This window comes from Pseudomonas saudimassiliensis (assembly GCF_000939975.1).
GTDB lineage: Bacteria > Pseudomonadota > Gammaproteobacteria > Pseudomonadales > Pseudomonadaceae > Halopseudomonas > Halopseudomonas saudimassiliensis.
In genome coordinates this window covers 457,048-570,049 of sequence record NZ_LK391969.1, presented here as the reverse complement: position 1 = coordinate 570,049, position 113,002 = coordinate 457,048, and the positions used below count along the sequence as shown (strand labels likewise).

Below are 113,002 nucleotides of genomic sequence, written 5' to 3'. Positions count from 1 at the left end.
CTGGCCCGGGACTACTTGGTAGTCGGGCTGCACCACCGGGCTGAGCGGCTGCTGGATGAGCTCGTGGAGTCGGGCTCCAGCCTGCGCGCCGAGGCGCTGGCGGATCTGGTCCGTATCCATGAGCGCGAGCGCGACTGGCAGCGGGCCGTGGAGGTGGGACGCCGGCTGGTGCGCGAACGGGAGAGTTTTGCCACCACCCTGGCCCATTATCACTGCGAACTGGCCCGGGAGGCCCAGGGGCGTCGGGAATGGCCCCAGGCCCGGCGCCATTTGCTCGATGCCCTGGCAACGCAACGCAACTCGGTGCGCGCCATGCTGATGCTGGCGGAGCTGGAGGCAGGGCAGGGCCGCGCGCGCGAGGAGCTCAAATGGCTGCGCCGCCTGGCGGCCCACGAACCTGATTTCATTCCCCAGGCCTTGCCGCTGCTGCAAAGCCTGGCTGAAGCTGGTCATCTGGATCTACTGGCTTTTCTCGATGAGGTGCTGGAAAATGCCCAGCCACCCATGGTGGCAACGGTGCTGGCCCGCGCCGATGAACTGAACAAGCGGGAGGGGCTCAGCGCCACCAGTCGCTACGTGCTTGCCCATCTGCAGCAGCAACCTTCGCTACGCGGATTGCTGTACCTGATCGATCTGCACAAGGATAATGTCGAGCCGCGTGGCCAGGCCAATCTGATGATTCTGCGTGGCATCGTCGAAGCGCTGCTGAGTGACAAGCCCAAATACCGCTGCCAGGCCTGCGGTTTCTCCGCCAGGCAACTGCACTGGCAATGCCCGACCTGCCACGGCTGGTCAACGACACGACCCTTGAAGGGGCCGGAGCCGGCCTCCGCTAGCCCGTCGCTGCGACCCATATGACACAGGAAAGATAAATGCCCTGCAATAGCCCGATAATTGTTGCCCTGGACTTCCCCGATACGGCCTCCGCGGTCGCCATGGCCGACCGTCTGAACCCGGCCCAGTGCCGTCTCAAGGTAGGCAAGGAGTTGTTCACTGCAACTGGGCCGGCCATCGTGGGGGCGCTCCAGAGCAAGGGGTTCGAAGTCTTCCTCGACCTCAAGTTCCATGACATTCCCAACACCACCGCCAATGCGGTGCGCTCGGCCGCCGAGCTGGGCGTGTGGATGGTGAACGTACATGCCAGTGGCGGTCGCCGCATGATGGAAGCCTGCCGCGAGATCCTTGATCGCCGTTCCGGCCACCGCCCGTTGCTGACCGCCGTCACCGTGCTGACCAGTCTCGAGCAGGAGGACCTGCAGGAGATGGGGATTGATATCGAGCCTATGGTCCAGGTGCAGCGCCTGGCGCGCCTGACGCAGGATTGCGGCCTGGATGGGGTGGTCTGCTCTGCGCGGGAAGCCAAGGCGCTGAGAAACGCCCTGAACGAGGATTTCAAGCTGGTCACCCCGGGTATTCGCCCCGACGACGCCAGCGCGGACGATCAGAAGCGCATCGTCACCCCCCGTCAGGCCATAGACAATGGCAGCAGTTACCTGGTAATCGGCCGGCCGATTACCCGCGCCGAGGATCCGGGCGCAGCGGTGGCCAGTATTCTGGAAAGCCTGACCAGCTGAAACGACAAAGCCCGCCAACAGGCGGGCTCGTCACGATAGCGAGGCTATCAGCTGATCTGGGATTGCTGATAGTTCTCGATACCTATCTTGTCGATGAGGCTCAACTGGGTCTCGATCCAGTCGACGTGCTCTTCCTCGGACGTCAGGATGTCTTCGGCCAGCTCGCGGCTGCCATAGTCGCCGATGCTTTCGAAATAGGCGATAGCGGCCTTCAGATCCGGGATACCCTTCATTTCCAGACGCAGGTCGCATTCGAGGATCTCGCGAGTGTTCTCGCCAATCATCAGCTTGCCCAGGTCCTGCAGGTTCGGGATGCCTTCGAGAAACAGGATGCGCTTGGTCAGCGCGTCCGCATGCTTCATTTCATCGATGGACTCGTGATATTCATGGTCGCCGAGCTTGTCCAGACCCCAATCCTGCAGCATGCGGGCATGCAGGAAATACTGGTTAATGGCAACCAGCTCGTTGCCGAGCAGAATGTTGAGATGGCGGATTGCCTGTGCGTCGCCTTTCATGACGGAATTCCTCAGTGCGGGATCAATCCGCAGAGTGTGCTATCCGTAGGGCGAACTGTCAAATACAGGCCTTGAAAATCAAGAAGATAGCAATTCTTCTCGATGGCATGCAAGACGCATTCAGGCCATTACGAACTGACCGCTTCCGGCGAAGCTGCCCGCAGCTGACTGACGGTATTCACTGATGATGGACTTGCAGTCCCGTGCACATTTGCAGCACTGGGTGGCAACGTCGAGACGCTCGCGTAGGTCGCGGATATTGCAGGCGCCATCGGTAACGGCATCGCGAATCTGTGTATCGGTAATCCCCTTGCAAAGACAAACGTACATCAGCGCCACCCCCAGGGTCGATCAAGAATGTCTATAAGGCTAATAATAATGAGAATGGTTGTCAAACAGCTTGCGGAATTATTCGCAACGGGGAGACGAACGGTCCGTCGGCTGGGGGAGTAGAGTGGGGTGGTGGAGCCATCAGCGCGCTGAATATGGCCCATCCTCCGTTCTGATAACGGCTGCACGCCGCGTCGTTACTGGGTCTGGCGGAGGCAGGGTAAAGGGCACTGGGTGGGCGGTTACATCTGGATTAAATCATGCGCGGATATTGATCAGCGACTGGCATAGACTCCAGGTCGACAATTACAAGAAAAGCGGCGGGGGTGCGACCCTGCCTGACCACGGAGTCGTCCAATGAGTCAGTCCGGCATTCTGAAGAGATCCACCATCCTCATGCACGGGTCAGTGGGTATCCCCCTGGCCATCATCGGTTATCCGCTGGCGGTCTATCTACCGCCTTTCTACGCCCAGGAAATGGGCCTCAACATGGCGCTGATGGCCCTGGTGCTGGTGTTGGCGCGCTTCTCGGATGTGATCACCGATCCCCTCGTCGGCATGCTCAGTGATCGCTGGCGCACCCGCTTCGGTCGGCGCAAACCTTGGCTGGTCATGGGTACGCCACTGATGCTACTGGGGACCGTGATGATCTTCATGCCACCGGACGGGGCCGGGATCATGCACTTGCTGGTCTGGACGGTGCTGATGTATCTCGGCTGGACCATGGTGACCTTGCCCTACGGCGCCTGGGGCGCGGAATTGTCCACGCTTTACCACCAGCGCAGCCGGGTGACCGCCTCCCGCGAGGGGTTCATCCTGCTCGGATTGTTCATTGCCGCGCTGGCGCCCGCCGTGGTGCAAGCGCTGGGTCGGCGGTACGAGGCTGGCGACACTGACAGTGCGCTCATGCAAGCCGCGGTCTGGCTGGTGGGCCGGGATGGTGAATTGGGTATTGGTTATGGCCCCATCCTCGCTTCGATGGGTTGGCTGTTGCTGATCCTGCTACCGCTCACGGTGCTACTGGTAGTGACCTGCGTGCGCGAGGCGCCGCCGCGCTCGGTCCAGCGCACCGACTGGAAGAAGGGCTGGCGGGTACTGAAGAACAACGGCCCGTTCAAACGGCTGATGTTGATCCTGCTGATCGTTATCACCGGCGAGTCGTTCCGCAATGCCATGTCGGTGTTCTTCATGCAGCACGTGATCCAGATCCAGGCGCACATTGGCATGATGTACCTGCTGTATTTCGGCATCGGCATCCTCGGGATCCCGTTCTGGTTGGCGCTGGGGCGGCGGATCGGCAAGCATCGGGCGTTCTGCGTGGCGGTCGGCGTCTCCAGCGTGAGCATCCTCGGCATGTTCTTTCTGCAGGCGGGGCAATTGGTGCCCTTCGCCATCATGTTTGCCATCAAGGGGTTTTGCTTTGCGGCGTTCCAGTTCCTGCCCCTGTCGATGCTGGCGGATATCGTGGATCTGGACACCGCGCGCAGCAAGGAGCACCGCACCGGGTTGTTCTTCGCGATGTCCGGTATGGCGCAGAAGATGGCCATGGCGATCGGGCTCGGCCTGTCGCTGGGGCTGCTCTCCCTGGTGGGCTTTGATGCAACCCAGACGGTGCATTCCGAGCAGCAGCTGATGTCCCTGCGGGTGTTGTACATCATCGGTCCGGTGTTGATGTACATGACGGCTTTCATGCTGGCCCGGCGCTACCCGCTGACCTCCGACCGGCAGGAGCGCATTCGCCAGTGGATCCAGCGACGCAATGTGCGGTTGCAGATTGTCGAGGCCGATTGACCTCTGCCATGACACCCCGGTAGCGCAACCGGTGGGCTGTTCCGTTATGCTGTCATCCTTTAGCGACAGTTAGGAAGGATGACAGCGATGTCCGAGCAATCTCAGTTCGGCCTGTTGCGCAGCAGGCGCTTCCTGCCGTATTTCACTACCCAGTTTCTCGGCGCGTTCAACGATAACGTGTTCAAGCAGGCGTTGGTGCTGGCCATCCTGTTCAAGATCGGGGTCAGCGGTGATCCCAATGTGTTGATCAATCTCAGCGCGTTGCTGTTCATCCTGCCGTTCTTCCTATTCTCCGCGCTGGGAGGCCAGCTCGGCGAGAAATTCCCCAAGCACGTGTTGATCCGCCTGATCAAGTTCGCGGAAATAGTCATCATGCTGGCCGGGGCGGCGAGCGTGCTGTTGGGGAGCCTGCCGTTGATGCTGGTCGTGCTATTTGCTATGGGCGCCCAGTCGTCGCTGTTCGGGCCGGTGAAATACTCGATACTGCCCCTGCATCTGGCCGAGCGGGAGCTGATCGGTGGCAACGCCCTGGTGGAAATGGGGACCTTCCTGGCGATTCTCGGCGGCACCCTGTTTGCCGGGCTGCTGATGGCGGGGGAGCAGTGGGCGAGCTGGGTGTCGGTGGCGGTGGTGCTGCTGGCAGTGCTCGGCTTTCTGGCCAGCCTGGCCATTCCGGCCACGGCCGCCGCCTTGCCGCGGCTGCAGCTGGACTGGAACATCCTGCGCCAATCGGCGCGAATTCTGCACCTGGGGCTGGTACAACAGTCCCGGGCGGTGTCCCGGGCGCTGTTGGCAAACTCCTGGTTCTGGTTTCTCGGCGCCACCTACCTGGCGCAGATTCCGGGTTTTACCCGGGATTACCTGGGCGGCGATGAAACCGTGGTCACCTTGATTCTGGCGGTATTCTCCACCGGTATTGCCGCCGGCTCGCTGCTGTGCGAACGGCTCTCGGGCAAACGGGTGGAGCTGGGGTTGGTGCCGTTAGGCGCGGCGGGGCTGACGCTGTTCGGGCTGCTGCTATGGGGCGGTGCGGGTTTCATTGATGTGGGCGCCGGCGGAGTGGGCTGGTTGAGCCTGTTGCAACAACCGGCAGCCTGGGCGGTGATGCTCTGCATCCTGGGGCTGGGGATGTTCGGCGGCTTCTATATAGTGCCGCTGTATGCCCTGATCCAGGCCCGCACAGTAGACAGCGAGCGTTCCCGGGTGATCGCCGCCAACAATATCCTCAACTCCTTGCTGATGGTGATTTCCGCCATCTTCGCCATGGTCATGCTGGGGGTGGTCGGGGCCAGTATCCCCCAACTGTTCCTGGTGATCTCCCTGCTCAATGTGCTGGTCAGCCTCTATCTGTTCCTGGCGGTACCCGAATTCCATGAACGATTCAGAGGCTGGCTCAACCGATGAAACCGATCGACGAACTGCGCCGGCGCGACCAGCTGCTGCGCTGGACCGAGCAGGGCAGGCTCAGCGCCGAGCAGCTCGCGGCTGCCATGGCGCCCGAGCATCCGCAACCGGCAGCGCGCCATTGGTTGGCCGCGTTCGACCTGGTGCTGGCGTTCTTTGGCTGCGTGTTGCTCGCCCTGGGCCTGATTTTCTTTTTCGCTTTCAACTGGGACGAGCTGCACCGTTTCGCCAAGCTGGGGCTGGCCGCGGCGGTGTTGACCGGCTTCGCCGGTGCGGCGCTTCGTTTGCCCCGGCAATCCGTTGCAGCCCAGGCAGTATTGCTGGGTGCTGCCCTGACGACGGGCGGGCTGCTGGCGCTGGTCGGGCAGATCTACCAGACCGGTGCGGATATCTGGCAGCTGTTTGCGGCGTGGGCCGTACTGCTGTTGCCCTGGGCACTGTTGTCGCGCTCCACTGCCTGTTGGGTGCTGTTCTGGGCTGTGGCCAACCTGGCGCTGGTGCGCTACTTCGCTACAACGAGCAGTTGGTTGTTCGGTGGTATGCGGCTGTCCCCAACAGTTTTCCTTGTCATCGCGGGTTTTAACGGGCTGTGGTTATTGCTGTTCGAGCGGGGCCTGCGCCCACTGCCGGCGGGTCGGACCTTGCCGCGGTTGGCGGGCGCTGGGCTGCTGGCGGCCCTGGGGCTGGGTGCGGCGATTGGCTGGTGGCGCTCCGAACTTGTTTACCTGCTGCCGGTCCTGGCGGTGGTCTATCTGCTGGGCATACCCTGTTATCGCCGGTGGCGCCGCGATCTTCTGCTGTTGGCGCTGCAGGCCTATTCGGCGATTGCTGTGCTAGCCTCCGGGCTGGCCTGGTTGCTGCGGGACCTCGACGAGATCGGCCTGGTCTGGGTGTTGGGGCTGTTTGTCCTGCTGAGCAGTGCCCTGGTGTCCGTACTACTGCAGCGCTGGTCCCGGGAGGAGAAAGCATGAACAGGTCGGAGCAGCAGCTATTGCTGGACGAGTTGCGGCAGCGCCGCATAGTGCCCGCTGACCAGGCCCTGTTGGCCGAGACGGGGCAGGAACCACCCTGGTACGTGGTCGCCATGGCGGGGTTCGCTGCCTGGTTTGCCGCTTTGCTGCTGTGGGCGGCCTGGGCCATGACCAATCTGGGCGACCTGCCGCTGTTGAATCTGTTGGTGGCGACGGTGCTGCTGTTAGCGGCGGTCCGGTTATTGCGCAGCGCGGGAGATTTCGCCGCCCAATTGGGACTGGCCTTGTCCCTGTTCGGGCAGGGCCTGCTGGTCTTTTTCATGAGCGAGCTGCAGCCGCTGGACCCCGAGGGTGTGCGGCCGCCGGCCCTGGTCGCATTACTGGTAGCCTCCGCCATGCTGTTGATGCGGGCCGGCAGCGCGCATCGTTTTCTCTGCGCCCTGGTAGCCATGGTCGCGCTGGTGTGGCTGGTTGAGTCACGCGCAATGCTGTCGCTGTATGCGGTCCTGCTGCCCGCGCTGGCCGTCCGGCTCTGGCTGGCGCGCAGTCGCTGGGCGGGTGGGGGCAGGGCGCCGATCATCCGGGCACTGGCAGGCGCTACCACCCTGGTAGCGCTGATTCTTGGCGCGCTCACCGAGCCTTCGGCTGCCGGTATTGTCTGGGGCGGTATCCGTTCGACAAGAAGCGAGCTGGCTTGGTTGTATCCCCTTGGCTCAGCATCGTTATTGCTGGTCACGGCGGTCTGGCTGAGCCGCAGCATGGTTATGCGGCGGCGACTGGAGTGCCTGCTCGGCGCGCTGGCTGCAGCGGCTCTGGGCAGCTTGGCACCTGGGTTGCTGATCGCCGCAGCCCTTTGGCTGGCGGTTTTCCATGCCTGTGACCGGCTGTGGTGCGTGCTGGTTGGGGTGGGGGTGGCCTTTTATCTGGGTGACCTGTACTACAGTTTGCATATCACTTTGCTGGTCAAGTCGGTGCTCTTGGCAACTGGTGGGGTACTGCTGCTAGCGGTCCGCCAATTCGTCGTGGTGCCGCTGCGGAGGGCGCAATGAGCAAATATTCCCTGGGCGTCATCGGCGCCTGGCTGCTGACTGTGATAGTGGCCAGCTATGCCGTTCTGGGGCATGAGCGCACGCTGCGCGAGGGGGAACTGGTGCTGCTGCGGTTGGCTCCGGTGGACCCACGTTCCTTGATGCAGGGCGATTACATGGCGCTGCGTTTTGCGGTGGATGATCATCTGCAAACCGAGAACGGCAAGTGGCCCGCCTACGCCCATCTGCACCTGGGCGGGGGTGCGCGGGCGACTTTTGCTGGCACCGGCCAGGCACCATCCGGGGCACCGGGTCAGGTATCCATGCGCATTCGACCGGGCACGCGTGGGGCTAGCCTGGGGCCTAATGGTTTCTTCTTTCAGGAAGGTCATGCGGCGCGCTACGAGCAGGCGCGATGGGGTGGGTTCCGGGTCGCCGCGGACGGCACTGCGTTGCTCACCTCGCTGTATAGCGAGGATCTTGAGTTACTGGGCAACAACCGTCGGTAAGTCGGCGGACAGCACTGCGAATCAGGCTTTCTGTGGCTTGGCTGCGGTCTTGCTGGCGGGCTTGCCATAGGTCTGGCCGCTGGTACCGCTGGGAATGCTCTGGATCTCGCCGCCGGAAGCGAGAAAGGCCGCAATCTGGTTATCGATCGATTCGCTGGTGGCAACGGCAGCTTCGGCTTTACGCTTGGCGGGCTGGGTTTTAGGCGCAGTTTTGACGGCGGGTTTAGCAGACATGTCGGACCTCGTGGCGGAAAAAACAACCATAATACACTATTTGTGTCAACATTGCTTGGCTGCTTTTTCCCAGGCCGCTGCGCCTTAACGTAGGGCCTGGAGTTCCGGCTCCGGACTCAGGTCCGGGTAACGAGACTACCGCGTCTCAGTGCTGATGGCCGCCAACGCCATGGGCGTGACCATGGGCCAGCTCATCGGCAGTGGCTTCGCGGACCGACAGGATCTCGACATCGAAGGTCAGATCGCGACCAGCCAGCGGGTGGTTGGCATCCACTTCAGCCTGGGACAGACCTACCTTGACCACGGTTACCTGGCGCGGCCCCTGTTCGGTCTGGATAACCGCCAGCATGCCCGGCTTCCACTTCTTGGCGCCCTGCAGATGCTTGACCTGTACCTTCTGGGTCGCGTTGTCACGGCGCGGGCCGTAGGCCTGGTCGACCGGCAGCTCGACAGTGAAGACATCACCGGCTTCACGTCCTTCCAGAGCGTTGACCAGGCCTTCCAGCAGACCGGGCTGGCCATGCAGGTACAGCACGGGTTCATGCTTGCGGGAGCTTTCGATTTCGCCGTTGGCGTCGGACAGGGTGTAGTGGAACTCGACTACCGTATTCTTTGCGATCTGCATGGGTGACTCATCAGACTGATTGGAAAGGCGCCATTATCCGGACCCGCCGGGCTCTTGCCAAGTCGGGGAGCGGGCCGGAGCGGTTCAGGCCGAGGCGCCGGCGGCGATAACCTGCTCCAGCGGCAGTTGCGCGCTGACATTGACGCTGCCCTGGGCAGCGAACACCACCAGGTGATCGGCTGACACCTCTATCCCCAACACTTCGCCCAGCGGGTGATCATCGTGACTGGGAAAGATCGCCTCCAGCACGCTGCCGGTCGGCAGCTCCAGCCGGTACAGGGTGCTGGCACCGAGAAACACCTTGCCGGTAATAGTGGCCGTCAGCGCGCTGTCGTCCCGGCCAACGATGTCATCCGGGCGCAGCAGCACATCGACGGCGCTGCCAGTGGGCAGTTGATAGGCGCGGTTGCCGCGGATAACGCCCAGCTCAGTCTGCACCGTATCCGGCGTCAGCAACTGCCCGCGAATGAAATAGCCCTGGCCGATAAAGCTGGCCACGAAGGGGGTGGCCGGCTCGTGGTAGAGGTTGTAAGGCGTATCCCACTGTTGCAGGTGCCCTTCACGCAGCACACCGACCTGATCGCAGACAGCAAACGCCTCGCTCTGGTCGTGGGTGACCAGCATGGCGCTGATGCCGCGGGCCTTGAGAATATCGCGCACCTCGCCCGATAGTCGTCGGCGCAGCTCGCCGTCGAGATTGGAGAAGGGTTCGTCCAGCAGCAGCAACCGGGGTTCCGGCGCCAGTGCCCGGGCCAGGGCCACGCGCTGCTGCTGGCCGCCAGACAGCTCGTGGGGGTAGCGCTGGCCCAGCTTGCCTAGATTCACCAGCTCCAGCAGCTCGGCAACGATCCGCTGGCGATTCGGATGTTTGTTGATACCGAAGGCGACGTTCTGCGCGACCGTCAGATGGGGAAACAGCGCATAGTCCTGGAACACCATGCCGATTCGCCGTTGCTCCGGCGGCACACTGCGGGTGGGGCTGGATATCACCTGCCCATCCAGGCGGATTTCCCCGGCGCTGACCGACTCGAAACCCGCGATGCTGCGCAGCGTGGTGGTCTTGCCGCAGCCAGAGGGGCCGAGCAGGCAGCCGATATCGCCGGCGCGCAGGTGGATGCTCAGGTCTTCCACCACCTTGTGCCCGGCATAGCCACAGGCAAGATTATTCAGCTCCAGCACGATCTCGGACATGGGGGCACCGTTACTCGATGAGCAGGAATTCAACCAGGGCTTTCTGGGCGTGCAGGCGGTTTTCCGCCTGATCCCAGACTACGCTGCGCGGATCGTCCATCAGCGCGGCGGACACTTCCTCGCCCCGGTGGGCCGGCAGGCAATGCATGAAGATCACTGATTCGTCGGCCCGGTCGAGCAGGGCGGGCGTCACCTGGTAGGGCGCAAAGATCTGCAGCCGCTGCTGGGCTTCCTCTTCCTGGCCCATGGAAGCCCATACATCGGTATTTACCAGGTGGGCACCGGCCACGGCTTCCTGCGGATCGCGCAGCACGGTCACCCGATCGCCGGCGGCGTCGAGGAAGGCCTGGTCCGGCTCATAGCCCTCGGGGCAGGCGATGCGCAGCTGGAAGTCGAACTGCATGGCCGCCTGGATGTAACTGTTGCACATGTTGTTACCGTCGCCGATCCAGGCCACCACTTTGTCCTTGATGTTGCCGCGGTGCTCGAGGAAGGTCTGCATGTCTGCCAGCAGCTGGCAGGGGTGCAGGTCGTCGCTCAGGCCGTTGATGACCGGCACCTGGGAATGGGCTGCGAAGGTGTCCAGGGTGCTGTGGGCGAAGGTGCGGATCATCACCGCGTCGCACATGCGCGACAACACCCGGGCGCTGTCCTCGATCGGCTCGCCGCGGCCCAGTTGGGTGTCACGGGGCGACAGGAAGATGGCCTGGCCACCCAGTTGGATCATGCCCGCCTCGAAGGATACCCGGGTACGGGTGGAGGCCTTTTCGAAGATCATGCCCAACACACGGTTCTTCAACGGCTCGTAGACGACGCCCTGGCGGTGCAGTGACTTGAGCTCGATACCGCGTTTCAGCAGTCCAGCCAGTTCTGCCGGGGTACAGTCCATCAACGAAAGAAAATGCCGTACAGTCATGTTGTGCTACCTGGTTACATCGGTCAGCTGTCGACCGGAAACAGTGGCCCTTACCGTGGCCTGACGGCCCGGTACAAGCCATACGCGAAAAAGAGAGAAGCGGGGATCTTATAGGGAAAATCCCGTATAACGCAAATGCCCCGGCTGCTTACCTTGTTCCTCGGCAAGAGCAGGTACTTTGCGGTACAATGGCCGCATTTAGGGCAACGCCATTGAGGACTCCCATGAGCACCATCGACACCATCAAAGAGCAGATCTCCAGCCACCCGGTTCTCATCTATATGAAGGGCGCGCCGAATGCCCCGCAGTGCGGCTTCTCCGCTCGCGCAGTACAAGCGCTGATGAGCTGCGGCCAGAAGTTTGCCTATGTGGATATCCTGCAGAACCCCGACATCCGCGCAGAGCTGCCCAAGTACGCCAACTGGCCGACCTTCCCGCAACTGTGGATCAATGGCGAGCTGGTCGGTGGTAGCGACATCATCCAGGAGCTGTTCGACTCCGGTGAGCTGCAGACGATGATCACAGCGGCTGTCGCTGAGTAATCTGCAGCGCTGCAGCAAAATCCCGCCCGGTCTGGCCGCGGCGGGATTTTTTGTTTCCCGGGGGGCGGCTAAACGCCAGGACAGGGGATGGCCAAAAGTGTGCTAAACACCGGATGGCAAAAGATTTTCTGCAAACCCCCTTGTGCAAAAACGACGTTTAGGTAAAATGCCGCCTCACAAACACGGAGCGTAGCGCAGCCTGGTAGCGCGTCTCGTTCGGGACGAGAAGGTCGCTGGTTCGATTCCAGTCGCTCCGACCAATACCGAAAGCCCTGATTCCCACGAATCGGGGCTTTCTCGTTTCAACTCCCCGGTTTCGGTCAGCTGTTGTCATCCCCAGAACCGTCTTCCCTGCCAATACTGTTGATTTCCTGCAGCGCCTTGCTGGAGTGCACGATGCAGCCTTCCTCATCGCCCTCGGTCTGGGCTTCGCCGGCCAGGCGGATATGGTCCTCTACCTGTTGGCGGCCTTCTTCGGTGAGCTGATCCAGCGGGGCAGAGGAGTAGCGGGCCAGCTCCTGCATGTTGGAGGTGCAGGTTACGTCCTCGGCGAAGGCCAGCGGACTGGCGACGAGGGCGGTGGTAAATATCAGGGCCAGGGTTTTCATGGTGAATCTCCGGTTGCCAATGAAATATCACTCATTCCTTAGGACAGCACTGCCGGCAAAGGGTTTGAGCAAATTCGCCTCGCAACATGGTCATATGAAATTCGGCGGCGCTACGCTATCTGCAAAGCATTGCCGCTGGTATTCTTCGGGTTAACTTGGAATCAGGAGCCCTCAGGCCGGCCATGCTCAACGAGAATTTGGAAAACAAGGGATTTATCCTGCTGCTGGCGCTGGTGTCGGTAGCCTTCGTCTGGTTGTTGCTGCCCTTCTATGGAGCGGTATTCTGGGGGACCATCCTTGCGGTGATCTTCCAGCCCATGCAGCGTCGCTTCGAGGCGCGGCTCAGCCAGCGGCGGGGGCTGGCAGCGCTGATCACCCTGACCATCATCCTGCTGATGGTCATTCTGCCGGTCAGCCTGCTGGCCGGAGCCCTGGTCCAGGAAGGCGCGGCGATCTACCAGCGCATGGACGCCGGCACGCTCGACTTCGGTGACTACCTGCAGCAGGTGATCAACGCCTTGCCCAGCTTTGCCCAGGACCTGCTGGCGCGCTTCGGCCTGACCGATATTTCCAGCGTGCAGGAGCGGGTATCCCAGCTCGCCATGAGTGGTAGCCAGTTCCTGGCGACCAAGGCATTCAGCATCGGCCAGAACACCTTCCAGTTCCTGGTCAGCTTCGCCATCATGCTGTATCTGCTGTTCTTCCTGTTGCGTGATGGTCGACAGGTGGCCTCGAAGATCCGCCGCGCCATTCCGCTCAGCGAAGGCTACAAGCAGCATCTGATCAGCAAATTCACCACGGTGATCAAGGCGACCGTCAAGGGCAACATTGCCGTGGCAGTGGTACAGGGCGCGCTGGGTGGCTTCATCTTCTGGGCGCTGGGGCTCCAGGGCGCGCTGCTGTGGGGCGTGCTGATGGCGGTGTTGTCGCTGCTGCCGGCGGTGGGTGCCGGCCTGATATGGGGCCCGGTGGCGATTTATTTCATGGCCACCGGTGCCCTTTGGCAGGCGGCTGTGCTGACCGCTTTCGGCGCGGTAGTGATCGGGCTGGCGGATAACGTGCTGCGCCCGATCCTGGTCGGCAAGGACACCAAGCTGCCCGACTACGTAGTGTTGATTTCCACCCTGGGCGGGCTGGCGTTGTTCGGCCTTAACGGCTTTGTCATTGGTCCGCTGATCGCGGCACTGTTTGTCGCCGCCTGGAGCCTGTATGCCGAGGCGCGGGAGGAGCAGGAAGTAGTCGCAGTGCCAACCGAGGAGCTGGACGTCGACGCCGAGGACGTGATGCTGGCCGGCGCCGCCATCCCTTCTCAGGATGTGCCGGTCAAGGGTGCTGATTCCTGATCCGACTGACCGCATCCAGCCAGCCGCTGTAGAGCTCTTCGCGACGCTCCTCCGGCATCGCTGGCTGGAAACTCCGCCCGCAGTCCCAGCGCGCGGCGATCGCCTCCAAGCTGGGGAAAAGTCCCTGCTGCAGCCCCGCCAGGCAGGCGACACCCAGCGCGGTGGTCTCCGTCACCTGCGGGCGGTCCACCGGGACGCCCAGCGTATTGGCCAGCGCCTGGACCATCCAGTTATTCACCACCATGCCGCCATCGACCCGTAATGCCGAGGTGGCAATGGCCCCGTCGGCGGTCATTGCCTCCAGCAGGTCGCGGGTCTGGAAACACACCGATTGCAGGCCGGCGGTAACGATTTCCGCGATACCGGTATCCCGCGTCAGGCCAAAGATGGCGCCCCGCGCCTGCGGGTCCCAGTAGGGCGCGCCCAGACCGGTGAAGGCCGGCACCAGGTAGACCCCGCTCTGGTCACCCACCTGTTCGGCCAGGGCCTCGGTCTCGTCCGCATGCCGGATCAGTTTCAGGCCATCGCGCAGCCACTGGATAGCTGCCCCGGCAACGAAGATGCTGCCCTCCAGCGCATAGGTGGTACGCCCGCCAAGCCGGTAGCCGACGGTGGTGAGCAAACGATGGGAGGAGGCCACCGGTCGGTCGCCGGTATTCATCACCATGAAGCAGCCGGTGCCGTAGGTGCTCTTGACGCTGCCGGGGGCAAAGCACGCCTGGCCGACCAGGGCCGCCTGCTGATCTCCTGCCATGGCGGCGATCGGCAAGCTGGCGCCGAACAGGCCGGGGTCGGTATGGCCGAACTCCGCCGCGTTATCCAGTACCTCGGGCAAAAGGCTAGGCGGTATGTCCAGCAACTGCAGCAGTTCCGCGTCCCACGCCTGCTGGTGGATATTGAACAGCATGGTACGTGACGCGTTGGTCGCATCGGTGCGGTGCACCTGGCCTCCGGTCAGCCGCCAGAGCAGGAAGCTGTCAATGGTGCCGAAACGCAGCTCGCCCCGCTCGGCCCGTTGCCGGGCGCCGTCGACGTTATCCAGAATCCAGCGCAGCTTGGTGGCGGAAAAGTAGGGGTCGATCAGCAGACCAGTGCGTTGATTGATCATGGGCTCATGGCCGGCGCCCTGCAATTGATCACAGAACGCCGCGGTACGGCGATCCTGCCAGACAATGGCGGGGTAGATCGCCTCACCGGTGGCCGCATCCCAGACGACGGTGGTCTCGCGCTGGTTGGTAATGCCGATGGCCAGCACGTCCGCCGCCGTCAGGTTGGCTTTGGCCAGCGCGCCGCGGACCACCGTCAGCACGCTCTGCCAGATTTCCTGCGGATCATGCTCAACCCAGCCATCTCGAGGGAAATGCTGGGCAAACTCCTGTTGGTCCACACTGACCGGGCGGCACTGTTCATCAAACAGCATCGCGCGGCTGCTGGTTGTACCCTGGTCGATGGCGAGAAGGTATGTCGGCATGGGGGTGTCCTGGGGAGCGAAGGGTAGTCAGCCGGTCCGGCCGATGTCAGCGAATCTGGCACCGGTCTGGCTGGCAAGATCCTGTGGTTGCAGTTCTATTTCCAGACCGCGGCGCCCACCACTGACAAAGATGTTGGGCCAGTCGCGGGCACTGCTGTCGATAAAGGTGCGCAGGCGCTTCTTCTGGCCCAGCGGACTGATGCCGCCCAGCAGGTAACCGGTGCTGCGTTGGGCGGCGGCAGGGTCGGCCATGGCAACCTTCTTGGTGCCGGCGGCCTTGGCCAGGAGTTTCAGGTCCAGCACGCCCACCACCGGCACCACCGCCACCAGCAGCTCGCCGGTATCGGTACAGGCCAGCAGCGTCTTGAACACCTGCCGCGGGTCGAGCCCGAGCTTGTCCGCAGCTTCGCCGCCGTAGGACTCGGCCTGCGGATCATGCTCGTAGCGATGCAGCTGGTAACCTACCTTGGCTTTGTCGAGCACTTTGGTGGCGGGTGTCATGGGCGGTCTCAGTCAGCGATCTTGACCACCATTTTGCCAAAGTTCTGCCCTTCGAGCATGCCAATGAAGGCCTGGGGCGCGTTCTCCAACTCCTCTACCCGGTGCTCCTTGACCTTCACTTTGCCCTCGGCCACCCAGGGCGTCATCGTCTGCAGGAACTCGGGATAATGCGGGCCATAGTTATCGAAGATGATGAAGGCCTGCATACGGATGCGCTGGCTGAGCATCAGCCGCATCAGTTGCGGCAGCCGGTCCGGGCCAGGCGGCAGTTCGGTGGCATTGTACTGGGCGATCAGGCCACATACCGGCACCCGGGAATGGGGATTGAGCAGCGGCATGACCGCATCGAAGACCTTGCCGCCGACGTTCTCGAAATAGATGTCGATGCCGTCCGGACAGGCGTTGGCCAGGTCATCGGGCAGGCTGTCGAGCTTATGATCCAGGCAGGCATCAAAGCCCAGTTCATCCACCGCATAGGCGCACTTGTCCGGCCCGCCAGCGATACCCACCACGCGGCAGCCCTTGAGCTTGGCCACCTGGCCGACCACGCTGCCGACCGGGCCAGTCGCTGCGGCCACTACAACCGTTTCGCCAGGCTTGGGCTGGCCAATATCCAGCAGCCCCATGTAACCGGTGAAACCGGGCATACCCAGCACACCGAGCGCCTGCGACGGCTCGGCCATGTTGGGATCCAGCTTGAATATCATGCTGCCGTCGGACAGGCTGTAGTCCTGCCAACCGGCGGTGTAGCACATCACCAGATCCCCAGCGGCAAAACCCTCGACATTGGATTCCATAACCCGGCTCACCGCCCCGCAGGGCATGACATCACCTACCGCCACCGGCTCGGCGTATGACTTGGCGTCACTCATGCGCCCGCGCATGTAGGGGTCCAGCGACATCCACAAGTTGCGCAACAGCATCTGGCCCTGGCCAGGGGAGGGGACGGCCGACTCGACCAGCTTGAAATTATCCGGCACGGGCGCGCCCACAGGGCGCGAAGCGAGCAGAATCTGACGGTTGATAGTGGCGGATTGCGGCATGTGATTCCCCCGGTTCTAACTGATAACTGAAGCACCAGTATAGAGGCCGCCGCTGCAGAGGCAATCAATCAAGCCCACCCGTGCACCTGCATGGCGCATTGTGCTCAGTCAGGTCTTCCCGTACCGCAGCCGACCAGCGAGGCACGTGATATAGCGTTCAGTAAATACTGAGCTTGTCTGGGAAATAGGAGACGGGGGGATGGGTGGCTTTCCATTCCTCGGCGAACGCCAGTGCTTGTTCGATTTGTTCGGGTGTCATTTTTGCGGCAACGAGGGGCAGAGTTTCCTTCGCCGTGGTCAACATTCCACCGCCACCGTCCAGATCCAGAAGCAGCGAAATTAAGCCATATCCTTTGACTAGATCCAGTTCATGCCCGGCACCTTCCGGCTCATGAGATAAATAAGCGCCTAAGGTATAGATGCTTTCAGCATGCCCTGTTTCTGCTGCCTTCTGCTGCCAATAGCGCACACCTTCCCAATCATCTCTCTCGGCTAGTATCTCCTGATAATATTGCATGCTTAGCGGGTAGCCGCCTTCCGCAGACGCTTTGAACCATTTCTCGACGGCTTTTTTCCGGTTACCAAATAAATAAAACCCGCGGCCCTGTTTAATGGAAATAGCTTCACCATACTGAGCGAAGGCATGGCCAGCCTCTGCTGCTTTGGCTCGCCAGTCGGTGTCAAGTGTAATCTTGTACATCAAAAACATCGCTTCGGGATCACCCTGCTCAGCTAAAGGCAGGGCAACCCGGTATGCGTGCCGCAACCAGTCGCCCGGAGATTTGCTGCCGCTGGGGCAATTGCCCATCACGGCGCAAAGGTCATTGCCACTGCGGCCCAGCCGGATCATGGCGTAGATATGGCCTTGGTTGGCAGCGGCTTCCAGCCACTTCTGGGATTCGCGTGTGATAAAACGATTGAGCGTTCTTATCTCCTCACCCAGATAATATTGTGCGTCGGCATCCCCCGCTTCGGCAGCAATAAGTAAATACGAGCCGCCAACACGAAACTGGTTGAAAAGAGCAATGCCACGTTCCTTTGCGGTTTGCTGTGCTGGAGTAAGCTCTAAGGCTGGAAGATAACTCGTCCATAAAGCAGCGCAAAATGTGAGAATAGCGCAGGTGATGGTCTGCATGTTCAGAGCCCCATATCTCATGTCAGTTAAAAGTAGATCTCAGTTATCAAACTAATAGCTGCGTCAGTTCCGTGGTTGGCGTTATAGGTTAAAATGGGCCTATACCTCTCGCCCAAAAATGATTGTCGTCTGGGTTGTATTCATGCATCGAGTCATGTTTGGCGAGAAGTATAGAGATATTAGAGTTGTAACGCTCTTGCACTCTTTTTACCCCAGGTATTATTGAGCCGCGCATTGCGGTCATAAAGAGGTCCAGTTTCATTCTATTGCTTCGATAAGTTTGCGATAAGTTTGGTTCTGGAACACCAAAGCGGTTCATGGAAAAACAAGCTTGGGCAAATTGGTGCTGAGCGTGTACAAGGTTGATTTCCGAGGTTCGTGCAGCAGCTGTGATCCATTCGAGGATTTGCCCAATAGCGCGCTGCTGGAGCTCATGGCATTGAGTTCGGGATATCTCCTCCTGTTCACGGCGCACACGATTTTCTTGCGTAACGGTTGTGCTCGTCACGCTGAAGCTCCGCGGCGCTGCCGTCAGTGTCATCAGCATCGGCCCCAGCGCAGCCGGTGTTGCTTCGACAAACCACTGGGCCAGCTCGGCAGGATTTGGGTAGTTAACTATCGCGTAGGCAATCGGCCCACCCCGCGCCCCATCGGTCAGCGCTTCATACAAGGACATGATGGTATCCACCCCCATCAGGTAAACCATCGGTACGTTCAGACCGTTGGCACCGAGGGCGATGAGTTTGGACATGAAGCTGGCTGCGTCGTCGGTTACCCATTCCAGGGGTTTGCCGTGGTTGCGGTGCAGTTCGCGGCGGAAGAGGTTGATCAGATCGATGACGCCGGCGTAGCTGATCGCGAAGCTGTATTCACCTTTGATGCCGGGACCTGCCACCAGCGAGGCTTTCATGGTCATGACCAGTTGGCCGCCGGTCAGGGACAGGTTGATCTGGGCGGTGGCGCCCACGCCCACCGCTGCGGCTACGCCAGCGTTTAGGCTGGCCAGGCTGAGCCAGTGATTGTCCGGGCTGCTGGCGTGTGCTCCGGGTCTGCCGGCGGGGAGGGTGCGCAGGGCTGCAATATGCGTTGGCGGGGCCCAGTTGAGAGCGCCGGTCAGGGAGACCCCCGCCTGGATGCCGGCAAACACGCTGAACTCTGCATTGGCCCCATTCCGGATGTCGATGCGATCCTTCATGGCGGCGCCTCGTCGTCGGGCCCGCTCTTCTGCCGTCAGGCCAGGCTTGCCCCAGGCGGGGTGGTTCGGCGCGAGGCTGATACCGGCAGACAGCAGCATCGCTGCACCGGCATACCCCCAGGCCAGGGCGCTGAGGTGCATCGAGTAGCGACCGAGGCTGAACTGGACCTGCTCGCCGCTGTGGTTCAGGTAGCTCAGCATCAGGTCCTTGGCCTCAGCGCGGGAGGGCAGGTCGATACTGAAAAGTTCGACCACGCCCTGCGCCAGGTCGATGCCGATATTGGCCTGGACCGAGGTTTGCAGCCCACCGGCGAGGCTGAGCGTCGGGCCGGTCATGGTCACGCCGTTATGCAGTGAGTCCTGTGGCGGAGTGAGGCAGCGTACCAGTTGCGCGGACGGGCTGGGATCGAAGATGCGCATGTTGTCGCGTATATCTGCGCGAAACAGCATCTGGCGCAGGTTCTTGCCCCAGGCCTGGCGTGCACCCGCATCCTCCAGCTGGGCTACGGTGATCGAGCGCGCCTGCAGATGCTTATGGAATTGTTCGACGTCGAACCAGCCGTGCTTATCAAACCAGTTACCCGCCTGGTCATCGATGGCGATGGCGCCATGACTTTCCAGCCATTGCTGAAAGAGGCTGGTGGTCGTGCTGAAGTTGCCCTTGTCATTGACCGGAATGCGCCGGATCGCTTTGCCCAGGTCATCCACGACCTCCTTGGCGTTGGCTTTCAGGTGCTGGCCGATGTTGCTCAGATCAAACAGGCTGAGCGCCTCGACAATCTTGTTACCGGCGCCGGGCAGGCTCGCTTCCCGCAGCGGGAAGTCGCCCCGCACCAGCCGCTCGACCGGGCGTGGGGTGAACTGTTCGGGATCCCAGAGCAGGTGGCGGCGGATCGGGCTGGCTTTCAGGTTGTCCTGGGCTTGCTTGTGCAGGGCGTCGAGCAATTCCTGCAGTTGCTCCCATTCCCGCTGCTCGGCATCGACCAGCCCAGCGGGTGCTGGGGCATTGGTGCCGGTGGCTCTGACCCAGTCCTGGTATTTCTTCTGCAGCCGTGCGGTGACGGCGGCCTGATGGTTCTGTGCTTGCAGATAGACCTGCAACGCGCGCTCCCCGGCAGCAAGCCCCTCGCTGGGGTTGGGGGTCAGGGCATATTCAGGCACAGCCAGACCATAATCAGCCACCTCCAGGATCGAGTCGATGTAGTCCTGATAGACCGCGAGCTTGGGCAGATCATACATCCGCCACCGGTTCAACTTGCCCAGTTGGCCGTTACAGGCCTGCAGACAGAGGCGTGACTCCTGCTCCAGTGCTTTGCCTTTGGCCAGGATCTCGGCGATGACGTCCCCATTCAAGCCTCTGCGCATCACCTGCTCGCGTTCTTGCAGGTAGCGCTGGACCCGCCTGCGAGCTTCGAGGGCGTCCGGTGAGAACAGAGCACCGTTCTCGTAGGTATAACCCTCGCTTCTGGCCACCGCCAAGGCCTTTTGCTGCAGGGCTGCCCATTCCTCGTGTAGCTGTTGTAGCTCGGCTCGCTCGCGGTGCAGCGATTCCATCTCGGCCTGGCGGGATCTAGCCTGGCGGATGTGGGCCTCCCCCTGGCGGTTATGCTCCCGGTTTTCTTCCGAGAAGGGGTGGCGCATATGTGGCCGATCAAAGGGGTTGCGCGGCAGCTCGAGATCCTGGGCCTTGAGCGACCACCAGTAGTACCAATTGTCGATATCGGGAACCTGATCTTCGATGTGCAGCGCCCGCTCAAGGTCCTCCCCGCTAAGGAAGTTGGTCAGCTTCGGCTGCAGGAAGTATTCCAGTAAGCCGCTTTCGTCTAGCCCCTGCTGGCGCTCGCGGGCGGGCTTGTCCGGTGAAATCCGGTTCGCCAGGGTTGAGGTCGCTTCGCTGATCGCGTCAAGTGCCGGCTCGGGCAACAGCCAGAACTGCCGCTCCTGGGTGGCGTACAGTATCCCGGCAAATCGGCTGTCGCAGGCGGGGGCGTTCTCATCGAAGGTGACATCGCAACTGTCTGCAACGGGCGCCTCGGGGCCGAGTTCCAGTAGTGCTGTTTCTGAAGCGGGTGCTTCTGCCTTCGGTGGCGTGGGTTCGACCGCGGCCGGCGCTGCGGCCTGCCGGGGTACGCTGAGATTCCAGCCGGCCTGGATGTAGTTCGCGTCGCGGATGAAGGGGTTGAGTTGCAGCAGCTGCGCCACGGTGGTGCCGTGCAGTTGAGCGATATCGCCTAAGGTGTCGCCCGTAACGACGCGGTAGTTATCAAGTTCCATGATGGTATCGGTGGTCCTGTTCACGTAGCGGGGCACGGGTTGCCAGTGTTTGTAATTGATCCGTTTTCTGGTGGGCCAGCAGCTCGCTGGCCAATATGGCCATGGCCTCGGGTCTACCCTCTAGCGGCGGACCGGTTACCAGGTCTGCCACCGTGCGCAGGTGGCGTGCCTGGTGGATGCGATGTCGGGCCAGCACCGCGAGGTTGTCGATCATGGGCGGCAGCGACTCAGGTGCCGGCGCGCCGAAGGTTTCATATTCATCATCCAGCCAGTACAGCCATCCGAGGGTGCGATTGCGTGCAGCGGCCGCAGGCGGCAGATGAAAATGCCCGTCGGGAGCGCGCGGGGAGGGCCGCGCCTCAGTACCAGGCCAGGCGAGCCAGTCGCCATCAGCGGCGCCAAAATGCCGTGGGGCCGGGCTGAAGACGCTTGTCCATGGTCCCATCAACTGGGCCGACGGGGTTTCGGCGGTGACCAGAGCCGCCCAGAGACTGGGGCGGTAGTAGCTGAGCAGGCTCTGGCCACCGGAGCCGTCGTTCGCCTTCAGCAGCCAGCGCGCATGGGCGATGGCCTGCTGCACATTGCCTGTCAGCAGGCAGATACCTGCGTTGCGTTGCAGGCAAAGCTCGGCGGCGAGTGCTTGCAGTTCGGTTGTTTCCGGAGCGCTGACCCAGATGGGGCCCTTGTCAGCCAGTGCTGAAAACTCGGTACCCAGGAACAGGTTCTGCTGCTCCAGTGGTTGGCCGAGGCCATACAGGCGCCGCAGCGCCTCGGGTTGGCGGCTTTGGTCAATGATGAAGCACAGGGATTGGTCCGCTGGGCAGAGCAGCTCCTCAAGGCGGATGCGGGGGCGGCGCAGCAGCGACTCGATGGCGTCTATCGGCATGGGCAATCTCCACGACTGCAAGCGCCACCGGCCTGCTTTCCACACAGCGGTGTAATGCCGGACTCGTTCAGTGTTCTGGGCAGCGGGGCCAGTACCTCACCGGCGAGATCCGTATCAGCTGCCCGGACGGCCCCCGGGAGGATCGGCGCGCTGCCAGAGCCAGTACCCGGACTGCCACCCGAATTGATTCGCACCTGTGGGCCCACCAGGGTTATACCGCTGGGGTCGATCTTGATAAAACTGCCGCCAGCTTTGAGGGTGATTTCCATACCGGCTTCGATGACCATTTTCTGGCCGGCCTTCAGGTGGATTTCGCGGCCGGCGGCCAGGAGGTGGGCGACACCTAGCTTGACGTGCTGGTTGCCCGCGATGGTCAGGTGGTCATCGGCCTTGAGCTCAGTTTTGCGGTCGGCATGGGTGGTGCGGTGCTCCTCGGCCAGGAACTCGGTGTAGCTGTTGGCTTCGACGCGGTCGTGGCGTTCGTGGCCCACGCGAATGTGCTGGTCGTGCTGGATGTTCTGGTCCCAGTCGCGCTGGGCGTGGATGAAGATCTGTTCTTCACCGGCCTTGTCTTCGATGCGCAGCTCGTTGAAGCCTTCGCCACCGGGGCTGCTGAGGGTTTTGAAGACGCTGCGGGTTTTGTGTTCCGGCAGGCTATATGGGACTTGATGCGTCTTGTGGTAGAGGCAGCCGGTGATGAGCGGCTGGTCTGGGTCACCTTCGAGGAAGCTGACCAGGACTTCCATGCCGACCCGCGGGATGGTGATGCCGCCGTAGCGGTCGCCGGCCCAGTTGCTGGCGACTCTGAGCCAGCAACTGGTTTTGTCGTTGGCTTGGCCGTGGCGGTCCCAGTGAAATTGGACTTTGACGCGGCCGTATTCGTCGCAGTGGATTTCTTCGTTGTCTGGGCCGGTGACGACGGCCGTTTGGGTGCCGTTGATGGAGTGTTTGGGGTGCTTGGGTTGGGGGCGATGGATGACGTCCCAGGGGGTGGCGGTGAAGGTGTTGCGGTAGCCTTGGGTGAAGAGGTTGTGGGTTTCCCCCTCTCCCCAGCCCATTACTCGCCCCTCCGGGGCTCGCCCTTCGGGCCAGCCTTCGGCTGTTCTGCGCTGCGCTTGTCCCACAAGGGGAGAGGGGGCTTGTGTGTGCAGCCCTGCAGCGTCGGCGTCTGTGATCGATTCTTCTAATACCTGTGGCTGTTTGCCCTCGTGTTTGACGGAGGTTAATAACCAGAGGTCATTCCAGTCTGCTCGGGGATGTTCGGTCAGTGCCAAGAAATATCCGCTCACCAATATCGGCTGGTCACTGTACCCCTGGGCCAGGCGGTAGTCGGTGCGGTGGGCTTCGAGGTGTCGGGTGGCCAGGTGGTTGCCGCGGGCGCGGTCCATGAAGTGGCCGGGGTAGTCGTAGTCCTCCAGAACAGGCAGGGCGTCGGTGTGGGCCTGGCTTTCCATCAGCAGGCGCGGTTTTTCGAAGTTGTAGTCGCGGCGGCTGAGGTGACTGGGGCGGGTTTGCAGGCGCAGGTTGAAGCGCTTGATGACCGGCTCGTCGGCGACCATGCCGCTGCCCTGGTTGAAGCGGGTGGGGGTCAGTTTGGGGAAGACGGTCTGGTCTTCGCCGAATACCAGTTGATGTCCCTCGGGGCTGTGCTGGAAGTGGTAGTGGATACCTTCTTCTTCGCACAGGCGCTGAATGAAGTGCAGGTCGGTTTCATCGTACTGGGTGCAATAGACCCGCTCCCGGCCTTCGTCACGCAGCTGGAAGCGGAAGCTGTCAGTAAAGATACCGTGGCCCTTGAGCACCTCGGTGATGATCTGCGGTACGGTGCGGTGCTGGAAGATGCGCTGGTTGGTGGCGTGCTGCAGGTAGGCCAGGCGCGGGACCAGGGTGATGCGGTAGCGGGTCAGGCGTTTGCCGGATTCGCCCTGGGCGACGCTGTGGATCAGGCCGTGCACGCCCTTGTCCGGGAGGGCGAGGGTGAAGTGGGCGGTATTGGCCGGGGCGAACATCCTGTTTCCCTTTGTCTGACGAAACAAAGTGGCCGTTATAGCAGAGCAGGGAAATGAAGGCCGCCACAAGGAGGCAGGGTTGTGAGTCAGTTGGCAAAACCGGGCGCCTGGGCGGCTCGGTGGGGTTTCGCCGGCGGGTGGGCTTGGTCGATTGTTCACAACGGCGTAGGCTTGGCACTGTGCTGAATGAACAGGACACTAATAACATGCTGGACGCCACCTCCGCTCTGGACGAACCCGGCCTGCTGGCCCAGACTCGGCGCCTCGGCCGGTTGCGCTTCCCGCCGTCGATCGAGACCGAGTTCCAGGCCTATATGCACCGCAAGATGTGCAGTCGCGTGTGGGCGGTAGCGGTGTCCAGCATCGGCTTCATGCTGCTGTTCATCTGGGTGGACTACGCCTTCCTGCCGGCGTCCATCTACCAGTTGACCATCCCCGTGCGCGTTCTGGTCTTGCTGCTGGTGTGCTTCAGTATCTGGTATTCAAATCGGCCGGAACGGGTCGCACCGCGGACTGCCTTCGAGACCGCTACCCTGGGCTACATCTGCACCGGGATGATGGTCACCATGGTTATCCTGGTATGCCGGACCCAGGCACTGCCGGTTAACGTGACCCACGATGGGCTCTATCTCATTCTGTTGTCGGGCAGCTTCCTGCTGGGCCTGCCGATGCGCAACTCGGTACTGGGTTCCTGGTTTATCGTGATCACCTACCTGATTGGTGAGGCGCTGATCGGCTCGTCGCGGCAGCTGGTGTTGGGCAATGGCTTGTTCCTCGGTTGTTTCACCCTGATGGGCAGCATTGGCGCCTACGCCTACGAACACATGCTGCGCCGCGCCTATCTCAATGAGCAACTGCTGAAGGCCGCGCGGGTCCGGGCTGAACGGGAAAGCCAGAGCAAGACGCGCTTCCTGGCCACCGCCAGCCATGACCTGCGGCAGCCGCTGCATGCCATGACCCTGTTCATCCGCCACCTGGAAGAAAAGGTGCACGAGCCGGAGACCCGCAAGAGCGTCATCCATCTGGCTGAATCGGCCCACCTGCTGCAGGCCATGCTCACCTCTCTGCTGGATATCTCCCGGTTGTCGGTGGGTATGGTGCGGCCACAGCTGCGGCACTTCAATCTGCGTAGCTGGCTGGAACGGTTGCTGGCCGGGTTCGAGGTCAGCGCCCGGGAGCGGGGTATCGAACTGGCCCTGGACTGTCCCCCCCATTGCGCCCTGCACACCGACCCCATGCTGCTTGAGCGCCTGGTGCGCAACTATCTGAACAATGCCCTGGTGCACGCTGGAGCCAGCCGGGTGCAGGTGGTGGTAACCGAACTGGAGGAGCAGGTTCGGATCGCCGTCGAGGACAATGGCTGCGGCCTGAGTCGCGATGAGCAGCTGCAGATCTTTGAAGAGTTCACCCAGCTGCGCAACCCGGCGCGCACCTTGGAAAAGGGCGTTGGGCTGGGGTTGTCGATCTGCCGTCAGCTGCAGCATCTGTTGGAATATCCCTCCGGCGTCGATTCCGAGCCGGGGCAGGGCGCCAGCTTCTGGATTGAAGTACCCAAGGGTGAATGGCAGGAAGAGACGCAGCCCCAGGCGCTGCCGAGCACTGCCATGCTAGAAGGGCAGGTGCTCCTGGTGGAAAATGACGTGGTCAACCGCCAGGCCATGGAAACCCTGCTGCGCCACTGGGGCTGCGAGGTCGAGTGCCATGAGCAGGGCGGTCGATTGTTGCGCGGTGATAGGCGTGATGGTGACGTTGACTTGTTGCTCGCCGATTATCATCTGGAGGGTGACCTGAACGGCCTCGAGCTGATCCAGGCTCTGCGCCAGGCCGATATCTACACCGGACCAGCGGTGCTGGTCACCGCCGATACCAGCCACGACCTGGCCCAGAAAGCCGAAGCGGCGGATGTGGTGCTCATCTATAAACCCGTGCTGCCGGCGCGTTTGCGTCGGACCGTGCAGTCGTTGCTGCAGAGGGCGGGGGAGGCGAAGGTCGTGGGCTAGTGATTGGGCTAGGTGGCACCAGGCGAAATGGAGCGCGCCGTAAAGCCCGCCTGGCTCCGCTAGCGGACCCGTAGCAACACGGCTGTTAGCGGCGGGCCGCGTAACTCCTCAGTCGCACTGTCGACAACCCGCTGGCTCGACACCGGGCGTGTCTGCCAGGCGATCGAGGATAGGGCAATCCGGACGCTCGTCGCCCAGGCAGCAACTGGCCAGTTCCGCCAGGCTGTCATGCATGGCCTGCAGGCCGGCGATCTTCTCTTCCAGTTCCTGCAGGTGCTGACGCGCCAGTTGCTTGACTACCGCGCTGCTGCGCTCACGGTCCTGCCACAGCGCCAGCAGCTGGCTGATCTGTTCGATGGAAAACCCCAGGCTGCGGGCGCGCTGGATAAAGCGCAGGGTATGCAGGTCCTGTTCATTGAACAGTCGGTAACCCGCAGCCGTACGCGCCGTGCCGGTGAGCAGGCCGATACTCTCGTAGTGTCTGATCATGCGCGGCGTCAGGCCGGTGGCCTTGGCCGCCTGGCTGATATTCATCTTCATCGCGCCTCCGGTTTCCAGCGTTTCAACAGCAGTGCGTTGGCCACCACACTGACGCTGCTGGCGGCCATCATGGCGCCGGCCAGCATCGGGTTGAGCAGACCCACGGCGGCCAGGGGTATACCCAGACTATTGTAGACAAAGGCCCAGAACAGGTTCTGGCGGATCTTGTGCCAGCTGTGCCGGGAAATGTCCAGGGCGGCGGGCACCAGCAGCGGATCGCCGCGCATCAAGGTGATGCCGGCGCTGTGCATGGCGACGTCGGTGCCGGTGGCCATGGCCATGCCCACGTCGGCGGCGCTCAGGGCCGGCGCATCGTTGATGCCATCGCCGATCATGGCGACCACGCGGCCCTCGTCACGCAGCTGCTGCACATGGCGCGCCTTGTCTTCCGGCAACACCTGCGCCTCGACGCGGCCGATGCCCAGTTCCCGGCCCACCGCGCCCGCGGCGGCCTGGCTGTCGCCGCTCATTAGCCAACTGTCGATGCCCAACTGGTCGAGCTGACGGATAGTTTCCCTGGCCTCGGGTTTGATGGTATCGGCGAAGGCCATCAGGGCTACCAGGCGGGGTTGGTCGCCGTCGGCCAGGGCCAGCCAGGACAGCGTGCGTCCCTGCGCTTCGTGTTCCGCTGCCTGGGCTTGCCAGGCCGCCATATCGATACCCTGTTCCATCATCAGCAGGTCATTACCCAGCCAGGCTCGGTGGCCGTCTACCCAGCCGCTGGCACCACGGCCGGCCTGGACCCGGAAATCCCGGGCCGGCTCCGCCTGAATGCCCCGCTCACCGGCATAGCTGCGCAGGGCGCCGGCGAGCGGGTGTTCGGCGTGGGTCTGGATAGCCACCGCCCAGGCGAGGGCCTGGTCATGGTCGTTGCCGTCCAATGCCTGGAATGCCTGCACGGCTGGCTTGCCGAGGGTCAGCGTACCGGTCTTGTCGAAGATTACGGTATCGACCTTGTGCGCCAGCTCCAGGGCCTGGGCATCGCGTATCAGGATGCCATAGCGGGCAGCTACGCCGGTGCCGACCATGATCGCTGTGGGTGTCGCCAGGCCCAGGGCGCAGGGGCAGGCAATGACAAGCACGGCGATGGCGTTGAGCAGGGCCTGTTCACTGCCTACCAGCAAACTGCCGACGGCGAAGGTAAGCAGGGCGATGATCAGCACCACAGGCACGAAGACCGAGCTGACCCGGTCAACCAGGCGCTGGATGGGCGCCTTGGAGGCCTGGGCGCTTTCGACCAGCCGCACGATCTGCGACAGCAAGGTGTCATGTCCCACGGCGGTGGTTTCGATGACCAGCAGGCCGTCCTGGTTCATCGAGCCACCGCTGACCGGGTCGCCGGGCTGGCGGCTGACCGGCAGGCTTTCGCCGGTGAGCATGGACTCATCCACGTGGCTGCCGCCTTCCCGAACCTCACCGTCCACAGGGATGCGCTCACCAGGCTGCACGACGAGCAGGTCGCCGACGCGGATCTGCTCCAGCGGCACCATTTCGTCGCCCTCGGTACCGCGCCGGCGGGCAGTGTCCGGCCGCAGTGCCGTGAGCGCCCGGATGGCTTCCAGGGTCTGGCCCTTGGCGCGGCTTTCCAGGTACTTGCCCAGCAGGATAAAGCTGACGATAACCGCAGAAGCTTCGTAATAGAGCACCGGCATCTGCCCGGCGGGGGTGCTGAACACGTGCCAGGTACTCAGCGCCCAACCGGCGCTGGTGCCCATGGCCACCAGCAAATCCATATTGCCGGCCCGGTTGCGCAGGGCATGCCAGGCGCCGCGGTAGAAGCGCGCACCAAAGCCGAACTGCACGATGGAGGCCAGCACCAGTTGCACCAGGGGCGGCACCATCAGGTCGGGTCGGCCGAGCATTTCGGGAAACATGCCCAGCGCCAGGGGTGTGCTGAGCAGTGCGGCCCAGATCAAGTGGCGACGTTCGCGTCGCAGCTTGTCGGCCTGACGTTCGCCATCCGCGTCGGTCTGCTGATCGAGCCATTGGCCGGCATACCCCGCGCGTTCCAGCGCCTGCAACAGTTGGCCGTCCGCGGTGCCTTCCGCCAGCGTGACCCGTGCCTGTTCGCTGGCCAGGTTGACCTGGACCTCAAGTACCCCCGGCACGGCGCGCAGCGCCGTCTCGACCCGCCGCACGCAGCTGGCGCAGGTCATGTCGGCAATTGCCAGCTGCCGCTCGCGGGTGGCGATGGGGTAGCCGGCGCGCTCGACCGCCGCACTCACCTCGGCGAGTTGCTGCGGATGCTGCAGCTGGATGCGGGCGGTTTCTGCCGCCAGGTTGACCTCGGCCGACGCTACTCCCGGACTGGCGAGCAGGGCTTTTTCCACGCGCCGTACGCAGCTGGCGCAAGTCATACCGGAAATATGCAGCGTGATGGGGCCCATGGTCGATTCTCCTGTGATTGCGGACATCGTCGACCTTCACATCATGTCAGGGTCAAGGGGTTGCTACAGTTGAGCGTTCCGGCTTGTCGCCGTCCCATTTCAGCCCTACCTTGCTGATGTTGTCATCAATCACCTCCGCGACAACGAAGCTCATGCCGTGCCAGTCGGTACTGTCGCCCACCACCGGATGGCGTCCCAGCTGCCGCGCGCAGAATTGGGCCAAGGTCAGGCCGGTGCTGTCTGCAGGCACTTCGAAACCGTAGAAGGCACCGACATCGGCCAGCAGTGCCGTGCCATCCAGCACGAACTTGCCGAAGAACTGGCGGCTGTTGAGGTGATACGGAGCGCTGGTGGTACTGAAGAGTTTCGACAGCGCGGGCAGGTCGCGGGCGTGGCCGATGACGCACAGGACGTCGTTGAGCTCCAGCTTGGTGCTCCCCGAGGGGTGCAGCAATTTGCGACCCCGGAACAGCGCGGCGATGCGGGTATCCTTGGGCATGTTCAGGTCGCGCAGCGGCACGCCAATACACCACTTGGCGTCGCTGAGCTGATACACCATCAGCTCGTAGTCACTCTCGACCACCACATCCAGGCTGGTCCGGTGCAAGGGCTCGGGAACGGGCGGGATTTCGACCCGGCATAGCCGGGCGGCAAGGGGCAGACTGGCGCCCTGCAACAGCAGTGACACCAACACCACCACGAAGGCCAGGTTGAACAGCAACTGGGCCTGTTCCAGCCCGGCCATCAGCGGGAAGATCGCCAGCATGACGGGAACCGCGCCCCGTAGCCCCACCCAACTGATAAACAGCCGCTCGCGCCAGGAGAAGGAGAAGGGCGCCAGGCAGACCAGTACGGCGATCGGTCGGGCCACCAGGATAAGGAAGAACGCGATGGCCAGGGCGGGCAGGGCAATAACGACCATTTCCGAGGGGGTGACCAGCAGACCTAGCATCAAGAACAGCCCGATCTGGCTAAGCCAGGCCATACCGTCTTGCATGTGCAGGATGTTCTGCAGGCTGCGCAGCCGACTGTTACCCAGGACCAGCCCGGTGAGGAAGATGGCCAGGAAGCCGCTGCCCTCGAGGATATTGGTCACGGCGAACACCAGGATGGCGCCGCTGGTAATGAGCAGCGGGTAGAGACCGGTATCCAGCTGGACCCGGTTGACCAGCCAAGTCAGGAAGAACCCGCCGGCCAGGCCGCAAACGGCGCCGATGCCGAACTGTTGGGTCAGCAGGGCGAGGAAAGACCAACTGAAGGAGGTCTGGCCCTGGACCAGCATCTCCACCAGGGTGATGGTCAGGAAGATCGCCATGGGGTCGTTGGATGCGGACTCTATTTCCAGGGTCGCGCCGACCCGGCGCTTGAGGTTCAACCCCTTGCCCTGCAGCAGGGAGAACACGGCAGCGGCATCGGTGGAGCCCACGATCGAGCCCAGCAGCAAACCCTGCAGCCAATGCAGGTCGAGCAGCCAGGCGGTGGCCAGACCGGTGATCAGGGCGCTGATCAGTACGCCGAAGCTGGCCAGCGACAGTGATGGCCAGAGTGCTACCTTGAAGTTTTCGGCCCGGGTGCGCATGCCGCCGTCCAGCAGGATGATCGCCAAGGCCAGGCTACCAATGACGTAAACCGTGCCGATACTGTCGAAGGCGATCCCGCCTGGGCCTTCTTCGCCGGCGAGCATGCCGACGACGAGGAACACCAACAACAAGGGGATGCCCAGGCGGGAAGACATCGAGCTTGCCAGGATGCTGATGCACAGCAGCCCGGCACAGATCACAAACAGGGTATTCATCACTTCCATTCGTGGACAGTCCTGCGGATGAAAATAAATGGAGCCCGGATCTTATCATCTTCGGTATCCACCGGCCCGATGTTGCTGATTTTCAACAAGCATTGCCCGGCTGGTGGTGATGCGCCGAACGGATCGGTAAACTGGCGCGATTCTCTGGAGCGCAATAGACCATGACTGCCGCACTGGCCTTGCTGTACAAACTGTTGCCCCTGTATGTCACGGTCGCCCTCGGCTGGGTCGCTGGCCGCTTCCTGCAGGCCAGCGGCAGCCATATCGCCGGGATCATGATGTACATCATTACCCCCTCGGTAGTGTTTTCCGGGGTGATGCATGCGCCACTGTCGACCGAGGTGATCCTGCTGCCCTTCCTGACGCTGGGGCTGTGCTCACTGATCGGTTACGGCCACCTGCTGGTGGCCCGGCGCTGGGTTGGCGATGCCAGCGCCAACGTCATCCCCCTGGCCGTGGGCACCGGCAATACCGGCTATCTCGGCGTGCCCGTGGCACTGCTGCTGTTCGGGGAGCAAGGCCTGAGTATCTATATCCTGTGCATGCTCGGCACGACCCTCTACGAGAATTCGGTGGGCTTCTACCTGGCCGCGCGGGGCCGCTACCAGGTGCGCGACTGCCTGCGCAAGGTGGCGCGACTGCCCTCGCTCTACGCCTTCTTCCTGGCGGTAGCGCTCAACCTTGGCAATATCGACATACCGGCGATTTTCGAGCCGTTGTTCGATAACCTGCGCGGCGCCTACAGCGTCTTCGGCATGATGATCATCGGGATGAGCATCCTCAGCTTCCGCGGCCTGGCGGGAAACCTGCGTTTCACCGCGCTGGCATTTTTTGGCAAGTTTGTCGTCTGGCCTGCGGTGGCCCTGTTGTTCTGGTGGCTGGACAGCAATGGACCGCAGATCTACGACGTGGCGGTGTATCAGGCATTGTTTCTGGTATCGATCACGCCGATCGCCGCCAATACGGTGGTCATCGCCACGCTGCTGGATCTGGCCCCGGCCCAGGTGGCCGGTACGGCCCTGCTCAGTACAGTACTGGCCCTGTTTTCCATTCCGCTGATGATCGCACTGTTCATGGGTGCCTGAGCGGCGGGCGACGGCGCAGCGGGTCGAGCAGGGCGGACAGCCCGTTGTGATCGATTTCCTGCATCAGTTGCAGCAGGCGGCCGATTTCACCCGGGGGAAAGCCCTCCCGGGCGAACCAGTTGAGATAATGCCCTGGCAGGTCGGCGATCAAGCGGCCCTTGTACTTGCCGAAGGGCATCTCGCGGGTGACCAGCAAGGTCAGGTCTTCTGGTTGCATCTGCCTTTCTCCGGCAATCAAATCAGCGTGATTATACCTCGGGCCAATGGTGGGTCGGGTACGGCAAGTGGCTCTGGGGTCGCATCTTGACGGCCATTGTCACTTGTAACTTGCGCGCAAGTCGTTACAATAGCGCGGCCCTCATCTGCAGGGCACGCTATGGTGACCCTGTCGGTCCCCTCGCAACGATTCGCCGTGAACCCGGTCAGGCCCGGAAGGGAGCAGCCGCAGCGGTTATATCGTGTGCCGGGGTGTGGCTGGCAGGGTTGCCACCCATAGCCTTCTTTTCTTATCTCTGTCCCCCCTTGTGATGCTTCCCTGTCCGTTACCGGTTGTGGTGCGGTTTCGCCTGGCTGTCCTTTACCGATACGTTAGTTGTCTCCAGTGGCGCCGTGAGCTGATCACGACTACTGTCTCATCTGTGTCTGGCTGATAACAACAATAGGATATCGAACATGGATATGGCATTGATCAGGGCCCGCGTGCCCGCGCTTGGTGTGTTTTCCCTGCTGCTCTCTGGCATCCTGTTGAGTGGTTGCCTGGGCGGTTCCGGTTCGGACGACGTTTCCTGGCCGGGTCGGGATTCCCCGGATATGCCGGATATCGACGAGGATCGCATTCTGCCCGTCGTTTTCGTGCATGGCACGGCAGGTTCGGCGTCCCAATACCAGACCCAGGCGATGCGCTTTGCCAGTAATGGTTACCCTGAGGATCATGTGGTGGCCTTTGAGTACAGCACCGCGAGTCTGATAGAGATTAACCGAGCACTTACGGGAGGGCTGAGCGGGGATCTGGATGACTTCATCGATGACGTACTGGGCGAGTTCAATGTCGACCAGGTATATCTGGCCTGCCATTCCCTGGGGACGGCGGTCTGCGGCTATTACCTGACCGACCCCGACCGGGAAGAAAAGGTCGCCGCCTATGTTGCCATCGATGGTGCAGAGGGCGATAACTGCCCCGGCGACTCCAATTGCATGGGGCTATTTGTTGATGAAGACAACCGGCTCGGTGCAGTGAACGCGTACGTACCTGACGAGACCCATGTCCAGGCGGCCACTTCCGAAGCGTCCTTCGCCGCCCAGTTCGAATTCTTCACCGGCGTGGAGCCAAAGCGCACCGAGATCCTGCCGCAGCGCGGCGAGGTAGAAATTGCCGGTCGAGCGGTCTATTTTCCGGCCAACAGCGGCGCCGACGGCACCACCCTGCGCGTCTGGGAAATCGATCCGGATACCGCCGAGCGTCTCGAGAGCTCGCCCGTGGACAGCTTCAATATCGGCGCCAATGGCAACTGGGGACCGGTGACCCTGGACCCGACGGCCCACTACGAATTCCAGCTGCTGCGCCCGGGCCGCACCGAGCACCATTTCTACCGCCAGCCGCTGATTCGCGACAGCGCCCTGGTACGGTTGAATACCTCCCCTGCCGGCTCGGCTATCGAGACCAATACCAACTCCAGCGATGATCATGCTGCGCTGGTGATCACCCGGGACATGGAGTGGTGGGGCGATCGCGGGGACGACAATGATGTGCTCGAAATATCCACCACCAGCCCGCTGTGGGGTGACCAGCCGCCACGCAACATCATTACCAGTGCCATCGGCGACCGCAATATCGGCATCCATGTCCACGATGACGAAGCGACGCCCAGGATCTCGACCGGGAATCCGCTGCCCTATTTCCCGGACCAGGCGTTCCAGTGGGGCGTGGATGTGTTCATGCCTGCCAGCTCCCCGGCCGATGGCGTCATCTCGGTGGTCAGCACCCCACGGGGTGATACCGACAACCGGCAGGTACTGAACGTGCCCAACCTGCCGTCGTCTGAGCATCGGATTTCGCTGATCTTCAACGATTACATCCAGGATTGACCCAACCCAGGCTGCCCCCCGAAAGGTGATTACCCATTAGCCTTTCGGGGTGCTCCGCGGCCCCAATCGAGGCGACCCGGGATTGTCGAGCGCTAGCTCGACAGCGGCCCGCCGTCAGCCGGCCCGTCAGCCGTTTCCCCACCCTTGGGCACGCGACGCCCGCGGGCGCGAATCTCGCATTGATTGGGCGCTTTAAGGTAAAGTAGCTGCTCGCCAATGACACCGGATAGCAGCCCCTCGATGAGTTACCAGGTATTAGCCCGCAAATGGCGTCCGCGCCTGTTCCGTGAAATGGTCGGCCAGACCCACGTGCTGCAGGCGCTGATCAATGCGCTGGATCACAATCGCCTGCATCATGCCTATCTGTTCACCGGCACTCGCGGGGTCGGCAAGACCACCATCGCGCGTATTCTGGCCAAGTGCCTGAACTGCGAGGCGGGCGTCAGTTCGGAGCCCTGCGGTACCTGCTCGGCTTGCCGAGAAATCGATGAGGGCCGATTCGTTGACCTGATCGAGGTCGACGCCGCCAGTCGTACCAAGGTCGAAGATACCCGCGAGCTGCTGGACAACGTCCAGTACGCGCCATCGCGCGGGCGCTTCAAGGTGTATCTCATTGACGAAGTCCACATGCTCTCCAGCCACAGTTTCAACGCCCTGTTGAAGACCCTGGAAGAGCCGCCGGCTCATGTCAAGTTCCTGCTGGCGACGACCGATCCGCAAAAGCTGCCGGTCACCATATTGTCGCGCTGCCTGCAGTTCTCACTGAAGAACATGCTGCCCGAGAAGGTGGTTGAGCATCTGCGTCATGTGCTGGCAGAGGAGCAGGTCCCCTTCGATGACGAGTCGCTGTGGTTGCTCGGCCGGGCCGCCGACGGCTCCATGCGCGACGGCTTGAGCCTGACCGACCAGGCCATTGCCTTCGGTAACGGCCAGTTGCAGGCTGCCGAGGTGCGCAGCATGCTCGGCACCATCGACCATGGTCAGGTGTTCGGCCTGCTGCAGGCGCTGGCTGCTGGCGACGCGCGGGCCTTGCTCGCGGCGGTAACCGAACTGGCGGAGCAGGGCGCCGATTTTGCCGGCGTGCTGGCCGAGCTGATCTCGACCCTGCAGCGCGTGGCCATCGCCCAGGTGCTGCCGGAAGCCGCGGACAACAGCCTGGGAGACCAGGAGCGGGTACTGGCGCTGGCTGGCCAGGTCAGCGCCGAGGATGTCCAGTTGTTCTATCAATTGGCGTTGCATGGTCGTCGCGACCTGCCGCTGGCGCCGGACCCGCGGGGCGGCTTCGAGATGGCGCTGCTGCGCATGCTGGCGTTTCGACCTGGCACCCTGCAGCATGCCGGCAATGCCGCGCCGCCCGGGCTGGTGGCTAGCCAGCCGAATACGACACCGGCCGCGAATGGCGCCCCGGGAAAGACCCCGGGGATCAGCCAGGCCGCAGCTGATTCCGACACCGCCAGGCCTACCACCTCGGCTGCATCGGTAACCGCGCCTGTTGCGACTCCCCGGCCCGAAGCGGTTCCGCAGGTTGCTGCTGCCCCAGTGGCGCCTGAGCCGCTTGCACAACCAGCCGCAGCGGCACCGACGCCAGCCGTCAAACACACCGAATCAACGTCCACTCCGGCCACTCCGGCGCCTGCGGTTGACGCCCAGCCGGTTACGCCTGCGCCCACAGATGGGGAAGAACCCCCTGAATGGCTGCAGGATGCGCCGCCGGATGACGGCTTCAATCCCGACGATCACGGTGGCGAAGAGTTGGATGTCAGCGACTTCCTCAGCGATTGGGATGCGGCTGCCGATGAATCGTCGGCTGCCCCGGGTGAGGCTGCTGATGACTTCAGTGACCTGCCGCCCGCTACCGGGCTGGCAGCCCAATGGCTGGACATGTATCCGCAGCTCGGCGTGGCAGGCCTGACCCAGAGCATTGCCGCCCACTGCCAGTTGGTGGCCGCCGATGCTGCCGTCTGGCAGCTGCACCTGGACCCGGGCCACAGCGCGTTGTACAACGAAAATCATCGGCTGCGCCTGGAAAAGGCGATTGCTGAGCTGCAGGGCCAGCCGATTACCCTGGTTGTCGAGGTCCAGGCCCCGACCCAGGAAACCCCGGCGGTGGCCGCGGCGCGGCGTCGGGTAGCTCGGCAGCGGGAAGCTGAGGCGAACATCCACAGCGACCCGCTGGTGCAGGCGCTGATCAATGACTTTGCGGCGCATATCTGTGATGACAGTATTCGCCCGCTTGATGCTTGAACCTATTTTTTTGAGGAAACGACCATGATGAAAGGTGGCATGGCAGGCCTGATGAAGCAGGCCCAGCAAATGCAGGAAAAAATGCAGAAGATGCAGGAAGAGCTGGCCAACGCCGAGGTCACCGGGCAATCCGGCGCCGGCTTGGTGTCGGTGGTCATGACCGGCCGCCATGACGTGCGCCGCGTCAATATTGATGACAGCCTGATGGGCGAAGACAAGGAAGTGCTTGAAGACCTGATCGCCGCGGCATTCAACGATGCGGTGCGCAAGCTGGAACAGCAGAATCAGGAAAAGATGGCTGGCCTGACCGCGGGCATGAACCTGCCCGACGGCTTCAAGATGCCTTTCTGAGTGAGATCGCACACGGTATGAGTTTCAGTCCCCTGATTCGCCAGTTGATTGATGCCCTGCGCGGGCTGCCGGGCGTCGGCCCGAAAACCGCCCAGCGCATGGCATTGAACCTGCTGGAGCGGGATCGTGAGGCCGGGCGCCACCTTGCCCATGCGCTGGAGTCGGCGATGGAAGGGGTAGGTTACTGCCGCCGCTGCCGCACCCTGAGCGAAACCGAAGTCTGCGATCTCTGTACCGACCCGCGCCGTGAGGACGGGCTGCTGTGTGTATTGCAGAGCCCGGCCGATGTCTGGGCAGTGGAAATGGCCGGCAGCTTTCGTGGGCGGTACTTCGTGCTCAAGGGGCACCTGTCCCCCATCGATGGATTGGGGCCGGAGGAGATCGGCATTCCGGCGCTGCTGGAGCGGGTTGAGGGCAGCGCGGTGAGCGAGGTGATCCTGGCGACCAACCCGACGGTGGAAGGGGAGGCCACAGCGCACTATATTGCCGGGCTGCTCAAGCCCCTGGGGATCAAGGTGTCGCGGATTGCCCATGGTGTACCGCTGGGCGGTGAGCTGGAGTTCATTGATGGCGGCACCCTGGCCCATGCCCTGGCCGGGCGGACGCTCATCAGCTAAAACTGGCTAGCCCGCCGGCTGAGGCTTTCTCTGCCGGTGCGGCTGGCTGACCTGCTGCTGTCCAGGCTGGGCCTGGACGCCCTCAGCTGGCGTTGGTGTCCTGACGCTCCAATTCCTTGATGACGCGGTCGTAGGCCTCGCAGGCGCCATGATGGCTCTGGGTCGGATCGCGCTCTTGCAGTGCCTTGAGTTGTTCGTGCATCCGCTCGGCCTTGGCCGGGTCGCCGGCGGCGATGCGGTTGATGGTCACAGCGGTTTCTTCCGCCTTCTTCAGAGCTTCTTCCGGGGTGCAGATAACGGCCTGGGCCGATGCGGTGGCAGCAAAACCCAGCAGGGCGGCAAACATCAGGGGGGAGCGCAATTTCATCATTAACCTCGTCGAACCCGCTAAGGGCGTAAAGACCCTATCTTAGACCTTCGCTTCGCATCCTCCAAGCGCCATGGCGGCGCTGCGGCAAGCGGTAGCAGCGGACGTCAGTCGTCGCTGGCCTCGCGCAGCAACTCCGGGGGCACGTCCCGCCGATGGCTCAGGCTGGTATCGCCGGTCTCCGGATGGAATACGATCAGTACCTCGCCACGCTCGATCAGCCGCCGCAGGCGTTCTACCCGCTGCTCCAGTGTCGCGTCGTAGCCGTTATCGGTGCCGTCACGGGTGACGAAGTCCTCGAGCATGCGCTGGAATATCTCGGGGTCGAGCAGAGTATGGGGGATCAGCATGATGTCTACTTCCTGATGACTGTGCCGTGGGAGGTCAATGATACACTGCCCCCCTTTGTCGAGATGATGGATTCCGATGATTACCGATCCCCTGTTCTATCTGTGTGCCATTCCCGCGGTGCTGCTGTACGGGATCGCCAAGGGCGGCTTCGGCGGCAATATCGCTATCCTGTCCGTCCCCTTGATGTCCCTGGTCATGCCGCCCCAGCAGGCGGCGGCCATCCTGCTGCCGATCCTCTGCACCATGGACCTGGTCGCGCTGCGGACCTTCCGCGGCCGCTGGAGCGGCCCCAACCTGAAGATCATCATCCCCGCCGCGCTGGTCGGCACCGTGCTCGCCTGGCTCACCTTCCGCTGGATGAGCGACGCCCATATTCGCTTGATGGTTGGCATTATCGCCGTGGTGTTCACCCTGAATATCTGGCTGCGCAAGGGCGAGCCCCCGCCACGCGGGGTCAGTGCCTGGCGCGGGGGATTCTGGGGTGCGGTGGCGGGCTTCACCAGTTTCGGCATCCATGCCGGCGGGCCGCCGATCAATATCTACCTGCTGCCGCAGAAGCTCGATAAGACTGTGTTGATGGGCACCATCGCGGTGTTCTTTGCGGTGGTTAACCTGGCCAAGGTGCCCGCCTATATCCAGCTGGGCCAGTTTGATACCAGCAAGTTGCTGACCGCCCTGGTGCTGCTGCCGCTGGCGCCCATCGGCATTCGCATGGGTTTCTGGCTGCTGCAGCGCAGCAACCAGGAGTTGATCTATCGGCTGTGCTACATCTTCCTGTTCGTCACCGGCTGCAAGCTGCTGTGGGACGGCACCCGGATGCTACTGGCCTGAAACTCAGGCCTGGCCCCTGACCAATTGCCGCAGCAGGAAGCGGTTCGGATGCACCGCCTCGGCCAGCTCCCGGGGCAGGGGCAGGGGCTCATTGTCCGCCCAGGCGGCAATCAGCTCGCCGCTCAGCGGGCAGGTAACCAGACCGCGGGAACCATGGGCGGTATTCACGTACAGATCCTTATGCCAGCGGGGCGGGGTCTCGGGTTGCCGGGAGGCATCCTTGGCGAGCACCGCATAATCCTTCCGGAAAGCGTCAGCTGCCGCCACCGGACCGATCAGCGGTAGGTAATCGGGTGAGGTGCAACGCAGGGCGGCACGGGCCTGCAACTGCGCCGGATCGTGTTGTCTGGCCTGTAGCGCCTCGCCGAGGGCCGGCGACAGCTGGTCGAGGATGTCCAGGTTCGATAGGTTTTCTTCGGTGCTCGGCTGGGTATCCAGCCGATCGAAGCGGAAGCTCGCGCCCAGATGGTGCTCTCCCTCCCGCGCCGGGGAAATGTAGCCTTCGGCGCAAAGCACCGATTTCAGCGTCAGGCTGGCATCGGTGGCGGGCAGATGGGTGATCTGCCCGCGAATGGCTTTCAGCGGCAGATGCTGGGTCTGGCTGAACCGCAAGCTGTCCGCGGCGCTGCAGACGACCGCCACGGCGGCGCTGGCGATGGTCTGGCCGGCATCGTCACGGGCGTGCCAGTGGCCTGCTTCGCGTTCCAGGGTCGCTACGGGGCTGTCGGTCAGCAGGCGGATATTCGGGTGCTGAAGCAGCGCCTGGCAGAAGGTCGGCGGGCTGGCCCAGCCAGCGCCCGGGAAGAACAGGCCGGGCCGCTGCAGCTGGAAGCCCGCCAGGGCACTGGCCTGGTCCGCATCGACGCTGTGCAGGAAGCGCTCCGGGTAACCCTGCTCGCCGAGCTGCCGGTGGCGCGCCGCCTCCTTCTCATCGCAGCTGAGCTGCAGCACACCACAGGGCGACCAGGTGCTCTCACCCTGCATCAGTATCTCGTTCAGCACTCGCAAACTGTAGGCGTAACTGGCCTGCACGAAGCGCGAGAGGGGCGGCTGGTGGGGCGACAACTTGGTATAGAGAATGCCCTGGGGGTTGCCCGAGGCCTCGGCCGCGGGACGATCATGGCGCTCGAGGACGGTCACCTGCCAGCCGCGGCGGGCGAGGGCGAAGGCCGTACTGCAGCCAGCCAGGCCAGCGCCGATGATCACGGCACTGCGCGCCCTTTCGCCAACCGTCGGGCGCTGATACCAGGGCGCCTGCCAGTCCGTCGCCGGCGGCTGCTCCAGCACGCCCGCGAGCATCTCTCGCTTGCGACCGTAACCCTTGACCTTGCCCATAGTGAACCCCGCCGCCTGCAACCCGCGGCGCACCTCGCCCACACTGGTGAAGGTCGCCACCGTAGTGCCCGTATGGGACTGGCGGGCCATCTCGTGGTAGAGCGCAGGTTGCCACATGTCCGGGTTCTTGGCCGGAGCAAAGCCATCGAGAAACCAGGCGTCGACCACGGCGTCCAGCTGGGGCAGGGTATCCAGCAGATCACCCACCAGCAGGGTCAGGGTGACGCGGCCACCGGCGAGGGAGAAGCGCTGCCAGCCGGGGGCAAGGTCACTGTAATGGTCCAGCAACTGCTCAGCCCAGGGCTGCAGTTCGGGCCATAGCGCCAGGGCGCGGCGCAGATCATTCGTGCTCAAGGGATACTTTTCGGTGCTGATGAAATGCAGGCAGGCATCAGCCGGCGCGAGCTGGTCCCACAATTGCCAGCCACAAAGAAAGTTCAGGCCGGTGCCGAATCCGGTTTCGCAGATGCAGAAACGGGCGCCTGGGGGCAGCGCAGCCCAGCGTTGCGGCAGATTGTTATGGTGCAGGAAAACATGTCGCGTTTCCTCCAGCCCTGATTCACGGGAGAAATAGACATCACCGAACTGGGTGGAAAACGGCTGCCCGTCAGCGGACCAGCTCAAATCGGCAAAGGGTGGCGAGGGTTTCACGGTGGCTCCGGCACAAACTGAAGCCGCTGATTGTATCGCGAAAAGCCATCACCCCATATTGGGCAGGATCAACAACAGCCAAGTGGCGAGAAAAACCAGAGCGACGCTGGGCAATTTGCCCTTGAGATCAAATTTCATAGCAACACCTTTTATTTTTTTGGTGCCGGGCTTCCTTGTAGGTTGCCCAGCTGGCTGCGCCGGATAAGGCGACCTGACCAGTGTAAGGAGGCGGCGAGCCTGCCGCAACGTTCTACCGGATTTATATAATTCCATGGTAGATCAGCTCAGACGCACTGTTAGATCAATTGGTTACATATTCATCGCTACCAATTTCGAACGGCTGTCAAAATCCGGAGGCCGCCTATCCATCCGCTCCCGCCGCGCTCTACAATAGCCGCCTTCCCAGTCCCTTCTCCGAGAACACACATGCACGTCGCATCCGGCCGCTGGCTGTACGGATTCCTGTTGGCGTTGACCACCACCACCCTCTGGGGTGTGCTGCCCATCATGCTCAAGGAAGTGCTCAATGGCATGGATGCCTTCACGGTTTCCTGGTACCGGATGCTCTCGTCCGGCCTGGTATTGCTGGCGTGGCTGGGTGTGCGGCGGCGGTTGCCCTCGGTCCGGGCGCTGTCGACGCAGAACCGCGGGCTGCTGTTGGTCGCCGTACTCGGGCTGGCCTGCAACTATGTGTTGTATGTGCTGGCGCTGGATCGCCTGACGCCTGGCACCATGCAGTTGATGATCCAGATCGCGCCGATCATGCTGATGCTGGGCAGTATGCTGGTCTTCCGGGAGCGTTTCGGTATCGGCCAGTTGCTGGGCCTGGTGATCCTGCTGGGTGGCTTCGGTTTGTTTTTCAATCAGCGTCTGGTGGAATTATTTACCCAACTTAGCGACTACACCCTGGGCATCCTGATTACCCTGGCGGCAGCCTTTGCCTGGGCGCTCTATGGGCTTGCGCAAAAGCAGTTGCTGACCATCTGGTCCTCGGTGACCATCATGATGGTCATCTACCTGGCCTGCGCCGTGTTGCTGGCACCGCTGGCGACGCCGAGCCAGATACTACAGCTCAACCAGCTGCAGCTATGGCTGCTGCTGGGTTGCTGCCTCAATACGCTGGTCGCCTACGGCGCCTTTGCCGAGGCCCTGGTGCACTGGGAGGCGTCCCGGGTCGGCGCGACGGTGGCGACCACGCCACTGTTCACCTTCGCCCTGGTGGCCCTGGGCTCGATGCTGTGGCCGGCGGTGATCAAGCCGGAACTGCTGAACAGCCTGGCCTACCTGGGGGCGCTGCTGGTGGTCGCTGGTTCGGCGCTCATCGCGCTGGCCCCCAGCCTGTTGCAGAAGCTGAAGGACCGGCGCCTGCGCCGGTTAACGATCAGTCCGCCCCTGGAGTAGCGGTCCGGGCCGCACCGCAGGACCCGGTGCGCTCGCTGCTCAGGATCTCGGCGCCCAGTCCCCCAGCATCGCCTGGGGCTGGACCGCCTGGTCGAATGCCTCTTCATCCAGGTAGCCCAGCGCCAGCGCCGCCTGGCGTAGCGAAGTGCCTTCTGCGTAGGCCTTCTTGGCAATGTCCGCCGCCTTGTCGTAGCCGATCACCGGATTGAGCGCGGTTACCAGCATGAGGCTGTTGTCCAGATGCTCGCGCATGCGTTGGGCATCGGGCTGCATGCCGACCACGCAATGTTCGCGGAAGCTGTTGCAGCCATCGGTCAGCAGGCGCACCGATTGCAGCAGGGTATGGATGATGACGGGCTTGAAGACGTTCAACTGCAGCTGCCCGTAGCTGGCTGCCATGCCCAGGGTCACGTCGTTGCCCATGACCTGGCAGGCGATCATCGACAGCGCCTCGCACTGCGTCGGGTTGACCTTGCCGGGCATGATCGAACTGCCCGGTTCGTTGGCGGGCAACCGCACCTCGGCCAGGCCGGCGCGCGGGCCGCTGCCGAGCAGGCGCAGGTCGTTGGCCAGCTTCATCAGGGTCACCGCCAATTGCCGGCAGGCACCATGCAGTTGCACCAGGGGTTCGTGGCCGCTCAAGGCGGCAAACTTGTTGGCGGCGCTGGTAAAGGGCAGGCCGCTGAGCGTGGCGACTTCCGCTGCCAGCACACTGGCAAAACGCGGCGGGGTATTCAGGCCGGTGCCGACGGCGGTGCCGCCCTGGGCCAGTGCGTACACCTCCGGCAGCGCCTGTTCCACTGCTCTGATCCCCATATCCAGCTGGGCCACGAAAGCTGAGAGCTCCTGGCCGAAGGTCACCGGGGTCGCATCCATCAGGTGGGTGCGGCCGATCTTGATCAGGTCCGCGTGGCGCTGGGCCTGCTCGTCGAGACTGTCGCGCAGCGCCTGCACCGCGGGCAGCAGCTGTTGGTGGACCTGGGTGGCGGCAGCCACATGCATGGCGCTGGGGAAGGTATCGTTGGAGCTCTGGGAGCGGTTGACGTGGTCGTTCGGGTGCACCGGGGACTTGCCGCCCCGCGGCTGGCCGGCCAGCTCATTGGCACGATTAGCGATCACCTCGTTGATATTCATGTTGCTCTGGGTGCCGCTGCCGGTCTGCCAGACGGACAGGGGGAAGTGATCGTCCAGTTTCCCCGCGATGACCTCATCGGCGGCGCGGCAGATCAGCTCGACCATCGCCGGCTCCAGATTGCCCAGCTGCTGGTTGGTCCGCGCCGCGGCCTTCTTGATCAGCGCCAGGGCATGGACCACGGCCAGCGGAATACGCTCCTCGCCAATCGCGAAGTGTTGCAGGGAGCGCTGGGTCTGGGCTCCCCAGTAGCGATCTGCCGGCACTTCAATGCCGCCCATGCTGTCCGATTCGGTACGCGTATTCATAATGACCCTCATTGCTGATGGATTTCTGACCTGCCAGTATAGGTGCCCATTCACCCACCGGAGTTCCTGCCATGCGTCTGCTACCGGCCTTCATGATTTGCTGCGGGTTCCTGGCCGCCACGGCCCAGGCTGATGAAGGGTCGCACCGGGCTGCGGCCGAACGCTTCCTCAAGCTCGCCAATGCCGAAGGCATGACCGCGCCTGTGTACACCCAGGTCGAGCAGGCGCTGACTGCCCGTTTCGGTCAGGCAGGAGGCTCCCGGCAGTACGAGGCGATCCTCAACGATTACCAGCAGCAAGCGCGCAAGGTACTGGACGCGCAGCTCAGCTGGGAGGCCATCCGTGACGAGCTCATCGAGCTCTATACACCGGTGTTCACCGAGGCGGAATTCAAGCAACTGGCGGCATTCTACAGCTCGCCCGCGGGCAGCAAGCTGATGCAGCATCTGCCGGAGCTGACCCGGGATTCCATGGCCATCACCCGGGAGCGGGTCGAGCAACAGGTCTCGCCGCAGTTGGAGCGGCTGGTGACGGAGATGGAGGCGGAGCTCGAGCAGCAGCAGGCGGGGTTGCGTTAGCCCGGGCGGCCGGTGGCTGACCGGGGCCGAGGACCTCGATACAATGGCGCCATCAACCAAGGAGACAAGCCATGAGCACCACCCAGGCAGCATTGGAACAGGCGTTACAGAGCCTGGCCCCGGTTCATCTGGAACTGGTTAACGAGAGCTATATGCACGCCGTGCCGCCCGGTTCGGAGTCGCATTTCAAGCTGGTGATCGTCAGTGACGAGTTCGAGGGGCTGAACGCGGTAAAGCGCCACCAGGCGGTCTACCGTGCAGTGGGCAACCTGATGCAGCAGATCCATGCGCTGGCCCTGCACACCTATACCCCCGCCGAGTGGCAGGCCAGTGGCCTGGCGCCGACCTCACCCGACTGCCTGGGCGGCGGCCGATAATCTGCCTGCCGGTCGGCCGGCAACTTTGTTAGACTTGCGCCCCCAAAGTGCGCCCTTTACGTGGGCGATTACCGAAAAGAGGAACCGCATGTCCAATATTGTCGTGGTGGCACTGTACAAGTTCGTCACCCTGGAAGATTTCGAAGCCCTGCGTCAGCCCCTGCTGGATACCATGACCGCCAACGGCGTCAAGGGCACACTGTTGCTGGCGCTGGAAGGGATCAATGGCACCGTGGCGGGCAGCCGGGAAGGCACCGCCGCGCTGCTGGACTGGTTGCGCCGCGACCCGCGCCTGAGCGATCTGGACTGGAAGGAGTCCTACTGCGAAGAAATGCCCTTCTACCGCACCAAGGTCAAGCTCAAGAAGGAAATCGTCACCATCGGCATTCCTGGCATCAGCCCCAACGAGAAGGTGGGCACCTATGTTGAGCCGAAGGACTGGAATGACCTGATCAGCGACCCGGAAGTGCTGCTGATCGACACCCGTAATGACTATGAGGTGTCGATCGGTACCTTCGAAGGGGCCATCGACCCGCAGACCAAGTCCTTCCGTGAATTCCCCGAGTACGTGCGCCAGCAGTTCGATCCGCAGAAGCACAAGAAGGTCGCGATGTTCTGCACGGGCGGCATCCGCTGCGAGAAGGCGTCCAGCTTCATGCTCAAGGAAGGTTTCGATGAGGTGTACCACCTCAAGGGCGGCATTCTCAAATACTTCGAGGAAGTGCCGGCCGAGCAGAGCAAGTGGAACGGCGAGTGCTTCGTGTTCGATAACCGCGTTACCGTACGCCATGACCTGGCACCGGGCTCCTTCGACCAGTGCCACGCCTGTCGCCATCCGGTGTCGGCCGAAGACATGGCCTCGCCGCAGTACGAAGAAGGCATCAGCTGCCCGCACTGCTATGCTAGCCTGCCGGAGAAAACCCGGCGCCGCGCCGAGGAGCGCCAGCGGCAGATCCAACTGGCCAAGGTGCGCAACCAGCCGCACCCCATCGGTCTGCCGCAGGAACTGGCAACGCCCAACGCCAAATAATCCAACCTGAACAAGGCGGACCCATGTCCCAGCGCCTGATCTATGTGATGGACCCCATGTGTTCCTGGTGCTGGGGTTTCGCCCCGGTTGTCGACGCCATCGGGCAGGCCTTCCCCGGCTTGCCGCTGCACCTGGTCGCCGGTGGCCTGCGCCCCGGGGTCACCGACCCGCTGCAGGACAGCACCCGGCGGGCCTTGGCCGAGCACTGGTCGGCCGTCGGCGAAGTCAGCGGACAACCGTTGTTGACCCCGGATGCGTTACCGGCCGGCTTCATCTACAACACCGAGCCGGCTTGCCGGGCATTGGTGGTCGCCCGGCAGCTGGACGCGGCGCGGGCCTGGCCGCTGGTCAGGCTGGTGCAGGAGGCGTTCTACACCCAGGCGATGGACGTGACCCAGGGGTCTGCATTGCTCAATCTGGCGGAGCGCGTGGGCTTTGCCCGGGAGGCATTCCAGGCGGCCTTCGTCAGCGCAGCTGCCCATGCCGAGGTGGCGGGCGACTTTGCCTGGGCTGGGGGGCTGGGGATCAGCGGTTTTCCAACCTTGCTGGCCGAGCGTAACGGTATGCTGGCGCTGCTTTGCAATGGCTATCAGCCGGTTGACCGGGTAGTTTCCTTGCTGGCCCGTTGGGTGGCGGCGGGGGAGACGACCGGGGGCGCGGAGAGCGCCTGAACGAAAAAAAGCCCCGCCGTGCCGGGTGGCAGGGCGGGGCTTTTCTGCGGCGCCGATCAGTGACGCGGGTCGAGCAGGGCCGGCCGGGCCTTTTCTTCCGGAGCCTGGAACAGCAGGTAGAGCTGGGTCAGCACATCGGGGATATGGTCGAGCATGTCCTGGACCATTTCCTCATCCTTGGCAATCTCGGCGAATTCCGGCTGGTCCTCGAACAGGCCGGAACCGACCATGATCGGCAGCAGCAGCTCGCTGACGGTTTCCTCATCCTGGGCGAACCAGTCTTCCTCGCGGAGGAACACGCCTTCCAGGAAGCCCACGCACCAGCTGCGCAGATCGGACAGGTCAGGTTCGTCACCCAGCGTCAGCTCACACGGCGGCTCCAGGTCTTCATCGCTGGCCAGGATACGTTCGATCAACGCCTTGAGCTCACGCAGGGTGTTTTCGATATCGGTCTTCTGGGCGTCGTCGGTGTACTTCGGCTCTTCGGCAAAGAGCTCGAACATCCATTCCTGTTCGGGCACCTCAACCGGGCTGATGGACAGGGCGGTCAGATAACCATGCCCGGCAAGGTAATCGAGAGCTTCATCGTGCAGATCGTCAGCATCGAGAAACTGCTGCAGGCGCTCGAGTTGGTCGGCGAAGGACATGGCACACCTCATCATGGATAATGGTCAGCATTGTACGCACGTGGCCGGATATTTGCCAAAGCATTGGCAATACTCGAAGCTCACCACGGCGAATCTCACCCGGGCTGATATAATCGGCCGTTTCCAGGCCGATAGCGGCCGCCCGACTGCAATCATGCAAGGAGAATCATGCGCGAGCAAGCCTTACAGCGGCTGCGGGACATTTTCGGCTACGGCGAATTTCGTGGGCAGCAGGCTGACATCATTGATCAGGTGGCGACGGGCGGAGACGCGCTGGTCCTGATGCCCACCGGCGGCGGCAAGTCGCTGTGTTACCAGATTCCGGGGCTGCTGCGCGACGGTCTCACGGTGGTGGTGTCGCCACTGATCGCGCTGATGGATGACCAGGTCGCCACACTCAATGAATTGGGCCTGCGTGCCGCGGCACTGAACTCCACCCTGGATGAGGCGGGCCGCCGCGACATCGCCGAGCGGCTGCGCCAGGGCGAGCTGGATTTTCTCTACCTGGCACCGGAGCGCCTGCTCCAGCCGCGCACCCTGCATTTTCTGCAGAACCTCGAGATCGCCCTGTTCGCCATCGACGAGGCGCACTGCGTGTCCCAGTGGGGGCATGACTTCCGTCCGGAATACCTGCAAATGGGTCAGCTGGCGGAACTGTTCCCGGGCGCGCCGCGCATGGCGCTCACGGCCACCGCGGATGAGCGCACCCGGGAGGAAATCGCCCAGCGGCTGCGACTGGAGCAGGCGCGTCGTTTCGTTTCCGGCTTCGATCGGCCGAATATCTTCTACCGCATCGTGCCCAAGGACCGCCCGCGTCAGCAGCTGCAGGAGTTCCTCAAGGGCCAGCGCGGCAATGCCGGCATCGTCTACTGCCTGTCGCGAAAGAAGGTCGAGGACACCGCCCAATGGCTCAGCGACCAGGGTTGGCCGGCGTTGCCCTACCACGCCGGGCTGTCCGCGGAACTGCGGGCCAGCAACCAGAAGCGCTTCCTCAACGAAGAGGGGCTGATCATGGTGGCGACCATCGCCTTCGGCATGGGGATCGATAAATCCAATGTGCGCTTCGTCGCCCACCTGGACCTGCCCAAGAGCATTGAGGCCTACTACCAGGAAACCGGTCGCGCCGGTCGTGATGGCCTGCCGGCGGATGCCTGGATGGCCTACGGCCTGCAGGACGTACTCATGCTCAACCAGATCATGGCCAATTCCGAGGGCGACGAACGGCACAAGCGTATTGAGCGGCACAAGCTCGATGCCATGCTCGCGCTATGCGAGATCACGACCTGTCGACGCCAGTCGCTGCTGGGCTACTTCGGCGACATCCTCGAGGAGCCCTGTGGCAATTGCGACAACTGCCAGGAGCCCGTGGCGACCTGGGACGGCAGTGAAGCCGCGCGCATGGCACTATCGACCATCTATCGCAGCGGCCAGCGCTATGGCGTGGGGCACCTGGTGGATATCCTGCTCGGCCGGGACAACGAGAAGATCCGCACTGCTGGTCACCAGCACCTGTCCACCTACGGTATCGGCAAGAAGCTGAGCGAGCAGGATTGGCGTTCGGTATTCCGCCAGTTGATTGCCCGCGGCCTGGCGGAAATCGATCTCGATGGCTTCGGCAGCCTGCGCCTGTCGGACAGTTGCCGCCCGCTGCTCCGCGGCGAGGAGTCCCTGGCCCTGCGCAAGGACGTGTCCCGCTCCACATCCATTCCCGGACGGTCGAGCGACAAGCCGGTGATTGCCGAGGCGGACAAGGCGCTGTGGGAAAACCTGCGCGCGCTGCGCAAGCGCCTGGCCGAAGCCCACGGCGTACCGCCCTATGTGGTATTCGCCGACTCGACGCTGGTGGACATGTTGCGGCAGCGGCCCACCACCCTGCAGGACATGGCGCTGGTCAGCGGTATCGGGGCACACAAGCTGGAGCGCTACGGCGCGGATTTCCTGCAGGTACTGCTGGATGACGGCGACAGCCCATCGCCAGCGCCGGTCCACCAGGCCCATGAAGTCCAGGCCCTGGCCCAGGCGGGCATGGAAGCGCAGCAGATCGCCCGGCAGACCGGTCTGCCGATCCGCCAGGTATACCAGAAGCTGGCCCAGGCGATCAGTACCGGCCAGATCGAACTGCATCAGGCCATTGACCTGCCGCCAGGCCAGCTGGAACGCGTCCAGGACCTGTTTCTCAACGAAGCGGAAGAAGACCTGCCCGGCGTACGCACCGTAGCGCAGGAGCTGGATGAACCGGTGGAAGAGGGCGTGTTGCAGTGCATTCGCGCCGCGCTGGTGCTGGAGATCAGCGGCTGACCGGAAGGGGCCGTCCGGAAATATAACGGATGTGCCGAGCAACTGAACGGACTGGACGGGCGGGCTGGCCTACAGGGACGTATTCACGGCGTGTCGGCACAAACCTGTAGGCCAGCCTGTCCTCGCACGCACCCAGCAAATGGGCCATCCCCCAGATAAACAGCGTTGCCGTAGCGGCTAGAACGTCTGCCCCAAATTCATATACAGCGCCCGCTCGCCCTGTTCGTTGGCACCCACGCCGAAGAATAGTGGGCCGAGGAAGGTGTCCATGCCCAGCAACAGGCTGCCGGCGCCCATATAGCCCGTGTCCAGCGCCTCGTCACCCTTGTTGTAGACCCGGCCATACTCCAGGGTGCCGCCCAGGTAGATGGGCATGGTCAGGGGCGTGCTGCCGGGATTGAGCTGGCGATAATAGACCACCCGCGCCAGGTTGTAGTTCTGCCCGGCGACGCCATTTTCGCGGAAGCCGGAGAACTCGCCGAGGCCGCCGAGCAGGAAGCTGCTCTGGGCCACGTCGACGTCACTGTCGGTGCGCCCGAGGGAGGCGCCGATCTGGAAGCTGTTGGCCCCGAAGGCAAAGGCCTTGTTGGCCCGTATTTCCAGTTGCTGGTAGCGTTCATCGGCGCCCAGATCCGGTTCGGAGTGGCGCCAGAGGATGCGCGCCGCATCGCCGGCGCGGGGGAAGTTGACGTTATCCAGGGTGTCGCGATCAACCTGCAGGGAATAGAAGGCTTCGTCGAAATCGAGGGTGGGCTGCTCGGGGTCGCCCACGCGGATCTCGGATTCGCCCCAGTACCGCGACAGCCCAAACCGCACCTCACCGTTGTTGGCGATCTGCCGGCCGAAATTGATACCCGTCCCATAGCGCTGCTGGCGATAGTCGGCGACCGGGTCGTTGTCCATGATGACCTCGACGTTACGGGCTTCGGCATCGATGAAGGGCGCCAGGAAATAACGGGAACCGTAGTCCAGCGGTTGGTAGAACTCGCTGTACAGCTGCTGGTGTTCCCCCAGTTGCAGGCGGGTCAGCCACTCGGCGCCCAGCGGGTTGACGCCATTGACCCGGAAGCTGGCGCCGATGGTGAACTGGCTGCCACCCTCGAAATCGTCCACCAGGTTCAGTCCCAGGCGCAGGTAATCGGTGCCGGTTTCCCGCCCGCTGGTGCGGATCAGCAGGGTGTTGCGGTCGCCTTCGTGGAGAATCTCGTAATTCACCTGGCTGAAGTAGTCGGTGCCGTAGATGGTGCCCATGTCCTTGGCCAGGTGGCTGGGATTCAGCGGTTCCCCAAGCTCCTGGCGGACCATGCTGCGCACCACCTGGTCGGCCACCTTGCCGCTGTTGATCACCTGGATGTCATGGATGATCGGTTGGCGGTGGGGGCGGTTGCTGGCCAGGTTGCCGCCCGGCTGTTGCAGGCTGGCCGGACGGGCGAAAGCATGCAGGGCCGGAGATTGCAGCAGACTCTCGGCGCCGGCGGCGATGGCCGCATCTGCCTCGGCGAAGCTGCTGAAGGCGATACTGCCCAGTTCGGGCTGCAGCAGCATATCCGCGTCGGTCAGGGTAGCCAGCTGTTCCTGGGTGTTGTTACGGGTCAGCAGGGTGGTGGTCTGGTCCATGATGTCGAGGATGGTGGTCATCTCCTCGGCGGGTTTCAGCGGGGTGGCGATGTCCACCACGATGACCCGGTCCACGCCCATTTCCCGCGCCACGTCCACCGGCAGGTTCTTCGATAGCACGCCGTCCACCAGCATGCGACCGTCGACCATTACCGGAGCAAAAAAGCCGGGCAGGCCGATACTGGCGCGGATAGCCTGGGGCAGGTGGCCGCTCTTGAAGACCACGGCATCGCCGGTGGCGATATCGGTGGCTACCGCGCGGAAGGGAATCGGCAGTCGGTCGAAGTCGTCGATATCGTTGGTATGCACCAGCAGGCTTTCCAATATCAGCCCGAGGTTCTGGCCCTGCAGGATACCGAGGGGGAAGCTGAGCTTGCCATCCTTGAAGCTCAGTCGTTGCTTGACCAGAAAGTCCCTATCGTCCTGCTTGCGCCGGTAGGGGATGTCCTCGCGCTGGGGCGAGTCGCTCAGCGCGGCGGGCCAGTCGGTTTCCAGCGCAATCTGCTTCAGCTCATCGGCGCTGTAGCCGGCGGCGTAGAGGCCGCCGATGACTGCCCCCATGCTGGTGCCGGCGATGGCATGAATTGGGATATTCAGCTCCTCGATCTGCTTGAGCACACCAATGTGCGCCAGGCCGCGGGCGCCGCCGCCGGACAGTACCAGACCGGTACGGATGCCGTCGGCGGAGGGGGCGGGCTGGGCCAGGGACAGCGCCGGCAGCAGCACCAGCAGGAACAGGACAATGGATCTGAACATGGCGAAGCCTGAATGTTGAGCAAGGAGGAGCGAATCGACGACACATTGTATACGACATGGCGGCGGTTTTGCCCTGCCGGCAGCCAGCACAGCGGCTGCTGTCATCTGGCGGTCACCGGGGCGTAATCAGGCGGACATCTGCAGGCGCTAGCTTGACCGCAGCGATCAGGGGAACGACAGATGACTCAGGCGGAAGATTTCTCGGCAGTGGGCAGGCAGCGGGTGCGTACCATCTGGATTTCCGATGTGCATCTGGGCACCCGGGATTGCCAGGCGGAGAAACTGGCAGACTTTCTCAACGGGTATGAGTGCGACCAGTTGTACCTGGTTGGCGACATCATTGATGGCTGGCGGCTGCGCAAGAGCATGTACTGGCCACAGTCCCACACCAATGTCATCCGCCGCCTCCTGACGCTGAGCAAGCGCGGCACCCGGGTGACCTACGTCACCGGTAATCACGACGAGTTCCTGCGCCGCTATGCCACCTTCAATATCGGCAACATCCTGCTGGTGGACGAGGCCGTGCACCAGACCGCCGACGGCAGGAAGCTGCTGGTCATCCACGGCGATCAGTTCGATGTCATTACCCGCTGCCACCGTTGGCTGGCCTTCCTCGGCGACCACGCCTACGAATTCAGCCTGCGCTTGAACCGGTGGTTGAATTACTGGCGCAGCCGCTGGGGCTACGGCTACTGGTCACTGTCCGGCTATCTCAAGCACCGGGTGAAGAAAGCGGTGAATTTCATCAGTGAATTCGAGCAGGCCCTCGCCCACGAATGCCGCAAGCGCGACCTTCAGGGCGTGGTCTGTGGACATATCCACCACGCCGAAATCCGCGAAGTGAACGGCATCAGTTATCACAATTGCGGCGACTGGGTAGAATCCTGCACGGCACTGATCGAGCACTGGGACGGCACCATTACCCAGTACCAATGGAGCGAAGCCGACCCATCCCCAGCCGTTAACCCGGTGACACAAAGCGTGCCGGAAGTCGCCTAACCGGCCGAAGCAAGCCGCGGCTCGCCACCCGCGCGGCCAGCCTGCCGCTTGAAACTTGCCGCTTGAAGCTTCAGATGATGACCTTGTCCCGCAACTTGCGCGCCGCCAGCTCCAGCGCCCGGACAATGTCGTCCTTGTCATAGTTGCGGATGCCGTTGGTATCCAGGTACATGGAAAAGCCCGGCAGTTCGTGCTCGACGAAGGTCGGCGCTGCCCCCAGGTCCCGCCGCAGGCCCACCACCTGGTAAATCTGCACCGGGCGGCTGAACCCCTTGACCTCGATGCGCCCCTTGTCGCGGCACATGATCAGGTCCTTGATCAGCGACCAGGTCTCGTGGGGGATGAGGATCTCACCGGCCTCGGCGGCGCTTTCCAGGCGGCTGGCCAGGTTCACCTCGCGACCGATGATGGTGTAATCCATGCGCATGTCGGCACCGAAATTGCCGACGGTGCAATAACCGGTACTCAGTCCCATGCGGATTTCTAGGGGGCGGGTGATGCCCTGGCTGCGCCACTGCTGACGCAGCACCTTCATGTGCTTGCGCATGGCGATGGCCATGGACACCGCGGCTTCGGCATCCTGCTTGGCACCACGGCTGACCGGGTCGCCGAAGAACACCATGACGCTGTCACCCATGAACTTGTCGATGGTGCCGCCATGCTGCAGGGCGATGCGGGCCATCTCGTTGAGGTAGTTGTTGAGCAGGTCGGTCAGCGCCTCGGCTTCCATTTCCTCGGCCAGCTCGGTGAAGCCGCGGATATCGGAGAAGAATATCGTCAGCTTCTTGCGATGGGTCTCCAGGGTGACGCGCTGATTGCCGGAGAAGATCGACTCCCAAACCTGGGGCGACAGATATTTGGCCAGATCACTGGCCAGCTCCGTGGTTTTTGCCTGCTCGGCGCGGATCACGTGCTGGGCGTGCTCCAGACGTCGACCCTGACGATAGACGAAGGCCGCGATGGTCACCGTGAACGCGCCGCCGGTCACCAGGCTGGTGAACGCCACAAGCGGGCTGCTGACAAACTGCGGCGCCGGTGTGAGGATGGCCGCCGACAGCATGCATCCCGCCAGGGTCAGCAGGCTGGCGACGAACAGGTACAGCGGCCCGCCGGTGATGGTGCTGGCAAAACTGATGAGCAGTACCAGCACCAGGCTGGGAATCATGCTGAACTGGCACAGGGTGATGAAGATGCCCGCATGCACGGCGTCCAGCGCCAGCAACACCAGGGGAAGGTTTTGCCTGCCCGATTTGCGCCCGTGCTCTGCCAGCAGGCGCATCAGGTGCGGGTACGTCAAGGAATAGGCGATCACGCCGCCGGTGAGAACGGTCAGACCCTGTTCATAGGCGATAGCACTGAAAATGATACTGACGCAGAAATAGGCCATCACCCTGGAGTAGTAACCCTCCAGAGGTGGGCGTACGGGTTGGACGCGGTGTTCCAATGTCATGATCAGTCTGTCCCTGGCCTGATGTGTGCCAGACCGATCATAGTCTGCAAGTGTGGCGCTGAAAAGCTCAGGCGTACATGGACTCCCGCGGGCGGGCAAATACCCGCCGCAGCATGGGCTCGAAAAAGCTCAGGGGCTCGGTCGGGTAATCGGGGTCGAAGGCCGGTGCGTCGTACAGCGCGCAGAATTCGGCGGTGCGCTGATACAGCGGGTGATCCTTGAACTGGTCGCGCAGATGGCGATCCATCCCCAGGTGATGGAAGAAGTAATACCCCTGGAACACGCCGTGTTTCTCGACCATCCAGAGATTCTCCGCAGACACGAAGGGCTTGAGCATGGCGGCGGCAATATCCGGGTGGTTGTAGGTGCCCAGGGTGTCGCCGATATCATGCAACAGCGCGCAGACCACGTACTCCTCGTCACGCCCGTCCCGGTGCGCACGGGTGGCCGTTTGCAGGGAATGCTGCAACCGGTCGATGGGAAAGCCGCCAAAGTCGCCGTCCAGCAGTTGCAGATGGGTGAGAATACGGTCTGGCAGTTGCTTGGCGAAGGGGCGGAAGTGGCTGGAAATAAGGCCCCAGTCTTCGGCGGTACCTTCCTGCATGGCGCGGAAGCGGGCGCGCTGTTCGCTCATGGCATGGTCTCCGGTAATTATCGTTGTCCGCCGATGCTACACCGGCGCCGGTGTAGCAAACTGTCGGCCACTCGACAATGTGCCGCCTCAGAAGCGGATGCGCCCGGTGAGCATGTCCTTGAGCATCACCCAATCGCCGAGAAAGCTGTACAGCGGATATTTGAAGGTAGCGGGGCGATTTTTTTCGAAGAAGAAATGCCCGACCCAGGCAAAACCGTAGCCGGCCACCGGCAGGGCCAGCAACCACCAGAAATTGCCGCTGACCAGGGCCCAGAGCAGGATCAGCAGGACCAGGGTGCTGCCCACGTAGTGCAGGCGCCGGCTGGTGTCATTGCTGTGTTCGCTGAGATAGAACGGATAGAACTCGGCGAAGGAGTTGAATTCGCGGTTCTGGTTGTTGGTATCGGTGGAAGCCATGCGGTTCTCCCTTGTTGTTATGGTTGGGCGGGTCCAGTGAGCGGTTTTGTTATCATCCCGGCAATCATATTTGCTGGAGTGGATGATAATGGATGCACTGACCGCATTGCACAAGCGGGTTTCCGAGCCGCGTTTGACGGGCCCGGCGCCCACCGCCGATCAGTTGGAAGCGCTGTTCCAGGCGGCGCTGCGAGCACCGGATCATGCCCGGCTGCGCCCCTGGCGCTTCCTCGTGTTGGAGGGGCAGGGGCTGGAGCGGCTGGGTGAGCTCTTTGCCGCCGGGGCGCTGGCCCGGGTCGGCGATCCCAACGCAGCGGAGGTGCTGCGTGCGCCCAGCCTGCCGCAGCGCGCGCCGATGATCATCGTGGCTATCAGCAGTCCGAAGAATCATCCGAAGGTGCCGGCGCTCGAGCAGGACATGTCGTGCGCGGTCGCCGTCGGCAACATGCTGGTGGCTGCCCACGCCCAGGGGCTGGGTGCCGTGTGGCGAACCGGCGAGCCGGCCTACGATCCGATAATCCGCGAGGGCCTGGGTCTGCAGTCGCACGAAAAGATCATCGCCTATCTCTATCTGGGTCAGGCGCTGGGCGGGCCGAGGTCAATACCGGTAATGGATTCCCGCGACTTCTTCCAGCGTTGGCCGGAGGCCTGACGGGGGCAGGGCAGCTGGATCTGCGCGCATAGACCGCCCGTTTCACCCTGGCTGAAACTGAGCGTGCCGCCATGGCGTACCACCGCGCGGCGGGCAATCGCCAGGCCCAGCCCATGGCCGCTGTCCGCCGGCTGGCCGGGCACCCGCACAAAGGGCTCGCCGAGGCGCTCGAGCCAATCCTCCGGTACACCGGCCCCCTGGTCCATCACCCGGATGACGCAGCCCTGGGCCCCGCTGGACAGGGCGACGCGGATCAGTCCACCGTTGGGTGAGAAGCGCAGGGCGTTGCGCAGCAGATTATCCAGCGCGCTGGCCAGTTGCTCGGGCCAGCCCTGGAGTTGGCACTCCGTGCTCCCCTGGATTTCCAGGCGCTGGTCGGTGGCGGCGAAGCGGGCGTCCGCCACAACGTCGGCCACCAGTTGATCCAGGTCGACGCGTTCGCGCGGCACGTCCTGGGCGTCCAGCCGGCTGAGGGTGAGAATATCGCCGATCAGGCTGTCGAGCCGGCTGCATTCGTGGTCCAGCCGAGTCCAGAGTGGATCACCGACCGCCAGCCCCTGCTTGCTCCCCAGCGCCAGGCCGATGCGCAGGCGGGCCAGGGGCGAGCGCAACTCATGGGAGATATCGCGCATCAACTGGTTCTGACTGTCGAGCAGGCTCTGCACCCGGGTGCCCATGCTCTGGAAGCGGCGGGACAGTTCGCCGATCTCGTCGCGGCGCTGACCGATGTTGCCCAGGGTCTGGTCATCGAAGCGGCCCTGCGCCAGATCCTGGGCGGCAACGCCCAGTTTGCGCAGCGGGCCGGTCAGATAACGGCTGAGCAGCAGGCTGACCAGCGCCAACAACAGCATCGCGATGCTGATATTGGTGAACAGGGCAAAGGGAGTGTGTTGCCAGCGGAACAGCTCCGGCGCCGGCACGTGCAACAACAATTGATATTGGGCCTGGGCCGAATCCCAGCCCAGCTGGAACAGCCGCCCATGGCGGGTGCGCTCCGGCTCGCCCTGAACCGGGATGTCGAACCGCGGCAGGGTGGGCAGGGTGCCTTCGATCAGGCGCTGGCCCTGGGCATCGAACAATTGTGCCCGCAGCCGGTGCTGGCGGCGCTGATCCTCCAGCCACTGCTGGGCAGCGGCCGGGTTCTGTTCATACAGGGTGACCAGCTGCTCGCTGAAGTCCCGCAGTTTGGGATGGAACTGCAGCAGCAGCCAGTCCTGTTGCAAGGCGCGGCTGATCAGGAAGCCCGAGCCGCCCACCAGCAGGGTGGCGAGCCAGAGGACGGCGAAGACCTTCCAGAACAGCCGCATGCGGATCAGCTGGCGTCAGTGGCGCTGGTGGCGTCGCGCTTGTCGCTGTTACGCTCCTTGCGCTGCTCCATGTGCTTTTTCATCTTCTCGCGCTTTTCCTCGTGCAGCTCCTGCATCTTCTGGCGCTGCTCGGCGGTGAGGATGGCTTCTACGCGTTCCTGCTTGTCTTCATGCAGGGCCTTCATTTTCTCGAAGTGCTCTTCGTGTACGGCGCGCAGTTGCTCCTGTTGCTCCGCGGTCAGTTGCAGCTCGGTGGCGATCCGCTCCATGTGCCGGTCATGATGCTTGCGCATGTCACCGTCCATGCCGGGCATGGCAAGTGCTACGGAAGCTGCGGCGGTGGTAAGGGCGAACAGGCCTGCCATCAGTGTCTTTTTCATGGGTAATCTCCTGGGTTGCAGATGACCGGTAGGTCCGGCCATTGGTATCCAGTCTAGTTGCGGTGGTGTCAACGAGGGCCGGCGCGGGGTAAAGGCTGTGTAAAGATCAGCGCCTCAACTGTACAGATAGCCCCGCCCGCGGATGGACTGGATGCGCGGGCGGCCATCTCCATGGGCGCCGAGTTTGCGGCGCAGATTGCTCATGTGCATGTCCAGGCTGCGATCATGTGGGCCGAGCGGCTTGCCCAGGGCCTGGCGCGACAATTGCTGGCGGTCGATCAGTTGCCCCGGCCGTTCCAGTAACTCGCGCAGGATCAGGGCCTCGGTCTGGGTCAGTGCAAGCAACTCCTCGCCCCGCCAGGCCATCAGGCTGGTACTGTCCAGGCGCAGGTCGCCTACCTGTAGTTGCGCTTCGTCGGTCGCCGGTGTGGCGCGCCGCAGCAGGGCCCGCAGGCGCGCTACCAGCTCCCGCGGGTCACAGGGTTTGGCCAGATAGTCGTCGGCGCCCAGCTCCAGGCCGAGGATGCGATCCACCGGTTCGCCCCGGGCGCTGAGCATCAACAGGGGCGTATTGCAGGTGGGGCGCAGCGCGCGCAGCACCTCCAGCCCGTTCATGCCCGGCAGCATCATGTCCAGGACGATGGCGCCGAAGCTGCCGTTGCGCGCCGCGTCCAGGCCAGCGGGCCCATCATGCACGCTGGTCAGGGTGAAGCCCTCTGCCGCCAACCAGGAACCCAGCAGTTCGCAGAGTTCCTGGTCGTCGTCGATCATCAGGATCGCCTGGTTCAATTCAGCCACTCGTTGCGTTTGCGGCGACCGCCCAGCTGCGCCAATAGCCAACCCAGCAGCAAACTGCCGGCGACGGTGGCACCGCCGACCATGAACCATTTGCGTTGCTGTTCCTGCTGGGCCTGCTGGGCCACCTCCTCCATGGCTGCCAAACGGTCACGCAGGGCCAGGTTCTGGCGACTGAGCCGTTCTACCTCGGCATGGTCAGCCGCGTTGGCCAGCTCGTCGGCCAGGCGCTGGCGCTCGGCTTCGACCTTGGCCAGTTCAGCCTGCAGCGTGCCGATATCCTGTTCGGCGGTGGACGTCGGCGAGCTGACCGCGATATCGGCCTGCTGGGCGTACAAGGGGAGGGGCAGCAGCAGGACGGCCAGCAGCGGCAACAGGGATGGGCGAAAGGTCATTCAGGCTCTCCTCGGTCAGGCCGGCAGCACACGTTTGAATGGCTTCACCAGTACCTGATCGTAGACGCCAGCGGCGATGTACGGGTCCTGATCGGCCCAGGCCTGCGCCTGTTCCAGCGAATCGAACTCGGCAACCACCAGGCTGCCGGTGAAACCGGCGCTGCCCGGATCGTTAGAGTCGATGGCCGGATGCGGGCCGGCGAGTACCAGACGGCCGGCGTCCTGCAGCGCATGCAGGCGGGCAAGGTGGTCGGGGCGGGCGGCCAGGCGGGCGTCGAGGGTACCGGGGGCATCACTGGCGATGATGGCGTATAACATGTCTAATCCTTGGGTGAGGTTCTCAGGGCGGTAACTTATGCCATTCGGTTGGGCATTGTCAGCGCCCAGACGGCATAATAGCCAAATTCTTCCCCGATTGGCCCTGTTTGATGTCGGGCCCTGGAGCAAACTTGTTAGCGGATCTGCACATGCACAGTACAGCCTCGGATGGCGCCCTGGCGCCTGCCGAGCTGATGGCGCGTGCGGCAGCAGCCGGCGTTGAGCTGGTCGCCCTCACCGATCATGACTGCGTGGACGGCCTGCCCGAGGCCCGGGCCGCGGCTACGGCCCACGGCATGGCCTGGGTCAGCGGGGTTGAGCTGTCCGCACAGTGGCAGGGCCACACCATCCATATCCTGGGCTACGGCTTTGATAGCGAGGCGCCGACGCTGGTCGAGGCGCTGGCGGGGGTGCGTGACGGGCGTTGGCAACGGGCCGAGCAGATTGCCGCCCGGCTGGCGGCCAAGCGCATGCCCGGGGCGCTGGAGGGGGCGCTGGCGGTGCAGCAGGCCACGGGCAGCGATCCGGGCAGCCCACCGGCCCGACCGCACTTTGCCGACTGGATGGTGGAGGCCGGTTACGTGCGTGACCGCGGCGAAGCCTTCCGCAAATGGCTGGGCGCCGGCAAGCTGGGCGATATCAAGCAACACTGGCCGACCCTCGCCACCGCAGTCGCCCAGTTGCGCGACGCTGGCGGCCTGGCGGTACTGGCGCACCCCTGGCACTACGGCTTCACCCGGGCACGCATCCGCCGCCTGCTGCGGGATTTTGCCGAGGCCGGCGGCCGCGGTATCGAGGTGGTCAACGGCAAGCAGCCACCGGAACAGGTGGCGGTGCTGGCGCGCATGGCCAGTGAATTCGGCTTCCTGGCCAGCGCCGGCAGTGACTTCCATCACCCCGATTCGCCCTGGATGGCGCTGGGTCAGATGACCCCCTTGCCGGCTGAATGCACGCCGATATGGCAGGACGCGCGGTTCTCTGGCGGCGGACAGTGATGATCGGCGGCTCGACGAGCTCTGCACTCTTCCCTAAACTGCGGGAAAATTCAGCGAGAATGCAGCCGTGAGCCAATATTTCCAGATACATCCGGATAATCCGCAGGCGCGCCTGATCAGCCAGGCGGTGGAGGTGGTGCGGGACGGCGGGGTGATCGCCTATCCCACCGACTCGGCCTATGCCCTGGGTTGCCACCTGGGTGACAAGAATGCACTGGAGCGCATCCGGCGACTGCGCCAGTTGGATGACAAGCACAACTTCACCCTGGTCTGCCGGGACCTCTCGGAGCTCGGCGTCTACGCCAAGGTGGATAACGCCACCTTCCGACTGCTGAAAAACAACACGCCTGGCCCCTATACCTTCATCCTGCACGCCACCACCGAGGTGCCCCGGCGCCTGCTGCATCCCAAGCGCCGGACCATCGGGTTGCGTATTCCCGATCATCCGCTGACCCTGGCCATGCTCGAAGCCCTCGGTGAGCCGCTGATGAGCGTGACACTGATGCTGCCGGGCGACAGCCTGCCGTTGACCGACCCCGAAGATATCCGCGAGCGGTTGGGCAAGCAGGTGGACCTGATCATCGATGGCGGTGCCTGCACTATCGAGCCCACCACCGTGGTGGCGCTGCTCAATGGGGAGATAGAGGTGCGCCGCATCGGCCGCGGCGACCCCGAGCCCTTCGGCGTCAGCCGTGAGTGAACGGTCAACCGGCGTCCCATGCAGGCGCCGGGGCCGATGAAGAGTATGATAAGCCGCACAACGCCAACACCATGAATCACCGACAATCAGGAGTTTCCCTTGAGTTCCGTTGAATCCCAGCGCCGGGTCGTGTCCGGCATGCGTCCCACCGGGCGCCTGCACCTTGGTCATTATCACGGCGTACTCAAGAACTGGGTAAAGCTGCAACACGAATATGAGTGCTTCTTCTTCGCGGCCGACTGGCATGCGCTGACCACACTCTACGAAACCCCGCAGGATATCGAACAGAACGTCTGGGACATGATGATCGACTGGCTGGCCGCTGGCGTCAGCGGTACCTCAGCGACCATGTTCATCCAGTCCCAGGTGCCGGAACACGCCGAGCTGAACCTGCTGCTGTCCATGTCCACGCCGCTGAGCTGGCTGGAGCGGGTGCCGACCTACAAGGATCAGCAGGAAAAACTGCGTGACCTGGACCTGGCGACCTATGGCTTCCTCGGCTATCCGCTGCTGATGAGCGCCGACATCCTCATCTACCGCGCCGGGCTGGTGCCGGTCGGCGCCGATCAGCTATCCCACGTGGAAATCACCCGGGAGCTGGCACGCCGGTTCAACCATCTGTATGGCAAGGAACCGGGCTTCGAGGACAAGGCGCGCGCCGCTATCCAGAAGATGGGCAAGAAGGCAGCCAAGCTGTACAGCAACCTGCGCACCGCCTACCAGGAAAAAGGCGATGCCGAGGCCCTCGACACCGCCCGGGCCCTATTGCAGGAACAGCAGAACATCACCCTGGGTGATAAAGAACGCCTGTTCGGCTACCTCGAAGGCGGTGGCAAGGTGATCCTGCCCGAGCCCCAGGCGCTGCTGACGCCGGCCTCGAAGATGCCCGGTCTGGACGGCCAGAAGATGTCCAAGTCCTACGGCAATACCATTACCCTGCGCGACACCACCGATGAGGTGAGCGAGAAGATCCGCCGCATGCCCACCGATCCGGCGCGCGTTCGCCGGACCGATCCAGGCGATCCGGATAAGTGCCCGGTGTACCAGTTGCATCTGGTCTACACCGACCAGGCGACCCATGACTGGGTCAACCAAGGATGCCGCAGCGCCGGTATAGGCTGCCTCGATTGCAAGAAGCCGGTCATCGACGCCATTTGCACCGAACTGGCGCCGATGCAGCAGCGCGCCGTTGAATATGAAAGCAATCCCGATGCGGTACGGCTGATCCTGAGCGAGGGCGCCGAACGGGCCCGGGATGCTGCCCGCGATACGCTGGTTGAAGTACGCCAGGCTATCGGCCTGAGCTACCGCCGCGCCTGATGAGCGCCCGGGAGCCCGTCCAAATGGTCAGCGCCACCCCCGCGGTGGCCGGTGAGCCAGTGGTCGAGTCCCCGGCGCCGCTTCAGCATGAATTGCCGCTGGCCATGATCAATGGCCAGCCGCTTACCGAGCTGCCGCAGGATCTCTATATTCCGCCCGAGGCGCTCGAAGTCTTTCTCGATACCTTCGAAGGGCCGCTGGATCTTTTGTTGTACCTGATCCGTCGGCAGAACCTCGATATCCTCGATATCCCCGTCGCCGAAATCACTCGCCAGTACATGGGTTATGTCGAACTGATGAAAGCGGTGCGCCTGGAGCTGGCAGCGGAATACCTGGTGATGGCCGCGATGTTGGCCGAGATCAAGTCGCGCATGCTGCTGCCGCGGCAGGAGCAGCAGGAGGACGAGGAAGGTGACCCGCGCGCCGAACTGATCCGCCGGTTGCAGGAGTACGAGCGCTTTCGCCAGGCCGCGGAGGATCTCGACGCGCTGCCGCGGGTCGGTCGGGACATTGCCCTGGCCGCCCCGCCACCCCTGGAAACGCGCAAGGCCCATCCAGAGGTCAGCATGGAGGAGTTGTTGCTGTCGCTGGGGGAGGTGCTGCGCCGCGCCGATATGTTCGAAAGTCACCAGATCAGCCGGGAGACGCTGTCGACCCGCGAGCGCATGGCCGATGTGCTGGAACGCCTGCGCGGTGGCCAGTTCGTCCCCTTTGCCAGCCTGTTCCAGCCAGAGGAGGGCAAGCTGGGCGTGGTGGTGACCTTCATGGCGGTACTGGAGCTGGTCAAGGAACAGCTGATCGACCTGGTGCAGAGCGAGCCCTTTGCGCCCATCCACGTCAAGGCAAAGAGTGATGAACCAACCACCGCTTGAACGGATTCTCGAGGCGGCGCTGCAGGCTGCCGGCAAACCGCTGTCGCTGGAGCGGCTGCGCGAACTCTTCGATGAGCGCAGCGCGCCATCGCTGGAGGAGCTGCGCCAGGCCTTGGCGCGACTGGCGCAAGATCTGGCTGCCCGCTCGGTGGAGCTGCGCGAGGTGGCCAGCGGCTGGCGTCTGCAGGTGCGTGACGATTATTCGCCCTGGGTATCGCGGCTGTGGGAGGAGCGGCCCCAGCGCTATTCCCGGGCGCTGTTGGAAACCCTGTCGCTGATCGCCTACCGCCAGCCCATCACCCGCGGCGAGATCGAGGACGTGCGCGGCGTGGCGGTCAGCAGCCAGATCATCCGCACCTTGCTCGAGCGCGAATGGGTTCGCATCGTCGGCCATCGGGAGGTGCCCGGGCGTCCGGCGATGTATGCCACCACCCGCCAGTTCCTGGATTACTTCAACCTGCGCAGCCTGGCGGACCTGCCGCCGCTCGTGGATCTGCGTGCCAGTGACGAGGCCACCGCTGCGTTTCCCGGTATGCCTGAGTCCGGTGAAACAGCACCCGCCTGGGAGCCGGTGGCGCCGCTGGCGGCTGCCGATACCGAGGGCGCCGGGGATTTTGGCACGCTGCTGGCGGAGCTGGATGCCATGGAAACCGATCTGAAAACCGACTTCGATGATCTGCTGCCGCTGGATGACACTGATATCGAGCCCGACACCGCTGGTTGAGCGGACAGGTCGGTGCTATTCTGCGCAACCGGATTCTCCGGACAATGACTCCATCACACCGGGAGGTGCCACGCATGACTGACCAACCCAACAATCCCGAGCTCGAAGAAGTACCGGTCTCCGGGGAAAAACTGCAAAAAGTCCTGGCCCGCATGGGGCTGGGTTCACGCCGTGAAATCGAAGGCTGGATCGGCGCCGGTCGCGTTACCGTCAATGGCGAGCCCGCCCAGCTGGGCTGCCGGGTCGACAGCCTGGACCAGATCATGGTCGACGGTCGGCCGCTCAAGCGTGACCTCAATACCGAAGTCGTCCGCCGCGTGCTGATCTACAACAAGCCCGAGGGCGAAGTCTGTACCCGCGATGACCCCGAAGGCCGCCCCACCGTATTCGAACAGTTGCCGCGGCTGAAACAGGGCCGCTGGATCAACGTCGGCCGGCTGGACATCAACACCTCCGGCCTGCTGTTGTTCACCACCGATGGTGAGCTGGCCAACCGCTTGATGCACCCGTCGTCGCAGATGGACCGCGAATATGCCGTGCGGGTCATGGGCGAAGTCGATGAAGAGATGATCGAGCGCCTGCAGGCCGGCGTCATGCTGGACGACGGCCCGGCCAGGTTCACCGATGTGGTCAGCTCCGGTGGCGAAGGCATCAACCGCTGGTTCCACGTCTGCCTGATGGAGGGCCGCAACCGCGAAGTCCGCCGGCTATGGGAATCCCAGGGCGTGCGGGTAAACCGCCTCAAGCGGGTGCGCTTCGGACCGGTATTCCTCGGGCCGGAACTGCCGGTGGGCCGCTGGCGTGAGATGAAACAGAACGAACTCGATGTGCTCAGCGAGGAGGTCGGTCTCAAGCCGGTCCGCCTGCCGGAGACCAGCGTGGCGGAGAAGGAAAAGCAGAAACGCCAGGCCCGCAAGCCCTCCATGCACCAGGCCCGCGTGGTGCGGCAGAACAAGACCCGCAGCAGCGATCGTCCGCGCAGCAAGAAGTGATGAAGTGACTGCTCCCGGTCAGTGGGCCGGGAGCAGTCCACGCATTACTGCAGTGACGCGCTGAGCTTGCCGCTCTCCGGGTGTTCTTCTACCCGGACATCGAACAGATCATAGCCAGGCGTAGAGCCTGTTGGCTCGGCAACGGTGACTGTGCGAGTACCTAGTACGCCATCCTCCCAAGAAGCTATCTGTACGGTCGCTGCACGGCCGGTGGCACGGGCATAGTTCGCCACCGCCACGCGGTATGTGCCTGCCTGCAGTTTTGCAGGATTGCATGAGGCGTAATAATGCTCCGGACCGTTTGCGACGACATTATCGACGTCGAGATAGCCCGCACCCCCGGTCATGTTGCTGTAGTAGACATGGTCGCCGCCGGGTTCGTATACATGCAGATCCACATCGCCGCTGCCGTCCCAGGTCAGTGTCGCGGTAAAGAACCCTGAGGTGGCTTCGGCTGGCGGCTTCACCAGCGAATTCAGCGCACTCTCGATCTGTGTGCGCACGCGCGCAGCGATGGCGAGCTGCTGATTGATATAAATCTCCAACAAACCATGGCCCAGGATATCTTTCTGCCCATTCACCCCGGCTGGCCGGAGCAGGTAGCCGGGGATATTGTCGGTGATAGCCGGGACCGATCCCACAGCCCTCAGGCCGTTGATGACCAGATCCAGATCAGCCAGGGTATGTGGCCCGTTGAGTGCCGGTGAAGCTGGTGCGATATGCACCAGCTTCACCGCGTCGGTCGGCAGTTGGCCGCTGGCGTAACCGTAGGCCGCGTTAGCGAACAGATTGCCCTGGGAGTGGGCTACGAACAGCAACTTCTTGCCTTCGACTATCCAGTTGTCAATCCGGGTTCGATGCTCAGCGTAGTTCACCGCGGTGGGCGGTGAGCCGAATAAGCTGGCCAGCCGCTGCACCGCAGCTGCCTGGTACCAGTCGATCCAGCTGTCGCGGATATCCAGCAGTTGTGGTAGCGCATGACCTATGGCCGACCACCAGGGCCCGTCCCCCAGCAGGCTTTCGAAGAAAAGCTCGAAACGGCCATTCAGCTCGCTGTCCTGTTCGAGCAGGCGCTGATTGAAGGTCTCGATGAAATCTCCGAAACCTTCGGTGTAGTTGTAGGCCACTTCGTAAGCGATCTCCTCGCCATCGTCGTTCTCGTAGCCGTGGAGGCGGGCGAGTTCGCTGTTGGCCCGGTTGGCTTCGCGAACGGTAGTCTGGACGCCGTTGAAGAATACGAAGGCGATACCGGTATCGGTGCACAAGTCGTCGGACGCTGTCTGCGCCTGGAGCGCGGTTGTGGTGGTGAGCGCGAGAGTTGTGAACAAGGAGCCAGCAAGGACTTTTTTGAGGGAATTATTCACAGGTATCCCCCTTCGGTGTGGTCCAGATGCTGCCATCCAGCGCTTTGTTGAATTCCAGATAGCGAGTCAGTCGCGCTTGGGTATTAGTCGCCATGGCCTCCAGCTCACGGGATACCTGGGCTGCCGGTTTGACCTCATTGCCTTCTTCGAAGACCAGGTAGATACAATGGTCAGCACGGGCAATCTGGCGGTTGACTTCTTTCACTGCCAGTTGATCGTCGAGATCAACAGTGAACACCCCCGCCATGGCGCGGGCCGCTTGGCGTGCGGCGTTGCGCTGGGCTTCCGCTTGGTAATGCTGGTCGATATAAGCGGCTATATCATCCCGAACGCTGTCCTGGTCGGCATCCGGGCCTGTGAGGTCGGCGCTGCGGTCGAGCCTGGGGATCTCGCCAGCCTCTTCAAGTGCAGCCAGGCCGGTTGCAGGCGCAGGGGAGCCGGTATCGTTATCGGAATTGCCGCCCCCACCGCCACTATCCAGACAGGCCGTCAACAGGCCGGTTAATGATAAAACGAGAAAAACCCTGAACATGCTTGCCGTCCTTGGAAGGAGAAAAGAGAACGCCCTTATAGTTGACGGAGCCGCGAGCAACAATGTGACCGTTGCGGTTCTGTGCAGTTGCTCACAGGGCAAGGGGGCGGAATGTGAACTCCATCTACTGATCGTCGGCCGGCGGTACAAATCCCTCCGGCGTCTTGCCCTGCAGGTGCCAGGCAAACGCGATGATCTCGGCGATGGTGCGGTACAGCGCTTCGGGGATCTGGTCGCCCAGTTCCATGCGCGTCAGCATGCTTGCCAGGTCGGCGTTTTCATAGATGGGCACCTCATGCTCCAGCGCCAGCTGGATGATGCGTTCGGCCAGGTCCCCTTCGCCCTTGGCGGTAACGGTGGGAGCCTGTTCGCCGCCCTCATAGAGCAGCGCGATGGCTTCGCGGTGGTCGCTCATCAGGTTACCTCGTCGATCCAGCGTTGTTGTACCGCCTGCCGCGGCGGCGGTGGGCTGCCGCGGTGGACGCTGAGTTCGCCTACTTCCAGGCCGCGGGTCAGCAGCCGGTCCCGCAGTCGGTCCATCTCGGCGTTGATGCGTAGCAGGGTATCGCTCTGCTCAGCCCAGAATTCGCTGCTCACGCGGCCCTTGTAGAGCCGGGCAATGGTCTGCATCGGGCCGAGCTGGTCCAGATTGAAGGCCAGGCGTATTTCCCACTGCGGCGCCGGTTCGGTCTGGCGGGAGCCGGGCGCGGCCTGGTCGCGCTGGATGCGCATTTGCACCTGGGTGAACTGCGGGCCGTCACGCAGGGGGATTTCCAGCTGCCAGACAGTCTGGTTGCTGCCGTCGGCGAAGCTCTGGGTCTGGCCCAGGCTTTGGAACTGATGGTGCTGGATGCGTGAGAGGAGGGCGGCGGTCAGGCGCAGCAGGCTGCCCAGGTCAGGCGCGTCGCTCAGGGCCTGCAGCGTGCGCGAGGGCAATGGGAACAGCCCGGGCTTGACCGTGAGCGCGGCCTGCCAGGGTCCCGGTGGCAGGGTCGCCAGGCGCTGTGCCTCAGGCGGCAATTGTTGCTGCAGGGTAACCAGCAGATTGAGCAAGCTCGCCTTGAAATCTGCACCTGGCAGCGGCTCGGTGCCGGGTGGCGTGGCCAGGCTCGCCAATAGCGGCAGGACGCGCGTCAGTGGTGGCAGCAGGTTCTGCTGCAGCGGCTCGGCGGCGGAGGTGTTGCTTGGCGTGGCGCCGGCACGCAGGGCCAGACTCAGCTGCGCCAGCCCGGCCTCGAGAAAGACGCCACTCTGGCGTACCGCCTGAGCCACCCCGGCGGGTGTGCTCAGGTACTCCGGCGTGCTGACGTGGGCCAGGACCTGGCGCATGCCGGCCTGCAGCAGCGGTGGCAATTCGGGGAGCGCCGCCAGCGTGGTGAGTAGGCGCAGCATGGGCTCTGAGGAGGCCTGGTGCTGCAAGGTGGTTCGCATGCCCTGCAGCAGGTCCAGTTGCCGGACCTGCTCGGTGACCGAGGTGGCCCGCAATTCGCCCTTGCTGCCGACCATGGCGGTCAACAGGCTGCCCGGAGCGGCGGGGCGGGCACTGTCGAGGCTGAGCACTGCGCCTGCCGCGGGCCCCTGCAACAGGCGAGCGAGAATCGCGAAGCGGGCTTGTTCGCTGCCGGTGGACACCGCCTGACTGTCGATGATGCGGGCCTGCACCAGGGTGCCCAGTGGAAACAGCTGCGGGTCCAGCTTGCTGAGCGGTGGTTGCCCAGCCTGCTGGCCGGCGGCGCTGTCCAATACGGCCAGCAGGCGGGTGGAGCTGACCGCCTGTACGGTCAGGCTGGTGCCCGCATCCAGCGGCTGGCGACTGGTCACGCTGACCTCGGTCGGCGGCAGGCCGGCTTTGGCCAGCCGTAGCAAGATTTCGAACTGGCCGGATCGGGGCTGGCTGTCGACCACCTGGGCACGGGCGCTTTCACCCGGTGCAAGCGTCTGTGCGGCAATCGGACGCAGCAGCTCCAACGCCACCGCGGAGGTCACCGCAGCCGCGGCTGAAGCCCCTGTTCCAGGGCGGTTGGCGGTGATCGGAGGCAGGTTCAGATCCGGCGTCATCTGTGTCACATATTGATGTAAATCAGGCACCTCTGGGTAGGGGTGCTATGTATAATGGCGCCAGTCACGCAGGTGCCTGCCGCCCCTGGAGTATAGCGGCAGCGCGCTGGTAAACATGAGTGAAGGATATTCGCTTCCCCGATGGTTTGGAGTACAAGTGAAGCCACTGCCTGTTGAGTTGGACAGTCTGGCCTGCGAGCGGGACCAGCGCGAGCTGTTTGCTTCGCTGTCGTTGCGACTCGAACCCGGGGAGATACTGCAGGTGGCCGGACCCAACGGGTCAGGCAAGACCAGCCTGCTGCGTATTCTGGCCGGCTTGCTGCCAGCCTCCGCCGGGGACATCCGCTACGGCGGCAACTCGATCTTCAGCGGAGCCGGCCAGGAAGACTGGCGCCGCCACCGGATGTTCATCGGTCACGCCCCGGCGGTCAAGGGTGCGCTGACCGCCGAGGAGAACCTGAGCTGGCTCTGCGCCTTGAGCGAGCCGGTCGGGGCCGAGGCGATCTGGGCGGCGCTGGACCAGGTCGGCCTGCGCGGGTTCGAGGATATTCCCTGCCACAACCTGTCCGCAGGCCAGCATCGCCGGGTGGCGCTGGCCCGGTTGTATCTGGAACAACACCCGGTATGGATTCTGGATGAACCCTTCACCGCTATCGACAAAGCCGGTGTCACGAGCCTGGAACAGCATATCCTGCAGCATGCGGCCGGGGGCGGCATGGTGATCATGACCACCCACCATGGGCTGGAACATCTGCCGGGCGTACGCCGGCTCGACATGGGGCAGCTCAACTGATGCGGCGCGTTGTGTGGTTGCTGTTCTGCCGCGAGTGGCGGCTGGCCTGGCGCCGACCGGGGGATCTGCTCAACCCGCTGGTGTTCTTCGCCCTGGTGGTGAGCCTGTTTCCGCTGGCAGTGGGGCCGGAGCCGTCCATGCTGCGCAGCATGGCACCGGGGGTGATCTGGGTGGCGGCGCTGTTGGCCACGCTGCTGTCGCTTGACGGATTGTTTCGCAGCGATTACGACGATGGTTCGCTGGAACAATGGGTGCTGTCACCGCATCCGCTGGCGCTCATGGTGCTGGTCAAGGTGCTGCATCACTGGCTGGTTTCGGGGCTCGCGATGGTGGTGCTGGCGCCGCTGTTCGGCCTGATGCTGGCCCTGCCGCTGTCGTCGCTGCCGGTGCTGGTGCTGACGCTGTTACTGGGCACGCCGATACTGAGCCTGCTGGGCGCAGTGGGCGCGGCCCTGACCGTTGGCCTCAAGAGCGGCGGCGTATTATTGGCGTTGTTGATCCTGCCGCTGTACATCCCGGTACTCATTCTCGGTACCGGAGCGATGGACGCGGCGCTGCAGGGCATGCCCGTGACCGGCTACGCCCTGTGGCTCGGTTGTCTGGCCATGCTGGCATTGAGTCTGGCGCCGATAGCCATTGCTGCCGGATTGCGAATTGGAGTGAGTGAATGAACTGGCGTTTTTTCCACAAGTTGGGTTCGCCCAAATGGTTCCATGACATCAGCGGCCGCTGGCTGCCCTGGTTTGCGGTCGCCGGGGTGCTGTTGCTGCTGGTCGGCTGCATCTGGGGACTGTTCTTCGCACCCCAGGATTACCAGCAGGGCAACAGCTTCCGGATCATCTACATCCATGTGCCGGCCGCCTTCGTGGCCCAATCCTGTTACATCATGTTGGCGGTCGCTGGCATAGTCAGCCTGGTCTGGCGCATGAAGCTGGCGGATGTCGCACTCAAGTGCGCCGCGCCCATTGGCGCTTGGATGACCTTTGTCGCGCTGCTGACCGGGGCTATCTGGGGCAAGCCGACCTGGGGCACCTACTGGGTCTGGGACGCGCGACTGACCTCCATGCTGATCCTGCTGTTCCTGTATTTCGGCATCATTGCCCTGGGCCAGGCGATCAGCAACCGCGAGACCTCGGCCAAGGCCACGGCGGTGCTGGCAATTGTCGGGGTGGTCAATATCCCGATCATCAAGTATTCGGTGGAGTGGTGGAACACCCTGCACCAGCCGGCCACCTTCAAGATTACCGAGAAGCCGGCGATGCCGGTGGAAATGTGGCTGCCGCTGCTGCTGATGGTGCTGGGCTTCTATGCGCTGTTCACCGTCAGCCTGCTGATGCGCATGCGGTTAGAGGTATTGCGGCGTGAGCACAAGACGCGCTGGGTGCGCGAGGTGCTGGAGAAATCATCATGAATAATCTGGCTGACATGCTGGCAATGGACGGGCACGGTGTCTACGTGTGGTCGTCCTATGCCATCACCCTGGTCGTATTGGCGTTGAACGTGGTACAGCCCTGGCTGGCCCGTCGTCGTCTGGTCAATGAAGAGGCGCGTCGCCGCCGTCGGGAGGTTGAATAATGCATCCGCAGCGCAAGAAACGCCTGTTGTTGATTCTGTTGGTCGTGGTTGGAGTCTGTGTCGCCGTGGCATTGGCCCTTGGCGCCCTGAAGCAGAACATCAACCTGTTCTACACGCCTACTGAAATTGCCTCCGGAATGGCGCCCCAGGATGCCCGTATCCGTGCCGGCGGCATGGTAGTGAACGGTAGCGTGAAACGCGCCCCCGACAGCCTGGAGGTGATCTTCGAGGTGACCGATGGCGGTGAGCAGGTGATTATTTCCTATAGCGGCATCCTGCCGGACCTGTTCCGGGAGGGGCAGGGCATCGTGGCGCTTGGTCGGTTGAACGAAGACCGGGTGTTGATGGCCGATGAAGTCCTGGCCAAGCACGACGAGGAATACATGCCGCCGGAAGTGGCCCAGGCGCTGGAAAAAGTGGAACACATGAAAGTTGAAGGCTATACGCCTTCTGCCAACTGATCCGGAGGTCGCATGATTCCCGAGCTTGGCCAGATTGCCCTGATCATTGCCCTGGTGCTGGCGCTGCTGCAGGCCACCATTCCGCTGTATGGCGCCTGGCGCGGCGATACCCTGGCGATGGGCTTTGCCCAGCCGGCGGCATTGGCACAGTGCCTGTTCGTGCTGTTCGCCTTCATCTGCCTGGTGCATGCCTTCGTCACTAATGACTTCAGCGTCACCTATGTGGCACTCAACTCCAACTCGGCGTTGCCCTGGTATTACCGGGTCAGCGCAGTGTGGGGTGGCCACGAGGGGTCGCTGTTGTTGTGGGCCTTGATCCTGGCGGCCTGGACCTTTGCCGTGGCGATCTTCTCCCGGGATCTGCCGGAAGAAATGCTTGCCCGGGTGCTGGCAGTGATGGGTATGATCAGCGTCGGCTTCCTGCTGTTCATGTTGATGACCTCCAACCCCTTCGATCGTCAGCTGCCGTTCTTCCCGGCCGACGGCAATGACCTCAACCCGTTGCTGCAGGACTTCGGGCTGATCGTGCATCCGCCGATGCTCTACATGGGCTACGTGGGTTTCTCGGTCGCCTTCGCCTTTGCCATCGCCGCGCTGCTCGGCGGCCGTCTGGACGCTGCCTGGGCGCGCTGGTCGCGGCCCTGGACCATTGTTGCCTGGGCCTTCCTCGGGCTGGGTATCGTGCTGGGCTCCTGGTGGGCCTACTACGAGCTGGGTTGGGGTGGCTGGTGGTTCTGGGATCCGGTGGAAAACGCTTCCTTCATGCCCTGGCTGGTCGGCACCGCGCTGATCCACTCGCTGGCGGTGACGGAAAAACGCGGCGTCTTCAAGAGCTGGACGGTGTTGCTGGCCATCGCCGCGTTCTCTCTCAGCCTGCTGGGAACCTTCCTGGTACGCTCGGGCGTGCTGACCTCGGTGCATGCCTTTGCCACCGACCCGGAGCGGGGTGTCTTCATCCTCGGCTTCCTGCTGGTCGTCGTCGGCGGTTCGCTGGCGCTCTATGCGGTACGGGCACCGGTGGTCAAGAGCCAGATTGGTTTCGCCCTCTGGTCGCGGGAAACCTTCCTGCTGATCAACAACGTCATCCTGGTGGTGGCCACGCTGATGGTGCTGCTGGGCACCCTGTACCCCATGGCGCTGGATGCCTTGACCGGGACCATGGTGTCGGTGGGCCCGCCCTATTTCAATGCGCTGTTCGTCCCCCTGATGGCGGTGCTCATGCTGGCGCTGGGCGTCGGCATCATGAGTCGGTGGAAGGACACCCCGGTCAAGTGGCTGGCGGGACAGCTGAAGTGGGTTGTAGTGTTGTCCGCGCTGGCAGCCATCGGCGGGGCGGTGTGGATCGGCGATCACCATCTGGCCGTCGGCAGCATGTTGTTGTTGGTGCTCTGGGTAGTCGGCGCCAGCCTGCGCGATATCCTCGACAAGTCGCGCAACAAGGGTCTGGTGCGCGGTGTGCGCGCCTTGCCCCGCAGTTACTGGGGGATGACCCTGGCCCACGTCGGCATCGCGGTTTGCGCTGTGGGTGTGGTCGGTGCCAGCCTGTTCGACAGCCAGCGCGACCTGCGCATGGCGCCGGGCGATGCGCTGGAACTGGGCGGCTACCGTTTCGTGTTCCAGGGCGCGGACCATCTGGAAGGGCCAAACTGGATTTCCGATGAGGGAATCGTCGAGGTGTATCGCAACGAGCGTCGCATCACCACCCTGACCCCGGAAAAGCGCCTGTACACCGTACAGAACATGCCGATGACCGAAGCCGGTATCCACCCGGGTTTTACCCGCGACCTGTTTGTCGCCATGGGCGAGCCGCTGGAAAATGGCGCCTGGGCCATCCGCGTCCACATCAAACCCTTCGTGCGCTGGATCTGGGGAGGCGGGCTGCTGATGACCTTCGGTGGTCTGCTGGCGGCCAGTGACAAGCGTTATCGCCTGAAGGTGCGCCAACGGCGCACCGTGCCCCAGGCCGCGACAGCAGGGGAGACCGCCTGATGCGCAGATACTGGAAGTTGATTCCGCTGATATTGTTCGTGCTGCTGCTGGGGCTGTTTCTCAAGGCGCTGAATGACAAGAAGAACCAGCAGGATCTGGCCATTGACCCCAGCACCTTGCCGTCGGCGCTGATCGACAAGCCCTTCCCGGATTTCTCGCTGGCGTCGGTGGAAGCGGATGGCCCGACACTTACCCGCGCCGACCTGCTCGGCCAGCCTGCGCTGGTCAACGTCTGGGGCACCTGGTGCGTTGCCTGCCGGGTCGAGCACCCGGTGCTCAACCGCCTGGCGGAGCAGGGCGTTGTCATCCACGGGGTGAACTACAAGGACAACACCGAGGACGCGCGGCAGTGGTTGAAGGAGTTCCACGATCCCTACCAGCTCAATATCAGTGATGCTGAGGGGCGCCTCGGCCTGGACCTGGGCGTATATGGTGCGCCGGAGACCTTCCTGATCGATGCCGAGGGCGTCATCCGCTACAAGTTCGTCGGTGTGGTGGATGATCGGGTCTGGGAAACGCAACTGGGCCCGCGCTACCAGGCCCTGGTTGATGAAGGAGCAACACCATGATTCGCTGGCTGAGCCTGCTGCTCGCCCTGACCCTGGCACCCCTGGCCCTGGCGGCGATCGATACCTACGAGTTCGAGACCGAGGCGCAGCGTGAGCAGTTCTACAAGGTGAGTTCGGAGCTGCGTTGTCCCAAGTGCCAGAACCAGAACATCGCCGATTCCGATGCGCCGATCGCCATGGACCTGCGCCGGGAGGTGTACCGCATGGTCACCGAGGGCAAGGGCGATGAGCAGATCGTCGACTTCATGGTCAGCCGCTACGGCGACTTCGTGCGCTACAAGCCCGCCCTGACCCCGGCCACCGTGGTGCTCTGGTTCGCGCCGGCGGTGCTGCTGCTGGGTGGCTTCGTATTCCTTATCGTCCTGCTACGCCGTCGCCAGCGCGCGCTGCGTGATACCGCAGCGCAGCAGCTGAGCGCGGAAGAGCAGCGACGTCTGCAATCCCTGCTGGAAAGAGAAGAAGACGCCTGATGATTGATTTCTGGTTGTATAGCGCGCTGCTGATCCTGGCGGGCATGCTGGCGGTAGTCTGGCCGATCTGGACCCTGCGCCACAGTCGCAAGGCCGACCGCACCGCGCTGAACGTCGCTTTGTATGAAGAGCGGGTGGCCGAGTTGGGTAGCCAACTGGCCGCCGGTGAGGTAACCGTTGAGCAACATGACTCGGCGCTTGAAGAAGCGGGCAAGCTGCTGCTGGAAGATACCGCCCGGGCGGATGGGGAGCGCCGGCCGACGCGACGCGGTGGGGCCTGGCCGCTGGTGGTGTCCGCCGGCGTGCTGCCATTGGTGGTCATTGCACTCTATTTCAGCTGGGGCAACCCTGCCGGTGTGCAGTTGGTGCGGGAAATGGCCGACAACCCGGTGCCGGAAGACCTGGATGGCTATATCGACCGCATGGAACGTATCACCGACGTGCAGCCGGAGAACGGTGAGGTCTGGTACATGCTGGGTCGCGCCTATCTCGGAGCCCAGCGCCCCCAGGAAGCGGCTGGCGCCTTCGCGGCCAGCCTGCAGCGTCTTGGTGAGCGGCCGGAAGTGCTGGCACAGATGGCCCAGGCGCAATTCTTCGCCAACGGCAACCAGCTCGATACCGATTCGGTAGCGGCCCTGGACCGTGCCCTGGAGCTGAATCCCAACGAGCCCACCGCCCTTGGACTGCTGGGCATCGCGGCCTTCGAGTCCGGTGAATATGCCGGTGCGATCGGTTACTGGGAGCGGCTGCTGGCCGGTATGCCCCCGGGCAGCGAAGGCGCCATGGCGATCCAGGGCGGTATCGATCGGGCGCGTGAGCGCATGCAGGAGGCGGGCACGACCTCGGCCGACACCGCGGCGGCAGCTGAGCAACAGCTTAAGATCAGCGTGCGGGTGGAGCTGGCCGACGAGCTGGCCGAAGCCTTCGGCGATGATGCGGTGGTCTTTGTTTCCGCGCGTGATCCGCAGGGCCCACCCATGCCATTGTTTGCCCAACGCCTGAGCAAGGCTGAGCTGCCGGCGGAGGTGGTGCTGGATGCCAGTGACGCGCTGATGCCCGGTATCCAGCTGCAACAGGGACAAACCCTGCAGCTGAGCGCGCGCATCTCTGCTAACGGTGACGTCATGCAGGCCAGCCATGAATCCCGTGCGGTGACGCTCACCGCCGGCGACGAGTCGGACAAACCCACCGTACTGCAGATCGACCGCACCCTCTGATCTTTCCTTCCAGGGGCCCGGCCCGAGCGGGCCCCTGTTTAGCGTTCAACTCGCTTACATTGTCAGCGCTTGCATGTGCAAGCCTCTGTGTTGGCACGCCCCTGCTACGACACGCGGTGAACCTATCCCTGGGGGCTCGTTGTACCATCCTTCGCATCAAACGATCGTAGCAGGGCGTACTACCGCAACGGCAAAAACTCGGAGCCACGAAGGGTTTACTTCCTGCATGACCTTGCACGGACCTGCAGTCCCTGGAAGTTTTACGCCCATCTGCGAGTACAAAAAAACCGCCGTCACTGGGACGGCGGTTCGGTCATGCCAGGTGGCGGATCAGATGCCGAACACCAGGAACATCAGATAGTAGGCCAGTACCCCGACAATGATGACTCCGGCGATATTCAGCTTGAAGCCGGCGGAAATCATGTCGCCGATCTTCATGTGGCCAGTACCGAACACGATGGCATTGGGCGGTGTGGCGACCGGCATCATGAAGGCGCAGCTGGCGGCGACGGCGGCGGGTACCGCATACAGGATAGGTGACACGTCCTGGGCCATGGCCAGTGCGCCCATCAGCGGGAGGAAGGCAGCGGCGGTGGCGGTATTGCTGGTGATCTCGGTGAGGAAGATGATCACGGCGGTAATGACCAGTACGATAACCAGCGTGGGTAGCATACCTATCACCGACAGCGACTCGGCAATCCATACTGCCAGGCCGGAGGAGGTGATGACCGCGGCCAGGGACAATCCACCGCCGAACAGCAGCAGTACGCCCCAGGGCATCTTGGATGCGGTGTCCCAGTCCATCAGGTTGCCCTTTTCCCGGTCAACCGGAATCAGGAACATGATGATGGCCGAGGCGATGGCGATAATGGTGTCGTTCAGCCAGGGAATCAGCGAGCTGGACAGCAGCGGCTGGAATATCCAGGCGGCGGCGGTCAGCAGGAAGACGACGGCAATGGTCTTTTCCCCACGGCTCATGGGACCCAGATCGCTGAGTTGCTTCTGCAGCAGTTCGCGACTGTTGTTTTCCGCCTTGAGGCCGAAGTCCTTGCGCGCCAGCATGAACCACACGGTAACCAGCATCAGCACCGAAATCGGTACGCCAACCAGCATCCACTGGCCGAAGCCGATGTGAATATCATGGTTCTCGGCCAGGTAAGCGACCAGCAGCGCGTTGGGCGGCGTGCCGATGATGGTCCCGATACCGCCCACACTGGCGGCATAGGCGATGGCCAGCAACAACGCAGTGGCAAACTTGCGCACGGCGGTCGGATCATCATTCTCGAACATGCTGACTACCGACAGGCCAATCGGCAGCATCATGATGGCGGTAGCGGTGTTGCTCACCCACATGCTGAGGAAGCCGGTGGCAATCATGAACCCGGCGATCTGCTGGCTCGGCTTGCTGCCGACCGCCAGCAGGGTCATGAGCGCGATACGCTTGTGCAGATTCCAGCGCTGCATCGCCAGGCCCAGCACAAAACCGCCCATGAACAGGAAGATCGTGGGATTGGCGTAAGGGGCCGTGGCCTGGGCGACGGTGCCGATGCCCAGGGCGGGAATCAGGACGATGGGTACCAGGGAGGTGGCAGGGATCGGAATCGCTTCGGTGGCCCACCAGGCGGCCAGCAGCATCATCAGGCCGGCTGCTTTCCAGGCGGCATCGCTCATGCCTTCGGGAGCGGGAACCACCAAGGTCATGATCAGCAGCAGGGCGCCGACGATCAGGCCGATTGCACGGCTGGCAGTCCATCCGCCAGATTGGGATTCGTTTGTTGTCGTGGCAGACATTCTCTTATCCAATTTCGAGTTTTATGTTTTTGGCCTTACTTATGCAGCGCGCTGGCCATGGCGCTGACTACCACCAGTAAAGCCCATTGCCTCAATACCTGCCTTGCAGAATAGAGCCCGCCCATGCAGTGGATGCCAATGCCTGGTCATGGGGCTTCTATTCAGGGAGCAATACAGGTAAAAAGGGACGTTTCTTCTTCCGCAATTATCCGCCCGGTGACTGTCACACGCTCACCGATGGCAAGGGAATGACATTCTTCAATGCGACTCAAGTGCATCAAACTGGCGGGCTTCAAATCCTTCGTGGATCCTACCACAGTTTTCTTTCCCACCAATATGGGCGCGGTTGTCGGGCCCAATGGCTGTGGCAAGTCGAACATTATTGATGCGGTGCGCTGGGTGATGGGCGAGAGCTCGGCGAAGAACCTGCGCGGCGAGTCGATGACGGACGTCATCTTCAATGGCTCCAACAGCCGCAAGCCAGTAGGGCAAGCGTCGATCGAGCTGATTTTTGATAACAGTGACGGGACCTTGCAGGGCGAGTATGCGGGCTACAACGAGATATCCATCCGCCGCAAGGTAACCCGGGAGGCACAAAACCAGTACTTTCTCAATGGGACCAAATGCCGACGCCGGGATATCACCGATATATTCCTCGGAACCGGTTTGGGGCCACGCAGTTATTCCATCATCGAACAGGGCATGATCTCCAAGCTTATCGAGGCCAAGCCCGATGAGCTGCGGCTGTTTATCGAGGAAGCGGCGGGCATTTCCAAATACAAGGAACGCCGCCGCGAGACGGAAAATCGTATTCGCCGCACCCATGAGAACCTGGAACGCCTGACCGACCTGCGCGATGAGCTGGAGCGGCAGTTGGCGCACCTGCACCGGCAAGCCCAGGCCGCAGAGAAGTACAAGACCTTCAAGGCCGAAGAGCGCCAGTTGAAGGCCCAGCTGCAGGCGCTGCGCTGGCAGACGCTGGATGCCCGGACCAGTGAGCGCGAACACCAGGTTCGCAGCCTGGAAGTGGCACTGGAGGCGGTTATCGCCGAGCAGCGCAACGCCGACAGCGAGATCGAGAAACAGCGGGACCGGCATGCCGAGCTGAACGAGGGTTTCAATCAGGCCCAAGCGCGCTATTACAGCATCGGCGCGGACATCAGTCGCATCGAACAGGTGCTGCAGTTCAACCGCGACCGTCAGCGCCAGGTGCGTGATGATCTGGCGCTGACCGAGCAGGCCTGGCAGGAGGCGCAGAGCCACCTGACCCAGGACCAGGCCCTGCTCGGTGATCTGCGTGCGGAGCTGGATGCCATCGAGCCGGAGCTGGAATTGGCCGCCGCGGCGGACGAGGACAATGCGGCCCGCTTGGTGGAAGCCGAAGCGGCGATGCAGGGTTGGCAGGCCGGTTGGGACGAGTTCAACCAGCAGGCCTCGACGCCGCGCCAGCAGGCGGAAGTGGAGCAGTCGCGCATACGTCACCTTGAGCAGAGCATCGAGCGCTTCGGTGAGCGGATCCAGCGCCTGGAGGAGGAGCGGGCCGGGCTGTCGGCCGGTTCGCTCGACGCCGAGTTGGAAGAGATCGACGAGCAACTGGCCGAACTGGAGATGCGCGGTGAGGGCGACCAGCTCAGTCTCGACGACCTGACCGATACCCTGGCCCAGGAACGTGACCTTCTCGCTGCGCTGACGCAGGAGCAGGATATCCGCCGCGGTGAGGTCCAGCGCCAGGGTGGGCGCCTGGCTTCGCTGGAGGCGCTGCAGCAGGCAGCGCTGGATCAGGGTAGTGGCGTACAGCAGTGGCTGGGCGAGCACGGCCTCGACAGTGCCACGCTGTTGGCCGAACAGTTGCGGGTGGAGCCTGGCTGGGAGCGGGCGGTGGAGACCGTGCTGGGCGCGGACCTGCATGCCGTCAGCCTGCCGGCGCTGGATGCCTTCCACGACGCGATCGACAGCTTCGGGCAGGGCGACCTGCGGCTGGTTGATCGATCCGCGGGCAGCAGCGCCAGCGCGGGTGTGACCGCAGGCGCCTTGCTGGGCAAGGTTGAATCGCCCCTTAATCTCGCTCCCTGGCTGGCCGGTATCCGCACCGCCGGCACCCTGAAGGAGGCGCTGGATCTCCGGTCGTCCCTGGCCAGTCACGAGTCGGTGGTGACACCGGCCGGGCATTGGCTGGGTCCGAATTGGCTGCGCTACCAACAGGGCGATGACCAGGGCGCTGGCGTGCTGGCCCGCCAGCAGGAAATCGAGGCGCTGCAGGTCGAGCTGGAACAGCAGCAATCCGCCTTGGCCGAGAGCGAGCAGCGCCTGGCCGCATCGCGCGAGCAGATCCGCCAACTGGAATTGCGCCGGGACGGCTTGCAGCAGGGGCTGGCGCAACTCGGCCGCGAGCAGGGCGAGCTGAAGGCCCAGCGCTCGGCGCGCCAGGTGCGACTGGAGCAGGTGATTGCGCGGCGTGAACGTATCCAGGCCGACCTGCTGGATATCCAGGCGCAACGTGCCGAGGAGCTGGAAGAGCTGGGCGAAGCCCGGATGGTATTGCAGGAGGCGTTGGACCGCATGGCCGCCGATACCGGCCAGCGGGAGCAGCTGTTGCAACAACGTGACCGGGTCCGCGAGCAGTTGGAGCAGGCCCGCCAGCAGGCGCGGACCCAGCGGGATCGCGCCCATCAACTGGCTCTGCGCAGCCAGTCCTTGCGCGCCCAACTGGAGTCGACCAGCCAGGGGCTGGAGCGTCAGCAGATCCAGGCCGAACGCCTGGCCGAACGTCGCGAGCAGCTGCAGATGTCACTGGAAGAAGCCCAGGGTCCTGAAGAGGACCAGCGCATGGAGCTGGAATCGCTGCTGGAACGCCGCCTGCAGGCCGAGCAGGACCTGGGTGCTGCCCGCCAGGCGCTTGAGCAGGTTGACCAGCAGATGCGCGAACAGGAGCGGCGGCGCAGCCAGGCGGAGCAGCAGGCCCAGCTCTTGCGCAGCCAGCTGGATGAACAACGGTTGCTGGCGCGGGACATGCAAACCCGCCGCCAGGGACTGCAGGAGCAATTGCTGGAAGCCGGTTACGATCTGCAGGGGGTGCTGGCGACCTTGCCGGAGGCGGCCAGTGAGGCAGACTGGGAGCAACAGCTGGCGCGTCTGGATGGCCAGATCCAGCGCCTGGGGGCCATCAACCTGGCGGCGATCGAAGAGTATGAACAGCAATCCGAGCGCAAGAACTACCTGGACGCGCAGAACGCGGACCTGGTAGAGGCGCTGGATACACTGGAGCAGGTCATCCGCAAGATCGATCGGGAAACCCGCAGCCGCTTCAAGGAGACCTTCGACAAGGTCAATGGTGGGTTGCAGAACCTGTTTCCGAAGGTATTCGGCGGCGGCAGCGCCTGGTTGGAGCTCACCGGCGACGACCTGCTGGATACCGGTGTCACCATCATGGCACGGCCCCCGGGCAAGAAGAACAGCACCATTCACCTGTTGTCGGGTGGGGAAAAGGCGCTGACCGCCATCGCCCTGGTGTTCTCGATCTTCCAGCTCAATCCTGCCCCATTCTGCATGCTTGATGAGGTAGATGCGCCGCTCGACGACGCCAACGTCGGACGCTACGCGCGGATGGTCAAGGAGATGTCCAGCCGGGTGCAGTTCATCTATATAACCCACAACAAGATCGCCATGGAAATGGCCGATCAGTTACTGGGCGTAACCATGCATGAACCAGGCTGCTCCCGGCTTGTCACAGTCAATGTCGAAGAGGCGGCGGCGTTGGCGGAAGCATAGTGTCGGTTGATGCTCCTTGCGGTCGCGGCTACAAGAGACCCTGGCATCTGCACAACATCGCTCGAGCGTGTTACTGTCTCGCATGTATACAGGGGTGTGGCTAAAAAGACGACACTCCGGGAGTCCTGCTCGGGGATTCTCCAACGGTTTGGCATAACGGGAACTGCATATTCATGGATTTTGGTTTGCGAGAGTGGCTAATCATTATCGGCCTTCTGGTCATTGTGGGGATTCTTTTTGATGGGTGGCGGCGCATGGGCGGCCGGTCCCGAATCCGCTTCAAGCTGGAACGCAACTTCAAGGATCTGCCGGAAGGGGCGAGCGACGAACTGCTCGGCCCGGCCCGCGTCATTACACGCGGCGAGCGGGCGGAGCCGTCCTTCGGCGAGGAGCTTCCGGAACGGGATGGCGGCTTCAATGCCGCTGACGTACCGCAACCCGAGCAGGTAGGTCTGGATCTGGATGAGCCCGCGCCGGTGGCGGAACCCGCGCCCCGTGCGCAGCCCATCCGTAGCGCGCGCAATCGCCGTGAGCCGGTTGCCGAGCCGGCGTTGTCGGCTACCGACGCTCCCTCGGCGCCCGCCCCCGAGCCGGCCGCGCCGGAAGAAGTGCTGGTCATCCTGGTTGTGGCTCGCAGCGAGGAGGGTTTCTCCGGCGCCGCCATGATGCAGAGCATCATGGAAAGTGGGCTGCGCTATGGCGACATGAATATCTTCCATCGCCATGAAAGCATGACCGGCAATGGCGACGTTCTGTTTTCCATGGCCAATGCCCTCAAGCCGGGCACCTTCGACCTGGATGAGCTCGAGCACAGCCATGTGCGCGCAGTGACCTTCTTCATGGGCCTCCCCGGACCGCGCCATCCGAAACAGGCGCTGGACCTGATGATTGCCTCGGCGCGCAAGCTGTCGCAGGAACTGGGTGGGGACCTCAAGGATGAAAACCGCAGCGTACTGACGGCGCAGACCATCGAACATTACCGCCAGCGTATCGCCGAATTCGAGCGCAAGCGCTTCGGTCTGCGCCGCTGATCCCTCCGCGCAGGGGACCTGGAACGGTCGAGCTCCAGCTCGGCCGGCGCCACGTCCCAGCCCTGCGCTAGTTCTCCCAGGCCGCCGCCCGCGCCGCTGTTAGTCCCCTTATCCTGCTACAATCACCCCCTCGTTCCATCGCGATGACCTGACTGACCATGACCGTAATCCCCGATCCGGCCCTGCGGGCAAAAGAGCTGCGTGAACTGATCGACCAGCATAACTACAGCTACTATGTGCTCGACGAGCCGACAGTACCCGACGCGGAATACGATCGGTTGTTCCACGAATTGCGCGCGCTGGAAGAAACCAATCCAGACATCATCACCCCGGACTCGCCCACGCAGCGGGTCGGCGGCATGGCCTCGTCGGCCTTCGGCCAGGTACGTCATGACGTACCCATGCTCAGCCTGGGCAACGCCTTTGCCGAAAGCGACATGCGCGATTTCGACCGTCGGGTGCGCCGTTCCCTGGATTTGCCGGAGGGTGATCTGCTGGCCGAGGGCGCCCGCGTCGCCTATTGCTGCGAGCCGAAGCTGGATGGCCTGGCCATCAGCCTGCTCTATGAAAATGGCGTGCTGACCCGGGGCGCCACCCGGGGCGACGGTACTACCGGCGAGGACATCACGGCAAACGTGCGTACCGTGCGCAATATTCCACTGAAGCTGCGGGGCGAAGGCTGGCCATCGTTGCTGGAGGTGCGCGGCGAGGTCTACATGACCAAGGCCGGGTTCGAGCGTCTGAACGAAAGCGCGCGCGAGACCGGCGGCAAGACCTTTGCCAACCCGCGCAATGCCGCCGCGGGGTCGCTACGCCAACTCGATTCGAACATTACCGCCCAGCGTCCGCTGGAGTTCTGCTGCTACGGCATCGGCCGCTTCGAAGGCGAGCTGCCCGACACCCAGGTGGGCATCCTGCACCGATTGCGGGACTGGGGTCTGTTGATCAGCCGCGAACTCAAGCTGGTCGAGGGCATCGATGGCTGCCTGGACTATTACCGGGATATCGGTGAGCGGCGCAATAGCCTGCCCTACGAAATCGATGGGGTGGTATTCAAGGTCAACGACCTGGGCTGGCAGCGGGAGCTGGGTTTTCGCTCCCGCGAGCCGCGCTGGGCGATCGCCCACAAGTTTCCCGCCAGTGAAGAGATGACCGAGCTGCTGGATGTGGAGTTCCAGGTGGGCCGCACCGGGGCGGTAACGCCCGTGGCTCGCCTGCGCCCGGTGCAGGTAGCCGGTGTGACCGTATCGAATGCAACCCTGCACAATATGGACGAGGTCCAGCGGCTGGGGGTGATGATCGGTGATACGGTGATCATCCGCCGCGCTGGCGACGTCATCCCCCAGGTGATGCAGGTGGTGGTCGACATGCGCCCGGCCGATGCCCGGCCGGTACATGTGCCTGAACACTGCCCGGTATGCGGATCGGCAGTCGAGCGCACCCAACTGATCAAGCGCGGCCGCGGCAAGCAGACCGTGACCGAGGGCGCGGTCTATCGCTGCGTGGGTCGACTGGCCTGCAAGGCCCAGTTGAAACAGGCGATTATCCATTTTGTTTCCCGTCGGGCGTTTGATATTGATGGCCTGGGGGAGAAGATCGTCGAGCAACTGATCGAGCGGGATCTGATCAACTCGCCCGCGGATCTGTTCGCGCTCACCTATGAGCAGGTCATTGCGTTGGAAGGTTTTGCCGAGGTATCCACCAACAACCTGCTGCTGGCGATCCAGCAGAGCAAGCAGGTGAGCCTGGCCCGCTTCGTCTATGCGCTGGGCATCCCCGATGTCGGTGAGGAAACCGCCAAACTGCTGGCCCGGGCGCTGGGTAGTCTCGAGCGTATCAGCCAGGCGCGGGCCGAGGTGTTGCGGTTTCTGCCGGAGATCGGGGCTGAGGTTGCCCATGAGATCACCGCCTTCTTCGAGGATGAGCATAACCGCACGGTGATCCGTCAGTTGCTGGAGCGGGGGGTGCAGCTCCATGATGAGGCCGGAGTGGCCGCGGACTTTGCCGCCAGCGTCCAGCTGGGTGAGTTTCTCGCGCGACTGGAAATTCCCTCGGTCGCCAGCACCAGTGCCCAGCGCCTGGCCGAGCATTTTGGCAGCCTGCCGAAACTTATCGAGGCGGACTGGCTGGATCTCAAGCAGGTGGCGCGGCTGAACGAAAAGGCCATCAAAAGCCTGCGTGACTATTTTGCCGACCCCGAACAACGCCAGCGGGTGCTGGAGATCGAGCAACAACTGCGCGACTTCGGCATGCACTGGGAGAGCCCCCGGGCGCAGGGTGCCGACCTGCCCCTGGCGGGCCAGACCTGGGTGTTGACCGGGACCCTGGAGACCTTCTCGCGGGATGTGGCCAAGGATCACCTCGAGAGCCTCGGTGCCAAGGTGGCGGGCAGTGTCTCGGCCAAGACCCACTGTGTGGTGGCCGGGCCGGGCGCCGGCAGCAAGTTGGCCAAGGCCGAGCAGCTGGGCGTGGCCGTGCTGGACGAAGCCGGTCTGCTGGAGCTGCTTGGCCGCCACGGCATCCAGCCATGAAGCAACATCGCATCATCCTGGCGCCGATGGAGGGGCTGGTCGACGCGCCGCTGCGGGATATCCTGACGCGTATCGGTGGCATTGATCGCTGTGTCAGCGAATTCATCCGGGTTACCGAGGGGCCGCTGAATATCGGCAGCATTCGCCGCATCGTGCCCGAAAGCTTGCATGGCTGGTGCACGGCCGCTGGGGTGCCGGTACACCCGCAGCTGCTCGGCTCGGACCCCGACTGGCTGGGGCACAATGCCGCACTGCTGGCGGACATGGGCGCACCGGCGGTGGACCTGAACTTCGGCTGTCCGGCCAAGACCGTTAACCGTCACCGCGGTGGCGCCACCTTGCTCAAAGAGCCGGATACGCTGTACCAGATCGTCGCGGCTGTCCGGGCGGCGTTACCCGCTGGGGTTCCGGTGACCGCCAAGATGCGCCTGGGTTACAGCGATACCAGCCAGACCCTGGAATGTGCCGACGCGCTGGCCGCGGCGGGCGCCGCGGAGATCGCGGTCCATGCCCGCACCAAGACCGACGGCTACAAACCCCCGGCGCACTGGGAATGGCTCGCGCGGGTGCGGACCGCGGTCAGCGTGCCGGTGATTGCCAACGGCGACGTGACCAGCGTGGCGGATTATCAGCGTATCCGTGAGGTCAGCGGCTGCGAGCAGGTGATGATAGGCCGCGGCCTGGTGGCCTGGCCTGATCTGGGGCAGGGCATCCGCGCCGCCGATCAGGCAGCGGTGGCCGCCTGCATGGGCTGGGATGAGCTGCAACCCTGGCTGATCGATTTCTATCGCCAGGTGCGTCAGCGTACTGCCGATCGTCACGCCCCTGGCCGCCTCAAGCAGTGGCTGGGATTTCTCGCCCGGCATTATCCTGAGGCGCAACTGCTGTTCGATCAGGTAAGGCGCCAGACCTGCGCAGAGTATCTGGAGAACCTTCTCGCGTCGGGGCTTCCTGAAGCGGCCTGACTGACATCTTTTGATGCGGCCATTGCTCCAGGTGATAGTTCCGCATCTTGTTCGTTGATGGTGTGTTTTCGAAATCGACTTTCGCACTGCGAACTTGGTAGTCTTCGATGGAGGTTCATTGATGCTGCGGAGTAGTCAGTGCTGAACAATAATAGTTATCCCTCGACACCGCGGGCCTGGTTCACGGTCTCGATTCTGCTGATGGCCTATGTGCTGTCCTTCATTGATCGTCAGATACTCAACCTGCTGGTGGGCCCCATTCGCGCCGACCTGGGCATTTCGGATACCCAGATGAGCCTGCTCATGGGCTTGTCCTTCGCCATCTTCTATACCATCGCCGGTATCCCGCTGGGCCGAGTAGCCGACAGCCGCAGCCGCCGCGGGTTGATCGCCGGGGGGATCCTGTTCTGGAGCCTGATGACCGCCGCGTGCGGTCTGGCCAAGCAGTACTGGCAGTTCGTCGTCTTCCGCATCGGCGTGGGGGCGGGCGAAGCGGCCTTGTCGCCGGCAGCCTATTCGCTGATGGCCGACAGCTTTCCGCCGGAGAAACGGGCCACCGCGATCAGCGTCTATTCCATGGGTATCTATCTGGGCGCCGGCATGGCGTTCCTGCTTGGCGGGATCGTGATCACCTGGGCCAATGCCCAGGGGCCGACGGTACTGCCGTTCTTTGGCGAAGTGCGGCCGTGGCAGTTGATCTTCCTGGTGCTGGGTGCGGCAGGGGTACTGTTCTCCCTGGTGCTGCTAGCTATCAAGGAGCCTTCACGCAAGGGCGTGGGGGCCGGTGTTGCCGTGCCGCTGAAGGAAGTGGGCACCTACCTGCTGAGCATCCGCAAGGCGGTGATCTGCCACAACTTCGGCTTTGCCTGCCTGTCCTTTGCGTCCTACGGGGCGTCGGCGTGGATTCCGACTTTCTTTATCCGCACCCATGGACTGACCGCCGGTGAGGTTGGCATCTATTACGGTTCGCTGGTGATGGTCGCCGGCTCGCTGGGTATCGTGTTCGGGGGCCGCCTGTCGGACTACCTGGCGCGCCGCGGGTACAAGGATGCGAATATGCGGGTTGGCCTGCTGTCGGCGATCCTGACGTTGTTCTGCAACGTGGTCTTCCTGATCGATAACATGACCTTGTTGTGGATCATCATGTTCTTCAATGTCTTCACCGTGGCCATGCCGTTCGGCGTGGCGCCGGCGGCGATCCAGGAAGTGATGCCCAACGCGATGCGCGGGCAGGCGTCAGCTATCTACCTGTTCGTCATCACCCTGATTGGCCTGGGCATCGGCCCGACCGCGGTGGCCATGGTGACTGACTACGTTTTCCAGGATGACCAAGCCATCCGTTATTCGATTTTCTGGGTTGCCAGCATCATTACCATTGGCGCCGTCGTGCTGTTGTGGATGGGCATCAAGCCCTACCGCGAGGCACGCGTGACATTGGCCGAATGGGGCGCCCGACAGGAACAGACGGCCTGATCCGTCGTCGACTTGAGCGCCTGCGGGCGCAGTGTTTGAAAACAGGAGCTTAACCATGACTGATGCAGTAATCGTATCCACGGCCCGTACCGGCCTGGGCAAATCCTACCGCGGTGCACTGAATGACACCCACAGTGTCGATCTGGCCGGCTTCGTCATCGAAGAAGCGGTAAAGCGTGCCGGCATCGATCCTGCGCTGGTTGAAGACGTGATCCTCGGCGCCACCTTCCACGAAGGTGCCCAGGGCAAGAATATGGCGCGTCTGGCAGCCATTCGCGGCGGCCTGCCGGTAACCACCGCCGGTATGTCCCTCAACCGTTTCTGCAGCTCCGGCCTGCAGTCCATCGCCATCGCCGCCCAGCGTGTGGTCAGCGAGAAGATCCCGGCTATCGTTGCCGGTGGCGTTGAATCCATCAGCCTGTGCCAGAACGACAAGATCAACATGTTCCGCGGCACCAACGAGTGGATCAAGCAGAACAAGCCCGAGCTGTACCTGTCCATGATCGAAACCGCTGATATCGTGGCTGCCCGCTACAACGTCAGCCGTGAAGCCCAGGACGAGTATTCCCTGATCAGCCAGCAGCGCGTAGCGGCAGGCCAGGAGTCCGGTAAGTTCGACGACGAGATCGTGCCGTTCACCACCACCATGAAAGTGCAGAACAAGGAAACCGGTGAGGTCTCCGATCAGCAGGTCACCCTGACCCGCGACGAGTGCAACCGTCCGCAGACCACCCTGGAAGGCCTGGCCTCGTTGAACCCGGTGCGTGGCCCCGAGCACTTCGTGACCGCCGGTAACGCCAGCCAGCTGTCCGACGGCGCCTCCGTGTGCACCGTGATGAACAGCAAGGTTGCCGAGCAGCTGAACATCGAGCCCATGGGTATCTTCCGTGGCTTCGCCGTTGCCGGTTGCGAGCCGGATGAAATGGGCATCGGCCCGGTATTCGCCATCCCGCGTCTGCTCGAGCGCAACGGTCTGAAGATGGACGACATCGGCCTGTGGGAACTGAACGAAGCCTTCGCTTCCCAGGTTGTCTACTGCCGCGACCGTCTGGGCATCCCGATGGAAAACCTCAACGTCAACGGCGGCTCCATCGCTATCGGTCACCCCTACGGTGTTACCGGTTCGCGTCTGACCGGTCATGCATTGATCGAAGGCAAGCGCCGCGGCGTGAAGTACGTGGTGGTAACCATGTGCATCGGCGGTGGCCAGGGCGCAGCCGGTCTGTTCGAGATCGTCTGACCGTAGCTGCAAGCTGTCAGCGGTGAGCAACAAGCAGAACCCGGGCCCGCGCTCGGGTTTTGCTTTTGGGGCTTGCCTTTGTTCTTCCTACAGCTTGAAGCTTGCCGCTTGAAGCTGCTTTTCGAGGAATTTGCCATGCAGAAGATCATTAACACTGACGATCTCGCTTTTCTGCTGTACGAACTGCTGGACGTCGAGCGCTTTACCGAATTCCCCCGCTATGCCGATCACAGTCGCGACACCTTCGACGCGGCGATCGAGTTGGCGCTGAAAGTCGGCGCGGAAACCTTCGCGCCGCATAACCATCTCTGCGATGGTGACGAGCCCCGTTTCGAGAATGGCAAGGTCGTCATTCGTCCCGAAGTCTCCGAGGCGCTGGCAGTCCTGCGCGATACCGGGCTGATGGCCGCCGCGCAGGATTACGAGCGCGGTGGCATGCAGCTGCCCTCGGTCATTGCCCAGACCTGCATCGGCCTGATCAAGGGTGCCAACGTCAGCACCCAGGCCTACGCCGGGCTGACCATTGCTGCCTGCAACCTGATCATGGCCCACGGCAGCGAGGAGTATAAGCGACGCTTCGCCGAGCCGATGATGGCCGGGCGGTTCTTCGGCACCATGTGCCTGACCGAACCCCAAGCCGGCTCGTCGCTGGCGGATATCAAGACCCGCGCGGTGCCGGCCGGTGATGGCAGCTACCGCATCAGCGGCAACAAGATCTTCATTTCCGCCGGTGACCACGAGCTGAGCGAGAATATAGTGCACCTGGTACTGGCCAAGTTGCCGGACGCGCCGCCGGGCGTGAAGGGCATCTCCCTGTTTATCGTGCCCAAGTTCATGGTCAACGACGATGGCAGCCTGGGCGAGCGCAACGACGTGACCCTGGCTGGCCTGATCCACAAGATGGGTTATCGCGGCACCACCTCGACCATGCTCAACTTCGGCGAGCAGGGCGGGGCAGTGGGTTACCTGGTCGGCGAGCCGCACCAGGGCCTGGCGCAGATGTTCCACATGATGAACGAGGCGCGCATCGGTGTCGGCCTGGGGTCGGTGATGCTCGGCTATACTGGTTACCTGCATGCGCTGGAATACGCCCGCGAGCGCCGCCAGGGCCGTCCGCTCAAGGAGCGCGACCCGCAGACGCCGATGATCCCGCTGATCCAGCATGCGGATATCCGCCGCATGCTGCTGGCCCAGAAATCCTTTGTCGAAGGTGGCCTGGCGCTTTGCCTGTACGCTGCGACCTTGTCCGATCAGAAGAAATATGCCGAAGACGCCCAGGTGCGCGAGGAATCCTCCGGACTGCTGGATCTGCTGATCCCGGTGGTCAAGTCCTGGCCATCGCAGTTCTGTGTGGAGGCCAACAGCCTGGCGATTCAGGTCCACGGCGGCTACGGCTACACCCGGGAATACCCGGTGGAGCAGTTCTACCGCGACAACCGCCTGAACCCGATCCATGAGGGCACCCACGGTATCCAGGGGCAGGATCTGTTGGGCCGCAAGGTCGCCATGCACGAAGGGCGCTTCTACCAGGCGCTGGTGCGGCAGATCCGCAGCACCCTGGAGGAATGCGCGGGCCATGCGCGACTGGCAACCGCTACCCTGCTGGCGCAGGCATTGGATACGCTGGAGCAGGTTACCGAGTCGCTGCAGGCAATACGCCGGGAAGATCCCGAACGGGCCCTGGCCAACGCCTATCTGTACCTGGAGTGTTTCGGCCATGTGGTCGTTGGCTGGATGTGGCTGCGCCAGGCCCAGACCGCGCTGCGCGGGTTGGAACAGGGCGGTCCGCGTACGGCGGCCTTCTACGAGGGTAAGTTGCGCGCCTGCGACTACTTCCTGCGTTACGAGCTGCCCAAGCCCCTGGCCCTGGCCAAGGTGCTGGGCGAAGGTGATCGTTCGACGCTGGAAATGCCGGACGAGAGCTTCTAGAGGGCCAGCCTGGCCCAAACAGGTCTCCCACAGTGCTGGACCGGCATTGTGGGCGGCCCATCCTCCGAGGTCTTCCTACCGGGTGGACGCCAGCCGCCGCTCCAGGTCAATCAACTTCTCCTTGCGATCCACCCCCCACCGGTAGCCCGAAATGCCGCCGTCGCTGCGTAGCACCCGATGGCAGGGTACGACAATGGCCAGCGGGTTGGCGGCGCAGGCGCCGGCTACGGCGCGTACTGCTGCCGGCTTGCCCAGCCGTGTGGCTAGCTCGGTATAACTGATGGTCTGCCCGGCCGGCACCCTGGCCAGTTCGGCCCATACCTGCTGCTGAAACTCGCTGCCGTAGGCAGTGAGCGGGCGTTCCAGCCGCAGCTCACCCACCGGATGGTCGAGATAGGCCCGCAGGGCCTGCATATCCGTAGCCAGGGTCGCATCATCCTGGGTGAGGTTGGCGCGGGGGAAGCGGCGCTGCAGATCGGCTACCAGCAGCTCGGGATCGTCGCCCAGCAGGATCGCGCAGATCCCGTTATCACAGGCAGCGAGCAGGAGGCCGCCGAGCTCGCAGCGGTCGATACTATAGAGCAGATGGAGTGGATGGCGGCGCATGGCAGGCTCCTGGAACGGGGTGCCAGGCCATCTTATTACTGCAAGCGGTGATTGGGAAATGGGGCCGGACGAGGAGCAAGCCTCGCCGGCACCGAGAGATCAGATCCCCAGCTGTTTCGCCATGTCGGCGGTATCGATCTGCCAATCAGCGGCGATATCCCGCTCCAGTCGCAGCGGCGACATGCTGATCAGTCCCTCGCGCAGCGCGCTCACATCGCTTTCCGGTGCGTCGACCCGGTCGGTCTGGCGCTGAAAGCCCATCCAGTAGTAGGGGATGTCCCGGGTATCCCGGCGTGCTTCGATATTCACGCCGCCGATGCTGCCGCGGCGGGGCCGGCAGATGGCGATACCCTTGACCTGCTTGGGCGTCATCGCCGGGAAGTTGATATTCATCGCGCAGTCTTCCGGCCAGCCGCGCTCCAGAAGCTGACGTACCACGGCGGGACCGAACTGCCGGGCGGTATCCCAATGGGCCGGGACGCCACGGTGGTAGGCCTGGCTCAGGGCGATCGCCGGGATGTTGAGCAGGGTGGCCGTCAGCGCCCCGCCGATGGTGCCGGAAAAGGCCACCGAGTCGCTGAAGTTGGCCCCATGATTGACGCCCGACAGCACCAGGTCCGGCGGCTCGGGCATCAACTCGGAGACGCCGAGCAGCACGCAGTCGCTGGGCGTTCCGCTGATGCTGAAGCGGCGCTCTCCGAAGGTGTGCAAACGCAAGGGGTGATGCAGGGTCACCGACATGGACACGCCGCTCTGATCCAGGTCAGGCGAGACGATCCACACCTCTTCGGCGATCTGCGCGGCAATTTCCTCCATGACCTTGAGACCGGGACCTCGCCAGCCATCGTCGTTGGTGAGCAGGACGCGTTTGATAGGTTTGGACATGGAATTACCTTTTGGAATTATCGGGGGACGGTTATCGAGTTGTTATCTCGATATGCAGCGGGCCGGGATACACGGCTGGCTCCGCGAGGGGCCATGCATGAACCACGGCCTGCCTGGGACTGTCGCACTTGCTCGATGAGCGGAACCAGCCGGTGATTCCTACGCTGCCGGCTGGCTTTGGTACGAGCTGGTGCCCGACATTCCCAGGTGTCACGCCTCTATTTGCGCTGGGCAATTTCCCAGCCGGTGTCGGCCAGCAGGCTGGCCCGCTTGCCCACTTCGAGCGCGTCGGCGTTACTGGCGTTGCCCTGCAGTGCCCGGTGGTAGACACCCTGCACAATCGCCGCCAGGCGGAACAACGAGAAGGCCACGAAGAAGTTCCAGTTGGGGATTTCCGTGCGCCCGGTGAACTCGCAGTACCAATCCAGCACCTGCTGTTCTTCCGGCACATTGTAGTCCTTGAGGTTCACCCCCTTCAGCCCACGCATTCCTTCGATGCCAGTGCTCTGGTGATAGGGCAGGCAGCAATAGGCCAGGTCGGACAGCGGGTGGCCCAGCGTGGCGAGTTCCCAGTCGAGGATGGCAACGACTTCAGGGCGTTCCGGATGCAGGATCAGGTTGCCGATGCGGAAGTCGCCATGGGCAATGGTGGTGACATCATCCTGCGGCGCGTTTTCCGGCAGCCAGGCCATGAGGGCATCCATGGACGGCATGTCGCCGGTGCGGCTGGCTTCGAACTGGCCACTCCAGCGTTTGATCTGACGGGGTACGTAGCCTTCGTGCTTGCCGTAGCTTTCCAGCCCGACGGCCTTCCAGTCGACCTGGTGCAGCTTGGCCATGGTCTCGATCATCGAGCGGTGAATCGGCATGCGCTGCTCGATATCCACCTTCTCCAGCAGCGGGTGGGAATGCACCCGACCGGCCACGTGGTCCATGATGTAGAAGGGTGTGCCTATGACCTCCGGGTCCTCGCACAGCAGGCGAGCCTTGGGAACCGGCACGCCAGTGTCGCCCAGGGCGCTGATGACCTGGTATTCGCGTTCGATCATATGCGCCGAAGGCAACAGCTTGCCCGGCGGCTTCTTGCGCAGCACGTAGCGGTTTTCGCCAATGCTTAGCAGGAAAGTGGGGTTGGACTGCCCACCCTGGAACTGTTGAATGGTCATGCCGTGCTCGGCGCCCGGTATGCGTCCTTGCAGGTAGGCCGCCAGTTTCGTCTCATCGAAACGGTGGGCCGACAATACATCGATCAGGGTGGCTTCGCTCATGTAGAAGATCCGTAGTGTCTGGGTTCTGATGGGTATCAAGCGTGCCACCCCGGCGGCAGGAATGCCAGTGGGGCGACAGCGGACTGGATGGCTCAGGTAATGGTGTCGCCACCGTCGGCGACGATGGTCTGCCCGGTTACATAGGCGCCGGCCGAGGAGGCCAGGAACAGCGCGACGCCGGCGATATCCACCGGCTCACCTACCCGGCGCAGCGGCAGCGACTGCTCGACCCGGGTGAGACGATCGGGATCGTCCAGCAGGGCCTGGGCAAAGTCGGTCCGGATCAGGCCGGGGGCGATGGCATTGACGCGGATGTTCTGCGGACCCCATTCCAGCGCCAGGTTGCGGGCCAGGCCGGCTTCGGCGGCCTTGGACATGCCGTACACACCGATATTGGCACTGGCGCGGATACCGGCGATGCTCGACAGCAGCACAATGGAGCCGCCGCCCAGGCGGGTCATCTGCGGAATGACCATGTTGCACAGCCAGAAGGTGCCCTTGACGTTGGTCCCCATGATCTTGTCGAAGGCTTCGTCACTGACCTCCGCCGTGGGGCCGTACACCGGGTTGGTAGCGGCGTTGCATACCAGGATGTCGATCTTGCCCCAGGTGTTGATGGTGGTATCGACCAGGTTCTGCAGTTGCGCCTTGTCGCCCACGTGACAGGGCACAGCCAGCGCTTCGAAGCCCTGGGCCTGCAGCTCACCGGCGACCTTTTCGCAGGCATCGGCCTTGCGGCTGGAGATGACCACGCGGGCCCCGGCCTTGGCGAATTCCTCGGCGATCGACTTGCCGATGCCCTTGGTCGAGCCGGTAATGACAGCGACCTTGCCGGTCAGGTCAAAAAGAGTGCTCATGGGCAGCTCCTTGTGAAGATGTATGGAGGTTTGCGAGTCGCGCCGCCCGCCAGCTGATGAAGCGTGCAGAGCGGCGCCCCGCCGCGAAGGCGCCCGGTGGGCGCCTAACCGCGAGGACTAATTACAGATACTGACCCATTTCCAGCTTGGCGATGGTGTTCAGGTGAACCTCATCCGGGCCGTCGGCCAGACGCAGGGTACGCGCCTTGGCATAGGCGGAGGCGAGGAAGGAATCCTGGCACACGCCCTTGGCGCCGTGGATCTGGATGGCGCGATCGATGACGTTGCACAGCATGGTCGGTGCTACGGCCTTGATCATGGCGATCTGCTGGCGGGCAACCTTGTTGCCATGCTGGTCCATGCTGCGGGCTGCATGCAGGGTCAACAGACGGGCCTGGTCGATCTCGCAGCGGGAGCGGGCGATCATTTCCGGCACGCTACCCAGTCGGTACATCGGTTTGCCAAAGGCAACCCGCTCGGCGGCGCGGCGGCACATGGCTTCCAGTGCCCGCTCAGCCTGACCGATGGCGCGCATGCAGTGGTGGATGCGGCCTGGCCCGAGGCGACCCTGGGCAATCTCGAAGCCGCGGCCTTCACCCAGCAGGATATTCGACACCGGTACGCGGACATTCTCGTAGCGGATTTCAGCATGGCCATGGGGCGCGTGGTCGTAGCCGAACACATGCAGGTCACGGACGATGGTAACGCCCGGAGCATCCAGGGGGACCAGAATCATGCTCTGCTGCAGGTGCTTGGCTGCATTCGGATCGGTCTTGCCCATCACGATGGCGATCTTGCAATGCTCGTTCATGGCTCCGGAGGACCACCACTTGGTGCCGTTGATCACGTACTCATCGCCTTCGCGGCGGATCTCGCACTCGATGTTGGTGGCGTCGGAGGAGGCGACATCGGGTTCGGTCATGGAGAAGCAGGAGCGGATCTCGCCCGCCAGCAGCGGCTTCAGCCACTTCTCTTTCTGCTCTTCGTTACCGTAACGCTCGATGGTTTCCATGTTGCCGGTATCCGGCGCGTTGCAGTTGAACACTTCACCGGCGAAGGATACGCGGCCCATGATCTCGCACAGGTGGGCATATTCTTCGTTGCTCAGGCCTGCGCCCCGCTCGGAGTGGGGCAGGAACAGGTTCCACAGACCCTGGGCTTTTGCTTTCTGCTTCAACTCCTCCAGAATGGCCGGGTGGGACCACTTGTTCTGCTTGACCTGTTCATAGAACAGCGCTTCGTTGGGGTAGATGTGCTCGTCCATGAAGGCTTCGAGTTGTTGTTTCAGTTCCTGAATACGCGGGCTGAGATCGAACATAATGGATCCTTGGGCAGTCGGAGTAGATTGAACCACAGCATATGTAGTTGGTTGAGGCTGACCTTATAGAGGGAGCGTCAGCCCGAAAAGCATGTCCCACCGCTGGAATGGGGATGCATAAGCAAGTCTGATAGACCGGCGGTACGCCCGTTGGAGATTTCACCACGGAGGTCAGGATGTTGAAGAGTTTCATCGGCGGGACACTATTGATTGCCGCCGGACTGGTTTACGCACAAACCACTGCGCCGCCCTCGGCGGTACCGCCCCGGTTAGCCCCGGAGCAGCAGGAGTCGATCCGCAAGGCGGTGGGTAGTCCGGTCCGGAGCATCTCCAATGTCATGCGCGATGCGGGGCGCAATCCCGAGCAGACCTTGGCGTTCTTCGCGGTGGAGCCCCAGCACACCGTGATCGAGATCTGGCCCGGTGCGGGCTGGTACACCGAAATCCTGGCGCCGCTGCTGCGGGAAGAGGGGCGCTATATTGCGGCGCATTTTGATCCGAACAGCCCGGTCGAGTTCTTCCGCACCTCCCTGGCGCAATACCAGGAAAAGCTGGCAGATGATCCCGAGGTGTACGATCGGGTCGAGCTTCAGGTCCTCAACTACGACCCGGACACGCCGATCGCCCCGCCGGGCTCGGCGGATCGGGTGCTGACCTTCCGCAACGTCCATAACTGGTTGAGCCAGGGGCGGGAAGAGACGGCCGTGGTATTTGCCAAGATGTATGCCGCGCTCAAGCCAGGGGGGCTGCTGGGGCTGGTTGAACATCGGGCGCGCATCGGCACCGATCTGGAGACCATGATCCGTTCCGGCTATGTCACCGAAGAGCTGGTGATCGAGCTGGCGCAGGAGGCAGGGTTCGAGCTGTTGTCCCGTAGCCCGGTCAACCAGAACCCCCAGGACACCACGCAGCATCCCGAAGGTGTCTGGACGTTGCCACCCACGCTGCGCCTGGGGGACGGGAACCGGGCGCAGTACCTCGCCATTGGCGAAAGCGATCGCATGACCCTGCTGTTCAGTAAGCCGGAATGACCGGTGGGGCCGCTGGGCCTGGCGAGCGGGCTCGCCGGGTCGTCAGCGGCCGGAAGAGGATTCCGCTACCTGCTGGCGGAAGCTTGTCGGGCTCATGTTGGTCCAGCGGCGGAAGGCTCGGGTAAAGCTGCTCGGATCCAGAAAGCCCAGCTCGTAGGCGATGCTGGTTAGCGATAGCTGCCCCTCGCCGATCATGCGCATGGCGGTTTCCCGCCGCACCTCGTCGACCAACTGCTCGTAGGAGGTGCCCTCCTGGCTCAGCTTGCGCCGCAGATGGCGCGCGCTGATGTTCAGCGGGCAGGCAATGCGTTCCAGTGAGATGTCCCCGGACCCCAGCAACAACTGCACCCGCCGCTTCACCTGCTCGACCAGGTCGTGGGCGGGCAGGCTGGCGATCATGTCCTGCAGGGTCTCCGTCAGCCGAGTGGCGATGAAGGGGTCGGCGCTCGCCAGCGGTCGGTCCAGTAGGGCGGCCGGCATGGCCAGGCCATATTGCTCGCTGATCTCGACCTGGTCGCAACCCAGCAGACGCTGGCACAGCGGGAGGTCTTCGGTCCGCTGGAGAAAAGCACGCTTGAACAGCCCGTCCTGGGCGTCATCAAGCTGGCGCAACAGGCGGCCCAGGTAGCCGAGCAGCGCTTGCAGCTGTTGGGGATGGGGGGCGCCGACTGGAATCAGCAACAGCCGCGACTCGTCGGCGTCGCGCTCCAGTTCCAGGCGTATCTGGGTGGTAACAATAGGGAAAAAACGAACCAGTTGGCTAAGCGCAGCGACACCTGTATTGCAGGCGCTGACTGACAGGCTGAGCAGATTGAGAGCAGTGGGAGTAAAGATCCGCTGAAGCCGCAGACCGAACAGGTCGTCATCCGCGAGGCGGGTGGCTTCGGCCCAGACGAGATTGCAGTTGGCTTGCTCGATGAAGGCGGGAGCGGGCCGGTTGCCATTGGTCAGGTTATACGCCAGACTCGATTGCCCCAGCGCTACACCATAATGCCCCAGGGCCCGGTCGATCACCGATACCCAGAAACCATGTTCGCGAACGCGTGGTCTTGATTGTTCCTTCAAGCTTCCCGGCATACTGCTCCTTCTAATGCATGGGGCATGAACACATCAATAATCTGTCTCACTGATGTTAAGCTACAACGGCAGTGCTCGCCAGTTGTCACTTGGAACCATGTTTCGCATGGCGAAATGGGCGGCGAGATAACATGGCCAAGTGCTACGGGGCGATCGCCTGTTTGGGTGAGGATAGGATTGGGCTCCCGTTCCGTGGGCGTGGGTTTGCTACCAATCCTCCTTCCTATGAGGAAATGACAGCAGATCCTTTATCCAGAGCCGTATTTCTATCAAACATTCGCCTGCCGTGCAAACTTGCGACATCGCGACGACGGAGGAATGTCAAGCTGGTTTCAAATGACTGATTGGTCAGATTTGTTTGATGAATGGCCGTCAGGGACAAATGATTTGGCCATTTGGGGCAGGTTCTTTTTGTAGTGCTCGTGACAGACTCGGTGGCGTCCTGAACGTGTCTCTTTGATACACAGGTTCATGTCACCCAAACGGAGCAGCACAATGACAAAAAAAATGCATGCTTGGTCGCTCGCGGCCTTGCCCCTGGCTATCGGATTGGCCAGTTTTTCAGGTTCTGCAAACGCAGTCAGTTTCAACATCGGGGAAGTCGAAGCTCAGCTGGATTCGCAGCTGTCGATCGGGGCGAGCATGTCTACCGCTGGGCGGGACAAGCGTCTGTACTTTCTGCGCAGTGAAGGCGGTGAAGCTGCGGCACGTACTTCCGATGATGGTCGCCTGAACTACGACAAAGGCGATGTCTTCTCCAAGATCTTCAAAGGCTCCCACGACCTCGAGCTGCGCTACGGTGATTCGGGTGCCTTCTTCCGTGGCAACTACTGGTACGACTTTGAAACCAAGGATGGCCACCAGGAATTCTACGACATCAGCGATTCCGGCCGCCACCCGCTGCAGAAAGGTGCTGGTATCCAGTTGCTGGACGCTTTCGTCTACCACAACTACTCCATTGGCCAGAACCCCGGTAACGTCCGGTTGGGTCGCCAGGTGGTCAGCTGGGGTGAGGGCGTCTTCATCCAGAACGGCATCAACGCCATCAACCCCATCGATGCTTCCGCTTTCCGCCGTCCCGGCGCCGAGCTGAAGGAAGGTCTGCTGCCGGTCGAGATGCTCTACATCTCCCAGGGTCTGACCGAGAACCTGAGTATGGAAGCCTTCTACCAGCTCAAGTGGCACGGCACTGTTGCGGATAACTGCGGTACGTTCTTCTCGACTACTGACGTGGCGGCGCGTGGGTGTAATGATCGTCTGGTATACACAGGTGAGGACTACCCCCATGGTGACCCACGGCTGAATCAAGGGGGCATGGATACAGCTACCTATATTGTTCGTAGCCGCAAGGATAAAGAGGCTAGCGACAGCGGCCAGTTTGGTGTTGCGTTCCGTTGGTTCGCTCCAGCGCTGAACAACACCGAGTTTGGTTTTTACGCTATGAACTACCATAGCCGTAACCCCTTCTACTCCAACGTTCGCGGCGATTTTGCTGTTAATGCTGGTACTGCAGCCGCGTTGGCTCAGGCAGCTGCAGCTGCTGGACAAGCCGGTGATCTGGCTCTCGCTCAACAGCTGGCCCAGCGGGCTCAAGCGGCAGCAGCCGCAGCTGAGGCCGGAATCGTGCCGGGCTATGACGGTAGCCGAGGCGCAGCAGGCTATTTCTTTGAGCATCCCGAAGACATCCGGCTGTACGGTGTGAGCTTCGGCACCGATATCGGTGGCATGTCGGTTGCTGGCGAGTTGAGCTACCGTCCCAACATGCCAATTCAAATCAATACCGGTGATCTGAGTGCCGCGGCGTTGAACACTGGTTATGACGATAGCCATCGGGACTACGATGCGTGGGATCCGTCCACAGGTGTCATTCAAGGATACGAGCGCAAGGAATTTTGGCAGGCTTCTGTTAGCGCGGTGCACTTTATTGACCGGGTAATGGGTGCTAGCCGTTTGGCGCTAATCGGTGAGGTAGGTGCCAACTACATCAGTGGCATCGGTAGTGGCAATGGGGAAACCAAGTTCGGTCGCGATTCATTGTTCGGCCAGAGCCCTGACGCCAATGGCGACTGCCGCTCCAACAATCCAGATAACCCACACGGCGCGAGCTGGTGCGAAAACAACGGCTTCTTCACCGACTTCTCCTGGGGCTATCGTCTGCGGGCGTCGCTGGATTATGCCAACGTGATCGCCGGTATCAACCTGAGCCCGAACATCGCCTGGTCCCATGACGTTGAGGGTTACAGCCCCAACTTCAATGAGAACGCTAAGTCGGTCAGCCTGGGTCTAAATGCCGATTACGCCAACAAGTACAACGCCAGCATCAGCTACACCAACTTCTTTGATGGCAAGTACAACACCCTGGTCGACCGCGACTTCGCCGCCGTCAGCTTCGGCGTAAGCTTCTAAGGTTTGGAGAAAAACAATATGCGTATGCAAAAAACAGTATTGGGTGCATGTGGTCTGGCCCTCAGCATGATCGCTTCCAGCGTCATGGCCCAGAGCCTGACCCAGGCCGAAATCGATCAACTGGGTAATACCCTGACCCCGGTCGGTGCGGAAAAGGCCGGCAACGCTGCGGGCACCATCCCTGAGTGGACCGGTGGCCTGGCTACCGACGCCGGCAAGCAGATCGAGCGTGGCTTCTGGGAAAACCCCTATGAAGGCGAGCAGCCGGAATTCGAGATCACCGCGCAGAACTACCAGGAGCACAAGGACAAGCTGACCCCCGGTCAGATCGCCATGTTCGAGCGCTACCCGGAAACTTTCCGCATGCCGGTGTACAAGACCCACCGCAGCGTAGCTCTGCCACAGTCGGTTTATGACCAGATCAAGCAGACCGCCGGCAAGGCCAAGCTGGTCAACGGTGGTGATGGTATCGACAACTTTACCCACGGCAGCTTTGCTTTCCCGATCCCCAAGGTCGGTGGCGAAGTGGTATGGAACCACCTGACCCGGTATCGCAAGAACCTGCAGCGTTCCTACGTGCAAGCCATGCCGCAGACCAATGGCTCCTACACCCTGATCAAGTTCCAGGAAGACGTAGCCTATCCGCAGTTCATGCCTGACGTGGACCTGGAAAAAGCCGCCAACGTCCTGGTGTACTTCAAGCAGCGGGTAAACGCCCCGGCGCGTCTGGCCGGTAACGTACTGCTGGTTCATGACACCCTGGATCAGTTGAAAGAGCCGCGCATGGCGTGGGTCTACAACGCTGGTCAGCGTCGCGTACGTCGCGCACCGCAGGTAGCCTACGATGGTCCGGGTACCGCTTCTGACGGTATGCGTACCACCGACAACTTCTCCATGTTCAGTGGCGCGCCGGATCGCTACAACTGGAAGCTGGTCGGCAAGAAGGAAATCTACGTACCGTACAACAGCTACAAGCTGTCTGATCCGAGCCTGAAGTACAGCGACATCCTGCAGGCCGGGCACATCAACCCCGAGCACACCCGCTTCGAGCTGCACCGCGTGTGGGAAGTCCAGGGCAACGTGAAGGACGGTCAGCGCCACATCTACGCCCAGCGTAACTTCTTCTTCGATGAAGATTCCTGGATGCTGAACCTGGCTGACCATTACGATGGTCGCGGCACCCTGTGGCGCGTAGCGGAAGGCCACCTGGCCCACGCCTACAGCGAGCAGCTGCCGGGCTACAGCACCGAGACCCTGTACGACCTGCTGGCAGGCCGCTACATCGCGTTGGGTATGTACAACGAAGAGGCATCCGCACCCAAGTTCGGCATGACCCCTTCGTATAACGAATTCACTCCGTCAGCGCTGCGCTCGGCGGGTGTTCGTTAAGCTGATCACCTTGGGTGATGGAAAAGGGAGCCTTCGGGCTCCCTTTTTTTATGCGGGTGATCCGGTGGGGATGTGCTCATCGAAAGGATGCGGCCACGCAGGGCTCAGGTTGAAGCAATTGGATCAAACTTTTTCGGAAACGAGGCTGTCCAAAATCACAACGGGAGAGGATTCAGCAGAACCGAGCTTCTCCGTTACGTGGACTGCGATAAATCGTGGTTCAACTCTCATCTAAGGAGGTAATCCATGAACAATATCGTCTATATCGTTGGTGCCGTGGTTATTGTGCTGGCCATTCTTTCATTCCTCGGTTTCCGTTGATCGGCCGACCAGATCACGTATCGCGCTAGGTCACTCGCCACGAGCGGGGAAGTATTGGCGTACCTTGCTCAAGACCCAGTTCGGTTTCGCAGTGCTGAATATCTTCAATAATCCTGCAGCATCCACCGTGCGATGCTGCAGATTGAAGGAGAGGGCATTACGCAATGCCGGCCAGCAGTGCGCTGGCAGATTGGCTGGTCGCTGTAGCGATTGATCCTGTTGCATGTCCTTGGCCTGCTGCGCGGTCAGTCGGCTGAAGGGGTGCAATCCGCCACTCAATTCATACAATATGCAGGCCATCGCGTAGACGTCGGCTGAAGCGGTCAGCGGCTCGCCGTTGATCAGCTCCAGGGCCGCGTAGCGCGGGGTCCAGGCAGCTATACGCTTACGGCTGAGCCGGGGCAGCCCGGGCAACAACCCGTCGATAGCCTGGCCCAGACCGAAATCAAACAACCTGACACCATCCTCCGTGAGAATGACGTTGCTTGGCTTGAGGTCGCCATGCAGGACACCGTGACTGTGCGAATAGGTCAGCGCCTGCAGCAGCGGTATCGCAATGGCCTGCAGCTCATCCCAGGGCAGACCGGCCGGATTGGCTTCGATCAATTGATCCAGCGTCGGCCCCTTGAGCAGCTCCATGGTGATGAAGGCGCGCTGGCTCGGGCGGTCGATGGTGAAGTCATGCAGCCGGACAATGTGGGCATGATGCAGGCGGTTGGTCAGGGCGTATTCGCTGTAGAGCAGGGCGCTGGCATCGGGGTATTCGAGAAAGGTCTCATTAAGGGCCTTCAACGCCACCCAGGGTTCGGGATCGCCAAAATGGGCGCGCATCAGATCCTTCGCTCGGTAAACGGCGCCCATACCACCGACCCCGAGCAGCCGCTCGATCCGGTAGCGCTTGCAGAGCACCTGCGGCAGTACGTCAACGCCGCCGGCTGCGGTTTTCTGCAGCGTCGTCGTCTCGTTCGCGGCGCTGGCGAGACGGGTGAGCTTGGAAGACTGGGGTTTTTTCTCTGATGTCGTCATCTCGATATCCATGTCTCAGCGGCGGATTACCACGGCACTGATGTTGTCACGTGCCGGGCCTGCCAGGCACTGGTTGAACAGCCTCTGGAGCGCCAGCGAGGGCGATGGCAGGTTCAACGCCGCGCCAAGGGTGTCGGGTAACAAGCTCTGATAGAGCCCGTCGCTGCATAGCAGCAGGGTATCGCCGGGGTAGACAGTGAAGCGGATCATGTCCAGCTCCAGTTTCTCATGGGCGCCGATGGCCCGGGTCAGCGCCCGCGCTGACGGGTGTCGGGCCGCCTCGGCCGGGCTAACCCCCTGATCACTGATCAACTCTTCCATGTAGGAATGATCCCGCGTCAGTTGAAATAGCCTGCCGCCGCGCCACATATAGCATCGACTGTCCCCTGCCCACAGGCAGCATGCCTGGTCACCCTGGGCGAGCATGGCCACCACGGTACTGCCGACGATCGCCTCGGGATGATCGTTGTGCACCGTCAGGTCGGTCGCCAGATGCCGGTTGAGCAGGTGCAGCGCCGAGCGCATCCAGTCGACCTGCTGATCAAGGTCGAGAAAGTCGGGCAGCTCGGCCAGCCGCTCGACGATCAGGCGGCTGGCCAGATCGCCGTTCAGGTGGCCGCCCATGCCGTCTGCCACCAGCCACAGGCCCCGCTCGGGTAGTGCCAGGAAGGCATCTTCGTTGCGTGCCCGCACCTTGCCCGTGTCGGTGCGGGCGGCGCAGCGCCAGATGCCTGCTGACCCACTCATTACAACTTCGCCGGCAGGCTGAAGCCGCGCATCAGGCTGATATCGAAGGGGTTGGGTGAGCGTTGGCTGTGCAGCAGGTAATTGGCCCGCATGCCGCCGAGACTGGCCTTGACCAACAACACGTCGCGGTCGTTGTGGTGGGCCACTTCCATCTGCTCCAGCAGGCGGAACAGCGACCAGGCGCCGGAGTTCTGTTCCAGGCTGGTGCGCTTGCCGCCGAGGTCTTCCACGGTCAGGGTAATGCGCCCATCCTCCGCGCTGGCCGGCCAGCGGAACGGGGTCTGCACGATGGGGCCGTGGCGATACTCCATGCTCTGGTCGCCAAAGCGGAAGCTGGCACGACCGAGGCTGGAATCCAGCGAGTAGGGCTCCAGCTTGAACAGGATCTGCGGCTCGTCGGGGCTTTCGCTGAAGAAGCTTTTGCGGATGGTCTGGATGCGACTCATCTGCGCCAGGAACTGGCTGGACAGCGGCAGTCCCCGCCCGTCGACCCGGCGCAGGTGGTACCGCTTCGCACTGCCGCTGACAAAGGGGCGCAGATAGTTATCGAAGAAATTGTCCGCTACGCCCTGGACCCGGAAGAACTCGCGGAAGTCGGCCAGGGCCACTTCGCTTTCGGTGTTGGCGCGGAACGGATAACGCTGATGCAGCGAGGCGCGATAGGGGGCGTAGAATTCGCTGCGGTAACGCTCGGCAATGTGCTGGTAGGCATCGTCCAGCACCAGCATCCAGCTTTCGGCCGCCATGGTGTTGAACCAGGCGCCCACCGGTTGCGGTAGCAGGTCGGCATGGGCACGCACCTGGTTGATGGCGTCCTGCCGACCGGTCATGCGGACCTTGGCCATTTCGAAGGCGGCCTGCTGCGGCGAACTGGCATGGGCCAGGCTGGAAAGTTGCTGTTGCAGCGCATTGAGCGACTGCATGGCGCCGGCCAGTTCCGCCCCCGCCGCGCCTTGCTCATCGAGCAGGCGGTGCAGGGGTTCGAAGCGGCGTTCCAGTAGCTGCCGCGCGTTATTGGTGGCGACCTCGATGGCTGGCAGGAGATCCGTATCGGCCAACCCATCCGCAGCGGGTGGCTCGGCACTGAAGCGGGTGTTCTCATGCACTTCGGTCAGCAGGCGCAGTATCGGCGAGCTGGCGGTGGTCAAACCGGCCAGTTGTTGCGCGGCCTGGCCGGCGTTGACCAGTGGCTCGGACTTCAATAATGACAGGGCCTCGGACCAGTAGTTGGCATAGTCCTGGAAATACAGCTGCTCCATTTCCGCCTGCAGCCGCTCCATGTCCTTGCTGCTCAGCTTGTCGCTCTCGCCCAGCACCCAGTTGTCCTTGAGGATATTGCCCACCAGGCTGGCGCCGCGGTCGGCAAACATCTTCTGATAACCCTTGCGGGTATAGAAGCCGGGGATGCTGTAGTTGCTGCCGGTGATCAGGCTGGCGTTGGGGCCGAGATGGTAGACCAGACGATATTCCGGCAGGCTTTGGGCCTGTTCTCCGAGACTGCGATAGAGGATGCTCGCCAGCGATTCGCTACGCAGTTGCAAGCGTGCTTCGGCAACCAGGCGCCCGTTGAGCCGGTAGGGCGCAAAGGACTTGTCGAGCAGGCGCTGGAAGTGGGCATTCAGGCCGTCCTGGACCCGGTCATTACCCGGGTACAGGCGTGACCAGTCCGCCGCCAGCCAGTCCTGCAGCCAGTCGGTATCCCGGCGGTTGGCCAGGTTGAGCATCAGGTAGGCGCGAAGATTATCCAGCAGACGCTCGCGGTTGTTCATGCTGTGGCGAATCTGCCGCTCCAGCTGCTGGCCGACCCGCGGCAACAGCAGTGTCTCCAGGTCGCGGTAATAGGCCTGATCGAGCGTGGCGGTCACCTTCTCGCCCTGGTACAAGCCGCCGCGATGGCGCCAGGCTACCTCGTCTGCGGGTGGGAACAGCTGGCTGGCGGCGTAGCTGGCGTCCAGTACGCCAAGCAGGTCCCGGGCATCGTCCCGGGGCTCGATACCGCGGCGTTCCTGGGCCAGCTCCCGACCCATGTCCCGCAGTTGCTCAAGGCGGTCATGATTATTCGAGAAGCTGCTGGTCCAGGTCAGTCCAAGCGCCAGCAGGCAGACCACGGCGCAGGCGTACATGCTGCGCTGGCGCCAGTTGATGCGTTTCACCTCGCGCTGGTCCAGGCCAGCTAGTGCGGACTCGGGGAAGACCACGCGGCTCAGCAGGTGGTGGATGAAACGGGCCTGGCCGCTGCGCAGGGAGGGCAGCTCACTGGCCAGCGGCGACAGGTTCTGGCCAATGCTGGCGGTCAGCGGATCGACCTGGCTCTGCAGGTGCGGGGCGCTGGTGAGGTAGAAACCACGCAGCTGCGCCGCCTGCTGATAGCGGTTGCCGGAAAAGGCCAGTTCGATGAACAGGCCCAGCCGCTCGCCGATAGTACCCAGCTGATGGGGGAAGTCCAGGATGCGCCCGCGGCGCTGGGTGTCACGCTCCTGGTGCAGACGGGAGATGACCTGGCTGTTGAGCCGGCGCAGCAGTTCCTCGAACTCCTCGCGCACCACCTGGATGCTGGTGCCGTCCTGGCCTTCGCTGAAGGTAGCGCCGAGCACCTGGTCGGCTTCGTCGCGGGATAACTGATCGAAGTATTCATCAAAACCCAGCAGCCCGTCGGCCTTGCTCAGCACCAGGTACACGGGCACGTCCATGCCCAGCTTCTGGTTGATTTCCAGCAGGCGCTGGCGGGTCTGCCGGGCCAGGGTTTCCAGCCCCAGCTCGTTCTGACCAAGCAACTGGTCGATCGGAACGTTGACCAGCACCCCATTGAGCGGGCGCGGCCGCCGACGGCGTAGCAGGGTCAGCAGGGTCTGCCAGGCCAGGCTGTCGATCTGGTTGTCGGGCTGGGTGAGATAACGGCCCGCGGTATCAATCAACACGGCATGCTCGGCAAAATACCAGTCGGCGTGGCGGGTCGGCGAAATGTCCCGGGTCATGCGACCCTTCTCGTTCTTGTTGAGCGGGAACTCGATACCGGAGAAATCCAGCAGGCTGGTCTTGCCGCTGCCCTGCGGGCCGATCAACAGGTACCAGGGCAGCTCGCTGCGCCAGCGCTCACTTCGGCCACGATAGAAACTGGAGCGGCGCAGCGTGCGGACGGCGTTGCGATAGCGGTTGTGCAGCTCGTATTGCTCTTCGACGATGATGCCTTCGCGGCGCAGGCGTTCCTGGGCGTGCTCATCGTCTTCTTCGGCCTTCTTCTGCTTGTTGTTACGCCAATGGACAACGGCAACGCAGATCCCCCAGACCAGCAACAGCACGCAGATGAGGAGCAGGCGATTGGCGACCGGCGCCAGGAACTTATGGTCATTGATGGCCAGCAGCGGACCGGCGACCCAGACCAGTGCCGACACTGCCAGCACCGCGCACAGGCTGAAAGCCCAGCCGCGGCGGAACAGTGCGAGGATGCGATACAAAAGAGACCTGATGTTCATTGACCGTCTTCCCTGGATGACAATGATGATTCGATGGATGCCTGGCTGACCCAGGGCTGCAGGATGCTGGCACGCTGCTCATTGAGTACCCAGCTGAAGCCGCCGTACATGACGGCCAGGCAGATCACCGTGGACAGCGCCACCAGCCAGCCGGGAATGATCCTGATCAACTGGCCACCCGGGTGCTGCAGACCCTCCCAGTGGGGCGAGATATCCCGCGGAATATCGCCGCGCAGCTGGCGGATCTGGCGAAACAGACTGTCACGGATCAGCTCCAGCTCCTGCATGCCCCGCGGCAGCACCCGATACTTGCCCTCGAAGCCCAGGGACAGGCACAGGTACATCAGCTCCAGCATGGCCAGATGTTTCACCGGGTTGCGCGACAGCCGTTCGAGCAGCAGGAAGAACTTCTCGCCGCCGAAGGTCTCGTTGTGGAAGCTGCTGAGCAAACTCATCTGTGACCATTCGCTTTCGTTACCCCAGGGGGTGGTGACCACCGCCTCGTCCAGGGTGGTGCAGATAACGTAGCGGGCGGCCATCACCTGGCTGCTTTCCATGCCCTCCTGCAGGGTGCGATGCTCGAACAATTTGATCTCGGTGATCAGGTGCTCGCGCAGGTGGGGCAGGTCCTCGGCGGCGTGGCTGTGCTTGAGCCGTACCACCTCCGACAGCAGGGTGGCCGCAGCGCCGGTAAGGGGGTTGAGACTGAGGTTGAAGCTTTCCGCTGGACGCACGCGCGCCGCGTAGATCATGCGTTCGTCCAGGGGTTCGAATTTCGCCGGCGGGGTGAAGTCCGTCAGCGCCGTCTGTGCCGGCGTTTCGTTGCCGCGGTGGAGGATGACGGTCTGGTCATCCTGGCCGTGATGTAGTTCCCTGATGGTCATGTCAGCTCCTGATGGCCCAGAACATTATTTCCAGCCCCGGGAATTCGCCGGAAACGTGGAAGGCGAAACCGCCCGAGCGCTCCAGCTGTGCCAGGTCTTCGGAGCTGAGTTCCAGGGCGAAATAGGTCTTGCCCGAGTGGAAGGGGATCTGCCGCGGTGCCACCGGCATGGGTCGGATGCGGATGCCCGGCAGGTGCAGGTTGACCAGTTGGCGAATCCGCTCCACCGGCCCGACCTTGAGGTGCGCCGGCAGCCGCTGGCGCAGTTCCTCCGAATCGCAGTGGGCACTGGCCGCGAGTACGAAGGCGGCATTGCCGAGCAGCTTGTGATCGTTCAATGGCGATACCTGGATGCCGTATTGACGCTGTTGCAGGGCCAGTTCGATGGCGTGCTGCTCCAGCACCATGGACAGGACCTGGCGGATGGCGATCATCAGTTTGCGGAAGCTCGGCCCCTGATCGCTGTGCTGATAGCGGCTTTCCAGCCGGGGCCGGCGGACCTCGCCGGAGTAGCTCGACAGCTCGCCGAGCATGGCCAGCAGCTCGCGATAGATGTGTTCGGGGTGGGTCTGCTCCAGGGTCAGGTAATGACGCAGTACCGGCTCGACCCGGTTGATCAACTGCAGCATCAGGAAATCACCCACTTCCGCCGCGCCGGTCTTGCCGGTAGCCCGCACGCGCTCGGCCAGGATGTCGCCCCGGTGAGCGAGCATGCCGATGACTTCCTTGACGCAGGTTTGCAGAAACGGACTGGTCTGGAAATGCAGGTGGGTGGGAATATAGTCCTGGTCCAGGCTGACCACGCCGTCGGGCGTGGTGTCCAGGATCTGGCAGAGTTTCAGCCGCACGCAGGCTTGACTGTCCTCTTCATCACCCAGCTGCAGGCGAAAGTCGGGTTGGCCGCAGCTGACCTGTGCCGAGCTGCTGTCTCCTGCGTTGGCGTCGGCCACCTCGGCCTGCCGTACGACGTATCGGGCAAGGACGTCCTTCTGCTCCGGTCGCCGCGCCTCGATATGGTTGCCGCTGACCAGCGGCAGGCTCAGGTAGACCGGGGCATTGCTGGTGTTGGGCGGAATATCCAGGGCCAGCGGCTCCTGCTCGGTGCCCAGTTCGAACAGCGTACCGTCGGGGAGAATGCCGCTGGCCTGGCTGATCACCAGCTTGCCGGTGGTGAGAAACTGATGATCGATCTCCAGCTGGAAGAAACCCCAGCTGCAGCCGGTCTGCCGCTGGGTACGGACCTTCAACTGGTAGTCGTAGTAGCGATCGTTCTGCTGGAAGTGCTGCGGACGCAGCAGCATGCCTTCCTGCCAGATAACTTTGCGGATAGCCATATCAGTCTTCCCTGGCGTTGGCGGGTGCGCTGATGCCCTGGGCGTCGAGATAGAGCTCGGCCTTGTTATGGCTCTTCTGACGCAGCGGGATCACATAGCGCCAGTTGGCTTCAGGCAGATTGCGGTAGGCCGCCAGCACCCCGATATAGCGGCTTTCCGGCTGGGCGGAGAGTTTGTAGCTGCGCTTGTCACCCGGGCGCAGTTCCAGCTCCTCCTGGCTTACCAGATCCGGCGTCAGGACTTCACGGGGGCGCTGATAGAGCGAGAAGAACTCGGTATTCTCGAAGGCCACGGGATTGCGCAGCTCGATCAAGCGGACCACGATCGGCGAGGGCCGATCATTGATATCCGGATTGAGTCGTGGGCTGCCTTCCAGGGTCAGGTCCAGCTTGGTGGTGCTGGAAAAGGGCGAGCAGCCGGTCAGGGCCAGCACGGTGGTAACGCAGAGCAGCAGTAGGGGGCGCAGCATGGCAGTCATCCTTGATAATCGGTGTTGAGCGTGGCGATAAGGCGAATCTGTTCTTCGTAGGCGGTGGCAAAGTCCCGGGCGAACAGGCGCTCGCTCCATTCGTTGTTACCCTCCAGCGCGCTATACAGCTTCATATAGGCGCGCCAGCGGCCGCCGGAGGTGCTGATCAGGGACTTGTTCTCCCGTTCGAAACGCAGGGTCAACTGTTCGGGCGACAGGTGTTCCAGCATGCCCTTGACGGCGGCGCGGCTGGCCGCGATCAGCGCTACCTGGTGGGCCTGCAGGTCGCGGAAGGCGCGGCTTACCGCCTGTTCGGCGGGCAACTGGCCGGGCTCGCTGTCGCGCAGCAGGATGGTCAGTGCGGCGGTGGCATCGCTGCTGTGCTTGAGGGGATTGTTGCCGGCGGTCTGCACCGTGGTCTGGGCCAGACGCATTTCGCTTTTCAACTCGCTGCGGGTGCGCAGGCCCTGTTGCAGATTGCCGACGCTGATCTTCAGCAGGCGGGCGACACGTAGCGCGAGTGCCTGGCGTTCCTGCTCATCCAGCTGCGCCAGATCGACACCCAGCTCGCTGGCAAACTGGTCCCAGAAGCGCGGCGGCAGGCGCTGTGGCTCGGGTGCTGGGGCGGGCGCGGGTGTCTCCGGCGGGGTGACCAGTTCGGGAACCGCCAGGCTTTCCATGTCGATGCGGGCATAATCCTGCTGTGCCTGGCGGGTGCTGGCCAGGCCGGGCATGGCCAGCTCATCGGTCTCGTTGTATAGCCGCTCCTGCTGGTCCAGGGCATTCAGCGGATCCAGATCGAGAAAGGCGTCGTCGGGGATGATATTGGCACCGCCAGCGTGTGGGCTGGCGTGATCGAGGAACACCGAGGGGTCCTGGATCAGTCGTGCCTGGATCTCCACCTCGCCCAGACAGTAGACATCACCATGCTCGATACGCTGGGGCTCGCCCTTGCTCAGACGCGCGCCGCTGTTTTTCAACTGGATACCGTTGCTGCTGGTATCGGTCAGGAAGAAGTGCCCGTCGCGGTGGCTGATGCGCGCATGTTGTCCGGAAATCACCCGCCGGGTATCGGGAATGACCCAGTCGCAACTGTCGGCGCGACCAATGATACCGCCGGCCTGCTTGAAGCTCTTGCTGGTGACCAGGCCGGGCATCTGTTGGGGGGCACTGACCACATCGAATACCAATTCCATGGTAGGACTCCTGGCGCTACGGGCGGCGCTCGGCCGCGGTGGGGTCACCCAGCGGGCGATAGTCGCCGTCGCTGAGTTTGTAATTGGCGCCGCAGCCGGTCAGCCACAGTGCTGTGGTCAGCACCAACCAACTGGCCAGGCGCCGCCGGGACGGGGGGACGGGCGTTGAAACGGAAGATCCGCGCATCATCTATTGCTACTCCTTGGGTTATCCGGGCTGTTCAATCGGCAGTCATTGGCGGGCATCGGCTTTCTCCCGCGCGCGCACTTCGGCGGCACAGATATTCAGGCGCTGCATGCGGTAGAGCAGGGTGCGCCGTGGCAGCCCCAGTTCGGTGGCGGCACTGGTCTGATTGCCCTGGTTACGGCGCAGGGATTCGATGAGCAGGTTGCGTTCGACCTGCTCCAGCCGCTCGCGCAGGTTCAGGTTGCTGCTGGCTGCGCCTTCGAGGGAGAAATGCTCGGGCAGCAGCTCGTTGCCGTCGCACAGCAGAATTGCCCGCTCGATCAATCCCTTGAGTTCCCGCACGTTGCCCGGGAAGGGGTAAGCCAGCAATTGCGACTCGGCATCCTGGGACCAGCGGCAGACCGGGCGTTGCAGGAAGGCGCAGGCCTGTTCCGCGAAATGCCGGGCCAGCTGCAGGATGTCCTGGCCTCGTTCCTGCAGCGGCGGCAGTTCGATGGGGAAGTGCGATAGCCGGTAATAGAGGTCCTCACGAAAACTGCCGGCCTCCACCAACTGTTTCAGGTCCCGGTGGGTGGCGGCAATAATGCGCACATCCACCTTGTGGGTGTCGGTGCTGCCCAGCGGGCGCACTTCACCTTCCTGCAGCACCCGCAGCAGCTTTGCCTGCAGGCTCAGAGGCATGTCGCCGATCTCGTCGAGGAACAGGGTGCCGGTGTCCGCCGCGTCGAGCAGACCGGCATGGTCGCGATCAGCTCCGCTGAAGGCGCCCTTGCGATAGCCGAACATCTCGCTTTCCAGGAGGTTTTCCGGCAGCGAAGCGCAGTTCTGCACCACGAAGGGCCGGGTGCGCCGAGAGCCATAATCATGGATGGCCCGGGCGACCAGTTCCTTGCCGGTACCGGTTTCCCCGGTCAGCAGCACGTTCACCGGGTTGTGCAGCACCTTGCCGATCATCTGGTAGAGCGCCCGCATGGCTGGACTATCCCCGATCAGGCCGTAGCCGCTGGGGCAGGGCCGGTCGCCGGCCGGCTCGAAGGGCGCCGAGGTGGCGGGCGCATCGAGCCGATTCAACAGACCCAGCTGACCCACCGCAAAGTTGCCCAGTAGACCGAGGGATTCCGCAAAATGGCCCAGACGCCGGGGCTGGGCACTGGCGACCAGCAGCACACCCAGTACCTGCCGGCGCTCGGATTGCAGTGGTAGACAGAGCAGGCTGCACCACGGCGCCGGGCTCTCCGGCAGAAAAGCGATGTCATGCAGGTGGCTGTCCAGGGTATCGATAGCCAGGACCTGGTTCTGCAGCAGGCAGTATTGCAGCAGTTGCTCGCGGTGGTAGTCGCTTGGCAGGCTGGCCTGTTCGCGGGTCTGCCAGCGGTTCTGGTGCCATTCCGCCGTCAGGGTCAGGCGGGTATGGGTTTCATCCAGCAGATAGAGCTGGCTCAGGTCACAGTCGGTCAGCCGGCTGGTGGATTCGACCAGGCCCTGGCACAGGCTGCGGCTCTCGCCCAGCCCCGCCAGCCGCGTAAAGTGCGCGAACAGCGCCTTGGCATAGTGCAACGGCTGCGGCAATTGGCTGAACATCAGCGGCGGCTCACGCGAAGTCACAGACCACCCGCCCTTCGTCAGTCACGCTGGCCTGCATCTGCCGCAGGGCTGTGCCCGTGGCCATGGCCTCGAGCAGCCGATCGACCACCTGCGGCTGCAGGTGCCGGTCGATCAACTGGTCAACCAGACGCGCGCCCATGTCGCTGTCGGTACACAGCTCGGCGAAATGCTGAACAAGCTCCGGCGTGTGGCGGAACGTCACCTGACGACGTTGCAGCCGCTGGCCGAAGCGCTCCAGCTTGAGTGCCACCAGCTCGTGCAGCACCTCGCCGGTGATCGGGAAGTAGGGCACCATCTGCATGCGTGCCAGCAAGGCCGGTTTGAAGTGGCGACTCAAGGTCGGCCGGATGGCCTGCTCCAACTGTTCGGCGCTGGGCTGTTCATTACCGCGACAGAGACCCAGGATGCTATCCGCACCCAGGTTGGAGGTCAGCAGGATCAGCGTGTTGCGGAAGTTGATCTCCCGCCCCTCGCCGTCATTGGCCACACCCTTGTCGAAGATCTGGTAGAAGATATTGAGCACCTCGGGGTCGGCTTTTTCCACCTCGTCGAGCAGGATGACCGAATAGGGCTTCTGCCGTACGGCTTCGGTGAGCATGCCGCCTTCGCCGTAGCCGACATAGCCGGGTGGGGCGCCGATCAGCCGTGAAACGCTGTGTT

General features: G+C 62.9%; 101 protein-coding genes, 1 tRNA gene, 1 other RNA gene and 1 pseudogene (2 of these 104 running past the window's edge). 51 read left to right on the top strand and 53 right to left on the bottom strand.

Going from position 1 to position 113,002, the window contains the following annotated elements; all coding sequences use genetic code 11:
• Both lapB and pyrF read left to right on the top strand, forming a co-directional pair.
• Window positions 1-858: the 3' portion of a lipopolysaccharide assembly protein LapB gene (lapB, locus tag VG99_RS02755; protein ID WP_052508672.1), read on the top strand. The gene continues 348 nt to the left of window position 1, outside the view; 858 of the gene's 1,206 nt are visible here — the last part of the coding sequence; its start codon lies off the left edge, out of view; its stop codon occupies window positions 856-858.
• Window positions 859-872: 14 nt separating this feature from the next.
• The gene (pyrF, locus tag VG99_RS02750; protein WP_044498213.1) at window positions 873-1,574 is read left to right on the top strand and encodes an orotidine-5'-phosphate decarboxylase; all 702 of its coding nucleotides are present in this window, start codon (window positions 873-875) and stop codon (window positions 1,572-1,574) included.
• 47 nt (window positions 1,575-1,621) lie between these two features.
• Here pyrF and bfr read toward each other — a convergent pair whose 3' ends face one another.
• Both bfr and VG99_RS15640 read right to left on the bottom strand, forming a co-directional pair.
• Complete coding sequence (gene bfr, locus VG99_RS02745; RefSeq protein ID WP_044498212.1) at window positions 1,622-2,089, bottom strand: bacterioferritin; 468 nt, start codon at window positions 2,087-2,089, stop codon at window positions 1,622-1,624.
• Between the two features lie 120 nt (window positions 2,090-2,209).
• Window positions 2,210-2,419: a (2Fe-2S)-binding protein gene (locus tag VG99_RS15640; RefSeq protein ID WP_076939714.1), complete on the bottom strand. Its 210-nt coding sequence runs from the start codon at window positions 2,417-2,419 to the stop codon at window positions 2,210-2,212.
• Window positions 2,420-2,776: 357 nt separating this feature from the next.
• On the opposite strand from VG99_RS15640, the gene VG99_RS02740 reads away from it, so the two are divergent.
• From VG99_RS02740 to VG99_RS02720, 5 genes are all read left to right on the top strand, one after another.
• Window positions 2,777-4,210, top strand: a complete 1,434-nt coding sequence (locus VG99_RS02740) for an MFS transporter (RefSeq protein ID WP_044498211.1) — start codon at window positions 2,777-2,779, stop codon at window positions 4,208-4,210.
• Between the two features lie 87 nt (window positions 4,211-4,297).
• Complete coding sequence (locus VG99_RS02735; protein WP_082049971.1) at window positions 4,298-5,614, top strand: MFS transporter; 1,317 nt, start codon at window positions 4,298-4,300, stop codon at window positions 5,612-5,614.
• The gene (locus VG99_RS02730) at window positions 5,611-6,585 is read left to right on the top strand and encodes a DUF2157 domain-containing protein (RefSeq protein ID WP_044498209.1); all 975 of its coding nucleotides are present in this window, start codon (window positions 5,611-5,613) and stop codon (window positions 6,583-6,585) included. Before VG99_RS02735 ends, VG99_RS02730 begins: the two co-directional genes overlap by 4 nt.
• Complete coding sequence (locus VG99_RS02725) at window positions 6,582-7,634, top strand: DUF4401 domain-containing protein (protein WP_044498208.1); 1,053 nt, start codon at window positions 6,582-6,584, stop codon at window positions 7,632-7,634. The genes VG99_RS02730 and VG99_RS02725 overlap by 4 nt, the downstream gene beginning before the upstream one ends.
• Window positions 7,631-8,122, top strand: a complete 492-nt coding sequence (locus VG99_RS02720) for a GDYXXLXY domain-containing protein (RefSeq protein WP_044498207.1) — start codon at window positions 7,631-7,633, stop codon at window positions 8,120-8,122. Before VG99_RS02725 ends, VG99_RS02720 begins: the two co-directional genes overlap by 4 nt.
• A gap of 21 nt (window positions 8,123-8,143) precedes the next feature.
• Here VG99_RS02720 and VG99_RS02715 read toward each other — a convergent pair whose 3' ends face one another.
• From VG99_RS02715 to argF, 4 genes are all read right to left on the bottom strand, one after another.
• Window positions 8,144-8,356, bottom strand: a complete 213-nt coding sequence (locus tag VG99_RS02715) for a hypothetical protein (RefSeq protein ID WP_044498206.1) — start codon at window positions 8,354-8,356, stop codon at window positions 8,144-8,146.
• 145 nt (window positions 8,357-8,501) lie between these two features.
• A complete protein-coding gene (locus VG99_RS02710; RefSeq protein ID WP_044498205.1) occupies window positions 8,502-8,981 on the bottom strand; it encodes an FKBP-type peptidyl-prolyl cis-trans isomerase in 480 nt (159 codons plus the stop codon).
• Window positions 8,982-9,065: 84 nt separating this feature from the next.
• Entirely contained in the window at window positions 9,066-10,172 is a 1,107-nt protein-coding gene (locus tag VG99_RS02705; RefSeq protein ID WP_044498204.1) for an ABC transporter ATP-binding protein, read from the bottom strand.
• A gap of 10 nt (window positions 10,173-10,182) precedes the next feature.
• A complete protein-coding gene (argF, locus tag VG99_RS02700) occupies window positions 10,183-11,088 on the bottom strand; it encodes an ornithine carbamoyltransferase (RefSeq protein WP_044498203.1) in 906 nt (301 codons plus the stop codon).
• A gap of 224 nt (window positions 11,089-11,312) precedes the next feature.
• Here argF and grxD point away from each other — a divergent pair, with 224 nt between their 5' ends.
• Together grxD and VG99_RS02690 are read left to right on the top strand one after the other, a co-directional pair.
• Window positions 11,313-11,630, top strand: a complete 318-nt coding sequence (gene grxD / locus VG99_RS02695; RefSeq protein WP_044498202.1) for a Grx4 family monothiol glutaredoxin — start codon at window positions 11,313-11,315, stop codon at window positions 11,628-11,630.
• A 183-nt stretch (window positions 11,631-11,813) separates the two neighbouring features.
• Window positions 11,814-11,890 (top strand) — tRNA-Pro (locus VG99_RS02690).
• Window positions 11,891-11,950: 60 nt separating this feature from the next.
• Here the strand turns inward: VG99_RS02690 and VG99_RS02685 are convergent.
• A complete protein-coding gene (locus VG99_RS02685) occupies window positions 11,951-12,238 on the bottom strand; it encodes a hypothetical protein (protein WP_044498201.1) in 288 nt (95 codons plus the stop codon).
• Window positions 12,239-12,420: 182 nt separating this feature from the next.
• On the opposite strand from VG99_RS02685, the gene VG99_RS02680 reads away from it, so the two are divergent.
• Window positions 12,421-13,581 carry an AI-2E family transporter gene (locus VG99_RS02680; RefSeq protein WP_076939713.1) on the top strand — a complete coding sequence of 387 codons (1,161 nt, stop codon included), beginning with the start codon at window positions 12,421-12,423 and terminating at the stop codon, window positions 13,579-13,581.
• On the opposite strand, the gene glpK is transcribed toward VG99_RS02680, so the two are convergent.
• The 7 genes from glpK to VG99_RS02645 form a co-directional block, all read right to left on the bottom strand.
• Complete coding sequence (glpK, locus tag VG99_RS02675; protein ID WP_044498200.1) at window positions 13,562-15,052, bottom strand: glycerol kinase GlpK; 1,491 nt, start codon at window positions 15,050-15,052, stop codon at window positions 13,562-13,564. The two genes, VG99_RS02680 and glpK, sit on opposite strands and share 20 nt — an antisense overlap.
• 27 nt (window positions 15,053-15,079) lie before the next feature.
• A complete protein-coding gene (gene ybaK / locus VG99_RS02670; protein WP_044498199.1) occupies window positions 15,080-15,553 on the bottom strand; it encodes a Cys-tRNA(Pro) deacylase in 474 nt (157 codons plus the stop codon).
• Window positions 15,554-15,561: 8 nt separating this feature from the next.
• A complete protein-coding gene (locus VG99_RS02665; RefSeq protein WP_044498198.1) occupies window positions 15,562-16,596 on the bottom strand; it encodes an NADP-dependent oxidoreductase in 1,035 nt (344 codons plus the stop codon).
• Between the two features lie 157 nt (window positions 16,597-16,753).
• Window positions 16,754-17,731 (bottom strand): tetratricopeptide repeat protein, encoded by a 978-nt coding sequence (locus tag VG99_RS02660; protein ID WP_052508671.1) that lies wholly within the window; start codon window positions 17,729-17,731, stop codon window positions 16,754-16,756.
• A gap of 88 nt (window positions 17,732-17,819) precedes the next feature.
• Entirely contained in the window at window positions 17,820-21,200 is a 3,381-nt protein-coding gene (locus VG99_RS02655) for a LysM peptidoglycan-binding domain-containing protein (protein ID WP_052508670.1), read from the bottom strand.
• On the bottom strand, window positions 21,190-22,086 hold the full coding sequence (locus tag VG99_RS02650; RefSeq protein WP_044498197.1) for a DUF4123 domain-containing protein: 897 nt from the start codon (window positions 22,084-22,086) through the stop codon (window positions 21,190-21,192). Before VG99_RS02650 ends, VG99_RS02655 begins: the two co-directional genes overlap by 11 nt.
• Entirely contained in the window at window positions 22,077-24,095 is a 2,019-nt protein-coding gene (locus VG99_RS02645; protein WP_052508669.1) for a type VI secretion system Vgr family protein, read from the bottom strand. The genes VG99_RS02650 and VG99_RS02645 overlap by 10 nt, the downstream gene beginning before the upstream one ends.
• 206 nt (window positions 24,096-24,301) lie before the next feature.
• Here VG99_RS02645 and VG99_RS02640 point away from each other — a divergent pair, with 206 nt between their 5' ends.
• Window positions 24,302-26,095, top strand: coding sequence for a hybrid sensor histidine kinase/response regulator (locus VG99_RS02640; RefSeq protein ID WP_044498196.1), 1,794 nt, complete (start codon window positions 24,302-24,304; stop codon window positions 26,093-26,095).
• Window positions 26,096-26,203: 108 nt separating this feature from the next.
• Here the strand turns inward: VG99_RS02640 and cueR are convergent, their stop codons facing one another.
• From cueR to VG99_RS02625, 3 genes are read right to left on the bottom strand one after another with little or no spacing between them, the layout of a single operon-like run.
• Window positions 26,204-26,629, bottom strand: coding sequence for a Cu(I)-responsive transcriptional regulator (cueR, locus tag VG99_RS02635; RefSeq protein WP_044501387.1), 426 nt, complete (start codon window positions 26,627-26,629; stop codon window positions 26,204-26,206).
• 2 nt (window positions 26,630-26,631) lie between these two features.
• Window positions 26,632-29,022, bottom strand: coding sequence for a heavy metal translocating P-type ATPase (locus VG99_RS02630; RefSeq protein WP_158023873.1), 2,391 nt, complete (start codon window positions 29,020-29,022; stop codon window positions 26,632-26,634).
• Between the two features lie 52 nt (window positions 29,023-29,074).
• Complete coding sequence (locus VG99_RS02625; RefSeq protein ID WP_420848272.1) at window positions 29,075-30,817, bottom strand: potassium/proton antiporter; 1,743 nt, start codon at window positions 30,815-30,817, stop codon at window positions 29,075-29,077.
• Window positions 30,818-30,987: 170 nt separating this feature from the next.
• Between VG99_RS02625 and VG99_RS02620 the strand changes: the two genes are divergently transcribed.
• Window positions 30,988-31,911 (top strand): AEC family transporter, encoded by a 924-nt coding sequence (locus VG99_RS02620; protein WP_044498193.1) that lies wholly within the window; start codon window positions 30,988-30,990, stop codon window positions 31,909-31,911.
• On the opposite strand, the gene VG99_RS02615 is transcribed toward VG99_RS02620, so the two are convergent.
• Window positions 31,898-32,128, bottom strand: a complete 231-nt coding sequence (locus VG99_RS02615; protein ID WP_044498192.1) for a DUF3820 family protein — start codon at window positions 32,126-32,128, stop codon at window positions 31,898-31,900. The two genes, VG99_RS02620 and VG99_RS02615, sit on opposite strands and share 14 nt — an antisense overlap.
• A gap of 169 nt (window positions 32,129-32,297) precedes the next feature.
• On the opposite strand from VG99_RS02615, the gene ffs reads away from it, so the two are divergent.
• The 5 genes from ffs to recR all read left to right on the top strand — a co-directional run bounded on the left by ffs (window position 32,298) and on the right by recR (window position 37,208).
• Window positions 32,298-32,394: signal recognition particle sRNA small type (gene ffs / locus VG99_RS15635), an RNA gene on the top strand.
• 189 nt (window positions 32,395-32,583) lie between these two features.
• A complete protein-coding gene (locus tag VG99_RS02610) occupies window positions 32,584-33,996 on the top strand; it encodes an alpha/beta fold hydrolase (RefSeq protein WP_052508668.1) in 1,413 nt (470 codons plus the stop codon).
• Window positions 33,997-34,236: 240 nt separating this feature from the next.
• On the top strand, window positions 34,237-36,240 hold the full coding sequence (gene dnaX / locus VG99_RS02605; RefSeq protein WP_044498191.1) for a DNA polymerase III subunit gamma/tau: 2,004 nt from the start codon (window positions 34,237-34,239) through the stop codon (window positions 36,238-36,240).
• A gap of 24 nt (window positions 36,241-36,264) precedes the next feature.
• Window positions 36,265-36,591 (top strand): YbaB/EbfC family nucleoid-associated protein, encoded by a 327-nt coding sequence (locus VG99_RS02600; protein WP_044498190.1) that lies wholly within the window; start codon window positions 36,265-36,267, stop codon window positions 36,589-36,591.
• Between the two features lie 17 nt (window positions 36,592-36,608).
• Entirely contained in the window at window positions 36,609-37,208 is a 600-nt protein-coding gene (gene recR / locus VG99_RS02595) for a recombination mediator RecR (RefSeq protein WP_044498189.1), read from the top strand.
• 82 nt (window positions 37,209-37,290) lie between these two features.
• Here recR and VG99_RS02590 read toward each other — a convergent pair whose 3' ends face one another.
• Both VG99_RS02590 and VG99_RS02585 read right to left on the bottom strand, forming a co-directional pair.
• Window positions 37,291-37,575 (bottom strand): hypothetical protein, encoded by a 285-nt coding sequence (locus tag VG99_RS02590; RefSeq protein WP_044498188.1) that lies wholly within the window; start codon window positions 37,573-37,575, stop codon window positions 37,291-37,293.
• 107 nt (window positions 37,576-37,682) lie between these two features.
• On the bottom strand, window positions 37,683-37,925 hold the full coding sequence (locus VG99_RS02585; RefSeq protein ID WP_044498187.1) for a YheU family protein: 243 nt from the start codon (window positions 37,923-37,925) through the stop codon (window positions 37,683-37,685).
• Window positions 37,926-38,001: 76 nt separating this feature from the next.
• On the opposite strand from VG99_RS02585, the gene VG99_RS02580 reads away from it, so the two are divergent.
• A complete protein-coding gene (locus tag VG99_RS02580) occupies window positions 38,002-38,757 on the top strand; it encodes a sulfite exporter TauE/SafE family protein (RefSeq protein WP_044498186.1) in 756 nt (251 codons plus the stop codon).
• 3 nt (window positions 38,758-38,760) lie between these two features.
• Here the strand turns inward: VG99_RS02580 and mnmC are convergent, their stop codons facing one another.
• Entirely contained in the window at window positions 38,761-40,743 is a 1,983-nt protein-coding gene (gene mnmC / locus VG99_RS02575) for a bifunctional tRNA (5-methylaminomethyl-2-thiouridine)(34)-methyltransferase MnmC2/FAD-dependent 5-carboxymethylaminomethyl-2-thiouridine(34) oxidoreductase MnmC1 (protein ID WP_044498185.1), read from the bottom strand.
• A gap of 426 nt (window positions 40,744-41,169) precedes the next feature.
• Between mnmC and VG99_RS02570 the strand changes: the two genes are divergently transcribed.
• Window positions 41,170-42,144 carry a DMT family transporter gene (locus tag VG99_RS02570; RefSeq protein ID WP_044498184.1) on the top strand — a complete coding sequence of 325 codons (975 nt, stop codon included), beginning with the start codon at window positions 41,170-41,172 and terminating at the stop codon, window positions 42,142-42,144.
• A gap of 39 nt (window positions 42,145-42,183) precedes the next feature.
• Here VG99_RS02570 and fumC read toward each other — a convergent pair whose 3' ends face one another.
• Entirely contained in the window at window positions 42,184-43,584 is a 1,401-nt protein-coding gene (gene fumC, locus VG99_RS02565; protein ID WP_044498183.1) for a class II fumarate hydratase, read from the bottom strand.
• A gap of 71 nt (window positions 43,585-43,655) precedes the next feature.
• Here fumC and VG99_RS02560 point away from each other — a divergent pair, with 71 nt between their 5' ends.
• From VG99_RS02560 to VG99_RS02545, 4 genes are all read left to right on the top strand, one after another.
• Window positions 43,656-44,162, top strand: coding sequence for a DUF2059 domain-containing protein (locus VG99_RS02560; RefSeq protein ID WP_044498182.1), 507 nt, complete (start codon window positions 43,656-43,658; stop codon window positions 44,160-44,162).
• A gap of 71 nt (window positions 44,163-44,233) precedes the next feature.
• The gene (locus tag VG99_RS02555) at window positions 44,234-44,539 is read left to right on the top strand and encodes a BolA family protein (protein WP_044498181.1); all 306 of its coding nucleotides are present in this window, start codon (window positions 44,234-44,236) and stop codon (window positions 44,537-44,539) included.
• 88 nt (window positions 44,540-44,627) lie between these two features.
• A complete protein-coding gene (gene trhO / locus VG99_RS02550; RefSeq protein WP_044498180.1) occupies window positions 44,628-45,569 on the top strand; it encodes an oxygen-dependent tRNA uridine(34) hydroxylase TrhO in 942 nt (313 codons plus the stop codon).
• A 23-nt stretch (window positions 45,570-45,592) separates the two neighbouring features.
• Window positions 45,593-46,240: a DsbA family protein gene (locus VG99_RS02545; RefSeq protein WP_044498179.1), complete on the top strand. Its 648-nt coding sequence runs from the start codon at window positions 45,593-45,595 to the stop codon at window positions 46,238-46,240.
• A 56-nt stretch (window positions 46,241-46,296) separates the two neighbouring features.
• Here the strand turns inward: VG99_RS02545 and VG99_RS02540 are convergent, their stop codons facing one another.
• Complete coding sequence (locus VG99_RS02540; RefSeq protein WP_044498178.1) at window positions 46,297-46,887, bottom strand: UPF0149 family protein; 591 nt, start codon at window positions 46,885-46,887, stop codon at window positions 46,297-46,299.
• 168 nt (window positions 46,888-47,055) lie between these two features.
• On the opposite strand from VG99_RS02540, the gene recQ reads away from it, so the two are divergent.
• Window positions 47,056-49,185 carry a DNA helicase RecQ gene (gene recQ, locus VG99_RS02535; protein ID WP_044498177.1) on the top strand — a complete coding sequence of 710 codons (2,130 nt, stop codon included), beginning with the start codon at window positions 47,056-47,058 and terminating at the stop codon, window positions 49,183-49,185.
• A gap of 177 nt (window positions 49,186-49,362) precedes the next feature.
• On the opposite strand, the gene VG99_RS02530 is transcribed toward recQ, so the two are convergent.
• Entirely contained in the window at window positions 49,363-51,558 is a 2,196-nt protein-coding gene (locus VG99_RS02530) for a patatin-like phospholipase family protein (RefSeq protein WP_044498176.1), read from the bottom strand.
• Window positions 51,559-51,738: 180 nt separating this feature from the next.
• Here VG99_RS02530 and VG99_RS02525 point away from each other — a divergent pair, with 180 nt between their 5' ends.
• Complete coding sequence (locus tag VG99_RS02525; protein ID WP_044498175.1) at window positions 51,739-52,557, top strand: UDP-2,3-diacylglucosamine diphosphatase; 819 nt, start codon at window positions 51,739-51,741, stop codon at window positions 52,555-52,557.
• 70 nt (window positions 52,558-52,627) lie between these two features.
• Here the strand turns inward: VG99_RS02525 and VG99_RS02520 are convergent, their stop codons facing one another.
• From VG99_RS02520 to VG99_RS02510, 3 genes are all read right to left on the bottom strand, one after another.
• Window positions 52,628-54,007 carry an adenylate/guanylate cyclase domain-containing protein gene (locus VG99_RS02520; protein ID WP_044498174.1) on the bottom strand — a complete coding sequence of 460 codons (1,380 nt, stop codon included), beginning with the start codon at window positions 54,005-54,007 and terminating at the stop codon, window positions 52,628-52,630.
• A 67-nt stretch (window positions 54,008-54,074) separates the two neighbouring features.
• Window positions 54,075-54,641, bottom strand: a complete 567-nt coding sequence (locus VG99_RS02515; protein ID WP_044498173.1) for an HD domain-containing protein — start codon at window positions 54,639-54,641, stop codon at window positions 54,075-54,077.
• 87 nt (window positions 54,642-54,728) lie between these two features.
• Window positions 54,729-55,058: an Mpo1-like protein gene (locus VG99_RS02510; protein ID WP_044498172.1), complete on the bottom strand. Its 330-nt coding sequence runs from the start codon at window positions 55,056-55,058 to the stop codon at window positions 54,729-54,731.
• Between the two features lie 88 nt (window positions 55,059-55,146).
• Between VG99_RS02510 and VG99_RS02505 the strand changes: the two genes are divergently transcribed.
• The gene (locus VG99_RS02505; RefSeq protein WP_044498171.1) at window positions 55,147-55,710 is read left to right on the top strand and encodes a nitroreductase family protein; all 564 of its coding nucleotides are present in this window, start codon (window positions 55,147-55,149) and stop codon (window positions 55,708-55,710) included.
• Here VG99_RS02505 and VG99_RS02500 read toward each other — a convergent pair.
• The 5 genes from VG99_RS02500 to VG99_RS02480 form a co-directional block, all read right to left on the bottom strand.
• Window positions 55,635-57,017, bottom strand: coding sequence for a HAMP domain-containing sensor histidine kinase (locus VG99_RS02500; RefSeq protein ID WP_052508667.1), 1,383 nt, complete (start codon window positions 57,015-57,017; stop codon window positions 55,635-55,637). The two genes, VG99_RS02505 and VG99_RS02500, sit on opposite strands and share 76 nt — an antisense overlap.
• 5 nt (window positions 57,018-57,022) lie before the next feature.
• Window positions 57,023-57,397: a periplasmic heavy metal sensor gene (locus VG99_RS02495; RefSeq protein ID WP_044498170.1), complete on the bottom strand. Its 375-nt coding sequence runs from the start codon at window positions 57,395-57,397 to the stop codon at window positions 57,023-57,025.
• Window positions 57,398-57,511: 114 nt separating this feature from the next.
• Window positions 57,512-58,168, bottom strand: coding sequence for a response regulator transcription factor (locus tag VG99_RS02490; protein ID WP_044501384.1), 657 nt, complete (start codon window positions 58,166-58,168; stop codon window positions 57,512-57,514).
• 14 nt (window positions 58,169-58,182) lie between these two features.
• Window positions 58,183-58,587 (bottom strand): SH3 domain-containing protein, encoded by a 405-nt coding sequence (locus VG99_RS02485; protein ID WP_044498169.1) that lies wholly within the window; start codon window positions 58,585-58,587, stop codon window positions 58,183-58,185.
• 15 nt (window positions 58,588-58,602) lie between these two features.
• A complete protein-coding gene (locus VG99_RS02480) occupies window positions 58,603-58,905 on the bottom strand; it encodes a YciI family protein (protein WP_044498168.1) in 303 nt (100 codons plus the stop codon).
• A 131-nt stretch (window positions 58,906-59,036) separates the two neighbouring features.
• Here VG99_RS02480 and VG99_RS02475 point away from each other — a divergent pair, with 131 nt between their 5' ends.
• From VG99_RS02475 to rluB, 6 genes and pseudogenes are all read left to right on the top strand, one after another.
• Window positions 59,037-59,900 carry a PHP domain-containing protein gene (locus tag VG99_RS02475; protein WP_158023872.1) on the top strand — a complete coding sequence of 288 codons (864 nt, stop codon included), beginning with the start codon at window positions 59,037-59,039 and terminating at the stop codon, window positions 59,898-59,900.
• A gap of 67 nt (window positions 59,901-59,967) precedes the next feature.
• A complete protein-coding gene (locus VG99_RS02470) occupies window positions 59,968-60,600 on the top strand; it encodes an L-threonylcarbamoyladenylate synthase (RefSeq protein WP_044498166.1) in 633 nt (210 codons plus the stop codon).
• A gap of 99 nt (window positions 60,601-60,699) precedes the next feature.
• Window positions 60,700-61,920 carry a tryptophan--tRNA ligase gene (locus tag VG99_RS02465; RefSeq protein WP_076939712.1) on the top strand — a complete coding sequence of 407 codons (1,221 nt, stop codon included), beginning with the start codon at window positions 60,700-60,702 and terminating at the stop codon, window positions 61,918-61,920.
• A 104-nt stretch (window positions 61,921-62,024) separates the two neighbouring features.
• Complete coding sequence (locus tag VG99_RS02460; RefSeq protein ID WP_162182782.1) at window positions 62,025-62,792, top strand: segregation and condensation protein A; 768 nt, start codon at window positions 62,025-62,027, stop codon at window positions 62,790-62,792.
• Window positions 62,773-63,516, top strand: a complete 744-nt coding sequence (gene scpB, locus VG99_RS02455; RefSeq protein WP_044498165.1) for an SMC-Scp complex subunit ScpB — start codon at window positions 62,773-62,775, stop codon at window positions 63,514-63,516. Before VG99_RS02460 ends, scpB begins: the two co-directional genes overlap by 20 nt.
• Window positions 63,517-63,590: 74 nt before the next feature.
• Window positions 63,591-64,478 (top strand): annotated as a pseudogene (rluB, locus tag VG99_RS02450) (23S rRNA pseudouridine(2605) synthase RluB); the annotation flags it as partial.
• 74 nt (window positions 64,479-64,552) lie between these two features.
• Here rluB and VG99_RS02445 read toward each other — a convergent pair.
• The 4 genes from VG99_RS02445 to fliK form a co-directional block, all read right to left on the bottom strand.
• Complete coding sequence (locus VG99_RS02445) at window positions 64,553-65,872, bottom strand: membrane protein (RefSeq protein ID WP_044498164.1); 1,320 nt, start codon at window positions 65,870-65,872, stop codon at window positions 64,553-64,555.
• Complete coding sequence (locus VG99_RS02440; protein ID WP_158023871.1) at window positions 65,865-66,404, bottom strand: hypothetical protein; 540 nt, start codon at window positions 66,402-66,404, stop codon at window positions 65,865-65,867. The genes VG99_RS02445 and VG99_RS02440 overlap by 8 nt, the downstream gene beginning before the upstream one ends.
• Before the next feature lie 124 nt (window positions 66,405-66,528).
• The gene (locus VG99_RS02435) at window positions 66,529-66,819 is read right to left on the bottom strand and encodes an EscU/YscU/HrcU family type III secretion system export apparatus switch protein (protein WP_044498162.1); all 291 of its coding nucleotides are present in this window, start codon (window positions 66,817-66,819) and stop codon (window positions 66,529-66,531) included.
• Window positions 66,819-68,462, bottom strand: coding sequence for a flagellar hook-length control protein FliK (gene fliK, locus VG99_RS02430; RefSeq protein WP_082049968.1), 1,644 nt, complete (start codon window positions 68,460-68,462; stop codon window positions 66,819-66,821). The genes VG99_RS02435 and fliK overlap by 1 nt, the downstream gene beginning before the upstream one ends.
• 157 nt (window positions 68,463-68,619) lie before the next feature.
• Between fliK and ccmA the strand changes: the two genes are divergently transcribed.
• From ccmA to ccmI, 9 genes are read left to right on the top strand one after another with little or no spacing between them, the layout of a single operon-like run.
• A complete protein-coding gene (ccmA, locus tag VG99_RS02425; RefSeq protein WP_239419782.1) occupies window positions 68,620-69,255 on the top strand; it encodes a cytochrome c biogenesis heme-transporting ATPase CcmA in 636 nt (211 codons plus the stop codon).
• Window positions 69,255-69,926 (top strand): heme exporter protein CcmB, encoded by a 672-nt coding sequence (gene ccmB / locus VG99_RS02420; protein WP_044498159.1) that lies wholly within the window; start codon window positions 69,255-69,257, stop codon window positions 69,924-69,926. Before ccmA ends, ccmB begins: the two co-directional genes overlap by 1 nt.
• Window positions 69,923-70,666, top strand: a complete 744-nt coding sequence (locus tag VG99_RS02415) for a heme ABC transporter permease (RefSeq protein WP_044498158.1) — start codon at window positions 69,923-69,925, stop codon at window positions 70,664-70,666. The genes ccmB and VG99_RS02415 overlap by 4 nt, the downstream gene beginning before the upstream one ends.
• Window positions 70,663-70,830 (top strand): heme exporter protein CcmD, encoded by a 168-nt coding sequence (ccmD, locus tag VG99_RS02410; RefSeq protein WP_044498157.1) that lies wholly within the window; start codon window positions 70,663-70,665, stop codon window positions 70,828-70,830. Before VG99_RS02415 ends, ccmD begins: the two co-directional genes overlap by 4 nt.
• On the top strand, window positions 70,830-71,291 hold the full coding sequence (gene ccmE / locus VG99_RS02405; RefSeq protein ID WP_044498156.1) for a cytochrome c maturation protein CcmE: 462 nt from the start codon (window positions 70,830-70,832) through the stop codon (window positions 71,289-71,291). The genes ccmD and ccmE overlap by 1 nt, the downstream gene beginning before the upstream one ends.
• A gap of 12 nt (window positions 71,292-71,303) precedes the next feature.
• Window positions 71,304-73,280 (top strand): heme lyase CcmF/NrfE family subunit, encoded by a 1,977-nt coding sequence (locus VG99_RS02400; RefSeq protein ID WP_044498155.1) that lies wholly within the window; start codon window positions 71,304-71,306, stop codon window positions 73,278-73,280.
• On the top strand, window positions 73,280-73,849 hold the full coding sequence (locus VG99_RS02395) for a DsbE family thiol:disulfide interchange protein (RefSeq protein ID WP_044498154.1): 570 nt from the start codon (window positions 73,280-73,282) through the stop codon (window positions 73,847-73,849). The genes VG99_RS02400 and VG99_RS02395 overlap by 1 nt, the downstream gene beginning before the upstream one ends.
• Complete coding sequence (locus VG99_RS02390) at window positions 73,846-74,319, top strand: cytochrome c-type biogenesis protein (protein WP_044498153.1); 474 nt, start codon at window positions 73,846-73,848, stop codon at window positions 74,317-74,319. Before VG99_RS02395 ends, VG99_RS02390 begins: the two co-directional genes overlap by 4 nt.
• Window positions 74,319-75,536, top strand: a complete 1,218-nt coding sequence (ccmI, locus tag VG99_RS02385) for a c-type cytochrome biogenesis protein CcmI (RefSeq protein ID WP_044498152.1) — start codon at window positions 74,319-74,321, stop codon at window positions 75,534-75,536. Before VG99_RS02390 ends, ccmI begins: the two co-directional genes overlap by 1 nt.
• Window positions 75,537-75,866: 330 nt before the next feature.
• Here the strand turns inward: ccmI and VG99_RS02375 are convergent, their stop codons facing one another.
• A complete protein-coding gene (locus tag VG99_RS02375; protein ID WP_044498150.1) occupies window positions 75,867-77,327 on the bottom strand; it encodes an SLC13 family permease in 1,461 nt (486 codons plus the stop codon).
• A gap of 261 nt (window positions 77,328-77,588) precedes the next feature.
• On the opposite strand from VG99_RS02375, the gene smc reads away from it, so the two are divergent.
• The 7 genes from smc (at window position 77,589) to VG99_RS02340 (ending at window position 90,264) form a co-directional block, all read left to right on the top strand.
• On the top strand, window positions 77,589-81,095 hold the full coding sequence (smc, locus tag VG99_RS02370) for a chromosome segregation protein SMC (protein ID WP_044498149.1): 3,507 nt from the start codon (window positions 77,589-77,591) through the stop codon (window positions 81,093-81,095).
• A 173-nt stretch (window positions 81,096-81,268) separates the two neighbouring features.
• Window positions 81,269-82,126, top strand: coding sequence for a cell division protein ZipA (zipA, locus tag VG99_RS02365; RefSeq protein WP_044498148.1), 858 nt, complete (start codon window positions 81,269-81,271; stop codon window positions 82,124-82,126).
• A gap of 158 nt (window positions 82,127-82,284) precedes the next feature.
• Complete coding sequence (gene ligA / locus VG99_RS02360; protein WP_044498147.1) at window positions 82,285-84,657, top strand: NAD-dependent DNA ligase LigA; 2,373 nt, start codon at window positions 82,285-82,287, stop codon at window positions 84,655-84,657.
• Entirely contained in the window at window positions 84,654-85,622 is a 969-nt protein-coding gene (locus VG99_RS02355; protein WP_044498146.1) for a tRNA dihydrouridine synthase, read from the top strand. The genes ligA and VG99_RS02355 overlap by 4 nt, the downstream gene beginning before the upstream one ends.
• Before the next feature lie 138 nt (window positions 85,623-85,760).
• Complete coding sequence (locus VG99_RS02350; RefSeq protein ID WP_044498145.1) at window positions 85,761-87,095, top strand: spinster family MFS transporter; 1,335 nt, start codon at window positions 85,761-85,763, stop codon at window positions 87,093-87,095.
• A gap of 55 nt (window positions 87,096-87,150) precedes the next feature.
• Window positions 87,151-88,335, top strand: a complete 1,185-nt coding sequence (locus tag VG99_RS02345; RefSeq protein ID WP_044498144.1) for an acetyl-CoA C-acyltransferase — start codon at window positions 87,151-87,153, stop codon at window positions 88,333-88,335.
• A 135-nt stretch (window positions 88,336-88,470) separates the two neighbouring features.
• Complete coding sequence (locus VG99_RS02340; RefSeq protein WP_044501380.1) at window positions 88,471-90,264, top strand: acyl-CoA dehydrogenase; 1,794 nt, start codon at window positions 88,471-88,473, stop codon at window positions 90,262-90,264.
• 75 nt (window positions 90,265-90,339) lie between these two features.
• Here the strand turns inward: VG99_RS02340 and VG99_RS02335 are convergent, their stop codons facing one another.
• From VG99_RS02335 to VG99_RS02315, 5 genes are all read right to left on the bottom strand, one after another.
• A complete protein-coding gene (locus tag VG99_RS02335) occupies window positions 90,340-90,870 on the bottom strand; it encodes a methylated-DNA--[protein]-cysteine S-methyltransferase (protein WP_052508666.1) in 531 nt (176 codons plus the stop codon).
• A gap of 99 nt (window positions 90,871-90,969) precedes the next feature.
• Window positions 90,970-91,755, bottom strand: coding sequence for a 5'/3'-nucleotidase SurE (surE, locus tag VG99_RS02330; protein ID WP_044498143.1), 786 nt, complete (start codon window positions 91,753-91,755; stop codon window positions 90,970-90,972).
• A 218-nt stretch (window positions 91,756-91,973) separates the two neighbouring features.
• On the bottom strand, window positions 91,974-93,023 hold the full coding sequence (locus VG99_RS02325) for a phosphotransferase (protein ID WP_044498142.1): 1,050 nt from the start codon (window positions 93,021-93,023) through the stop codon (window positions 91,974-91,976).
• A gap of 92 nt (window positions 93,024-93,115) precedes the next feature.
• Window positions 93,116-93,880: an SDR family NAD(P)-dependent oxidoreductase gene (locus tag VG99_RS02320; RefSeq protein ID WP_044498141.1), complete on the bottom strand. Its 765-nt coding sequence runs from the start codon at window positions 93,878-93,880 to the stop codon at window positions 93,116-93,118.
• A gap of 121 nt (window positions 93,881-94,001) precedes the next feature.
• Window positions 94,002-95,198: an acyl-CoA dehydrogenase family protein gene (locus VG99_RS02315; protein WP_044498140.1), complete on the bottom strand. Its 1,197-nt coding sequence runs from the start codon at window positions 95,196-95,198 to the stop codon at window positions 94,002-94,004.
• Window positions 95,199-95,374: 176 nt separating this feature from the next.
• Here VG99_RS02315 and VG99_RS02310 point away from each other — a divergent pair, with 176 nt between their 5' ends.
• On the top strand, window positions 95,375-96,229 hold the full coding sequence (locus tag VG99_RS02310) for a class I SAM-dependent methyltransferase (RefSeq protein WP_044498139.1): 855 nt from the start codon (window positions 95,375-95,377) through the stop codon (window positions 96,227-96,229).
• 42 nt (window positions 96,230-96,271) lie between these two features.
• On the opposite strand, the gene VG99_RS02305 is transcribed toward VG99_RS02310, so the two are convergent.
• Entirely contained in the window at window positions 96,272-97,306 is a 1,035-nt protein-coding gene (locus VG99_RS02305; protein WP_044498138.1) for an AraC family transcriptional regulator, read from the bottom strand.
• 495 nt (window positions 97,307-97,801) lie between these two features.
• Between VG99_RS02305 and VG99_RS02300 the strand changes: the two genes are divergently transcribed.
• The gene (locus VG99_RS02300) at window positions 97,802-99,712 is read left to right on the top strand and encodes a DUF1302 domain-containing protein (RefSeq protein ID WP_044498137.1); all 1,911 of its coding nucleotides are present in this window, start codon (window positions 97,802-97,804) and stop codon (window positions 99,710-99,712) included.
• A 24-nt stretch (window positions 99,713-99,736) separates the two neighbouring features.
• Entirely contained in the window at window positions 99,737-101,101 is a 1,365-nt protein-coding gene (locus VG99_RS02295; RefSeq protein ID WP_044501378.1) for a DUF1329 domain-containing protein, read from the top strand.
• A 351-nt stretch (window positions 101,102-101,452) separates the two neighbouring features.
• Here the strand turns inward: VG99_RS02295 and VG99_RS02290 are convergent, their stop codons facing one another.
• The 10 genes in view from VG99_RS02290 to tssH are tightly spaced (at most 42 nt apart) and all read right to left on the bottom strand, a layout consistent with a single transcriptional unit that may run on beyond the window.
• Window positions 101,453-102,448: a serine/threonine-protein kinase gene (locus VG99_RS02290; protein ID WP_044498136.1), complete on the bottom strand. Its 996-nt coding sequence runs from the start codon at window positions 102,446-102,448 to the stop codon at window positions 101,453-101,455.
• Window positions 102,449-102,463: 15 nt separating this feature from the next.
• The gene (locus VG99_RS02285; protein ID WP_044498135.1) at window positions 102,464-103,195 is read right to left on the bottom strand and encodes a PP2C family protein-serine/threonine phosphatase; all 732 of its coding nucleotides are present in this window, start codon (window positions 103,193-103,195) and stop codon (window positions 102,464-102,466) included.
• Window positions 103,195-106,662 carry a type VI secretion system membrane subunit TssM gene (gene tssM / locus VG99_RS02280; protein WP_044501377.1) on the bottom strand — a complete coding sequence of 1,156 codons (3,468 nt, stop codon included), beginning with the start codon at window positions 106,660-106,662 and terminating at the stop codon, window positions 103,195-103,197. Before tssM ends, VG99_RS02285 begins: the two co-directional genes overlap by 1 nt.
• 2 nt (window positions 106,663-106,664) lie before the next feature.
• Complete coding sequence (gene icmH, locus VG99_RS02275; RefSeq protein WP_044498134.1) at window positions 106,665-107,552, bottom strand: type IVB secretion system protein IcmH/DotU; 888 nt, start codon at window positions 107,550-107,552, stop codon at window positions 106,665-106,667.
• A 1-nt stretch (window position 107,553) separates the two neighbouring features.
• Window positions 107,554-108,885: a type VI secretion system baseplate subunit TssK gene (tssK, locus tag VG99_RS02270; protein ID WP_044498133.1), complete on the bottom strand. Its 1,332-nt coding sequence runs from the start codon at window positions 108,883-108,885 to the stop codon at window positions 107,554-107,556.
• A 1-nt stretch (window position 108,886) separates the two neighbouring features.
• Window positions 108,887-109,354, bottom strand: a complete 468-nt coding sequence (gene tssJ / locus VG99_RS02265) for a type VI secretion system lipoprotein TssJ (protein WP_044498132.1) — start codon at window positions 109,352-109,354, stop codon at window positions 108,887-108,889.
• A gap of 5 nt (window positions 109,355-109,359) precedes the next feature.
• Window positions 109,360-110,550 carry a type VI secretion system-associated FHA domain protein TagH gene (tagH, locus tag VG99_RS02260; RefSeq protein WP_044498131.1) on the bottom strand — a complete coding sequence of 397 codons (1,191 nt, stop codon included), beginning with the start codon at window positions 110,548-110,550 and terminating at the stop codon, window positions 109,360-109,362.
• 16 nt (window positions 110,551-110,566) lie between these two features.
• A complete protein-coding gene (locus tag VG99_RS16015) occupies window positions 110,567-110,740 on the bottom strand; it encodes a type VI secretion protein (RefSeq protein ID WP_338052293.1) in 174 nt (57 codons plus the stop codon).
• Between the two features lie 42 nt (window positions 110,741-110,782).
• Window positions 110,783-112,318, bottom strand: a complete 1,536-nt coding sequence (locus VG99_RS02255) for a sigma-54-dependent Fis family transcriptional regulator (RefSeq protein WP_044498130.1) — start codon at window positions 112,316-112,318, stop codon at window positions 110,783-110,785.
• Between the two features lie 10 nt (window positions 112,319-112,328).
• Window positions 112,329-113,002 carry the end of a type VI secretion system ATPase TssH gene (tssH, locus tag VG99_RS02250; protein ID WP_044498129.1) on the bottom strand. The gene runs 1,939 nt beyond the window's last position, so only the last 674 of its 2,613 coding nucleotides appear in the window; the start codon falls outside the window, past its right edge; its stop codon occupies window positions 112,329-112,331.

Excerpts from the sequence above, each read along its gene's own strand:
- VG99_RS02435 (WP_044498162.1), bottom strand. The coding sequence starts at position 66,819 with ATGAGCGACCACCGCGAAGCCATCGCGCTGCTCTATGAGGGCGGCGAA.
- VG99_RS02355 (WP_044498146.1), top strand. The coding sequence starts at position 84,654 with ATGAAGCAACATCGCATCATCCTGGCGCCGATGGAGGGGCTGGTCGAC.
- VG99_RS02540 (WP_044498178.1), bottom strand. The coding sequence starts at position 46,887 with ATGTCCTTCGCCGACCAACTCGAGCGCCTGCAGCAGTTTCTCGATGCT.
- VG99_RS02545 (WP_044498179.1), top strand. The coding sequence starts at position 45,593 with ATGTCCCAGCGCCTGATCTATGTGATGGACCCCATGTGTTCCTGGTGC.
- glpK (WP_044498200.1), bottom strand. The coding sequence starts at position 15,052 with ATGCCGACATACCTTCTCGCCATCGACCAGGGTACAACCAGCAGCCGC.
- VG99_RS02415 (WP_044498158.1), top strand. The coding sequence starts at position 69,923 with ATGAACTGGCGTTTTTTCCACAAGTTGGGTTCGCCCAAATGGTTCCAT.
- VG99_RS02510 (WP_044498172.1), bottom strand. The coding sequence starts at position 55,058 with ATGGCTTCCACCGATACCAACAACCAGAACCGCGAATTCAACTCCTTC.
- VG99_RS02320 (WP_044498141.1), bottom strand. The coding sequence starts at position 93,880 with ATGAGCACTCTTTTTGACCTGACCGGCAAGGTCGCTGTCATTACCGGC.
- VG99_RS02525 (WP_044498175.1), top strand. The coding sequence starts at position 51,739 with ATGACTCAGGCGGAAGATTTCTCGGCAGTGGGCAGGCAGCGGGTGCGT.
- VG99_RS02650 (WP_044498197.1), bottom strand. The coding sequence starts at position 22,086 with ATGCCGATAGACGCCATCGAGTCGCTGCTGCGCCGCCCCCGCATCCGC.
- smc (WP_044498149.1), top strand. The coding sequence starts at position 77,589 with ATGCGACTCAAGTGCATCAAACTGGCGGGCTTCAAATCCTTCGTGGAT.
- VG99_RS02505 (WP_044498171.1), top strand. The coding sequence starts at position 55,147 with ATGGATGCACTGACCGCATTGCACAAGCGGGTTTCCGAGCCGCGTTTG.
- VG99_RS02375 (WP_044498150.1), bottom strand. The coding sequence starts at position 77,327 with ATGTCTGCCACGACAACAAACGAATCCCAATCTGGCGGATGGACTGCC.
- VG99_RS02325 (WP_044498142.1), bottom strand. The coding sequence starts at position 93,023 with ATGAGCGAAGCCACCCTGATCGATGTATTGTCGGCCCACCGTTTCGAT.
- dnaX (WP_044498191.1), top strand. The coding sequence starts at position 34,237 with ATGAGTTACCAGGTATTAGCCCGCAAATGGCGTCCGCGCCTGTTCCGT.
- VG99_RS02440 (WP_158023871.1), bottom strand. The coding sequence starts at position 66,404 with ATGTTCAGGGTTTTTCTCGTTTTATCATTAACCGGCCTGTTGACGGCC.
- ccmD (WP_044498157.1), top strand. The coding sequence starts at position 70,663 with ATGAATAATCTGGCTGACATGCTGGCAATGGACGGGCACGGTGTCTAC.
- VG99_RS02615 (WP_044498192.1), bottom strand. The coding sequence starts at position 32,128 with ATGCAACCAGAAGACCTGACCTTGCTGGTCACCCGCGAGATGCCCTTC.
- ligA (WP_044498147.1), top strand. The coding sequence starts at position 82,285 with ATGACCGTAATCCCCGATCCGGCCCTGCGGGCAAAAGAGCTGCGTGAA.
- VG99_RS02710 (WP_044498205.1), bottom strand. The coding sequence starts at position 8,981 with ATGCAGATCGCAAAGAATACGGTAGTCGAGTTCCACTACACCCTGTCC.
- ccmE (WP_044498156.1), top strand. The coding sequence starts at position 70,830 with ATGCATCCGCAGCGCAAGAAACGCCTGTTGTTGATTCTGTTGGTCGTG.
- VG99_RS02645 (WP_052508669.1), bottom strand. The coding sequence starts at position 24,095 with ATGTTCGCCCCGGCCAATACCGCCCACTTCACCCTCGCCCTCCCGGAC.
- VG99_RS02630 (WP_158023873.1), bottom strand. The coding sequence starts at position 29,022 with ATGGGCCCCATCACGCTGCATATTTCCGGTATGACTTGCGCCAGCTGC.
- VG99_RS02680 (WP_076939713.1), top strand. The coding sequence starts at position 12,421 with ATGCTCAACGAGAATTTGGAAAACAAGGGATTTATCCTGCTGCTGGCG.
- VG99_RS02515 (WP_044498173.1), bottom strand. The coding sequence starts at position 54,641 with ATGAGCGAACAGCGCGCCCGCTTCCGCGCCATGCAGGAAGGTACCGCC.
- VG99_RS02285 (WP_044498135.1), bottom strand. The coding sequence starts at position 103,195 with ATGAGTGGGTCAGCAGGCATCTGGCGCTGCGCCGCCCGCACCGACACG.
- VG99_RS02340 (WP_044501380.1), top strand. The coding sequence starts at position 88,471 with ATGCAGAAGATCATTAACACTGACGATCTCGCTTTTCTGCTGTACGAA.
- surE (WP_044498143.1), bottom strand. The coding sequence starts at position 91,755 with ATGTCCAAACCTATCAAACGCGTCCTGCTCACCAACGACGATGGCTGG.
- pyrF (WP_044498213.1), top strand. The coding sequence starts at position 873 with ATGCCCTGCAATAGCCCGATAATTGTTGCCCTGGACTTCCCCGATACG.
- cueR (WP_044501387.1), bottom strand. The coding sequence starts at position 26,629 with ATGAATATCAGCCAGGCGGCCAAGGCCACCGGCCTGACGCCGCGCATG.
- VG99_RS02735 (WP_082049971.1), top strand. The coding sequence starts at position 4,298 with ATGTCCGAGCAATCTCAGTTCGGCCTGTTGCGCAGCAGGCGCTTCCTG.
- VG99_RS02610 (WP_052508668.1), top strand. The coding sequence starts at position 32,584 with ATGGATATGGCATTGATCAGGGCCCGCGTGCCCGCGCTTGGTGTGTTT.
- tssJ (WP_044498132.1), bottom strand. The coding sequence starts at position 109,354 with ATGCTGCGCCCCCTACTGCTGCTCTGCGTTACCACCGTGCTGGCCCTG.
- VG99_RS02255 (WP_044498130.1), bottom strand. The coding sequence starts at position 112,318 with ATGTTCAGCCAATTGCCGCAGCCGTTGCACTATGCCAAGGCGCTGTTC.
- VG99_RS02305 (WP_044498138.1), bottom strand. The coding sequence starts at position 97,306 with ATGCCGGGAAGCTTGAAGGAACAATCAAGACCACGCGTTCGCGAACAT.
- VG99_RS02400 (WP_044498155.1), top strand. The coding sequence starts at position 71,304 with ATGATTCCCGAGCTTGGCCAGATTGCCCTGATCATTGCCCTGGTGCTG.
- VG99_RS15640 (WP_076939714.1), bottom strand. The coding sequence starts at position 2,419 with ATGTACGTTTGTCTTTGCAAGGGGATTACCGATACACAGATTCGCGAT.
- VG99_RS02395 (WP_044498154.1), top strand. The coding sequence starts at position 73,280 with ATGCGCAGATACTGGAAGTTGATTCCGCTGATATTGTTCGTGCTGCTG.
- VG99_RS16015 (WP_338052293.1), bottom strand. The coding sequence starts at position 110,740 with ATGATGCGCGGATCTTCCGTTTCAACGCCCGTCCCCCCGTCCCGGCGG.
- tagH (WP_044498131.1), bottom strand. The coding sequence starts at position 110,550 with ATGGAATTGGTATTCGATGTGGTCAGTGCCCCCCAACAGATGCCCGGC.
- VG99_RS02725 (WP_044498208.1), top strand. The coding sequence starts at position 6,582 with ATGAACAGGTCGGAGCAGCAGCTATTGCTGGACGAGTTGCGGCAGCGC.
- VG99_RS02520 (WP_044498174.1), bottom strand. The coding sequence starts at position 54,007 with ATGACATTGGAACACCGCGTCCAACCCGTACGCCCACCTCTGGAGGGT.
- VG99_RS02730 (WP_044498209.1), top strand. The coding sequence starts at position 5,611 with ATGAAACCGATCGACGAACTGCGCCGGCGCGACCAGCTGCTGCGCTGG.
- VG99_RS02485 (WP_044498169.1), bottom strand. The coding sequence starts at position 58,587 with ATGACCTTTCGCCCATCCCTGTTGCCGCTGCTGGCCGTCCTGCTGCTG.
- trhO (WP_044498180.1), top strand. The coding sequence starts at position 44,628 with ATGTCCAATATTGTCGTGGTGGCACTGTACAAGTTCGTCACCCTGGAA.
- VG99_RS02480 (WP_044498168.1), bottom strand. The coding sequence starts at position 58,905 with ATGTTATACGCCATCATCGCCAGTGATGCCCCCGGTACCCTCGACGCC.
- VG99_RS02460 (WP_162182782.1), top strand. The coding sequence starts at position 62,025 with ATGATCAATGGCCAGCCGCTTACCGAGCTGCCGCAGGATCTCTATATT.
- VG99_RS02495 (WP_044498170.1), bottom strand. The coding sequence starts at position 57,397 with ATGAAAAAGACACTGATGGCAGGCCTGTTCGCCCTTACCACCGCCGCA.
- argF (WP_044498203.1), bottom strand. The coding sequence starts at position 11,088 with ATGACTGTACGGCATTTTCTTTCGTTGATGGACTGTACCCCGGCAGAA.
- tssK (WP_044498133.1), bottom strand. The coding sequence starts at position 108,885 with ATGGCTATCCGCAAAGTTATCTGGCAGGAAGGCATGCTGCTGCGTCCG.
- VG99_RS02655 (WP_052508670.1), bottom strand. The coding sequence starts at position 21,200 with ATGGAACTTGATAACTACCGCGTCGTTACGGGCGACACCTTAGGCGAT.
- VG99_RS02290 (WP_044498136.1), bottom strand. The coding sequence starts at position 102,448 with ATGACGACATCAGAGAAAAAACCCCAGTCTTCCAAGCTCACCCGTCTC.
- VG99_RS02590 (WP_044498188.1), bottom strand. The coding sequence starts at position 37,575 with ATGAAATTGCGCTCCCCCCTGATGTTTGCCGCCCTGCTGGGTTTTGCT.
- recQ (WP_044498177.1), top strand. The coding sequence starts at position 47,056 with ATGCGCGAGCAAGCCTTACAGCGGCTGCGGGACATTTTCGGCTACGGC.
- VG99_RS02640 (WP_044498196.1), top strand. The coding sequence starts at position 24,302 with ATGCTGGACGCCACCTCCGCTCTGGACGAACCCGGCCTGCTGGCCCAG.
- VG99_RS02295 (WP_044501378.1), top strand. The coding sequence starts at position 99,737 with ATGCAAAAAACAGTATTGGGTGCATGTGGTCTGGCCCTCAGCATGATC.
- ybaK (WP_044498199.1), bottom strand. The coding sequence starts at position 15,553 with ATGACACCCGCCACCAAAGTGCTCGACAAAGCCAAGGTAGGTTACCAG.
- VG99_RS02685 (WP_044498201.1), bottom strand. The coding sequence starts at position 12,238 with ATGAAAACCCTGGCCCTGATATTTACCACCGCCCTCGTCGCCAGTCCG.
- VG99_RS02315 (WP_044498140.1), bottom strand. The coding sequence starts at position 95,198 with ATGTTCGATCTCAGCCCGCGTATTCAGGAACTGAAACAACAACTCGAA.
- VG99_RS02720 (WP_044498207.1), top strand. The coding sequence starts at position 7,631 with ATGAGCAAATATTCCCTGGGCGTCATCGGCGCCTGGCTGCTGACTGTG.
- VG99_RS02705 (WP_044498204.1), bottom strand. The coding sequence starts at position 10,172 with ATGTCCGAGATCGTGCTGGAGCTGAATAATCTTGCCTGTGGCTATGCC.
- VG99_RS02620 (WP_044498193.1), top strand. The coding sequence starts at position 30,988 with ATGACTGCCGCACTGGCCTTGCTGTACAAACTGTTGCCCCTGTATGTC.
- zipA (WP_044498148.1), top strand. The coding sequence starts at position 81,269 with ATGGATTTTGGTTTGCGAGAGTGGCTAATCATTATCGGCCTTCTGGTC.
- VG99_RS02300 (WP_044498137.1), top strand. The coding sequence starts at position 97,802 with ATGACAAAAAAAATGCATGCTTGGTCGCTCGCGGCCTTGCCCCTGGCT.
- VG99_RS02335 (WP_052508666.1), bottom strand. The coding sequence starts at position 90,870 with ATGCGCCGCCATCCACTCCATCTGCTCTATAGTATCGACCGCTGCGAG.
- VG99_RS02660 (WP_052508671.1), bottom strand. The coding sequence starts at position 17,731 with ATGCAGACCATCACCTGCGCTATTCTCACATTTTGCGCTGCTTTATGG.
- VG99_RS02600 (WP_044498190.1), top strand. The coding sequence starts at position 36,265 with ATGATGAAAGGTGGCATGGCAGGCCTGATGAAGCAGGCCCAGCAAATG.
- VG99_RS02580 (WP_044498186.1), top strand. The coding sequence starts at position 38,002 with ATGATTACCGATCCCCTGTTCTATCTGTGTGCCATTCCCGCGGTGCTG.
- VG99_RS02530 (WP_044498176.1), bottom strand. The coding sequence starts at position 51,558 with ATGTTCAGATCCATTGTCCTGTTCCTGCTGGTGCTGCTGCCGGCGCTG.
- VG99_RS02310 (WP_044498139.1), top strand. The coding sequence starts at position 95,375 with ATGTTGAAGAGTTTCATCGGCGGGACACTATTGATTGCCGCCGGACTG.
- grxD (WP_044498202.1), top strand. The coding sequence starts at position 11,313 with ATGAGCACCATCGACACCATCAAAGAGCAGATCTCCAGCCACCCGGTT.
- VG99_RS02585 (WP_044498187.1), bottom strand. The coding sequence starts at position 37,925 with ATGCTGATCCCCCATACTCTGCTCGACCCCGAGATATTCCAGCGCATG.
- VG99_RS02715 (WP_044498206.1), bottom strand. The coding sequence starts at position 8,356 with ATGTCTGCTAAACCCGCCGTCAAAACTGCGCCTAAAACCCAGCCCGCC.
- VG99_RS02665 (WP_044498198.1), bottom strand. The coding sequence starts at position 16,596 with ATGCCGCAATCCGCCACTATCAACCGTCAGATTCTGCTCGCTTCGCGC.
- fumC (WP_044498183.1), bottom strand. The coding sequence starts at position 43,584 with ATGAATACGCGTACCGAATCGGACAGCATGGGCGGCATTGAAGTGCCG.
- recR (WP_044498189.1), top strand. The coding sequence starts at position 36,609 with ATGAGTTTCAGTCCCCTGATTCGCCAGTTGATTGATGCCCTGCGCGGG.
- VG99_RS02500 (WP_052508667.1), bottom strand. The coding sequence starts at position 57,017 with ATGCGGCTGTTCTGGAAGGTCTTCGCCGTCCTCTGGCTCGCCACCCTG.
- VG99_RS02560 (WP_044498182.1), top strand. The coding sequence starts at position 43,656 with ATGCGTCTGCTACCGGCCTTCATGATTTGCTGCGGGTTCCTGGCCGCC.
- bfr (WP_044498212.1), bottom strand. The coding sequence starts at position 2,089 with ATGAAAGGCGACGCACAGGCAATCCGCCATCTCAACATTCTGCTCGGC.
- VG99_RS02625 (WP_420848272.1), bottom strand. The coding sequence starts at position 30,817 with ATGAATACCCTGTTTGTGATCTGTGCCGGGCTGCTGTGCATCAGCATC.
- ccmI (WP_044498152.1), top strand. The coding sequence starts at position 74,319 with ATGATTGATTTCTGGTTGTATAGCGCGCTGCTGATCCTGGCGGGCATG.
- VG99_RS02570 (WP_044498184.1), top strand. The coding sequence starts at position 41,170 with ATGCACGTCGCATCCGGCCGCTGGCTGTACGGATTCCTGTTGGCGTTG.
- VG99_RS02345 (WP_044498144.1), top strand. The coding sequence starts at position 87,151 with ATGACTGATGCAGTAATCGTATCCACGGCCCGTACCGGCCTGGGCAAA.
- VG99_RS02490 (WP_044501384.1), bottom strand. The coding sequence starts at position 58,168 with ATGATCGACGACGACCAGGAACTCTGCGAACTGCTGGGTTCCTGGTTG.
- scpB (WP_044498165.1), top strand. The coding sequence starts at position 62,773 with ATGAACCAACCACCGCTTGAACGGATTCTCGAGGCGGCGCTGCAGGCT.
- icmH (WP_044498134.1), bottom strand. The coding sequence starts at position 107,552 with ATGACCATCAGGGAACTACATCACGGCCAGGATGACCAGACCGTCATC.
- fliK (WP_082049968.1), bottom strand. The coding sequence starts at position 68,462 with ATGACGCCGGATCTGAACCTGCCTCCGATCACCGCCAACCGCCCTGGA.
- VG99_RS02390 (WP_044498153.1), top strand. The coding sequence starts at position 73,846 with ATGATTCGCTGGCTGAGCCTGCTGCTCGCCCTGACCCTGGCACCCCTG.
- ccmB (WP_044498159.1), top strand. The coding sequence starts at position 69,255 with ATGCGGCGCGTTGTGTGGTTGCTGTTCTGCCGCGAGTGGCGGCTGGCC.
- VG99_RS02555 (WP_044498181.1), top strand. The coding sequence starts at position 44,234 with ATGAGCACCACCCAGGCAGCATTGGAACAGGCGTTACAGAGCCTGGCC.
- VG99_RS02740 (WP_044498211.1), top strand. The coding sequence starts at position 2,777 with ATGAGTCAGTCCGGCATTCTGAAGAGATCCACCATCCTCATGCACGGG.